This window comes from Methylobacterium sp. E-012 (assembly GCF_057836545.1).
In genome coordinates this window covers 3660436-3772076 of the sequence record NZ_JBYQEY010000001.1, presented here as the reverse complement: position 1 = coordinate 3772076, position 111641 = coordinate 3660436, and the positions used below count along the sequence as shown (strand labels likewise).

Genomic DNA, 111641 nt, shown 5'->3' with positions numbered 1-111641 from the left:
CCTGCCGCGCGACAACCACTGATCGGATTCGAAAGGTCCGGGACCTTTCGCGGGTGCAGGGCGGAGCCCGCTGGGTTCGGGCGAAGCCCGATATCGGGGCCAAAGGACTCGGGTTTCTGCCCGATGCCCCGCCCAAGGGCTCGCCCTTTAGGATCCCGGACTTTCAGGGCCGCAGCGCCGTCTCGGTGTCGGCGAGGGCGAGGCGGACCAGTTCGGTCATCGTCCCGCGGGCGGCCTCCGGGTCGCCCGCCACGATCGCCTCGTAGAGGACCCGGTGGTCGGGCATCGGGTCCCGGGGCAGGCCCTGGCGGCGATGCTTGAAGATCGTCGTCCACGTCACGGCCGCCGCGATGGAACTCGACAGGGCGATCAGCGGGCCGTTGCGGGCGGCCTCCAGGATCGCGGTGTGGAAGGCCTGGTCGGCGGCCCGGCCGGCCTCCGTCGTGAGGCCGTGGCGGCCCATCTCCTCGAGGGCATGGCCCATCCGGGCGATGTCGAGGCCCGAACGCCGGGCCGCGGCGAGCGCCGCCGCGGCCGGCTCGACGATCATCCGCAGCTCGAACAGGTCGCGGATGAAGGTCTCGCTCGGCTCCGACTCGAAGGCCCAGGCCAGGATATCGGGATCGAGCAGGTTCCAGCGGCTGCGCTGGCTCACCCGCGTCCCGGTGCGCGGGCGGCTCTCCACCAGCCCCTTGGCGCTCAGGATCCGGATCGCCTCGCGATAGGCGGTGCGCGAAACCTTGAGCTGCTCCGAGAACTCGATCTCCCCGGGCAGCACGTCGCCCGGCGCGTAGCGCCCCGCCAGGATCGCCGCACCGAGGTCGCGCGCCACCGAGCCGTGGATGCGCCGCGAATCCGACGCGAGCGGGAGCCTGACATCCTCGTATCCGCGATCCTGTCTCACCCATGGCCTCCGGTCCGAGCCACCGGGACGGGCCAGGAACGCCGGGATCGTATCTGGAAGTTGTACGAGTGCAAGCGTCGACACCTATAAGCAAAGGGACCGGAACTCTTGCGGCCCAGAGGAATCTGATCTAGCTTATTTGTATGAGTAAAGAACCCGCCAGCGACGCGACGATCCGGGGCAGCGTCCTGGTCGGCGCAACGGATGTGACGACGGCCGAGACGTTCCGGGCCGCCGATCCCGCGACCGGCGCGGCCCTGGAACCGGCCTTCGCGTCGGCGGGCGCCGAGGAGGTCGCGGCGGCCTGCGCCCTGGCGGAGGCCGCGTTCCCGAGTTTCTCGGAGACCGATCCCGCGGCGCGGGCCGGCTTCCTCGAGGCGGTGGCCGCTCGCATCGCCGACCTCGGCGAAACCCTGATCGCGCGGGCGACGGCGGAGACCGGGCTGCCCCGCGCACGGCTGGAGGGCGAGCGGGCCCGTACGGTCGGGCAGCTCCGGATGTTCGCCGCGCTGGTCCGGTCGGGCAGCTGGGTCCAGGCCACGATCGATCCGGCGCAGCACAAGCGCCAGCCGCTGCCCCGGCCGGACCTGCGCCGCCGCCACGTCGCCCTGGGTCCGGTGGCGGTGTTCGGGGCGAGCAACTTCCCGCTGGCCTTCTCGGTGGCTGGCGGCGACACCGCCTCGGCCCTGGCGGCGGGCTGCCCGGTGGTGGTCAAGGGCCACCCGGCCCATCCCGGGACCGGGGAGCTGGTCGCCCGGGCCGTACGCGGCGCGGCGGCGGACTGCGCCCTGCACCCGGGCGTGTTCTCCTATCTGCCGGGGCCGTCGAACGCCCTCGGCGCGGCCCTGGTGGCGGATCCCCGGATCAAGGCCGTGGGCTTCACCGGGTCCCGCGGGGGCGGGCTGGCGCTGATGCGGGTGGCGGCCGGCCGAGCGGAGCCGATCCCGGTCTATGCCGAGATGAGCGCGGTCAATCCCGTCCTGCTCCTCCCCGCCGCCCTGCGGGACCGGGGCGCGGCCCTGGCGGCGGGCTTCGTCCAGTCCCTGACCCTGGGGGCGGGGCAGTTCTGCACCAATCCGGGCCTGCTGATCGGGATCGCGGGGCCGGAGCTCGACGCCTTCGCGGCGGCCGCCGGGGCGGCGATCCGGGCGAGCGCGCCGCACACCATGCTCACGGCCGACATCCGGGCGCGGTTCGAGGACGCCGTCGCCGCGATGGCGGAGCGCCCGGGGGTGACGGTGGCGGCCCGCGGGGCGGCGGCCGGACCGGGGGGCGCCCCCGCCGCCCTGCTGCGCACGCAGGCCAGCCGGGTCCTGGCGGATCCGACCCTGGCCGAGGAGATGTTCGGACCCGCGGCGATCCTGGTGGCGGCCGCCGACATCGCGGAGGTCGCCCGGGTGGTCGAATCCCTCGGGGGGCAGCTCACCGCGACCCTGCAGCTCGACCCCGCGGACGAGCCCCTCGCGGCCGGGCTCGTGCCGCTGCTGGCCCGCAAGGCCGGCCGGATCCTCGCCAACGGCTGGCCGACCGGCGTGGAGGTGGCCCCCGCGATGGTGCATGGCGGTCCCTTCCCGGCCACGTCGGACGGGCGCAGCACCTCGGTCGGCACCCTGGCGATCGAGCGGTTCCTGCGCCCGGTCTGCTACCAGGACCTGCCCGCGGCGCTCCTGCCGCCGCCCCTGCGCCCGGACAATCCCTGGCATCTCGTGCGCCGGATCGACGGCGCCCTCGAACCACAGCCCGGCGGCTGAAGGACAGGCGCAGGTCACGCACAGGCGCGCGGCCGGCCTCGGCCGCGCATCGGGGCGGCCCGCAGAGGCCGCCCTCGGAGGACATCGGGATGGGTCGATCACGCCTTCAGGTTCGGAAGCCGGACGGGCCGCAAAGCGGCGCTCCGGGCGCCGAAGGCTTGGCGCGGCGGGTGCGCGGCGTCCCGGCGACCGCACCCTGCGTGCGGGAGCTCTGAGATGGCGCAGCCGATCCGCATCGGGCTGGTGGGCGTCGGCAAGATCGCCCGCGACCAGCATCTTCCGGTCATCGCCGCCTCCCCGGACTACGCCCTGGCGGCGGTGGCGAGCCGCCAGGGCGGCCTCGACGGGGTGCCGAGCTACCGGACGCTGGACACGATGCTGGCCGCCCGGCACGACCTCGACGCCCTCGTCCTGTGCCAGCCGACCCAGGCGCGGTTCGAGGCCGCCCGGGCGGGGATCGCGGCGGGGCTTCACGTCTTCCTGGAGAAGCCCCCCGGGGCGACCCTGGCGGAGGTCGGGATCCTGGTCGAGGCCGCGCGGGCGCAGGGCGTCAGCCTGTTCGCGAGCTGGCACTCCCGCTACGCCCCCGGGGTCGAGCCCGCCCGCCAGTGGCTGTCGGGCCGCCGGATCCGGTCGGTGTCGATCGCCTGGCTGGAGGATGTCCGGCACTGGCATCCGAACCAGGACTGGATCTGGGAGGCGGGCGGCATGGGCGTGTTCGATCCGGGGATCAACGCCCTGTCGATCGCCACCCACATCCTGCCGCCCTTCGTCCTCACCGGCGCGACCCTGTCGGTCCCGGAGAACCGGCAGGCGCCGATCGCCGCCGACCTGCGCTTCACGGATTCCGACGGCACCCCGATCCAGGCCGCGTTCGACTGGCGCCAGACCGGCCCCCAGACCTGGGACATCCGGGTCGAGACCGAGGACGGGGAACTCGTGCTGTCGAAGGGCGGCGCGGTCCTGGCCGTAAACGGCCGCGACCAGCCCCTGCCGCCCGAGGCCGAGTATCGCGGCCTCTACGACCGTTTCGCCGCCCTGGTCCGCTCCGGCGCCAGCGACGTCGACCTCAATCCGCTGATCCACGCCGCCGACGCCTTCCTGCGTGGCGAGCGCCGCAACGTGGAGGCCTTCACGGACTGACCGGGAGGCCCCCCTGCGGGACACGAACGCGACAGAGCCCAGAAGGCCGCGCGATTAAGGGGGAGTTACGATGATAGGACAGCATGCACGGTGGGCAGCGCTCGCGCTCTGCACCACGATGGCGGCCGGCATCCGCTCGGCCGAGGCTCAAGGCGCGGCCACCGCGCCGGACGGGGGGCCATCCCTGATGAATCCGGGTCCGAAGGCCAGCCCGGCCCAGAAGGCCCAGTACCGGGCGAACCGCGCCCGGCGGCGGGTCATCCGTGAGGCACGGAGCGCGGCCGGTCCAAGCAGCGCGGCGGCCGAGGGCATCACGCAGGGCGCCACCGCGGCCCCGCCGTCGCTGCCGCCCGGCACCGTCGACCTCGGGCACGGGATCACCGCGATCCTGAACTACACGGGCGAGTTCGCCGCCAACCCGAAGGGCGGCCTCCGCCAGGGCTCGGACTATGCCGGCCAGGTCTTCTTCGGCCTCGACGCCGACCTCGGCCGCCTCGCCGGGATCGACGGCGGCTCGATGCACGCCATCGTGACCGACCGCCACGGCCGCAGCCTGTCGCGGGACCTGATCGGCAACAACACCAGCGTGCAGGAGATCTGGGGCGGCGGCCAGACCGTGCATCTCTCGTCGCTGTCCTACGAGCAGAAATTCTTCGATAACCGCCTCGACATCGAGGTCGGCCGCCTTTTGGCCAACCCGAATTTCCTTGCCTCGCCGTTCTACTGCAATTTCCAGAACAATGGAACCTGTGGTGCGCCGAAATCGGCATTCAAAATGACGAACATCACCTGGTGGCCGATCGCCACCTGGGGCGCCCATGCCAAGGCCTGGGTGACCGACAAGGTGTTCGTGCATGCCGGCATCTACGAGGTGAATCCCCGCGATCAGCAGGACAACCAGAACGGCATCGACTGGTCGACCAACGGCGCCACCGGCGTCGTGGTGCCGGTGGAGGTCGGCTACTCGACCAATTTCGGCAACGACGCTCTGCCGCGCAACTACAGCGTCGGCGCGATCATCGACCAGTCGGACTATAGCGATCCGGTGCTCGACATGCGTCGGGGGGCCCAGCTGTTCAGCGGCCTCGACCCGCTGACCCGGTTCGGCCGCTCGGCCGTCTATGCCCGCTTCGACCAGATGGTCTGGCGTCCGGATCCGAACGGCGTCCAGGGCCTGTCCCTGTTCGGCGCCGCGGTGTTCGGGACCGGCGGTCGACAGACCCAGGACTACTTCCTGGAGGGGGGCGCCGTGCTGACCGGCACCTTCCCGGGCCGGCCCTACGACACCCTCGGCTTCGTGTTCGCCATGGAGCACCTCTCGCCCCTGGGCACAGCCAATATCCGGGCGGCCCGGGCTTCCTATGGGCTCGGCAGCCGCAACGTCGAATCCCTGCAGACCATCCTGGAGCTGAGCTACGGCATCCAGCTGACCCCGGCGGTGCGGCTGATGCCGAACCTGCAATACGTGATCGATCCGGATCAGACCCGCTTCCCATTCCGGCCGAAGCCGATCCCGGACGCCTTCGTGGTCGGCGCGAAGCTCTCGGTGGACCTGTTCACCCTGGCGGGCTTCTCCAAGGGCCCCGGGAGCCTCTGAGACGGCCGCCGACCCGCGCGAGCCGGCATCGCCCGGCTCGCGGACCGACGAAACGACAGGGCCGCGCGGACGATCCACGCGGCCCTGTCGTTTCCAAGGGATCATCCGTTCGCCGCAGACGGGCCGGGGCCAGCCGCGATGGCCGGCCCCGGCCGTTCCCTGCGCCGAGACGCGGAGCGCCCCGGAGGCTCACTCGGCCGCGGTCATCTCGGCCGTGAAGTGGCCGCACCAGTCGCTCGAGGTGACCACCGGCCACAGGCCCTTGGATTCCGGCTCCGGCTGGCTGACCGGCGGGTTGAACCGGCACAGGCCGGCATCGGCCTGGGGCGCGGCGCCGTTGCCGGTGTGCTCGTCGAAGAACTTGCAGCTCTCGCAATGGGCGTTGGCCATGTCGCGTATCTCCCGGTGAAGATCGGCTCCGTGCCGTTCTGTTGCGAATTAGAACAGCTATAATCTAGAAGTCAATGCGGGATTTCGGGCGCGGCTCCCCGCACGCGACCGCACAGCCCCCTGAACCCGGCGCGCGCCGCGGGCCGGGGCGCCCCGTCGGCCCGCCCCGCGGGCGGTCTCCGGATCCCGGGGAAGCGTTTTCCCGCCGTCGCCCCGCCGGGGGATGATCGTCCTCCCGGCCCCGGGATCGGGAGATCTGTCGGGCTTTCCGGGTGGCCTGCGGGCTCAGGCCCTGTCTCCGGCGAGAAAAATCCGCGTCCGGAGCGAGACGAAACTTCACCCATGACGCCGGATTACGGGGAGAACATTTTTCTCGCTCCGACGAATAGGGAAAACCGTTTCATTGACCTGCGGATAGGGGGCGATCCATTCTCGTCACCCGTTCCGAGATCCGGCCGCGCCGCCTTCCGTCCGTCCCGGCCGGAGCGCTTCGCCGTCCCGCCCATCGCAAGGCACAAGGCAGCCAGAATGACACGACCGAGACTCGTCGGGCTGAGCGCGAACGTGCAGCGGCCGTCCAAGACCCGCACGCTGGTCGACGCGGTGCTGCGCGAGGCCAGCGCCCAGGCCGCCCTCGACGCCCGCATCCTGGACTTCGTCGATGCCGGCTCCGGCCTCGGCGCCGCCTGGACCCGCGACCGGCTGCCGCCGCCCGCCCGCGCGGTGCTCGACGCCATCGAGGAGGCGGACGGGCTCGTCGTCGGCTCGCCGGTCTACAAGGGCGCCTATACCGGCCTGTTCAAGCACCTGTTCGACCTGGTCGATCCGGGGGCGCTGGCCGGCAAGCCCGTGGCCATCGTGGCCACCGGCGGGGGGCTGCGCCACGCGCTGGTGGTGGAGCACGCCTTCCGGCCGCTCTTCGGCTTCTTCGGCGCGCTCCAGATCCCCACCGCGGTCTACGCCTCGGACGCGGATTTCGACGACGGCGTCCTGACCCAGGCCGGCGTGCGGGCCCGCGCCGCGGAGGCGGGCGGGCAGCTCGCCGCGCTCCTCGTCCACCGCGCGGCCGCTTCGGCCCCGGTCGCGCTCGCCGCCGCCGAGTGAGCCCCGCGATGCTCGACCGCCGCACCCTGCTCGCCGGCCTGCTGGCGCTTCCGACGGGCCTCGCCGCCGCCCGGAGCGCCGGGGCGGCCGAACCGGGACTCCTCCGGATCGGCTACCAGAAGAACGGCATCCTGGTGGTCGCCAAGCAGCAGGGGATCCTCGAGCGCCGCCTGGCGCCCCTCGGGCAGACGGTGCGCTGGATCGAGTTCTCCTTCGGGCCGCCGCTGCTCGAGGCCCTGTCGCTGGACGGGATCGATTTCGGGCAGACCGGCGATGCGCCGCCGGTCTTCGCGCAGGCGGCGCGGTCCAACCTCGTCTACGCCGCCGCCCAGGAGGCGGGCGGCTCCGGATCCGGGATCCTGCTGCCGAAGGGCTCGACCCTCACCGGCCTCGCGGATCTCAAGGGCAAGCGGGTCGCCTTCGCCAAGGCGTCGAGCGCCCACAACCTGACCATCGCGGCCCTGGAGAAGGCGGGGCTCGGCTACGCCGACATCGAGCCGGTGACCCTGGCGCCCGCGGATGCCGCCGCCGCCTTCGCCCGGGGCAGCATCGACGCCTGGACGATCTGGGACCCGTACTTCGCCATCGCCGAGGCGGGGGAGGGGGTGCGCGTGCTCGCCTCCGCCACGGAGATCGCCCCGCAGAACAATTTCTTCCTGGCGAGCCGGCCCTTCGCGGAGAGCCGCGCCCCGGTGCTCGCCGCGGTGATCGGGGGCCTCGCCGAGGTGGCGGCGTGGTGCACGCAGAATCGCGGTGCGGTCGCCGAGCTCCTGTCGCAGGGCACCGGCGTGCCGCTGGCCGCGACCCGCCGGGCGGTGGACCGGACCGACTACGTGATCGGCCCGATGAACGACCGCGTCGCCGCCGCGCAGCAGCGCGTGGCCGACCGCTTCCACGCCCTGAAGCTGATCCCGAAACCGGTCCGGATCGCCGACGCGGTCTGGACGCCCCCCGCCCGCAACGGCTGAGTCATGACCGACCGAACGCCCCGCGCCCTGTCCCTGGCGCCGTCCGCCGGGCTCGCCCCGAGCCGCCGCCTGCTCCTGTCGGCGGGCCTCGGCCTCGCGGCCGCCTGCGCCCTGCGCCCCGCCCGGGCCGCGGGCGGCACGATAAGGATCGGCTACCAGAAATACGGGTCCCTCGTGCTGCTGAAGGGCCGCGGCACCCTGGAACAGGCGCTCCAGCCCCTCGGCACCGCGGTGGTCTGGTCGGAATTCCCGTCCGGGCCGCCGCTGATGGAGGCGCTGAACGCCGGGGCGGTGGATTTCGGCTCGGCCGGGGAGGCCCCGCCGATCTTCGCGCAGGCCGCGAGCCCGGACCTGCGCTACGTCGCCGCCGAGCCGCCGGCCCCGAGGGGCGAGGCGATCCTGGTGCCGAAGGACAGCCCGATCCGCAGCCTCGCCGACCTGCGCGGCCGGACGCTGGCGCTCAACAAGGGCTCGAACGTCCATGTCCTGGTGGTGCGCGCCCTGGAGAAGGCCGGCCTGCCCTACGACGCGGTGAGGCTCGCCTTCCTGGCCCCGGCCGACGCCAACGCCGCCTTCGTGCGCGGCGCGGTCGACGCCTGGGCGATCTGGGACCCGTATCTCGCCGCCGCGGAGCGGGCCACCGGCGCCCGGGTCCTGGCGGACGGGCAGGGGCTCGCGCCCAACCGCCAGTTCTACCTGTCCCGGCGCGGCTTCACCGACGCGAGCCCCGAGATCGTCTCGGCCGTGCTCACGGCGATCGGCGCGGTCGATGCCTGGGCCGAGGGCCACGCGGACGCGGTGGCGGCGGAGCTGGCGCAAGCGGTGGGCATCCCGGCCCCGATCCTCGGCGTCGCGCTGGGCCGCCTGTCCTACGGCGTGGCGCCCCTCGACGCGGCGACCGTGGCCGACCAGCAGAAGGTCGCCGACGCCTTCCACGGCCTCGGCCTGCTGCCCAGACCCGTCCGGGTCGCCGACGCGGTCTGGACCCGGCCCGAACGCCGGGCCGAGAACCGGGGGGAGACCCGCTGATGCCTGTTCTGACCCGCGCGCGCCTGCGCGACACGGCCCTGCCCTGGCTGCTGCCGGCCGCGATCCTCCTGGGCTGGCAGGCCGCGGTCTCGGCGGGCCTCGTCTCCAACCGGTTCATGCCGGCGCCCCTCGACGTGGTCCGGGCCGGCTGGGAGGCCGGGCGGACCGGGGAGCTCTGGACCAATCTCGGGGTCAGCACCCTGCGGGCCCTGGCGGGCTTCGTGGTCGGCGGCGGCATCGGCTTCGGGCTGGGCCTGGCCAACGGCCTGTCGCGGCTGTCGGAGACGCTCACCGACACCTCGGTGCAGATGGTCCGCAACGTGCCCCACCTGTCCCTGATCCCGCTGGTGATCCTGTGGTTCGGCATCGGCGAGGAGGCCAAGCTGTTCCTGGTGGCGCTGGGCGTGTTCTTCCCGATCTACGCCAACACCCTGCACGGCATCCGCGCGGTGGATCCGGGCCTCGTGGAGATGGGCCGCGTCTACGGCATGTCCCGCACCGAGCTGTTCACCAGGGTGGTGCTGCCCGGCGCCCTGCCGTCGATCTTCGTCGGCCTGCGCTACGCGCTGGGCATCATGTGGCTGACGCTCATCGTCGCCGAGACGATCTCGGCCTCCTCGGGGCTCGGCTACATGGCCATGCAGGCGCGCGAGTTCATGCTGGTCGACGTCGTCGTGCTGGCGATCCTGATCTACGCGGTCCTCGGCAAGCTCGCCGACGCGCTGACGCGCAAGCTGGAGCGCGTCTGCCTCGCCTGGAACCCCGCCTACAGGAGCGCCTGATGCTGCTCGACACCGTCCGCCGCGAGGCGCTTCCCGACGCAGCGACCGCCCCCCGGCAGGCCGGAGACCCGGAACCGGCGCGGTCCGCGGCGGAGTCCGCCCGCGGGATCGCCGTGACCGCCCGCGACCTGCACAAGAGCTTCGACGGCCATCCGGTCATCGCGGGCCTCAACCTGTTCCTGCCGGCCGGCGGGTTCACCGCGGTGGTCGGCCGGTCCGGCTGCGGCAAGAGCACCCTGCTGCGCCTGATCCTCGGGCTGGAGACGCCGACCGGCGGCCGGATCGAGCTGCAGGGGCCGGAGGGCAACCCCCGCCGGTCCGAGCCGCCCCGGCGGATCATGTTCCAGGAGCCGCGCCTGCTGCCCTGGGCCCGGGTGGTGGACAACGTCGCGGTCGGCCTGTCCGGCCAGGGCACCCGGGCCGGGCGCCGGGAGCGGGCGCTGGCGGCGCTCGCCGAGGTCGGCCTCACCGAGAAGGCCGGGCAATGGCCCGCGACCCTGTCGGGCGGCCAGCGCCAGCGCGTGGCTTTGGCCCGGGCGCTGGTGAGCCGGCCGGGCCTGCTCGCCCTCGACGAGCCGCTCGGCGCCCTCGACGCCCTGACCCGCATCGACATGCAGGATCTGATCGAGCGGATCTGGCGGGTGCAGGGGTTCACCGCGCTGCTGGTCACCCACGACGTCGCCGAGGCGGTGGCTCTGGCCGACCGCATCCTCGTCGTCGAGTCCGGACGCATCGCCCTCGACCTGCGGGTCGAGGTGCCGCGCCCGCGCCGGCGCGGGGATCCGGATCTGGCGCGGCTCGAAGGCCGTATCCTCGATCATCTGCTCGGCGCGCCGCAAGCCGCCTGAATCGTGACGGAGACTCCGATGACCGCACCGAATGACGGGCGCGCCGACGTCCTCTGGTTCCTGCCGACCCACGGCGACGGCCGCTATCTCGGCGCCCAGGAGGGGGCCCGGGAGGTCTCGCTCAGCTACCTGCGCCAGATCGCCCAGGGCGCCGACGCGCTCGGCTATTACGGCGTGCTGCTGCCGACCGGGCGCTCCTGCGAGGATTCCTGGATCGTCGCCTCGGCGCTGGCGCCCCTGACCGAGCGCCTGCGCTTCCTGGTGGCGGTGCGGCCGGGCCTGATGGAGCCCTCCGCGGCGGCCCGCATGACCGCGACCCTCGACCGGATCTCGGAGGGGCGCCTGCTGATCAACGTCGTCACCGGCGGCGACCCGGTGGAGCTCGCCGGCGACGGCGTGTTCCTGTCCCACGACGCGCGCTACGCCGTCACCGACGAGTTCCTGACGATCTGGCGGGGCCTGCTCTCGGGCGAGACCGTGACGTTCCAGGGCGAGCACCTGCGCACCGAGAACGGCCGGCTGATCTACCCGCCGGTGCAGAAGCCCTACCCGCCGCTCTATTTCGGCGGCTCCTCGGCGCCCGGCATGGCGGTGGCGGCCGAGCATTGCGACGTCTACCTCACCTGGGGCGAGCCGCCGGCCCAGGTCGCCGAGAAGATCTCCTCCGCGCGCCGCGCCGCGGAGGAACGTGGAAAAACCTTCTCCTACGGCATCCGTCTGCACGTGATCGCCCGGGAGACGGAAGGAGAGGCCTGGGACGCCGCGGAGACGCTGATCTCGAAGCTCGACGACGCCACCATCGCTAAGGCGCAGGAGACCCTGAAGCGGCAGGATTCCGTCGGCCAGAGCCGGATGATGGCGCTCCACGGCGGCCGGCGCGAAAACCTCGTGGTGTCGCCCAACCTCTGGGCGGGCGTCGGCCTCGTGCGCGGTGGGGCCGGGACGGCTCTGGTCGGCTCGGCCGACCAGGTCGCCGACCGGATGAAGGAGTATATCGACCTCGGGATCGACCGCTTCATCCTGTCGGGCTACCCGCACCTGGAGGAGGCCTACCGCTTCGCCGAGCTGGTCTTCCCGAAGCTGCCGCTCCGCGCCACCACGGGCCGCCCGGCGAGCAACGCCCGCAACGACGGCCCGTTCGGCGAGATCATCGCCAACGACCTCGTGCCGGCCCAGCGGGTCGGGGCGCATTGACCGGTGCGCAGACATGGCTGATCTGCACGCGCGCCATCCGGGCGTCATGGTCACGCCATTCTTGGCTCGCATCCGTCCGGCCCATCGCCGCGCGACACGCTCGCGCGGCCCGGATGCGTGAAGGATATCCATGACTTCGACCAAGACGGCCCTGACCGGCCTCCTGGCCATCGGCCTGTCCCTCGGTTCCGCCGCGGCCTTCGCGGAGCCGTCGCCGGCCCGGGAGGCCCTCAAGCAGCACTGCACCGGCGACTACATGGATTACTGCAGCGCCTACGCGCCCGGCGGCCCCGAGGTCGAGGCCTGCTTCAAGGCCAATCTCAAGAACCTCACGCCGGGCTGCTCCGCGGCGATCACCGCCTACAAGAAGGAGCAGAAGTCGACCAAGCGCTACAGCGAGGCGCACTGACGAACCGGGCGCCCGCGGGACGGTCGCCGCGCTTCCCCGGACGCGGCCTGCTTCCGCGCAAGATTTCGACAGTCCTGCGCGCCGCACCGGGACCGATCCGGGGGTGCCGGCCGGGCTAGGCGGCCGCAACCCCAGATGTCGGCCGGACGGCGTGCGTGAAATCTCTGGACGCATCCGGAGATCATCATGAAATTTTAAGCGTGCGGCCGCGATGACGAGGCGCTAGTTCGGACAAGCCTGATTCCGACGGCCCCGGGCGGATCGCGCGGCGGCGCGGAACTGAGTCCCGGCTCCGTCGGAGCTTCGTAGACCCGGATCCCGTGCCGATGACGACCACCGACAGGACCTCCGCCGGAGGCGCGGCGCGTGCGGTGTCGGCGCGCGTGTCGCGGACGATCCTGGCCGCCGGCGTGGCGACCATGATGATCGTGCTCGATCTCATCGTGTACTCGCAGCTGATCTTCTCGGGTCCCCTCGCCGAGAGCCGCACCGCCGGGGTGGCGGCGATGTTCGCGGCCTACGTCCTGGGGGGCCTCGTCTTCGCGGCGCTCAAGCGGGACATCGTGATCTCCCTGTCGTTCTTCGGGGCGGCGGCCATCGTGCAGGCGGCGATCGCCGCCGCGATCGCCGGGCAGCTGCACGGGGCGGGCGTGACCGATCCGGACGCGGTCGGCCAGATCGTCCTCCTCGCCTGCGGCGTGACGACCCTGCTGACGGGCCTCGCCTTCGTGTCCCTCGGGAGCCTGCGCGCCTCTCTGGTGGCCCAGCTGCTGCCCTACCCGATCCTGATCGGCTTCCTGTCCGGCGTCGGGCTGCTGCTCCTGCGCAGCGGCGTGCAGATCGGCGCCCATATCGACGACGCGCTCGCGGCCGTGCTGGGCAGCCTCGATCCGGTGACGCCGACCCCGGGCCCGATCGATCCCGGCACCCTCGGGCGCATCGCCCTGACCCTCGGCATCGGCGTCTGCGCCTTCTACCTGCCCCGGCGCCTCCCGCATTGGGGGACCTTCCCCGCCATCGTCATCGCCAGCTTCGCCCTGGTGCATCTCGGCCTGTCGGCCCAGGGTCTCGACACGGCCGCCGCCCAGGCGGCCGGGTGGCTGGTCGATCCGCTGCCGCCGGGATCCCTGCTGCGGGCACCGGCCATCGGCGGCCTCCCGGCCTTCGATCCCGCCCTGCTCCTGCCGATCCTGCCGAAGATCGCCACCGAGATGCTGGTCGCGGTCATCATCCAGATCCTCTACGTCGTCAGCGTCGAGCTGGACCTGCGGCGCGAGTTCGGCATCGACCGGGTCTTCGTCGCCGCGGGCTGGACGAACGTCCTCGGCAGCCTGTTCGGCAGCCCGGTGATGGGATTCGACCGGACCTCGACGCTGTACCTGCACACTATCGGCGGCGGCCAGTGGCTGGGCCGGTGGCTGACGCTCACCGTCATGGCGGCCGTGCTGGTGTTCGGGGCGAGCGCCCTCGGCCTGCTGCCCCGCCCCCTGGCCGGCGGCGCCCTCATCGCCATCGCGCTGGGGCACCTCTTCAACCTCTCCCGCGCCCACCGGACCCTGCTGCCCTGGGAAGTCGCGGTGGCGCTGGCCGTGTGCGCGACGACCGCCCTGTTCGGGGCGACAGTGGGCTTCCTGACCGGCATGCTGCTGGCGATGCTGATCTTCGCGGTCCAGTACGCCCGGATCCCGACCATCCGCCGGGTGCTCTCCGGGGCGGAGCGGCGCAGCAGCATCATCCGCGCGCCCGACACCGCCGCCCTGCTGCGCGAGGCCGGGACGCGCACGCGGATCTACACCCTGCAGGGCTTCCTGTTCTTCCTCAACGGCCAGGCGATCTACCAGCGGGTCGCCGCGGAGGCCGGAACCCTGCGCGTGCTCGTCCTGGACTTCCGGGACTGCGTCGGCCTCGACAGCTCGGCGCTCGTGGCGTTCCGGAAGATCGGGCAGCGCGCCGAGGCGCAGGGCTTCGACGTGCTGCTGGTGCATCTCGGGGCGAAGGCGCTCCGGCTGATCGAGCGCAACGGCCTCACCGCCGGACCGCGGATCCGTGTCCTGCCGACCCTCGACGAGGCCCTGCGCGCCGCCGAGGCGACGCTGCTGTCGGAGACCGGGATCTCCGGGGCCGGCGCGACCGCGCGCTTCGCCCAGCATCTGTCGGATCAGCTCGGCTGCGCGATCGAGCCCGGCGACCTCGCCCCCTACGTGACCGTGCGCACCCTGGACACCGGCGCGGCGCTGATGCGCCAGGGCGAGGCGGCCGACGCCCTGTATTTCCTCGAGCAGGGCCTCGTCTCGATCGAGATCGCGGTGCCGGGGCGTCCCCATATGCGCCTGCGCACCACCACGGCGGGCACGGTGATCGGCGAGGTCGCGCTGGTGCAGGGCGGGCGGCGGACCGCCACGGCCGTCGCCGAGAGCCCCTGCCGCGTCACCGGCCTCGACCGGGCGGGCCTCGCCCGCATGGAGCGCGAGCGCCCCGACCTCGCGCTGTACGTCCAGCGCTTCCTGATCCTGGAACTGGCCGGCAAGCTCACCGACACGAACCGGCTGCTCGAGGTCGAGCTGCACTGAGACCCGGTCTCCCGGATCCGGGGTCGGGCTCATCGCGGTCCGGTATGAGGCCCCCGGATCCGCGCGATCAGGCCGCCGCCAGGATCGCCGCCAGACTGATATGGGTCGCTTGGTGGAGGAACTGGTCGATGCCGATCAGCCACCAGAACCGGGCGTCGGTGGCGGGGAAGCGCGTGCGCCGGCCGATCAGGCTCTTTCCGCGGTCGATCGCCGTGTGCACGGCGAAATCCACCAGCGCCAGCCACCACAGGGCCGGCTTGACCGGCAGCGCGATCAGCAGCGTGCCCAACCCGTGCAGGCCGGTATGGGCGCAGAGCGGCACGGCCCAGGCCGAGGCGCGGTCCTTGCCCCGCGCCATCCAGGTGGTCTGGAGCAGGAAATCCGCCGCGAGCTGCTTCACCGCGAAGGCGAGGAACAGCAGGGCCAGGGCGCCGACCGGAACGGGCGTGTCGAAGGACGGCATCGCAGCGCTGGGTCTCCTGCCGCGCTCGAGCGGGCCGACGGCGCGGGCGCCGAATCGATGGGTCTCCAGCATACACCCCCGGCCGGCCCCTGGCTCGGTTCGGGCCGCGGCCACGCCGCGGGGGCGGGGGGGGAAAGGGGAGGAAGGGGAGGGAGCGGGCGCGACCGGACGACCGCGCCCAGACGCGCGGCGATCCTCACGGGCGGCCGATCCAGGCCGCGCGCAGCACCCGGAGGTTGGCCGCCGGGACCGGCGCGGCCGGTCGGGACGCGGGCGGTCCGGACCGCGCCGGATCGATCACCGCCAGCCGGGCGACCTCCGCGGCCAGACGGGTGTAGTCGGCCAGATGCACGCCGTCCTGGTGCAGCCCCGGCCCGGCGAGGCCGCCGGCGCCGGCGCGCAGGGCGGCGAACGGGTCGAAGAAGGCGTGGCCCCGCGCGGCGCAGAGCGCCGCGAGGCGGTCCGAGAAGATCGCGACGGCGGCCGGGTCCCGGCCGGTCGTCCAGGCGCCGACCGGCGGCACGGCGGCGACGAAGACCTGCGCCGACCAGGTGTCGAGGAGGTCCAGGATGCGCCGGACCTCGGCCTCGAACCGGCGCACGCTCCGGTCCCGCTCCGGGTGGCGCCAGCGCAGGATGTCGTTGGTGCCGATGATCAGAACGGCGGCCGCGCAGCGGACCGGGACGGGCAGATCCGCGAGGTGGCGGGCGCAATCGGCCGCGGTGCTGCCGCCGACGGCGACGTTGAGGCTGGGCCGGCCGCCGAAATCCGGCGTGCCGATGAACTCCGCGTGGGAATTGCCCGCCAGCAGCACGCTGTCCGGCGTGGCGGCGCGGAGCGCGGCGCGGAGGTCGGGCCGCCGTTCGGCGAGCCGCCGCCCGACGATCCGCCGGTGCCGCCAGTGTCGGATGGCGGTCTCGATCCAGGGAGCGCGCATGGCTGTCCTGAGCAGGCGTGAGGGATCGGCCGCGCCGGGGGGCCGGAGCGGGGTAGGGAGCGGGCACGGGCCGGATCGACTATCGGTGACCGCAGGCAGGCGACGGAGAAGTCAGGCTTTCATCATTCAGGCGCCGGAAACACACGGAAATACTTTCCAATACTGCGTGCCGACGGTGCCGATCTATAAGTGGGAAAATTTCACACGTCAATGGCCACGCTGGCCGTCGCCCGGTCCGGGTCCGGCGGCTTCCGGCTCCGGCGCAGCCGCGCTAGAATGCCGTCCGCCGGAGTGGATACCGGTTCGGCGCGAGAAAGCACGTCACCACAAGACCCTCGGTCGGGGGTCTCAGGGGCGGCCGCGCCGCGGCGGCGGCCCGGGACGGTCGGGGAAAGCCGGGATGGTCAGGGATCGCGTCTTCATCGTCACGGGCGCCGGCTCGGGGCTGGGGGAAGCGGCGGCGCGCGGCCTGGTGGCGGCGGGGGCGCGGGTCGTGGTGGCCGACATCGCCCGGGAGGCGGGGGCCCGGGTGGCGGCGGAGCTGGGCGCGCAGGCGCGCTTCGCGGCGACCGACGTCACGCGCGAGGCGGACGGGCAGGGGGCGGTCCGGGCGGCCCTCGACGCCTTCGGGCACCTGCACGGGCTGGTGAACTGCGCCGGGATCGCGCCCGGGGAGAAGGTCCTGGGCCGCGAGGGACCGCACCGGCTCGACAGCTTCGCCCGGGCGGTCTCGGTGAACCTCGTCGGCACCTTCAACATGATCCGGCTGGCAGCCGAGGCGATCGCCCGGGAGGCGCCCGATGCGGACGGCGCCCGGGGCGTGATCGTCAACACCGCCTCAATCGCGGCCTTCGACGGCCAGATCGGGCAGGCGGCCTACGCGGCCTCGAAGGGCGGGGTCGCCGCGATGACCCTGCCGATCGCCCGGGAACTCGCCCGGCACGGCATCCGGGTCGTCACCATCGCGCCGGGCATCTTCGCGACGCCCATGATGGCGGCCATGTCCCAGGACGTGCAGGACGCGCTGGGCCGCTCCGTGCCGTACCCGCCCCGGCTCGGGCGCCCGTCGGAATACGCCGCCCTCGTCCGGCACATCTGCGAGAACCCGATGCTGAACGGCGAGACGATCCGCCTGGACGGGGCGCTGCGGATGCCGCCCCGCTGAGCGTCTCTCAGCCGATCGACACGCTGGTCAGGATTTCGGCGGCCCGGCGCACCTCCGCGGCGATCATCTCCTCGCTTGGCCCATCGATCGGCAGGTCGGACAGGATCGCCGCGACGTCGCGCTTCACGTCCTCGCGGATCTCCGGATTCTCCTCCGACAGGCGCCCGATCAGGACGCCCAGCACGATCTCCAGCGCCGACAGCTTCGCGTGTAGGCGCGTGACGTCGTCCAGGGGCTCGGGCTCGTGTCCGGTCATGGGCGGCTCCGTCTCGGATGGGGGGCCGACGCGCGCGCCGGCGGGCTCGGCGTCTCATACAGCCGCGGCGGCCGGCCGTCTCGCCGGACGGTGCAGCGTCCGGGCCGGCGTCGCATGGGGGCGGGGGCGGCGCTCCGAGGGCCGGCGCGCCACGGCCGCCCCGCCGCTGCATGGTGTCGCCCCGCCGCGGGAATGCGGAGCCGGACGGCCGCCCCGGCGATTGCTCCCGGACGCGGCGTCCGCCAGGGCGTGGATCGCAGGGCGCTGATCGGGAGGGCGGCATGGCTGCAGGTGCGCGGGATTCCGGAGCCGAACTCGGCAAGGCCCACACCCGGGTCGAGGGGCCCGACAAGGTCACGGGCCGGGCCCTCTACAGCTCCGACCGCACCGGCCCGGAGGCGGGCACCGCCCACGCCGCCCTGGTGACCAGCCCCATCGCCCGGGGCCGGATCACCGGGTTCGACCTCGCCGCCGCGGCCCGCATGCCCGGCGTGCTCGGCCTCTTCACGCATCGGGACTTTTCCGGGGCGGTGGCGCCGGTGAAGCACCTGATGGCCGGGGGCTACGCCAACAGCACGCACCGGCCGCTCGAATCCGACGCGGTCGCCTATGCCGGGCAGATCGTGGCCCTCGTCGTGGCCGAGACCCTGGAGGTGGCCGAGGCCGCGGCGGGCGCCGTTCGGGTCACCTACGCGGAGGAGCCCGCCGCCGGCGGCTTCGACGCGCCCGGGGCCGAGACCGTGCGGCTCGCCGACCTCAAGCCCCACCACGCGGACATCGCCCGGGGCGACGCCGAGGCCGGCCTGGCGGAGGCGGCCGTCCGCGTCGAGGCGCGCTACGAGACCCCAGTCCAGCACCACAACCCGATCGAGCTGTTCACCACCCGGGCCGCCTGGGACGGCGACCGGCTCACCGTGCACGAGCCGACCCGCTACGTCGGCGCCGTGCAGCACGGGCTCGCGGCGCAGCTCGGGCTGAATCCCACGCAGGTGCGGGTGGTGGCCGGCCTGATCGGCGGCCATTTCGGCTCGAAATTCGCGCTGTCGCAGCACACGGCGCTGGTCGCCCTGGCGGCCAAGCGGCTCGACCGGCCGGTCTCCCTGGTGCCGACCCGGCGGCAAGGCTTCACCATCGCCAATTACCGGCCGGAATCGCGCCACCGGATCCGGCTCGGGGCCGACCGGACGGGCCGGTTCACCGCCCTGGTGCACGAGGCCGAGACCGTGACGTCGCGCTTCGATCCCTTCGTCATGGAGGGCGCGGAGGTGACGGCGAGCCTCTACGCCTGCCCGAACATCCGCACCGAGGAACGGGCCGTGCGGGTCGACCGCAACACCCCGGGACCGATGCGGGCGCCCCCGGAGGTGCCGTTCCTGTTCGCCCTGGAGAGCGCCGTCGACGAGATGGCGGTGGCGCTCGCCATGGACCCGATCGAACTGCGCCGGATCAACGACACGGCGGTCGATCCGGTCTCGGGCAAACCGTTCTCGACGCGGCCGCTGATGGCCTGCTTCGACGCGGGCGCCCAGGCCTTCGGCTGGGCGCGCCGGGCGCCGCGCCCGGGTTCGATGCGCGACGGTCCCTGGCGGGTGGGGCTCGGCTGCGCCACCTCGGTGCGACCCGTAAAGATCGCCGCCGCGACGCTGCGGGTCCGGCTCGGCCCGGACGGTGCCGCGGAGGTGGCCTGCGCGCACCACGAGATCGGCAACGGCATCATCACACTGCTGGCGATGGGCGCGGCGGACGGGCTCGGGGTGGCGGTGGAGCGGGTCACGGTCCGGCTCGGCGACACGGACCTGCCGGCGGCGGGCATCTCCGGCGGGTCGAGCACGACCACCAGCCTGATGAACGCCCTGACGCTCGGCTGCGGGCAGATTCGCGCGGTCCTGGCGCAGGCCGCGACCGGGCAGGGCGGGCGCCTCGCCGGCCGGGATCCGGACACCCTGCACCTCGGGGGCGGGCGGCTCGCGGCCCCGGACGGGACGGGAATCGCGCTCGCCGAGGCGGTGGGTCCCGGGGGCGTCGAGACGCTCGCCGCGTTCGTGCCCGCGGGGGGCGACCGGGACACGGCCCTGGCGGCCCTGCGGCAGGGCCATATCGGGCTCTCCCTCGGCGGCGGCGGGCAGGCCGTGTCCTGGGGCTTCGGGGCGCAGTTCGCCGAGGTCCATGTCCATGCCGAGACCGGGGAGATCCGGGTGGCCCGGCTGACCGGCGCCTTCGCGGCGGGGCGGATCCTCAATCCGCTCACCGCCCGGAGCCAGCTCACGGGCGGGATGATCTGGGGCCTCGGCTCGGCGCTCCTGGAGGAGACGGTGGTCGACGGCGCCGCCTACCGCAACCCGGACCTGGCCGAGTACCTCGTCCCCACGGCGGCCGACGCGCCGGAGGTCGAGGCGCTGCTGGTGCCCGATCCCGACGCCCAGGTGGATGCGCTGGGCCTGAAGGGTTTGGGCGAGCTCGGGATCATCGGGGTGAACGCGGCCATCGCCAACGCCGTCCACCACGCCACCGGGCGGCGCATCCGCAAGCTGCCGATCCGGCTGGAGGACGTGGCGTGAGAGGGGCCACCCTCCCCCCTTTGCGGGGGAGGGTGGCCCGCGAAGCGGGTCGGGAGAGGGGAGCGACGGTGCAGGAGGACGCTATTGTCCGTCTTGAAGGCCTCGCCTCTTTCTGAAGCCGCGCTCCCCTCTCCCGACCCTCGCTGACGCGAGGGCCACCCTCCCCCGCAGAGGGGGGAGGGAGCGCGCCGTTCTGAGACCGACCTACTCCATCGTCGGCGCGAGCGTCTTGACCCCCTGCACGTCCTCGCCGAGCCACGCCGCGTTCTTGGCGGTGCCGTCGAAGGTCGCGCTCGTCTTGAACAGCTCGTACTTGCCCTCCAGCGCGTAGGGCCTGGACCGCGACAGCAGCTCGGCCACCGCCGCCTTGTCCATCGGCTCGAAGGTCTTCACCGCCTCGAACGCCTGGTCGAGGTCGCGCTGGTTCTGGATGCCGGTGATCACCACCGAGACCGGCAGGTTCAACGAGAAGTGCAGGTACTCGATCGGCTTGATCGGGGCGTCCGCCTTCAGGATCACCCCGTCGCCAAACGTCTTCATGGCGAGCGGCGCGATGCCCTCGGCCACGAGGTGCGGCAGCACCAGATGGCCGAACGAGCGGAAATGCGCGTCCATCACGTTGAGCGGCATCTGGCAGGAATCGAAGGCGAAGCCCCGCTCCTGCGCCACCGCCAGCATCTGCAGGTGGATGCGCGGGTCCTTGTGGCCGGTGAAGCCGATGTAGCGCAGCTTGCCCTGCTTCTTGGCCTCTAAAAAACCCTCCATGGCGCCGCCCTCGGCGAAGACCCGGTCGGGATCGTCGAAGCGCAGGATCTCGTGGTGCTGGACGAGGTCGATCCGGTCCGTGCGCAGGCGCAGGAGCGACTGGTCGATCTGCTTGAGCGCCTCCGCCTTGGTCCGCCCGTCCATCTTGGACATCAGGAAGACCTTGTCGCGGTAGCCGCCCTGCGCCAGCGCCGCGCCCATGCGCAGCTCGGAGCGGCCGTCGTTGTAGTCCCAGCAATTGTCCATGAAGGTGATGCCGCGGTCGATCCCGGCATGGATCAGCCGGGTCGCCTCGTCGTCGGTCACGGCGCTCTTGCCGAGGTGGAACCCGCCCATGCCGATGGCGGAGATCTTTTCGGAGGTCTTCCCGAAGGTCCGGTAGAGCATCTCGCCCCGGCGCTCGCCGGGATCGGTGACGAAGGGCAGGTCGGCGGGGTCCTGCGGGCGGGTGTTCGGGAGTGCGGGGGCGTTCACGGCCGCACCTGCGCTGCCGGCGCCCGCCAGAGTAGTCCCTGTAAGCCCTGCGCCGAGCACGGCGCCCTGTAGGAAGCTGCGGCGTTCCATCGGCTGTCTCCGTTCGAGGATGTCCGGGTGAGGGGAGGTAACAGGTCGTACCGGGTCATCGTTCGCGCTCCTCGGCGAGGCGTCCTGCCGCGTTGAGCAGGCGCAGGGCGGCGCAGGCGGCGCCGTAGCCGTTGTCGATGTTGACCACCGTGATGCCCGGCGCGCAGCTCGCCAGCACGGCGTCGAGGGCCACGCGCCCGCCCGCGGCGACGCCGTAGCCCACGGAGGTCGGCACCGCGATCACCGCGCCGGCGACGAGGCCGCCGACCACGCTCGGCAGCGCCGCGTCCATGCCGGCGGCGACGATCACCACCGGATGCGCCCGGATCTCCTCCAGCCGCGTGGTCAGCCGCCACAGGCCGGCGACGCCGACATCGGCGAAGAGTGTCGCGGCCCGGCCGGCATAGGCCAGCGTCCGGAGCGCCTCGCGGGCGACGGGGACGTCCGAGGTGCCGGCCGCCACCACGGCGACCCGGGCCGGTCCCCTGACCTCCGGCGGCGCGCCGAACACGGCCGTGTGCGAGACCGGGCAATAGTCGAGCCGCGCCATCTCCCGGAGGCGGGCGCATTTCTCCGGGTCGAGGCGGGTGAGGAGGAGCGAGGCGCCCCGGGCGCCGGCGGCCGCCAGGATCGCGTCGATCTGTTCCGGATTCTTGCCGGCGCAGTAGATTGCCTCCTCCAGCCCGATCCGCTCGGGCCGGGCGAAATCGAGGGTGAATTCTTCCGTGACGCTCATGATGGGGACGCCCCCGTCAGGAACGCGCTGCCGACCCGGTAGGGGGCGAAGCGGACGAGCCCGGCCAGACGCGGCGGCGCGATCGCCCGGATGCCGGCCCCGAGTCGTTCGCGATCCTCCGCGGCGAGGGCGGCGAGGCTCTCGGCATCGAGCTCCACCACCACGCCCTCGGCGCGGACCCGGCATCGGACGGCCCGCTTGGCGCCGGCCCCGGCGTCGAGGGCCCCGCCCACCAGGCGCTCGACCGCGTGGATGAAGCCCAGGGTCTCCGGCTCGATGGCGATGCCGGTCTCGACCCGGCTCGACAGGCAGGGCGCGGCCGGCAGCTCCGCCACCGCGCCGAGGCCGAGGTCGCGGGCGAGCGCCCGGACCGCCGCCTTGTCGAACCCGGCCTCCACGTAGGGGTGGCGGACGCCGTGCGCCCGGGCGGCGTCGAGGCCGGGGCGGTACTCGCCGAGGTCGTCGCGATTGGCCCCCGACAGGATCTGGCGGTCGGTGACCTGCCGGACCGCCCCGTACAGGTTGGTCTTGCAGAAGAAGCAGCGGTTGACCGGGTTGGCCCGGTAGGCCGGGTCGGCGAATTCCCCGGCCTCGATCACGCGCAGGTCCCAGCCCTCGCGGGCGGCCTCGGCCCGGACCCGGGCGGTCGCCTCCCCGGGAACGGCCGGCGAGACCGCGTGGACCACCAGGGTCGCCCCCGGCGCCAGCCGGTGGGCGAGGGTGGCGAGCGTCAGGCTGTCGACCCCGCCGCTCACCGCCACCGCGACGGGGCCGAGCCCCGACAGGACCGATTCGAGATGCCGGCGCGTCACCGCCCCTCCTCCTGCTCGAGCGCGCGGCGCTCGGCCTCCCGGCGCAGGGTCGCCCGGGCCGCGTGGCCCGCCTGGTCCCGGGCGTCGTCGGCCTCGGCCTTGGCGGTGCGCCCGCCCGGCCGGTCGACGACCTTCACCCGGACCGGCCGGCCGCCCTGCTCCACCGTGCGGGCGTCGCGGTCGAGCACCGCGCCCTCCACCCGGTGGTAGCGCAGGCCGATCGTGGTGGTCTCCCGGAAGCAGGCCTCGATGGCGGCCTCCAGGCTGTCCGGCCGCACCAGGGCCTGGATATGGGCCATCATCCGGCCCTTCTTGCCGATGACCGGGGCCTGCACGACGTCCAGCATCCCGGGCTCGGCGCGCAGCCGGTCGAGGCCCAGGGCGAGATCCTCGCCCGACTGGTCGTCGACCTCGAAGGCGATCACCGCGAGATCCCGCCGGCTCCCCGCGGCGGCGTCATCCTCCAGCACCAGGGCGCGCAGGCAGTTGCTCAGGCCCGGCAGCACCTTCGTGCCGAAGCCGATGCCGGTGCGCCCGAGGATGCCCCGGGGGCGGCCCCGCCCGGGAGCGCCGCCGCAGAGATGGCGCAGGATCGCCGCCCCTGTGGGGGTGACGCGCTCGCCGGGAATCCCGTCGTCGAGGGTGGAAAACCCTTCGAGCAGCAGGGTCGTGGCCGGCGCCGGGACGGGGAGGGGGCCGTGCTGGGTCTTCACCCGGCCGGACCCGAGCGGCAGGGCCGAGACGCTCCAGCTCCGCGCCTCCAGGGCGGCGATCAGGTGGGCGGCGGCCACGATGTCGGCGATCGAGTCGACGGCGCCGACCTCGTGGAACGCCACCGCCTCGACCGCGAGGCCGTGGACCCGGGCCTCGGCCTCGGCGAGGTGGCCGAAGATGGCGAGGGCATGCGCCCGGACGGCGGGGGCGAGGTCGGCCGCCGTCAGCGCGGCGCGGATCTCCGACCAGGGCCGGTGGCCGTGAGGCCCGTCATCGCCGTGATCGTGCCCGTGATCATGGGGCGTGTGGGCGTGTCCGGCGTGGGCGTGCCCGGCGTGGGCGTGCCCGGCGTGGGCGTGCCCACCGTGATCGTGCCGATGCGGCGCGGGGGCCCGGTCCGCCCCGGGGGCCGAGACGGCGAAGCGCAGCCCGCGCAGGATGCCGTCGTTGTGGGCCTGAACCGCGCAGGCGATGCCCGCGTCGGCCGCGCGCACGCTGGCGCGCACGCCCTCCAGGTGTTCGGGAAAGGCGTCCAGCAGCGCGGCGGCGAACATGTCGCCGGCGACGCCGCCGAGCGCGTCGAGGTGGATGTGCATCGTCTGCCGGTCGATCTGCCGTGAATCACGACGTTTCGCACAGATCGGCCGCGGACGCGGCAAGGCAAGGTTCGGCGGATGACCGCGACCGCGGCGTTTCGCCCGAAACCCGCGGCTCGAACGGAGCCATCCTGGTCCATCGATGGTGCAGGGCAGTGCCCTGCGCCATCCGCGGGGCTCTGCCCCGAGACGCCGCCAAAGGGACGATCCCCTCGGAATCCACGCGATCGGGTCGACAGGCGATCCCGCGCGGCAACGGTCTACGTGGCGGCCCCGACCGTATCGGCCATGTGCGCCCGGCGCGTGCCCAGGGGTTCCGGCTCGCCCACGGTCGTGTCCTCGGCGGTCTGATGCTCCATCTCGGCGTTCACCTGGGCGCCGGCCAGCACGATCATGGTCGAGAGCCAGATCCAGGTCATGAATCCGATGGCCGCGCCGAGCGAGCCGTAGGTCTTGTTGTAGCTGCCGAAATGGGCGACGTACCAGGAGAACAGCAGCGACGCGACCAGCCAGAGCAGGGCCGCCAGGCCCCCCCCCGGCGTGACCCAGCGCCAGCGCGGGGCGTCCCGGCTGGGACCGTAGCGGTAGAGCATGGCGAGGCCGAACAGGACCGCCACGAGCAGCGTCGGCCAGCGCAGGAGCGTCAGCCACCACGCATCCGTGCCGAGCCCGACATAGGACAGCACCACCGGCAGGACCACCACCGCCGCCAGGGCCAGGACGAGGAACAGCAGCGCCCCCGCGGTGAAGGCGAGGGAGGCGAGGTTGAGCATGACGACGTTGCGCTTCTCGCGCTCGTTGTAGACGAGGTTGAGCGCGTCGAAGACGTGCTTCATGCCGCCGTTGGCGCTCCAGATCGACAGGACGATGCCGAGGAGCAGGCTGAACCCGAGGGTGGTGTCGCCCTGCGCGTTCAGGCGCTTGACCTGGTCGCCCACGATCTCCAGCGCCCCCTGGGGCAGGATGCCCTGGAGGCTGGCGAGCTGGTCGTTGATGGTCGAGGCGTCGGCCACGAGGCCGTAGCAGGAGACCAGGGCCGCCACCGCGGGGAAGATCGCCAGGAGCGTGAAGAAGGTGACGCCGGCCGCGATCAGCGAGAGCCGGTTCTCGCCGATGGCGCGATAGGTGCGGAGCGCAATATCCTTCCAGCCCTTGGCGGGGATCTCGGTGGGTCCCGCGGCGGCGCGCCCGCGATCGGTCTGGCTGCGGGCGACGGCGTGCGCCGCGTCCCCCGCATGCGCGGGGGACGGCCGGCGCGCCCCGTCCTGGGCGGGGGCCGGTCCGGCGGGCCGCCCCCCGTGCGGGCGGGTTCGCGGGAGGGCGACCACGCCGATCAGCGCGGTGGCGAGGGCCAGCGTCCAGACCATGGAGGCGGGTCCCTGAGGACCGGCATCCTCGGGGCGGGCGGGTTCGGGGGCTGGCATGGCGGATCTCGGACGGGGTCGGGCCGGCGACGGGGCGGAGATTCCGAGGCGTGTGACGACGCGTCCGAAGAGCCGCAGCTGCGAGGGGAACGCCGCATCGCGTGCAACGGTTCGCCCTGCAGTTGAAACATGCACGGTGAACCACCCAGGCCGGCGGCCGCGGCCGAATGGCCTTCGGGGAAAGCGCTAACCCATGTTGCGGCATCGGCCGCCCGGGCACGCCACAACGATCCCGCGGGTTCGACCGGCCCGCGCCGACGCCCGGACCTGAATGCCCGACACCGCAGGCTCATCCCTCTTCGATCCCGTCGAGGAAGCCCGGCACGGCCTGCCGGAGGCCGTGCGCGCCCATCTCGGCAGCCTGCTCGGCCATACCTACGACCGGATCGGCCCGGCGCCGGGGTCCGCCTCGGACCGGTTCGCCGAGCTCCTGGCCCGCCTCGAGACCGCGCTCGCGCAGGAATCGGGCGCGCGTGAGGCGTCCTTCCGCGCCGGCCTCCTGGAGGTGGTGCCGGCGCTGCACCGCTTCGCCGTCTCCCTGACCCGCGACCCGGCGGCGGCCGACGACCTCGTGCAGGACACGCTGCTGCGCGGCTGGCGCGGCCGGGGCGGCTTCACCACCGGCACCAATCTGGAAGCGTGGCTGTTCACGATCCTGCGCAACGTCTTCTACAGCCAGCACCGCAAGCACGGCCGGGAGGTCGCCGACACCGACGGCAATTACGCCGAGCGGCTGACCAGCATCCCGGAGCAGGGCGGCCACCTCGACCTCCAGGATGTGCGCGCCGCCCTCGACCGGCTCGCGCCGATGATGCGGGAGGCACTGGTCCTCGTGGCGATCGAGAACCTCAGCTACGAGGAAGCCGCCGCCGTGATGAACTGCCGGATCGGCACCGTGAAGAGCCGCGTCTGGCGCGCCCGCGAGCAGCTCGCGCGGATGCTCGGCTACGGAGGGGACGAGATCGGCAGCGACGGCGTGATGCTGTCGGTGACCGGCACCACGGCCTGATCGGCGGCGAGCGCCGTTTTCAACGTCGAACGATCAAATTCGGCATTTATCCAGATGTATTCATCAGGAATTTGACTTAGGTAAAAGCGCCCGGGCACAGACCTGGGCGATATGAGGAGGGTTGGGCCGATCCGTCGGCTCGGCTCGGTTCCCGTCGGTGTGACATCCCCCCGATCCACCGACGGGAGCCCCCTCGGATCCTCAGCGCGCAGCGCCGTCCGCTCGGTCCGCGTCGAGTTGCAGCAGCAGCTCCGCCAGGCGCGGATCCAGGACCTCGTCGATCACCGGATCGTACATCGCCCGCAGCTGGCGGCCGAGCCGCACGCGCGTCTGCGCGTCGAGGACCGGGCCGCCCGCGACCGGGATGACCCGCAGGGCGACGGGTGCTCCGCCGGGCCCCGTCCGCGCGGCCTGTCTGGAAGCGGCGGGTCTCGGGGCGGCGTTCTGGGGTTCGAAGTGAGGCATGCCTCCTACATCGGCCCGCGGCGGGGCGACGGCAACCGCCCGGCCGCACGGAGTTTCGGGGACCGGAGCGATGGCGCATCGTCCCGCCCCGGTCCGGGGGGTCAGCGCAGCCCGTGGGCCGCGAGTTCCTCCGGTGCGTGCCCGGCCGCCGCCTGCCGCGCCAGGATCGCCTCCAGCGCGGCCGGACGGTCGTCCCAGGCATCGACGCCGACATCGCAGGACCGGGTCGTGTCGGCCAGCCAGCCGTGGCTGTGGCCGTAGAGGTGGCGCGTCTCCCGCCACAGGCCCGGCCAGGCCCGGTGCGCGTAGTGCGACAGGAACAGGCGGTGCTCCCGGCCCTCGGCGTCCGGGATCGACAGGCGGGCGCTGTCCACGGGCGGCTCCGCCCAGGGCAGATCCAGCACCCGGTTCGAATCGTGGTTGCCCCGAATCAGGCGCTTCGTCCCGTTCAGCCGGGCGAAGATGGCCGCGCAATGGGCGCGGCTCGCATGGGCGGCGAAGTCGCCCAGGTGCCAGACGCTGTCTCCGGGGCCGACGACGGCGTTCCAGCCGGCGACCAGGGCCTCGTCATGGGCCTCGACGGTGTCGAACCGGGCCCGGCGCTGCCGGAGGATGTGCGGATCGCCGAAATGCGTGTCCGCGGTGAAGAAGATCGCCATGCCGCCGAGACCCGCCCCCGCACTCGCATCCCTCGAGACCGTCACGCCGGACCGCGCGTTCGCGCATCCCGGTGGACCGGAGCGCACGCCCCGGAATCGGCATCCGGTCGACGGGCGCGGCGCCGGTCGCGCCGGTGGGTGCCGGCCTCAGCGGCCGACCGTCCGGCGCAGGGCCTCGACCATCGCCTCGACCGTTTTCTGGGCGGTCTCGCCGAGGTCGATCTGGGCCTCTCCGGCGGTGACGAGGCCGCGCCCCGCCAGTTCGGTGACGCCCTCGGGATCGGCCTCGTGGCCGGCGCCGTCCCGGCGGATCACCGAGGTGACGCGCTCGCCGCTGACGAGCCGATGGTAGGCCGCGAAGGCGAAGATCGAGAGCGCCTTGTCGGAGAGTCCGTTCACGTCGTCGGCCATGCCTGCTGTCCTCGCCTGCGATCCCTGCGTGCAGCCCCGGGGTCGGGCCCGACGGACGAACGCCGCACGCGGCCGGCGGCTCCGGATGCCGGCGGGGGTGCGACGACGGGTGCGGCATCGCCGACACGCGCGCATCGCACCGGGACTGTCTTCCTGCTAATCTGCCGCCCTCCATGACCGCACAGACCGACCTGACCGAAGTGGAACCCAGCCCCAGCGCGCCGCGGGGGCTTGCGCGTCCCGATCTCGACTATCGCCTGCGCCAGCAGGCGATCCTGTCGGAATTCGGCGTCGAGGCCCTGCGCGGCACCGACGTCGACCACCTGCTACAGCGGGCCGCGGCGCTGTGCGCGGAAGGCATGGGCGCCGAGTTCTGCAAGGCCCTGGAATACCGGCGCGGCGCCGACTCGCTGCTGGTACGGGCGGGCGTCGGCTGGGGGCCCGAGGTGATCGGTCGGGCCCGGGTCGGGGCCGACCTCGCCTCCCCGGCGGGCTTCGCCCTCAAGACCGGCCGGCCGGTGATCTCGAACCACCTCGCCGCGGAGACCCGGTTCCGCACGCCCCAGCTCATGGCCGACCACGGCATCCGCCGGGCGATCAACGTGCTGATCGAGAACCGGGACGGCGCCTTCGGGGTGCTGGAGGTGGACGACACCCGCGAGGGCATGTTCGAGGAGGCCGACATCGCCTTCATGCAGGGCTTCGCCAACCTGCTCGGCGGCGCCATCGAGCGCCAGCGCACCGAGAGCCTGCTGCGCGCCGCGCTCGCCCGCCAGGATCTCCTGGCCCGCGAGATGAGCCACCGGGTCAAGAACAGCCTCGCCATCGTGGCGAGCCTGCTCGCCCTCCAGGCCCGCGCCGCCGAGGCCGAGCCGGCCGTGCGGGCGGCCCTGTCGGACGCGCGCAGCCGCGTCGAGGCGATCGCGGGGGTCCACGACCAGCTCTGGCGGCAAGGCGACGAGGCCGAAGGGCAAGGCGAAGGGCAAGGCGGAGGGGAGGGGGTTCCGGGCGAGCTGGATCTGGCACCGTTCCTGGAGAAGCTCGTGGCCAATCTCGCCAGCGGCAAGCCGGGCCAGCGGCTCGTCTGCACGGCCGCCCCGCACCGGATCTCGGCCGACCGGGCGATCCCGATCGGGCTCCTGGTCAACGAACTCGTCACCAACGCGCTCAAATACGCCTACCCGCCCGGGACGCATCCGGAGGGCGGCGAGATCCGGGTCCGGGCCGAGGCCAGGCCCGAGGGCCTCGTGGTCGAGGTCGCCGACGACGGGGTCGGGCTGCCCCCGGGCTTCGCGATCGGGCGCGCCTCGAAGAGCCTCGGCATGCGGGTCGTCGGAAGCCTGACCGGCCAGCTCGGCGGCAGCCTCACGACGCCGCCGCGGGCGCGGGGGGCCTGCTTCCGGCTGGAGGTGCCGCTGACGGCGTGAGGGCAGGGGCCTTCTCGGGCTCCCCTGCGCCGGGCCCGCTCAGGCCGCCCGCAGGCGGCGGCGCGCGCCGGAATCCTGGGCCACGGGCATGTCGGATCCGGCGATCGGCCGGAAGCGCCCGCCCGCGCCGTCATAGGCCAGGAGCGCGCCGGTCTCGATCTCGAAGAACCAGCCGTGCAGGCGCAGGCTCCCCTTGGCCAGCGCGGCCGCGACGCTCGGATGGGTGCGCAGGTTGGCGAGCTGCACCACCACGTTCTCGAGGGCCAGGGCGTGGTGGCGGGCCTTCGCGTCCATGTCCTCGGGATAGGCCTCGCAGACGATCCGCTCGGCGGCCTCGGCGTGGCGCAGCCAGGCCGCGACGCTGGGCATCCGCGCCAGGAGATTCCGGTTCATCAGCCCGTGCATCGCGCCGCAATCGGAATGGCCGCAGACCACGATGTCGCGCACCTGGAGCGCCACCACGGCGTACTCGATCGCCGAGGAGACGCCGCCGATCACGTCGGAGGCCGGGGGCACGATGTTGCCGGCGTTGCGGCAGACGAACAGATCACCCGGCCCCGCCTGGGTGATGTGCTCGGGGGAGACGCGGGAATCCGCGCAGGCGATGACCAGCGCGCTCGGGTGCTGCCCGTCGCGCACGAGCTGCTCGTACATCGCGCGCTGGCCGGGGAAGACGGTGCCCTGGAAGCTGGCGATGCCCTGGATGAGGCTGTTCATGACGGGATCCCTGACGGTGGGGGGTCGGGGGGAGCGGGGGATGCGGCCGCCCGGGACGGAGCCCGGCCCGATCGCGTCGTCCCGCACGGTCATCCGCCGACGTCGGGCACGTGCCCGGGCCGTCGGAGCGACCATGGGCATAGGCACCGCCGGGACGGTCGGATGTGCGTCCCGACACGGGACCAGGCGGAGCTTCCCGATCCTCCGCCTCGGATCGACCCGGTGCGCGCACGCCTCTCGGCACGCCCGCGCGGGTTTGACGGGTTCAGCCAGCGGACGCGCGCCGCGGATCGATCGTCCCGCGCCGCCGAGCGCCTCCCGGGTCCGGGGCCATGAGAGCGCGGGTCGCGTTCCGCTGTCGGGCCAGGAACGAGATCAAGAGCGGGATCAGGAGCGGGATTGCCTGGCCCGCAGGCCCGGCGGCGGTGCCACGGCCTCCGCGCGGGCCACCGGCAGGGGGACCGCCGCCACGTAGACGAAGCCGTCGGCCTCGTAGGCGAGACGGGCCGAGTTTCGACCCGCCAGGCCCCGCTCCAGGAGGCGCGTGCCGAATCCCGTCCGGGCCGGGGGCACGACCGGGGGACCGCCGCGCTCGCGCCAGCTCAGCCGCAGGGTCCGGGCGCCCGGACCGGTCTCCAGCGTCCAGGCCAGCGCTACCCGGCCCCCCGGGACCGACAGGGCGCCGTGCTTGACCGCGTTGGTGCACAATTCGTGCAGGATCATCGTGAGCGCGAGCGCCCCTTCGGGCGGCAGCCGCAGGTCGGGGCCCTCCAGGGACAGGCGGGGCGACGCCCCGCCGGAGGCGGCCTCCGCGGGAAAAATCTCCCCCAGGAAGGGACGGACGGCCTGGTCGGCCACGCTGCGCAGATCCGCGCTCGCCCAGCTCTCCCGGGTCAGGATGTCGTGGGCGCGCGACAGGGCGAGGAGCCGCGCCTCGAAGGCGTCGCGCCCGGCCGCGGCCCCGCCGCCGAGATTGCGCAGGCTCTGGGCCGCCATCGACTGCACGGTCGCCAGGGTGTTCTTCACCCGGTGATTGAGCTCGTCGATCAGCAGCCGGTGGGCCTCCGCGCGCCGGGCGAGCTCGTCGGCCGCCGCGCCCAGGGCGTCGGCGATCATCTCGCCCTCGCACACGAGGGAGCGGGGGAGCGGCGGCAGGGGTCGGTCGCGGCCCAGCGCCCCGGCCGCGGCCGCCAAGTCCCGCAGGGGGCGGGCGATCAGGCCGGCGAGCAGCCACGCGAGCAGCGCCGCCGCGAGCGCCACCGCGCTGCCCGCCGCCAGGATGTCCCCGCGCAGGGCCGCCGCCGCCGCCAGGGCCCGGTCGGCGGTCTGGCGCACCACCACCTGCCAGCCGAGGCCGGGATAGTCGCGGTAGCCCGCCGTCGCGGCGCGCGCGCTGAGATAGGCGGTGCCATCGGGCCAGGGACCGACCCGGCTCGTGCCCTGCGGGTCGAGGACCCGCCCGCCCGCCAGCGCGTCCCGGGGCAGGGGGCCGCCCAGCAGGGCGGGGGGCCCGAGGAGCACGGTGCCGTCGCGGGCCAGGATCAGGATCTCGGCCCCCTCGCGGCGACCCCGGAGCGAGCCTTCGAGGGTGCGGGCCATGTCGCGCGCCCAGGTCCAGTCGAGATGGGCGGCGAGCACGCCGACGACGCGCCCGTCCGCGGCCCGGACCGGGGCCGCGACGTCGAGGAGGCGCAGGGGTTCATGGACGGGGCGGGGTTCATGGGCAGGGCCGGGCTCATGGACGGGACCGGGTTCACGGGCCGCATGGCCCGGGGCCAAGACCGCCTGCAGGAGCTTGGCCGGGTGCACGTCCTCCACGAACGGGGTCTCGCGGCCGCGGCGGAAATAGGACCGGCCGGAGACGTCCGTCCCCTCCAGGGCCCCGGTGCTGGTCACCGCGACGCGCCCGTCCGCATCGATCAGCCCGATGATCGCGTAGGCCGGATAGGTCGCCTGCATGCGTTCCATCAGGGCGCGCTTGGCGGCCGGCCCGATGCCGGGATCGCGCAGGCTGTCCGAGGCCGCGGCGATCTGGATGTCGCGCCAGCGCTCGAACATCCCGAGATCGAGGCTGCGGGCCATCTGGCCGGCGATCTCGGCGAGCTGGCCGCCGACCTCCGCCTCGAGGCGGCGGCTCGCCTCGCGGCTCACCAGGGCGGCGAGTGCCAGGGTGGCCAGGAAGCCGAGGGTGCCGAAGCCCAGCGCCAGGACCACGCGCAGCCGCGGCACCGGAAACCCGCGGCGCGGATCGGTCCGGCCCGGGGGATCGGCCGGCCCGGCCGTAGACGCGGTCGCAGAAGGGGCTGCAGAAGGGGATTTCGATCGCGCGACCGCTTGCATCCGATCTCCCGCGGATCCGGCCCGTCTCCGTCGACCAAGCCTTCTCGACTTCAAGCCGTCGTCCCACCGTCTGAGCACGCACCGGTGGGCGCAACAAGGGTGCGGCGCCTCAGGGGGATGCGGAATCTCCATCCTGAGTTGCAAATATGACCCGGCCGCCCCGGATCCTTCAGCCCACCAGCAGGGCGTGGGCCGCCCGGACCAGGATCCCGTCCGGCCGGCGCAGGGCGTCGAGGACCGAGAAGTGCTCGGCTCCGGGCACCGGCAGCAGCGGCCCGGGGGCGTGGGCGGCCGCCCGCAGGGCATGCAGGTTGCGGGCATCGTGGATCAGAGCCGGCAGTTCGCCGGTGCCGTAGGCGATGCACAGGGGCTTGCCCACCGCCGGCAGGCGCAGGGGCGAGAGGGTCTCGACCTCCGCGTCGCTGAGGCCGAGCTTGGCGTCGAGACCGGTCTGGCGGATCGGCGCGAGATCGTAGACGCCCGAGATGGCGAGCCCCGCCGCCACGGCCGGGTGGCCGAGCTGCACCGCGGTGAGCAGCGCCCCCGCCGACCAGCCCGACAGCACCAGGGGGCCGCGGATCCCGTGGGCGGGCCCCTGCGCGGCGAGCCAGTCGAGGGCCGTGCCGATCTCGGCCGCGATCTGAGTGAGGCGCGCCTCCGGGGCGAGGGTGTAGCCGACCATCGCCACGGACCAGCCGGCGGCGTTCGGTCCTTCCGCGAAGCAGGCGAACAGCTCCCGGGCGCCCCGCTGCCAGTAGCCGCCGTGGAGGAAGACCAGGCAGGGCGCGGTGCCGTCCCGGGCCGGATAGAGGTCGAGGGCGTTGCGGGCGCCCGGGCCGTAGGGCCGGTCGAGATGCCCCGGATGCGCGGCCCGGTAGGCGGCCGAGGCGGCGTCCCGGGCCGCGATCTGCCGGGCGCTGTCGGCCACCGCGCGGGTGTTGTCGTAGCAGGCGTCCCGCGCCTCCGGATCGAGGGCGGTCCAGTGGCGGCGCGGATCGGCGGGGGTCGGATCGTCCAGGCGGAAGTCCAGAACCATCGTGGGTTGTCTCCGGCATCCCCATCACCCGCACCATGGCAGGATGCCGGGATCGGGTCGAGGCGGGTCAGTAACCCGGCCAGGCTCCCGGAATCGTCCCGCCGTAGCCCCAGCCCGTGAAGGGCGGCGCCGCGACCCGCTCGCGCGTGGCCGGGGCGAAGATCCGGGCGAACGGCCGCGGCTCCTGCCAGGCCCGCCAGTCCCGCAGCCGGTCGCGGTCGGCCATCCGGGCGAGCGTCCGGTCCATCTCGGAGGCCGGCCGTGGATGCCGCCCCGGCTGTGGCCGGGCCTCGGCGCGGGCCAGGGTCAGCAGGAGGAGGGGGAGGATCAGGGCCGGGAAGATCGCCTTGGGCGGGGGGCGCATGGGTCTCGGGCTCGACGGGAGGGGCCTGCACCGGCAGCTACGCGGCGGGCGGTCCTCCGGTTCCGGGATCCCCCGACGGCCGAAAACCCCGTACAGTCCCGGCCGGTCCCTCCTGATGATTCGCGCGGTCCATGACAGAGCCCGGACAGAACGCCGCCCCGCGCGCCGCCGAGGCCCCCGACCCGGTGGCGCTGCTGGCAACCCTCGTCGGCTTCGATACGGTGAGCGACCGCTCGAACCGGCCGCTGATCGACTGGGCGGAGGCCTATTGCCGCCGCCACGGCGCCGCGGTGGAACGGGTGCCGGACGAGACCGGCCGGAAGGCCGCGCTGCTCGTCAGCCTCGGCCCGTTCGCGAGCCGCCCCGGCTACGTGCTCTCCGGCCACAGCGACGTGGTGCCGGTGGCGGGCCAGCCCTGGTCGTCGGACCCGTTCACCCTGCGGGAGGCGGGGGGCCGGCTCTACGGGCGGGGCACCTCCGACATGAAGGGGTTCCTGGCGGTCTGCCTCGCGCTCCTGCCCGAGATGGCGGCGGCGGACCTCGCCACCCCGCTCCACCTCGCGATCTCGTACGACGAGGAGGTCGGCTGCCTCGGGGTGCGGCCGCTGATCGCCCGGATGCTGGAGCGCGTACCCCGGCCGCTCGGCTGCTTCGTGGGCGAGCCCACCGGGATGGAGGTGGTGGTCGGCCACAAGGGCAAGGCCGCCGCCCGCCTCACCTTCCGGGGCAAGGCCAGCCACTCGGCCCTGGCGCCCCAGGGCGTCAACGCGGTGGAATACGCCGCCCGGTTCATCGAGCATGTCCGGCTGTCCGCGGAGGCGCTCGCCCGGGACGGCGCCCGCGACGGCCTCTACGACGTCCCCCACACCACCGGCCTGTCGAGCGTGGTCCAGGGCGGCGCGGCGCTCAACATCGTGCCCGACACCTGCAGCGTCAGCTTCGAGTACCGGGCGATCGGCGCGGACGATGCCGGGGCCCTGGCGGCTTCGGCGATCGCCTACGCCACCGACACGCTGGCGCCGCTGATGCGGGCCGTGGACCCGGCCTGCGGCGTCGAAGTCGAGCCGCTGATCGACTATCCGGGCCTCGACACCGACCCGGAGGCGCCGATCGTGACCCTGGCCAAGGGGCTCGCCGGCCGCAACGGCCATTCCAAGGTCTCGTACGGGACGGAGGGCGGCCTGTTCGAGCGGCTCGGCGGCGTGCCCGCCGTGGTGATCGGCCCCGGCTCCATCGCCCGCGCCCACCGGGCCGACGAGTACGTGACCCGGGCCGAGCTCGACGCCTGCGCGGGCTTCGTGCGCCGCCTGATCGCGACCTGCCGGACCTGAAATCAGGGGATCCCAAAGGGCGTGCCCTTTGGTGGGGTGTCGGGGTGAAACCCCGACGAACGGCTCTTCCACGCCCTCGCGAGGGGGTGGAAGAGCCGTACCGCAGGGCTCTGCCCTGCACCCGCGAAAGGTCTCGACCTTTCGAAACCATGATTTTCGCCGATACGCCGCCCTATCTCGCGGGGATCTGATCCGAACCCCGGACCCCGCGATGGATGATCCCCGGCACGGCCGCTACGCCTACAGCGCCCTTCCCGACCGGCCGGTCTACGACTGGCCCGGCGGGCGGCGGCTCGCGGTCTATGTCGGGCTCAATCTCGAGACCTTCGATTTCGGGGCGGGGCTCGGGGCCGAACTCGCCCCGGGCGGCCCGCAGCCCGACGTGCTGAATTACGGCTGGCGCGACTGGGGCAACCGGATCGGGGCGTGGCGGCTGCGCGACACCCTCGAGGCCCTGGCCCTGCCGGCGAGCGTCCTGGTGAACAGTCGGCTCTACCGGGACTGCCCCGGCCTGATCGAGGCCTTCCGGGCGCGGGGCGACGAGATCGTCGGCCACGGCCGCACCAATGCCGAGCGCCAGGGGACGCTGCCGGAGGCGGAGGAGCGCGCCCTGATCGCGGAGGCCACCGCGATCCTGACCCGGCAGGAGGGGCGGGCGCCCGCGGGCTGGCTCGGCCCGTGGATCTCCCAGTCGCGGGTCACGCCAGACCTGCTCGCCGAGGCCGGCTACCGCTACCTGCTCGACTGGTGTCACGACGACCAGCCGACCTGGATGGCGACCCGCGGCGGCGGCCGGATCCTCGCCGTGCCCTACCCGCAGGAACTCAACGACATCCCGGCGATCGTCGCCCGCAAGGAGACGGGCCGCCAGTTCGCCGATGCGCTCGTCGACGCCTTCGACGAGATGCTGGAGCAATCCGCCACGGCCCCCCTGGTGATGGGGATCGCGCTCCACCCCTACATCGTCGGGCAGCCCCACCGGCTGCGGCCGCTCCGGGCGGCGCTGGCCCACATCGCGGCCCACCGGGACCGGATCTGGCTCACCACCGCGGGGGCGATCGCCGCGCAGGTCCCCGGCCCCGGCCCCGGCCCCGAGATCGGAACCGGGCCGAGGCCGTCGGCCTTTGACACCGCATCGTCTTTCTCCGAAACCCGGTGACCATCCGTCAGGACGATGCTCCAGACCGCCGCCATGCTGCGCCTGCGGGACTATCAGCGCGCCAGCCTCGACGCGCTCTCGGCCGCCTGGGGGCGGGGAGGGGGCGACGCGGCGGCGCCCGGCCACCTGGTCGTGCTGCCCACCGGGGCCGGCAAGGCCCTGGTCATCGCCGCCCTCGCCCGGGAGACGCTCGCCGAAAACCCCCGCGCCCGGGTGGCGATCGTCACCCATAGCCGCGAGCTCGTCGCCCAGAACTTTTCCGAACTGACCCGCTACTGGCCGGAGGCGCCGGCCGGGATCTTCTCCGCCGGGCTCCGGCGGCGGGAGGCCGGGGCGCAGGTGCTGGTCTGCGGCATCCAGTCGGTGGCCGACCGGCTCGACGCGGTGGGTCCGCGCGACCTCGTGATCGTCGACGAGGCCCACCTGATCCCCCGCGCCGCCGACACCCGCTACGGCCGGTTCCTGGCGGGCCTGCGGGCGGCGACCCCCGGCTTGCGGGTGGCGGGCTTCACCGCGACCCCCTACCGCCTCGATTCCGGTCGCCTCGACGAAGGCGCGGGCCGCCTGTTCTCCGGGATCGCCTACGAGGCCGACACGTTCGACCTGATCCGGCGGGGGTTTCTGGCGCCCCTCGTGTCCAAGGCGACGCTGACCCAGCTCGATGTCTCCGGGGTCGGACGGCGCGGGGGCGACTACATCCCGGGGGAGCTGGAGGCGGCGGTCAACCGCGACGGGATCACCCGGGCCGCGGTCGCGGAACTGGTGGATTATGGCCGGGGGCGGCGGGCGTGGCTCGCCTTCTGCGCCGGCCTCGCCCATGCCGATTCCGTGCGCGACGCCGTGCGGGCGGAGGGCTATGCCTGCGAGACCGTCTCGGGCGAGACGCCCCGCCGGGAGCGCGACCGGATCGTGGCGGGGTTCCGGGCCGGACGGACCCGCTGCCTGACCTCGGTGGGGGTGCTCGGCACCGGTTTCAACGTTCCCGAGGTCGATCTTGTGGCGCTCCTGCGCCCGACCCGCAGCACCGGGCTCTACGTGCAGCAGGTCGGCCGGGCGCTGCGCTGCGCGCCGGACAAGGCCGACGCGCTGATCCTCGACTATGCCGGGCTGGTGCGGATGCACGGCCCGGTGGACGCCGTCACCGTCCGGAGCGCCGCCGAGGTGCAGGGCCAACTGCGCGGCGGGGCAGGGGGCCTGCGCGCCAAGCCTTGCCCCGGCTGCGGTGCCCTGATCGCCCTCAACGCCTCGACCTGCGAGGCCTGCTGGACCGAGCCGGAGGCGGAGGCCCTGCCCCCGCACGACGCGGCGGCCGACGACGCGCTGCTGATCCTCTCGACCGATCTCGGCGGGCACGGCATCGGACCGGGCGGCCCTGCCCCCGCGCCGGAGCCCGCCTGGCATCCGGTCACGGGGCTGAGCCTGCAGGCCGCGCCGGACGGACTCGACCTCGTGATCGGCTGGCGGGACGGCGCCGCGGAGGCCGATTGGCACGTGCGCCTGCGACCCGAGCGGAGCGGCTACGAGCGCGAGAAGGCGGTGCACTGGTGGCGCGGCCTCGGCGGCGGCCGGGACGCGCCGATGACCGCAGCCGGGTTCCTAGACCGCGCCGCCTGCCTGACCCGGCCGGCGGCGATCCGGATCCGGCCCGGCCGGCTGTCGGAGCAGATCGAGTGCCGGGCGCCGGACGGGCGGATTCTCGGCGCAGTGCGGCGGCGGCCCGGGTACGACGCGTGACATCCGCGCGGGGAGGGGACTGGGACCGCCCTCGCCCGGCCGGCCCGGTGCAGATTCAGCGCAGCCTCGGCGAGTCCGGCGGAGCACGCCGCCCCGTCCGCCGCAGCGTTCCCGAAGGCTGGATTTCCAAAGGCTGGATTACCGCCGCCGCACGGCGATCCAGGCCCCCTCACCCCGCCGCATCGATGCGTCTAGTTCCATAATATATCTTATGCGAATTCCGGATGGGCATGGGCCGAGAGCAGCCGGGGTGTCGTCTTGCGGTCTGTCGGCGGTTCCGGCGTCGCCGGACCGAAGCCGGGCCGCCGCTCCGCCGGGACGGCGGTGTCGGAGATCGTCCGCCTCGGAGTCGGAGGCAGCCCCGTGGCTGGACGGATCGGACCGCGCCGTCGATCGGGGGCAGGGCCGGTTGGGTCCCCTCCCCGCCGGTCGGACGCCGCTCCGGTCGCCTGCCGGCCTTGGCGGTGGTCGCCCGGGATGGGGCCACGGTGAGATCGTGGCTTGAGGGCATCGTCCTGAAAGTCGGGATCAGGATGATGGACTGTGATCGCGCCCGTTGCCGCGCAGGATCGCCTGTCGACCCGATCCCGTGGATTTCAACGGGATCATCCCTTTGGCGGGGTCTCGGGGCAGAGCCCCGAGTCGGTGCGGTGGCCGGTCACCACCGCTCAGCCGGATCGGGGGTCACTTCGGGGACCGCGCGGCACGCGCGCCCGGTCGGTCCGGCAGCGGCTTCCGCATCGCCCCGGACGGTGCCGCCCCCGGCGGTCGGGATAGGCCGTCGCGCCCGGGGAATCGAACGTATCGATCGGCCGCACATCCGGCAGGGTCCGATCGTTTTCATAGACCAGACCGATATACGAACTTGGGACTTGGTTAATCCTAAATCTTGGCACGCTCTTAACGCGCCGCCGCCTAGGGTCGCCCCGCCGGTCGGTCCTGCTGCGCAGGCCTGGCCGACAGGGTCATTCTCGGCAGGAGCTTCGTCGATGCTCAGGTTCCTCGCGGCGCCCGCCGCCTGTCTGATCCTGTGCGGCGCCGCCGCCGCGCAGGACATGCCGGGGCTCGCAACCCTGGCGCCCCCCGATCTGATGCAGCCGAGCCTCGTTGCGCCTGAACGGGGAGCCGATACCGACCGCCCCGACGCCGGCCCGGCCGTGCCGGTCGGCGCCAGGGCCGGCCAGTCCCCCCTCGGGGCCCGCGCGGCACGCGGCGATCCGGGTGGGAAACAGGCGCTCGCCGACCTGAAGTCCGCGCCCGCCCGGCCCTGGTGCGCCCAGGATCGCCGGGTCGGGACCGGCGCCGGCTTCTGCCTGATCAACTGAGCCGGCCGGTCCGGCGCGGGGCTCACGAGGCCGCGTAGACCGAAACCTCGTCGAAGGTCTCGTCGGCCCCCGGCGCGTAGGCGAGGGAGGCGACGAGCAGCACCAGCACGGCCGCGCCGATCGCCGCGGCGACGAGCAGGCGCGTGAGGAGTTCCGCGTGCGCCCGGGCGGCATGGATCACCGCGCAACCGAGCACGAAGGCGCAGGCCTGCGCCGCCGGGCTCACGAGGGCCGGCGTCACCACCCGCCTCCGGGGCTCCGATCCCGGTCGATCCCGCCCATGGTCCCCTCCCCGGCCCGAACGGCCCATCTCCGGCGCGGTCCATCTCCGGCACGGTCCATGCCGCCGCCTTCGAGACGGCGGCTCGCCCTGCCGCGGCGACGGTACGATCCGGCTCGCCCGCCGCGCGACCCCAATATGGGGGACCCGGCCCCGCGGCCGGCGATCCGTCACGCGTTCGTGACCCGTCCGCGCAGGGTCACGCGGGCGTCGAATCCGGGGTCGCCAGCGCATAGGTGGCCTCGCCGACGCGGCGCAGGGGTCCGCCCGGGCCGGACCGCTTCCACAGGCGGGTGTTGAGGGCCGCCACGGGATCCCGGCCCGGCAGGGTGAAGCCCTGGGCCAGGAGGCGTTCCAGGATCTCGGCTGCGTGCAGCGGCCGGCCCGCCTGCGCGATCGCCGTGCAGGCGGCCTGGACCAGGGCCCGCCCGTAGCGCCGGGCACCGGCCGCATCCTCCGTGAAGGCCACGGCCGGCGGGACCGCCCCGCGCGTCTCCGCGGTCCCGGAGGATCCGCCGCCGGACGCGCGCCCCGCGATTGGCGGTGCGGGGAGCGGGACCGCGTCCGGCTCGGGCGCCGGACCATCGGCGGGGCCGGCACCCGGTTCGGGCGTCCGGTCGCGGGTCGCGGCCCCTGCCCCCAGGCGGCGGCCGAGGTCGCGGTACAGGATGAGGTCCGCGATGTCCCGATCGAGCGCCTCGCGCTGCCGGCGCAAGGCTTCGAGCCGCATCGCGATCTCGGCGTCGGACAATCCCATCGGCCATTCCCTCTCGTCGGAGGGAACATACACGCTTTCCATTCCTAGGGAACAGAGGTCGCTACCTTCCGTGCGGGCCTTCCAGAATATTCCTACCAGGCCGACCGGTCAGATAAAATATTCCATCGTGCTTGTCCGGTGCCCGGCCGGCCCACGGATCGAGCGCGGTCTGCCGCGCGTATCAGGGATCGCCGCCCGCCCGCCGGGCCGGTCCCTCAGCGCCGCGCCCGTATTCCCTTGGCCGCCGGCCGGGGCGGAACCAGCAGCGCGCTCGGATCGGCCGGGTGCAGGGTCAGGCCGCCGTCGTCCAGCATCATCGGCAGGCGGGGGAAGACCTCGCGCAGATGGGCGAGATCCGCCTTGAACGCCTGCCGGAAGCTGCGGATCGAGGCGTTCTCGGCGCCGAACTGCGCGTGGAGGTTGGACCATGTCAGCCGCAGCGGCCGCTGCAGGGACCGCAGCCGGTAGCCGGTCCAGAACAGGAGGTCGAGCTTGCGCGCCGAGCCCGAGAAGGCGCGGGCGGCCCGGACGTCGACCGGCAGGGCGTGCCGGATCAGGGTCTCGTAGAATTCCGGATCGAAGCGCACGGTGCGCCCCGCGGTGTCGTCGCCCTCGCCGGCGCGGGGGCGCCACAGTTCCAGGCTGCGGAACGGCGGGACGTTGAGGGTGGTGGCGCTGTCGCGCCCGTCCCAGAGGCCGATCTGCATGGAGCAGGCGGCCAGGCGGTTCAGCTGCTCCTTGAACTGGCGGATGGTGCCGCGCTCGCCGCCCGTGACCGCGAAGCCCATCTCGCGCATGAAGCCCGACAGGGTCTCGGCGACCTTCACGGTGGGGCTGCGCTGGCGCACCGCCTCGGTGCAGAGGTGGAGCAGCACCAGCCGGGCCTTCGGCCCGTAGGGCAGCCCCTGGGGCGTGAAGGCGCCGGTTTCGGGGTCCTTGATCCGTCCGGCGATCAGGCTGAGCGAGTTGCGCCCGTAGGTCCGCGAGAACTCGCGGACCGGCCCGGGGTCGCGGTAGGGCAGGCCGCACAGGGCCAGCACCGAGTGGATGTGCTGGAGGCTCGACGGCAGCGCCGGCTCGCTCTCGATCACGAGCCGCACGGCGTCGCGGCGGCGCTGGTCGCGCGAGAGGGCGGCGCGGCGGAGTTCCGCCTCCCCCAGGAGGGCGGCCTGTGCGTCCCGCTCGCGCTGGCGATGCAGGACGTGCTCGACGATCTGCGCGAACAGGAAGCCGCCGCGCGCCGCCTCGACCTCGGCCCGCAGGTCCGGATCGTGGATGTCGGCGATCTTCTCCTCGATGCCCATCGCCCCTCGGCCCGAATCGCACGGACGCGCGCCTTCCCGGCAGACGGGAGGGCGGCCCGATCCTGCCATGCCACGATTCGGCCGCCGAAGTCCGGGGGCGGTCCGGCTTGTCCCGGTAATCCCCGCTTCCCGCCCCGTTTCCCGGGGCCGCGGACAGCCGAGCGCGCAGACTTGCATACGGCCCGGATCGGTCGCCGCATCCGGCGCAGAGTTCGATACGGCCGGGGGTGCGCATTCCGTCCCCGCTATCCACCGCGCCCGGCTCGAATCCGCGCCGAATCGGATACGCCGCCGCGCAGACTCCGATACGCCGCCGTGCCGCGCCGGCGCAGACTCCGATACGTCCGGGCGCAGAGTTCGATGCGCGACCGCGCAGAGTTGGATACGAGAAACGGGCTCAATGCCCTGGCGCAGCTCACGAATTTCGCACCCATATAGCTTGCTGAACTGACTCTCTGAGAGATTCTTACAGATAATCTTCCTAGTTCGTCGGAGCTCGTTCGTTCTGACGAACGCACCTCTGGACGGGCACGTCTGCACATGGTTTCAAGGGAATATGCCGGTCTTGTCCACATTCCGGATCCGCCCGGGACCACGGCACGGCCGCATCCCCGCTCCCGACCCGGTCGCCCACGGGCGCCTTGACGCGGACCGCGCCGCCCGGTTTCTCGGGAGCGCCCGAGAGGGCGTTCAGAAAGGCCGAGCCGATGCCCCGCTTCCCGATCGCGTTCCGATGACGGACCGCCGCACCGACGGCCGTTCCCCCGAAGGCCGGCCGCCCCGCCCCCGTCCGTCCGGACCCCGGGGGCCGGGCACCCGGCCCGGGAACCGGTCCTTCACGAAGGGACCGCGGCGGGACCTCGACGACGACGGACCTGCGGTGCTCTACGGCTGGCATCCCGTGGTCCAGGCACTCGGCAACACGGCCCGCGGCCTGCATCGGCTGCTCGCCACCGAGAACGCGGCCGCGCGGCTGGAGGCGGAGTTCGGCGGCGCCCTGCGGATCACCCCGGAACTGGTCCGCCCGAGCGAGATCGGCCGGCTGCTCGGCCCGGACGCGGTCCACCAGGGCCTCTATCTCGAGGCGGAGCCCCTGCCCGCCCCCGGGCTCGACGACCTGCCGGCCGACGCCCTGTTGCTGGCCCTCGACCAGATCACCGACCCGCACAATGTCGGGGCCATCGTGCGCACCGCCGCGGCCTTCGGGGTGTCCGGCATCCTCACCACCGCGCGCCACGCGCCGGGCGCCACCGGGGTCCTGGCGAAATCCGCCTCCGGCGGGCTGGAGCACGTGCCGTTCGTGACCGTCCGGAACCTCGCCGAGGCGCTGATCGCCCTGGGCGAGCGGGGGTTCACGCGGGTCGGGCTCGATTCCGACGCGCCGGAGAGCCTCGACGCGCTGACGGTGGCCCGGCCGCTGGTGATCGTGCTGGGCGCCGAGGGCAAGGGCCTGCGCGAGCGCACCCGGGGCTGCTGCGACGTCCTGGCCCGGATCCCGTTCTCGGGGGCGATCCGCAGCCTCAACGTCTCGAACGCCGCCGCCATCACCCTCTACGCCCTGGGCCGGGCCTGAAACGTCGCGGAGCGGCGCGACGGGGTTCCGGGGCGTTGCGCCGGACACGTTCGGAAACACCAAACCGGCCGCGGACGCCGCTGTCCCGCCTAGGCAAACTCCTCAACCTTCCGTAGAACGGGTGGCGAGGGGGGCGTAGGCTCAGAGGCACGCGCCGGATGCTGGACGATGCGTTTACCTACGGGGGCTGGGCCTTCAGCCTCGTCGCCGTCGGCGTGTGGATCTGGCTCGCGCGCCGGGCCTTCCCGAACTTCGAATCCTTCGTGAGGGGGTTCGACGACGAATTGCAACTGGGCGCCAGTTCCGAGGAACGTGCGCGCAACGCGCGCTGGCATCAGGTCCGGCAGGCCGCAATGGCCCTGACGGCGGTGGCGGCCCTGTGCCTGTCGATCGGCTTCGCGATCCCCGACTGACCGGGGGCGCCGCGTCGAGCGTCGTCCCGGTTCCGATCAGTAGGCCGCGTCCTTGCTGTCCGCGGCGGCGCGGTCACGGCGCAGCAGGTAGATATCCATGATCCAGCCGTGCCGGCTGCGGGCCTCCGCCCGGATCCGGCGGATCTCGTCGCCCACGCTGCCCAGCCGGCCGGCGATCAGGATCTCGTCCGGGCCGCCGAGATAGGCGCCCCAGTGGATCGCCAGGTCCGGATCGAGATGGGCGAAACTCGGATCGCCGTCGAGCATCACCACGACGCTGTCGGCGCCGTCGGGCCAGCCGGCCGCGAGGCGCCGGCCGGTGGTGATCAGCACCGCGCCGCCGATGCCGTTCAGCGGCACCCCGTGGCGGGCGGCGAGCACCTGCACGCTGGACAGGCCGGGGATCACCGTGCGGGCGAAGGCCACGCGTCCGTGGGCGGCGATCCGGTCGAGGATCCGCAGGATGCTGTCGTAGAGGGCCGGGTCCCCCCAGACCAGGATCGCCCCGATCTGCCCGGCCCCGAGCTCCGCCGCGAAGGCCGCCTCCAGCCGCGCGGCCCGGGCCGCGTGCCAGGCCTCGACGGTGCTCCCGTAATCGGCCGGCCGGCGCTCCCGGGGCGGGTCCTCCACGGTGACGACCCGATGGGCTTTCCGGATATGGGCCGCGCAGATCCGTTTGCGGATCGCCACGAGGTCGGCGGTCTCGGCGCGCTTGTCGAGCACGAACACGACGTCGATGTCGGAGAGCGCCCGCACCGCCTGGAGGGTCAGGTGCTCGGGATCGCCGGTGCCGATCCCGATGACCCGGATCTGCCTGTCCTGCATGCGCAATCCCGGTTTCAAAGGGGCCCCGACCGTTTGCGGGTGCGGGGCTTGCGCCCCGATCACCCGCCGGAGGGGTCATGCCCTCTGGACGCCCATTTGGCCAGGATCGCCCGGGCGATGGTCAGGTCCTGCAGGGCGATGCCGGAGGAGTCGAACACCGTGATCGCCTCCGGATCGGTCCGGCCCCCCTCCCCGGCCCGGAGCACGTCGCCGATCGCCCGCAGGGCCGCCAGGGCGCGCGCGGAGGCGTGCTGGAACTCGCCGAGGGTGCGCGCCTGCTCCGGCAGGTCGCAGAACAGCTGCGCCCGCTCCAGCAGGGCGGGGGGCAGCTCCTGCTTGCCCGTCGCGTCCGCCCCCATGGCGGCGACATGCGTGCCGGGGCGGACCCACGCGTCCTCGAACAGCGGGGCGCGCGCCGGCGTCGCCGTGACGATCACGTCGGCGGCCGCGCAGGCCTCCCGGGCGGCGGCGGCCCGCACCGCGATCCCGGATCCCCCCTGCCCCGCCAAGCGCTCGGCGAAGCCCGCGACCTTGGCCGTGTCCCGGGCCACGACCAGGACCTGGCGGATCGGCAGCACCCGGGCGAGCGCCGCGCACTCGAACGCCGCCTGGTTTCCGGCCCCGAACACGGCGAGCACCGTGGAATCCGGACGGGCGAGGACGCTGGCCGCCACCGCGTCGGCGGCGGCGGTGCGGTAGGCGTTGACGCGGCCCGCCTCGATCACCGTGTCGATGCGGCCGACCGCCTGGTCGAACAGCAGGATCACCGAATTGTGCCGGGGCAGGCCCCGGTCCGGGTTGCCGGGCCAGAACGAGCCGACCTTCAGGCCCGCGTAACCGGCGGTCGAGCTCGACTTGATCGAGAACCGGTTGGCCGGCTCCGAGCCGTGCCCGAGCACCGCCGGGAACAGGGTGGTGCCCGGCGCCACCGCGGCGACCAGCGCCTCCCGGGCCGCCTCGAACGCCATGGCGTGATCGACCAGCGCCGCCGATTCGTCCTCCGAGATGAAGCGCATGACGTGAAGACCTCCAAAGTTAAGGTTTCAAAAGGTCGAGACCTTTTGCGGGTGCAGGGCAGAGCCCTGCCGCCGGGCTTCGCCCGGTATCGGGGCGCCGCCCCGATACCCCGCCAAAGGGCCGAAGGCCCTTTGGAAACCCATCTACAACGTCATGCCGCGGGCGGTGACCGGCCAGATCGCCTCGACCCGGCCGTTCCGCACGCCCACGTACCAGTCGTAGACGTTGACCGTCGGGTCGCAATGGCCGGGGATCAGCTTCAGGCGCTCGTTGAGCTTGAGGACGTTGCCGGGATCGCTGAGCACCCCGTGCTCGTCCGAGCACTTGATGTATTCGACGTCGTCCCGGCCGAAGACCTTCGGCAGGCCGCTGTCGATGCTCTGCGCCTTCAGGCCGGCATCGCAGATCGCGACATCCGCCTTCGCCTTGCTCATGATCGCCGTGTAGATGAACAGGCTGTTCTCGAAATCCGCGATCGGCCGGCCCTCGGCGTCCTTCACCCGCTGGTAATCCGCGTCCATGAAGACGTAGGAGCCGCATTGCAGCTCGTTGTAGACGCCGCTGCCGCCCTCCAGGGCGAAGCTGCCGGTCCCGGCCCCCGCCACGATGGCGCAGGCGAGACCCTCCGCCTTCAGCAGGTCGACGGTGCGCTTCGTGTCGTCGATCGCCGCCTGGATCAGGGCCCTGCGCTCGGCGTAGTCGCGCACGTGCTGGGCCTTGCCCTGATAGGCCTGCAGGCCCGCGAAGGTCAGCCCCGGCGCCGCCGCGATCTTTTTGGCGATCGCCACCGCGGGCGCGCCCGGGGCGACCCCGCAGCGGCCGGCGCCGACATCGATCTCCACGAGGCATTCGAGGGTGACGCCGTACGTCACGGCCGCCGCCGAGAGGGCGTCGACATTGCCGGAATCGTCGACGCAGACCAGGACCCGCGCCCGGGTCGCCAGCGCCGCCAGGCGCGCGATCTTCTTCGGCGCGGTCACTTGGTTGGAGACCAGCACGTCGCGGATGCCGGCGCTCACCAGGGCCTCGGCCTCGCTGACCTTCTGGCAGCAGATGCCGCAGGCGCCGCCCCGCTCGATCTGCATCACCGCGATGTCGGAGGATTTGTGGGTCTTGGCGTGGGCCCGGTGGCGCAGGCCGTGCTCCGTCATGAAGCGGCCGAGCGTGTCGATGTTGCGCTCGAGGGCGTCGAGATCGACCAGCAGGCAGGGGGTGTCGACCTCCTCGACCGGCATTCCGACGCTGGCGGGGATGTTGTTGCGCATGGGTGTTTCCTCCGGATCTGTATTGGCGGGTCCCGTCAGGGGGCGAGGCCCAGAAGCTCGGCGATGCGCGGCGTCGCCTTGATGCCGGTGCCGGTCAGCACCACCACGGTGGTCTCCCCGGGCCGGATCGCACCGCCGGCGGTGAGGTCGGTGAGCGCCGCCGCGGCCATCGCGCAGGTCGGCTCGACGTAGAGGCCCGAGCGGGCGAGCGCCATCAGGGCCGCCTCGATCGCGGCTTCGGAGACCGCCACGGTGCCGCCGCCGGACCGGCGCAGGGCCGCCAGCACCGCCCGGCCCCGGACGGGCTGGGCGATCGATGCGCCCTCGGCCAGCGTCGGGCGCGGGGTGACGGGCACGTAATCCGCGGCGCCGGCCGTGAACCCCGCGTGCAGGGGCGCGCAATGGGCGGGCTGAACCGCGTAGAGGCGGGGCAGGCGGGTGATCGCGCCCCGGCGCAGCAGCTCCGAGAAGCCGATGTCGCAGCCGAGCACGTTGCTGCCCGCGCCGCAGGGGATGATGACATTGTCGGGCGCGGAGAAACCCAGATCCTCCCAGAGCTCGTAGGCGAGGGTCTTGGTGCCCTGGAGGAAATGGGCCTGCCAATTGTGGCTGGCGTAGAAGATCGTGTCGGACTGCCGGATCGCGGCGTCGGCGGTGTCCTGGCGGGTGCCGGGGACCAGCTCGACCTCGGCGCCGACGGCGCGCATCTGCACGGTCTTGGCCGGGGAGGTCGAGGCCGGGACCAGGATCCTGGCCCGCATCCCGGCGGCGGCCGCGTAGGTCGCCACCGCGGCGCCGCCATTGCCCGAGGAATCCTCCAGCACCGCGTCGATCCCCTGCTGGCGCAGGATCGACAGCATCACGGACGCGCCGCGATCCTTGAAGCTGCCCGAGGGGGCGAACCATTCGAGCTTGAAATGGGCGTGGCCGCCCCGCCAGGGCCGGCGCACCAGCGGCGTGCAGCCCTCCCCGAGCGTGACCGGGTCGGCCACCGCCACCGGCAGCGCGGCGGCGTAGCGCCAGAGGGACCGCACCCCCGTGTCGATCGCGTCCCGGCCGATCCCCGGTAGGTCGGTGATCATCAGCGGGCCGCCCGAATCCGCCCGCCAGCGGGGCGTCTCGATCGGGTAGGTCTCCCGGGTGACGGGATCGAGATAGGCGGGGGGCGCGGGCATCGCGGCTCGGGTTCCGGGGCGTCTCGATGATAGAATACAAAATAATCTGGGGAAACGCGCCGTCCGTCCCCCCGAAAGGACGGCGCGTTTCATCCCGGTCCGGCCCCGTATGGCCGGCCCCGGACCGGGATCGTTTTCGCCGGTCGCCGCGCCGGCGCGGTGGTCAGGCCGCGAGCGGCAGGCTGGTCCCCTCCGGGGCGTGCGCGGCGGCGAGCGCCCCGGCGACGATCTCGGCGGTGGCGCCGGACAGCGTCCAGCCGAGATGGCCGTGCCCGGTGTTGTAGAAGACCCCCGGCAGGCGGCCCCGGCCGACCTTGGGCAGCATGTTCGGCAGCATCGGGCGCAGGCCGCTCCAGGCCACCACCCGGTCGGTGTCGACCAGCGGGAACTGCTCCCGGGTCCAATCGACCAGCGGCTGGATCCGGTCGTGGCGGATGTCGCGGTTGAAGCCGTTGAACTCGGCCGTGCCGGCGACCCGCAGGCGCGCGTCGCCGAGGCGGCTGGTGACGATCTTGGCCGCCTCGTCGAGGATGCTCACCTCGGGGGCCGCCCGCTGCGCCTCCGGCGTCATCAGGTTCACGGTGATCGAGTAGCCCTTCACCGGATAGACGTTGACCCGGTCCCCGAGCATCGCGGCGAAGTGCCGGCTGGCGCAGCCCGCGCAGATCACCACGGCGTCGACGTGCAGGACCTGCTGGGCGCCGGCCGGATGGTCGGCCTGCTGGCCCGCCTGCCGCCAGCCGACGGCGTAGCCCCCCTCCCCCGGCGCGATCGTCTCGACGGTGGCGTCCTGGATGAAGCGGACACCCTTGCGGGCGCAGGCGGCGGCGAGGCCGCGGGTGAACTTGTGGATGTCGCCGGTGGCGTCCGAGGGCGTGAAGAAGCCGCCGTGATAGGTCCCGGCGAGGGTCGGCTCGAGGGTGCGGATCTCCTCGGGGGTCACGGCGTGGCGCTCGAGCCCGCCCTCCCGCAGCAGGGCGTTGACGGCATGCGCCTTCTCGAAGCTCGCCCGGTCCCGGTAGAAATGCAGGATGCCGCGGGTCTTCAGGTCGAAATCGATGCCCTCCGCCTCCGCCATGGCGAACAGGGCCGCCCGCGCCTTCAGCGCCAGCCGCACGGTCTCGACGGTGTTCTCCCGGTAATGGGCGATCTCCCGCATGAACTCCGCCATCCAGGACAGCTTGTGCCAGGAGGGGGTGGGGTTCATCAGCAGCGGCGCGTCGCGGCGCAGCATCCACTGGACGCCGTGGAGCACGGTGGAGAGCTTGTTCCAGACCTCGGCGTTGCAGGCCGAGAGCTGGCCGCCATTGGCGAAGGAGGTCTCCATGGCGGCGTAGCGCTGCCGGTCGAGGACGGTGACGCGGTAGCCGCGCTGGGTGAGCGCGTAGGCGGTCGTCACGCCGGTGATGCCGGCGCCGATCACGGCGATATGGGTCATGGGTCGGGAACTCCGGAACGTCTGGACGCGGGAAGGCCGCCCTCACGCGGTCGGCCGGTTTTCGCGCCCCATCTGTCCCGATGCCTGAGAGCTTGATCCGCGCGGCCCTGGCAAGGCTCCACGCGAACGTCCCCTTCGGCGGGTGCCCACGGGTATCCCCGCTGCACCGCTCTCCAGATCGCCCTGACGACACGGTTCCGGTGCCTGAGAGTTTCCGGGGCGGTTGCTCCGTCGGCGCCGGGTCCCCCTCTGTGGGGCGATCCCGGTCTCTCCCGCATCGTCGCGATGGGCTGATCCCTCGATACGCCGATTCGGCCGCGCGGGAGAAGCCCGGATTCCCCGCATCCTGCCCGTTCGGCGGACAGCGGGTGCGTGCTGTCACCGGCCGGGAGCGATCCCGGCCGCCGGCCGTTGACGGAGGATCCCTCAGGAGACGCCCGATGCTCACCAGGACCGCGATCTACGAGGGCACGGTGCGCGACGGCCAGGACGAGGCGTTCTTCCGCCGGGTGCGGGCGGAGCTGGAGCCGTTCTGGCGGCGCTTCCCGGGGGTGACCGCGGTGCGGGTCCAGCGTCTCGTCTCCAAGGATCCCGACGCGCGGCCGATCGCCATGATCCTGGAGATGGATTTTTTGGACCAAGCGGCCCTCGACGCCTGCCTGGCCTCTTCGATCCGCCCGGAATCCCACGCCGCCACCGAGGCGGTGATGCAGATGTTCGACGGCCGGTTCTACCACCTCGTCAGCGAAGGCCGGACCCTGCCGCCGGCCGATTAGCGCATCGTTCCGGACATCCGGACATCCAGGCCCGGATCGGCCGCTATCCGTGGCGATGTGTTACCGATCATAAACCTATCAATACGAAAATACCGGTCGAAGTGACAAATCTCTGCGAGATCCAAACGACTGGCAATCGATTTTAAGTCCCTCGGCACAGGATCCCTCAAGACGAAATCCCACCGGTCTCAGGCGGCGGCGCGATGGCGAAGTGGATACCGGGCGCGGCCATCTTCGGCCTGCTGTGCCTGATGGTCATCCCGGCTCCCGGGATCTGGGGCGTTCTGATCGGCGCCGCCTGCGTGCTGGCGATCGTCGGCAGCCTGTGCATGCTGCTCCTGGACCGGACCGCGACCGCCATCCTCGCGTGGCGCGCCCGGGCCCGGCAGACGCGCGGGAACCGGGCCCGGGCGGTGCGGGCCGGTTTCGGGATGACCCGGAAGGTCTGACGGTCCGGCGGGGACTGGATTCGCCGTCCCATCGGTGCGAGGTCCCGGCGGCGGCGCGCCCAGGGTGCCGCGACGGCGCCACGACCAACCGGGACGGTCCGATGAAGCTCTTCTACTCCCCCGCCTCCCCCTATGCCCGCAAGGTGCTGGTCCTCGCCCACGAGACCGGGCTGATCGACCGGATCGAAGTCACGGCCGCCACGGCCTCCCCGACCGGCTCCGCCGCGGAGGTCGCCGCCCACAACCCGCTCGGCAAGATCCCCGCGCTGGTGCTGGAGGACGGCACCGCCCTCTACGACAGCCGGGTGATCTGCGAGTACCTCGACGGCCTCTCGGCCGGCCCGCGCCTGTTCCCCGAAGGCGCGGCCCGCTGGGACGCGCTGACCCGGCAGGCGCTCGCCGACGGCCTGCTCGATGCGGCGCTGCTGACCCGCTACGAGCGGGTGCTGCGCCCGGAGGCGCAGCGCTGGGAGTCCTGGGAGGCCGGCCAGACCGGCAAGATCGCGGCGGCGCTCGACCGGTTCGAGGCCCTGGTCGCCGGCATGCCGACCCTCGACATCGGCACGGTCGCGATGGCCTGCGCGCTCGGCTACCTCGACCTGCGCTTCCCCGACCTCGCCTGGCGCGCGGGGCGCCCGGCCACCGCCGCCTGGTACGCGGTCATCGAGGGCCGGCCCTCGATGACCGCCACGATCCCGAAGGGGTGAGGCGCCGGCAGAGGACTCCGCAGGGCCTGCGCCCTGCATCCGCAGGAGGTCCCCCGGATCGCTCGAAGCCAGGATCGGCCCCTACGGCCGGTCCTGGACCGCGTAGGGGTGGGACGAGGCGAGCGGGTCGGCGAAGAAGTCCTGGACCGTCCCGGCGCCGGTGCCGAAGGTGATGAGCAGGAAGCCGCCCGCCAGCGCCACGTTCTTCAGGAAATCCCAGAACAGCCCCCGGCCCGTGCCGCCGGACCAGAAGTCGCCCGGCACCCAGAACTGCTTCCAGAGCAGCGCCGTGACCCCGCAATAGCCGGCCAGCACGAAGGCGGCGGCCCGGTCGGCGGTGCCGGTCAGGATGCCCAGCGACATCCCGATCTCGACGCAGAGCCCGGCCAGGATCAGCGCCGTGGCGGGCGCGGTGGCGTGCACCGCCTCGCGCGCCTGCCCGACCGCCCCCCTGAAGTTCAGGATCTTGTCGAGGGCGCTGAACGGCAGGAACAGCAGCACGAGGAGCAGGCGAACGCCGAATGCGATCGCGACGCTGAGGCTGGCCATGGGCGTGACACGCTTCCCGATCCGGCCCTGCGGCCCGTTGCTCATCTAGCGTGCGTTCCGCCGAAGGGGATGCCGGTTCGGCGCAAGAAAGCACGTTCCGACACGGAGCCGGAGCCGTTCCCCGTCGCAACGCGGCCGGGGGCGGCTCTGCGCAGCGTCCCGAAAGGTGGCCCCCCGCGATGATCCGCGCGCGCCACCGAAGCGGGCACCGGCCCGGTCAGGCCGCCCGCACCCGGGTCAGGAAGCCGCCCACGGCCTCGCGCAGGGCGCCCGCCTGCCGGGAGAGGTCGCCCGCTGCCTGCAGCACCTGGGCCGAGCCCTGGCTCGCGGTGTTCGCCGCCGTGCCGACCCCCGCCATGTGGCCCGAGACTTCGCGGGTGTCCTGCGAGGTCTGCGCGGTGGTCCGGGCGATCTCGGCGGTGGCCGCGCCCTGCTGCTCCACCATGGCGGCGATCTCGGCGCCGATCCGGGCGAGGGTGCGGATCACCTCGGTGATGCCGCCGATGGACCGGACCGAGGCCTCCGTGGAGTCGGTGATCTCCGCGACCTTGGCGGTGATCTCCCCGGTGGCCCTGCCGGTCTGCTCGGCGAGGTGCTTCACCTCGGCGGCGACCACCGCGAAGCCGCGGCCGGCCTCCCCGGCGCGGGCCGCCTCGATGGTGGCGTTGAGCGCCAGCAGGTTGGTCTGCCCGGCGATCTGCGAGATCATCGCGACGATCTCCCCGATGCTGCCGGCCGCCGCGGCGAGGCGCCGGACCTCCCCGGCCATGCCGTCGGCGTCCCGGGTCGCGGAGGCCGCGAGATCGGCCGAGGCCCCGACCTGCACGCCGATCTCCCGCACCGAGGCGGTGAGTTCCTCGGTGGCCGCCGCGACCGTATCGGCGGAGTGCGCGGCCGAATCCGCCGTCCCGGCCACCGCCCGGCTGAGGTCGGTGGTGTCCTGGGCGGCCCGGGCCATGCCGTGCGCGGAGGCCTCCAGCTGGGCGGCGGCGGCCGAGACCCCCTCGACGATGCCGCCGACCTGGCGCTCGAAGCTGTCGGCGAGGCCGAGCGCGGCCTGGCGCCGGGCGGCGTCGGTCTCGGAGGCGCGCCGCTCCTGCGCGGCCCGGGCCGCGCGGCGCTCGGCGACGCTGTCGCGGAACGTCAGAGCGGCCGCGGCGATCGCCCGGACCTCCTGGGGGCCGCCCGTGGGGATGTCCAGATCGGCGTCCATCCCCTCCTCCCGGCCGATCGCCGCCAGCACCCGGGCCATCCGGGCGAGCGGCCGGGCGATGGCCGTGCCGAGCCAGACCGCGAGGCCGGCCGAGAGGGCGAACAGGGCGAGGCCCCCGGCGGCCCAGAGGGTCAGCATCCGGTCGGCCCCGGCGCGCACGGCGCCGGCGGCGGCCACCAGATCGGCGGTCAGCCGGTCCTCCATGCCCTTCAGGGCATCGATGCGCTGCGTGGCGAGGCGGAACCAGGCGGGGGCGTCGCGGAAGGCGAGGGCCGCGCCCGGCATCGTCTCCTGGGCGGCCTGGCGCAAGCGCGCGACCTCCCGGGCCGGCTCCGTCGCCTCGGCGGCGTCGAGCAGGGCCGCCTGCCCGGCCCCGGCCCCGGCCCGGAACAGGCCCGCATAGGTCGCCTGCTCGGCCGAGAGGGTGACGAGCCGGCGGGCGGCCGCGAGGTCGAGGCTCCCGGACGCGAAGGCCGCCGAGGCGGCCGCCCGCTCCTGGCCGGCGGCCTCCTTCAAGGCCAGGAAGGCCGCGTAGGCGTTCGCCCGGGCGGCGAGGCCGGCCTCGTCGATCACCCCGCCCATCTCGCGCACGAGCCCCAGCCCCTCGCCGATCAGGCCGGTATAGAACGCCGCCGCCTGGGGCACGCCCGGCGTCAGGGCGTCCACCGCCCGGCGCTGCGCCGGGAGCCCGGCGAGCACCCGCGTGAAACCCGACCCGCGCGCCGCGAAGGCCGGGCCGAAGCCCGTCGCCGCCGCCATGGCCTCGGGCAGGCCGGCGAGCGCCGCATCGGTGCGCCCGCGCTGGGCCGCGAGTTCGGGCCCGAACTGCGCCCCCTTCGCGCCCAGGAACAGGCTGGAGGCACCGCGCTCGCGCTGGGCCTCGTGCACGAAGGCGCTGATCCGGGAGGCGAGGCCGACGAGGGTCTCCACCCGGTCCATCTCGACGCGCCGCGCCCACTGGTCCGACACCGCTAGGCCCGCCGCCGCTGCGAAGGCCAGGGTCGGAGCGAGCGCCACCACCAGGATGCGGGCGCGGAGGGAGGAGAGGACGGGCATTGCGGCGGTCTCGGGTCTTGGCAGCTTCAGAACGCCCGATGTCGCCGCATTTGGTAAAGGTCCGGTTTACCAAGGCGATCGGCGATCTCTGTAGGTCTACATTCGGTCGGCGTTCTGATCAGCATCGGTGACTTCGACAGACGGATAGATAAAGATGTTTGCATTGAATATAGCTGTGCTGAAGGTGAGAAAAGCTTGTCGGCGGTGTATTAAACCACTGGTTGTGATGTGGCGTAGATTTTCCGCGTGGCCAGACCGTCCGCCGCCATCTCGCGCAGCGGCGTCGTGATCCTGTTCGACCGGGCGCGCATGCCGGGTTGACCCGGGCCGCCTGCGCGCCATCCTGGGTGAGCATCACGGGCGGATCGACGCCGCGACCCTCCGGCACCCCCGGGCGCGCCGAGGGCGCGATCGTGTACCGGGCTTTGTGGCGTGAGGGGAACGCGATGGCCGAGGCGGATCCGGGAACCGGCATCTTCGACCTGGCGGCGCTGGCGGCGGCTTTGCCGGACAGCGCGGCGACGCTCCTGGTCGACACCTACCTGACCGACCGGGCGGCGGCGAGCGCCCGGGTGTTCCGGGTCTATCGGCCGACCCCGCCGCATTACCATGCCACCTGCGACGAGTACCTCTACTGTCTCTCGGGCCGGGGCCGGGTCTGGCTGGGCGACCCGGCCGCCGTGACGGCGTTCGGCCCCGGCCAGCTGCTGTTCTTCGAAAAGGGCACGGTCCACGCGATGCCGGAGCTCGACCCCGGGGAACCGGTGGTGTTCCTGTCGATCGACACGCCCCGGCGGGCGCCCACCGACATCGTGTTCGTGAACCCGGAGGACGGCAGCCCCGCGACCTTCATGGCGCGCAACGCCGGGGCTTGAGCCTCAGACCCGCAGGGACCGCCCGGCCGCCGCCACGCCCAGGAGCAGGGCCGCCACGATCAGGAACGCCGCGGGCAGGCCGAGCGCCTGCGCCACGAAGCCGATCAGGGCCGGGCCCGCCAGCACCCCGGCATAGCCGAGCGTCGTCACCGCCGGCACCGCCACGCGCGCGGGCATCGCGGTCTGGCGGCCGGCCGCCGTGAACAGGACCGGGACGATGTTGGCGCAGCCCGCCCCGACCAGGGCGTAGCCGGCGAGCGCCGCCTCCCAGGCCGGGACCAGGACCGAGAGCGCGAGGCCGGCCGCCGCCAGGAGCCCGCCGAGCACGACCACCCGCCGCCGGCCGAGCCGGGCCACGATCCGGTCGCCCGCGAGCCGCCCGGCCGTCATGGTCACCGAGAAGGCCGCGTAGCCGAGCGCCGCCCAGGCGGGGTCGAGCCCGCGCTGCTGGATCAGGAACACGGCGCTCCAGTCGAGGGCCGAGCCCTCGGTGAGGAACACCACGAAGCAGAGCAGGCCGAGCACCAGCACCGGGCCGCGGGGCAGCGCGAAGGCGGGTCCGCCGCCGCCTGCTCCGTCCGCCGGCAGGATGCCGGGCCAGGAGGCCGCGAACAGGGAAGCGAGGCCGGCGACCAGGAGCAGCACGCTCCGATCCGCGCCGATCCCGGCAGCCAGCAGGCCGCTGGCGATGAGCGCCCCCAGGATGCAGCCGAGGCTGTAGAGGCCGTGGAAGCCCGACATCATCGGCCGGCCTCCGGCGCGCTCCACCGCCACCGCCTGCAGGTTCATGACGCAATCCACCGTCCCCATCCCGGCCCCGAACAGCAGCAGCGCCCCGGTGAGCGGCACGAGCCCCGAGGCCGTGGCCAGCACCGGCAGGGCGAGGCCGAGGGCCAGCGTCCCGGCGAGCAGGACCGGCCGGAAGCCGAGCCGCGAAGCCGCCGCCCCGGCGCTCGGCATCGCCAGGATCGAGCCGATGCCGAAGGTGAGGAGCAGCAGGCCGAGCCCCGCCGCGTCGAGGCCGGCGCGGGCCTTCACCAGCGGCACCAGGGGCGCCCAGGTGGCATTGGCGATGCCGACGATCAGGAACAGCAGCCGGGTGGACAGGCGCTGCCGGCCGGCGGCCCGGTCCTCGGCTCCGCCGCGGGCGGCCGGGGCGGTCAGGTCGAGCGTCGGCATCGGCACCAGCGGTCAGGAGGGTCTGGGGGCGGAACGGAAAAGCGCGCGCCGAAATCAGTCCGACGCGACGTGGGGCCTTGGCTGCTGCTGCGCAACATGGCGGATGGGTTGGGCCATACCGCTTTGGTTGCGCTCTCCGTCATCACGCGCGCAGCGAAGTGACCCCGGGCAGCGCGACACCGGGAAGCGTAGCGCCGACTGGATTGCTTCGCTTCGCTCGCAACGACGGTTGCCTTTCACCGCGTGGTTGCCGACGTACGCGTTTCGTTCTAGCAAGGGCGGCATATGACGGGCCTGCGTCCCGCCGGCCCCCACCTTGCCGTCGGCCCCCTCGGGCTCGACATGTGTCGGAGCGGCGGCTGGCCCGCGCGCGAATCCGATCCGGAATCCGATCCGACTGCGTCGACGCCTCGAAAGACCGCTGCCCTCATGGCCAAAGCCCAAGCTGGAAGTCGTGCCGCAAGCCGCGCCGGTGCTGCTCCGAAAGCCGCCGCCCCGGCACCTTCCAAGACGGCTCCAAAGGCGCCCTCCAAGACCCCCGTCGCTGCCAAGACCCCCGTCGCTGCCAAGACCCCCGAGCGCAAGGCACCCCAGCCCAAGCCCGACCGCGCCGGGTCCGAAAAAAGGCGCCCGGCCCGGCCCGGCGCGGCCGCGGAGGCCGCCACCGACGCCAAGCTGGAGGCCCTGTTCGACGCCGCGCCGACGCCCGACCTGGACCGGCGGGTCATCGCGGTCCGGGGCGCCCGGGAGCACAACCTCAAGAACGTCGACCTGACGATCCCCCGGGACAAGCTCGTGGTCTTCACCGGGCTCTCGGGCTCGGGCAAGTCGTCGCTCGCCTTCGACACGATCTACGCCGAGGGGCAGCGCCGCTACGTCGAGTCGCTCTCGGCCTATGCCCGCCAGTTCCTGGAGATGATGTCCAAGCCCGATGTCGACCAGATCGACGGGCTCTCGCCGGCGATCTCCATCGAGCAGAAGACGACCTCCAAGAACCCCCGCTCCACCGTGGGCACGGTCACCGAGATCTACGACTACATGCGCCTGCTCTGGGCGCGAGTCGGCATCCCCTATTCGCCCGCCACCGGCCTGCCGATCGAGAGCCAGACCGTCCAGCAGATGGTCGACCGGGTGCTGGAGCTGCCGGAGAAGACCCGGCTCTACCTGCTCGCCCCGGTGGTCCGCGGGCGGAAGGGCGAATACCGCAAGGAAATCGCCGAGTACCAAAAGAAAGGCTTTCAGCGGCTGCGCATCAACGGCGAATATTACGCGATCGACGACGTGCCGAAGCTCGACAAGAAGTTCAAGCACGACATCGACGTGGTGGTCGACCGGATCGTGGTCCGGGCCGACATCGCCGCGCGGCTGGCCGATTCCTTCGAGACGGCGCTGGAACTCGCCGACGGGATCGCCGAGATCGTGTTCGCCGACGTCCCCGAGGGCGAGACGCCCCGGACCATCACCTTCTCGTCGCGCTTCGCCTGCCCGGTCTCGGGCTTCACCATCGCGGAGATCGAGCCGCGGCTGTTCTCGTTCAACAACCCGTTCGGCGCCTGCCCGACCTGCAGCGGCATCGGCCACGAGATGCGGATCGACCCCGAACTGGTGATCTCCGATCCGGCCCTGAGCCTGAAGCGCGGCGCGGTCGGCCCCTGGGCGAAGTCGACCTCGCCCTATTACGGCCAGACCCTCGACGCGCTGGCCGAGCATTACGGCTTCAAGACGAGCGTGCCCTGGCAGGGCCTGCCGGAGGCGGCCCGCGCCATCGTGCTGTACGGATCGGGCAGCCAGGCGGTCCGCTTCGCCTACGACGACGGGTTGCGCAAATACACGGTCAACAAGCCGTTCGAGGGCGTGATCCCGAACCTGGAGCGCCGCTACAAGGAGAGCGATTCCGACGCGGTGCGCGAGGAGATCGGGCGCTTCATGAGCGAGACGCCCTGCGCGGCCTGCGGCGGCAAGCGCCTCAAGCCCGAGGCCCTCGCCGTGAAGATCGCCATGGCCGACATCGCCGACGCGACCGCGCTCTCGGTCTCCGAGGCGCACCGCTGGTTCTCGGACTTGCCGGACAAACTCACGCCGAAGCAGAACGAGATCGCGGTCCGGATCCTGAAGGAAATCCGCGACCGCCTGAGTTTTCTGGTGGATGTCGGCCTCGAATACCTGACGCTCGCCCGGGGCTCCGGCTCGCTCTCCGGCGGCGAGAGCCAGCGGATCCGCCTCGCCTCGCAGATCGGCTCCGGGCTCACCGGGGTGCTCTACGTGTTGGACGAGCCCTCGATCGGCCTGCACCAGCGCGACAACGAGCGCCTGCTAGGCACGCTCAAGCGCCTGCGCGACCTCGGCAATTCGGTGATCGTCGTCGAGCACGACGAGGACGCGATCCTGCAGGCCGATTACGTGGTCGATGTCGGCCCGGGCGCCGGCATCCACGGCGGCGAGATCATCGCGCAGGGGACGCCCGCCGAGGTGCTGGCCAACCCGGCCTCGCTCACCGCCCAATACCTCACGGGCAAGATGTCCGTGCGCACGCCGACCGCGCGTCGCAAGGGCCGGAAGGGCAAGCTCGGCCTGTTCGGCGCACGGGGCAACAACCTCAAGGACGTGGATGTCGAGATCCCGCTCGGCACCTTCACCTGCATCACCGGCGTCTCGGGGGGCGGGAAGTCGACCCTGGTGATCGACACCCTGTACAAGGCCGTCGCAAAAAAACTGAACGGCGCGCTGGAGCACCCGGCCCCCTACGGCCGGCTGGAGGGGCTGGAGCACCTCGACAAGGTCATCGACATCGACCAGTCGCCGATCGGGCGCACGCCGCGCTCGAACCCCGCCACCTATATCGGCGCGTTCACGCCGATCCGCGACTGGTTCGCGGGCCTGCCGGAGGCCAAGGCGCGGGGCTACCAGCCCGGCCGCTTCTCGTTCAACGTCAAGGGCGGGCGCTGCGAGGCCTGCTCGGGCGACGGCGTGATCAAGATCGAGATGCACTTCCTGCCCGACGTCTACGTCACCTGCGACGTCTGCAAGGGCAAGCGCTACGACCGCGAGACCCTGGAGGTGAAGTACCGCGGCAAGTCCATCGCCGACGTGCTCGATTCCACCGTCGAGGAGGCGGCCGAACTGTTCAAGGCGGTGCCGGCGATCCGCGAGAAGCTCGAGACCCTCAAGCGCGTCGGCCTGCACTACGTCCATGTCGGCCAGCAGGCCACCACCCTGTCGGGGGGCGAGGCCCAGCGGGTGAAGCTGTCCAAGGAGCTGTCGAAGCGCGCCACCGGCCGCACCCTCTACATCCTCGACGAGCCGACCACCGGCCTGCACTTCCACGACGTCGCCAAGCTGATGGAGGTGCTCCACGAGCTCGTGGACCAGGGCAACACGGTGGTGGTGATCGAGCACAACCTCGAAGTGATCAAGACCGCCGATTGGGTGATCGACATGGGTCCCGAGGGCGGCAACGGCGGCGGCCGGGTGGTGGCCCAGGGCACCCCGGAGGAGATCGCCCGGTCGACGGCGAGCCATACCGGCCGGTTCCTGCGCGCGGTGCTGGAGCGGCGTCCCGCCCGCCGCAGCGCCGCCGAGTAGCCCACCGGGTAGCCCGCCGCGTCACCCGCCCGGTCGCCTGCGACGCGCGGATCCGGTGGCGCAGGGTGCTCCGACCCGGCAGGTTTTGCCGGGTGGCAGCCGGATCCGGTCCGCATCCGGGGTGATTCGAGCCGTCCTGCCGCCGTCCGGACCCGGCGCCGGCGCGTCCGGACGCGGATTTCGGCCGCCTCCGGGCCCGCAGGGTCGGCGCGCCCCATGCCCGATCGCCCCCCTCGGGCTTGCCGGTTTCTCCCGCGAACCGCGGCGCCAACAGCTTGACCATTCAACGATATTCTTCCGGATGGGACGCTCCGCGCCGGTCCTGTGGACAGTGTTGCATCGCCGCAAAAATGCGGCTTTTGCGCAACGGTTCGGCCGGTTGTGCCGTTTCAGCGAGCATTCCACTGTCTTTCCGCAGGTCTCTGTAGAATAGTTGCAGACGTTGAGACGGGCAGGCTCCGTGGGGGCGCTCGGCAGGTCCGAAGCCGGCAGCCGCGATGGGCGAGCAGACCGGCATGGAAATGCCGAATGCGGGACGGATGCCTTGGGACCTTGGGAAGGAATGAGAAAATGATGAAACACTGGCTCGCGGCCGGCGCGGTCGCGCTCACGGTCGGCATGACGTCGACGATCGCGCAGGCGCAGACCACGACCGTGCCGGGCGAGCAGGTCGGCCTCGCCGTCGGCGCGCCCCTGCCGGAAGGCATCTACGCGATCAACACGTTCACCTACCGCCGCACCGACGGCCGGAACGACGCCGACACGGCCGTCAACATCCCGGTCCTGGTCTGGTCGACCCCGCTGGTGCCGCTCGGCGGCCGGGTCGAGCTGCTCGTCGCCCCCCCGACCGTGTTCGCCTTCACCCGCAACCCGGCGGGCCAGGCCAACAAGGACATCTCGATCAACGTCGGCACCTTCGTCGGCGGCATCTGGGCGTTCGACCTCGGCAGCAACTTCGGCGTCAGCTTGCTCGGCGGCGTGTACCTGAACGACCTCGACGGCGACCGCGGGTCGATCAATGGCCGCGTCGTCAACGGCGTTGTCACCGGCACGCCTGTGCTGCCGCAGCTCTCCTCGAACACCTACCGCTTCGGCGTGGCCGGCAGCTACACCGGCGACGGCTGGAACATCACCGGCAACCTGACCGCCAATATCTACGACTCCCCCGGCCGCTTCCCGGGCCAGGTCGGCGCCGCGATCGGCCCGCTGCGCCTGTCGGACGCCCTGAACTTCGACATCACCGCGACGAAGAAGTTCGGCAACTTCGAGATCGGTCCGGTCGCCTACGGCACCTACAACTTCGACATCAGCCAGTACAGCGCGGCGGCCGGCAACCGCGGCCGCTTCGCCATCGGCGGGCTGGTCGGCTACGACTTCAAGATCTTCACCGTCCAGGCCTACGTCGCCCGCGACGTGGTGACCGGCGCGAGCTACACCAACGCGTTCGGCCGCACCCGCAGCGACTACTCCACCGACGGCTGGATCCGGTTCATCGTCCCGCTGTACTCGCCGGTCGCCGCCGCGTCGCCGATCCCGGCGCCGCTGGTCCGCAAGTACTGAGACGCGCCCCCCGGTCCCCCGCCCCGCGGCGGGTGACCGGGGGCTTCGACAGACCGTCCCTCCGGACGGTGGACCGCCCGGCCCCGGCCGGGCGGTCTTGTCATTTGGCCGGTGCGGCGAATGGCGTGCGGGTGGCCTCGCATGGGTGTCGCCGGCGGCGCGGGCATCCTATCTTGTGCGCTTTCGTGCGCCCGGTTCCCGCCAGGGCGCGGACGAGCCGAAGGACTCTCATGGCGACGCAGGGTGAGTGGAAGATCCCCGCGCAGGCCCAGCCCAGGCCGGCGGATTACGGCTACGACCTCGACCGGGCGCTCTCGGCGGTGCTGGCCCTGTCGGCGCGGGTGCCGGACGGCGCCTTCACGGCTGAGACGCTGGGCACCGAGCGCGCCGGCAACGGCGTGGTGATCCGCGAGGACGGCCTCGTGCTCACCATCGGCTACCTCGTCACGGAGGCCGAGACCGTCTGGCTGACCACCCGGGACGGCCGCTCGGTGCCCGGCCACGTCCTGGGCTTCGACGCCGCCACCGGCTTCGGCCTCGTCCAGGCGCTGGGGGACCTCGGCGTGCCGGCCCTGCAGCTTGGCCGTTCGGCCGGGCTCAAGACCGGCGACCGGGCGGTGCTGGCGGGGGCGGGCGGGCGCCAGCGCTGCGTCGCCGTCGAGGTGGTCGCCCGCCAGGAATTCGCCGGCTACTGGGAATACGTCCTGGACGAGGCCCTGTTCACCGCCCCCGCGCACCCGCATTGGGGCGGCACGGCGCTGATCGGGCCCCAGGGTGAATTGCTTGGCATCGGCTCGCTGCAATTGCAGCAGGGCGGCTCCGGCAGCGCGCGCCCGATCAACATGGTGGTGCCCATCGACCTGCTGCCGCCGATCCTCGACGACCTCGCCACGCGCGGGCGGGTGAACCGGCCGCCGCGCCCGTGGCTCGGCCTCTACGCCACCGAGAGCGAGGAGGGCATCGTGGTGATGGGGCTGGCCGATGGCGGCCCGGCCGAGACCGGCGGCCTCCAGCCCGGCGACGTGATCGAGGCGGTGGCCGGCGAGCCCGTGGCGGATCTCGCCGCCCTGTTCCGCAGCGTCTGGGCGCTCGGCGCGGCGGGGGTGCGGGTGCCGCTCAACGTCCGCCGCGAGGGGCGCGGGGTGAAGCTCGCCCTGGTCTCCGCCGATCGGGAGCGGTTCCTGCGCACGCCCTCGCTGCACTGACGGTCCGGACACCCCTGCGGCGTGCGTGGCCTTGCCTGCACGGACTTGCCCGCGCGGACTTGCCCGTGCCGCCGCGAGCCTGTCCCCGGCACAACCTGTGGCTCAGCGTTGGTTCAGGCGGCCGCGCCGAATCTCCCGCGGCCGGCCGTCGATCCGCCGGATGTGAACGAGGAGATCCCATCATGACGATTCCGGGCGCATCGCGCGTGAAGGCGCTCATCTTGGTGGCCGCGGTCACCGGCGGCCTCGGGCTCGCCGGCTCCGCCCAGGCGGCCGGCGGCTGTGGCCCCGGCTTCCACCCCAATCCCTGGGGTCTCTGCCGCCCGAACTGGGGCCCCCGGCCCTACGGCTCCTGGCGCCGTCCGGTCTATTACGGCGGCTACGGCTACGGCCGGCCGCGGCCCGTCTACCGGCCCTACGGCTTCTACGGGCCGCGCCCGTTCTATTGATACCGGACCTCACGGATCCCGACCCGCGGTCGGGATCCGTGAGACCTGGGGGAGCGGGCACGCCCCTCGCTCCCGGTCATCGGGGCGCTCCGCGGCCGGTGCCACGCGCGCCAGAGGCCGGTGTCCCGGACCGACATGCGCCTAAAGAATGACCATTCGTAAACCTTGCCGATTTCTTAATCCGGTCATGCAATCATCGCAGGTCTGATGCTTGAGCTTGGGACTCCTGCTGCGCTGCAGCGGGTTTATATGTGCGTTGCACCAACAAGAGGCAGCGATGCGCAAGGAAGCGTCATCGTCTGCCCGAGCAGAGGTCACAGCACATATGTCCGCCGCCCGTAGCGTCCTGAGCCGCGTACGCGCCTATCTCCGGTACCGCGACACCGTTTCCCAGCTGTCGCGCCTGTCGGATCGCGATCTTGCCGATCTCGGCATCAACCGCAGCGAGATCCACGGCATCGCCCGCGCCTGATCGCAGCGTCCGCACGCCGATCGAAGGACCGCCGCCCGCTGATCCGGACGACGGTCCTTCGCGTATCGGGACCGCAGCCGGCCGGGCGCCCCGCACCGAAAGCGGCCGAAGCCGTCGGGATACGGCCGGGCCCCGCGCCCTTTTCACCGCCGGACCGGTGACCCTGCCGGCGAATGGTGCTTAATCGCGGGCATGACACAGACCATCCACATCGTCGGCGGCGGCCTCGCCGGGTCCGAGGCCGCCTGGCAGGTGGCCGAGGCCGGCCACCGCGCCGTCATCCACGAGATGCGCCCGGTGCGCGGCACCGAGGCCCACCGGACGGACGGGCTCGCCGAGCTCGTCTGCTCGAACTCCTTCCGGTCGGACGATCCCGAGGCCAACGCCGTCGGGCTGCTGCACCAGGAGATGCGCAGTCTCGGCTCGCTGATCATGCGGGCCGCCGACGCCAACCAGGTGCCGGCGGGCGGGGCGCTCGCGGTCGACCGTGAGGGCTTCTCCGCCGCGGTGACCCGGGCCCTGGAGCAGCACCCCAACGTCACCCTCGTGCGCGGCGAGGTCGAGGGCCTGCCGCCGGAGGATTGGGGGCCCTGCATCGTCGCCACCGGCCCGCTCACCGCCTCGGGCCTGGCCGAGGGCATCCGCGGGCTCACCGGCGCCGAGTCCCTCGCCTTCTTCGACGCCATCGCGCCGATCGTCCACCGCGACTCCATCGACATGGAGGTGGCGTGGTTCCAGTCCCGCTACGACAAGCCCGGCCCCGGCGGCACGGGGGCCGACTATCTCAACTGCCCGATGACCCGCGCACAGTATGACGGGTTCGTGGCCGCTCTCGTGGAGGGCGAAAAAATCGGGTTCCAGCAGTGGGAGGGCACGCCCTATTTCGACGGCTGCCTGCCGATCGAGGTGATGGCCGAGCGCGGCGCCGAGACCCTGCGGCACGGCCCGATGAAGCCCGTGGGGCTGACCAACCCGCGCGACCCCCTGGTCAAGGCCTGCGCGATCGTCCAGCTGCGCCAGGACAACGCGCTGGGCACCCTTTACAACATGGTCGGCTTCCAGACGAAGCTGACCTATGCCGAGCAGGTGCGGATCTTCCGCACCATCCCCGGCCTGGAGCGGGCCGAGTTCGCCCGGCTGGGCGGCCTGCACCGCAACACCTACCTCGACAGCCCGCGCCTGCTCGACGCCACCCTCCGGCTGAAGGCCCGGCCGTCCTTACGCTTCGCCGGCCAGATCACCGGCTGCGAGGGCTATGTCGAGAGCGCTGCGGTCGGGCTGATGGCCGGCCGCTTCGCGGTTGCGGAGGCCGCCGGCCACCCCCTCGCGCCGCTGCCCCAGACGACGGCGCTGGGCGCGCTCATCGCCCACATCACCGGCGGCCATGTCGCGGCGGATGGCGAGGCCAATGCCCCGCGCTCGTTCCAGCCGATGAACGTCAATTTCGGCCTGTTCCCGCCCCTGGCGCAGGCGCCCCGCAACGAGACCGGCCGGCGCCTGCGCGGGCCCGAGAAGGCGGTGCTGAAGAAGCGCGCCCTGACCGACCGGGCCCGGGCCGACCTCGGGGCCTGGATGGCGGGGGCGCACCCGGCGGACTGGAGACAGGCGGCGGCGGAATAGCGCCGCGTCCCGGTTTCAAAAGGTCCGGGACCTTTTGCGGGTGCAGGGCAGCGCCCTGCTGTCGGGCTCCGCCGATTGCGGGGCTCGGCCCATTGCGGGGCTCCGCCCCACGACACCGCCAAAGGGCTTGAGCCCTTTGGAAACCCCGTACGCGCATGGGCCTTGCACGGTCCGGGTGTTCAGCACCCGGGCCGCCCATGACTGCGATCGACACCCAAGCCTTCCTGGCCGACCTCTACGAACTGCGCGCGATCGGCCGGTTCCGCACCGGCGTCCACCGCCCGACCTTCTCGGCCGCCGACATGGAATCCCGCCGCTGGCTGATGGCCAGGCTGGAGGCCTGCGGGCTGGAGGCATCCATCGACGGGATCGGCAACGTGCTGGGGCGCCATCGCGGCCCCGGCCCGCATCTCCTCGTCGGCAGCCACATCGAGACCCAGAACGAGGCCGGCTGGCTCGACGGGGCGCTCGGCGTCGTGGCCGGGGTGGCGTTGGCCCGGGCCGGGCTGCCGGTGGACGTCGTCGCCTTCGCCGACGAGGAGGGCCACTTCTCCGGCGGCTTCCTGGGCAGCCGCTCGGCGATCGGCGACCTGACCGAGGCCGAGATCGATGAAGCCCGCAACCGCACCGACGGCACCGCCTTGCGCGCGGCGCTCGCGACCGCCGGCCTCGCCGGCCTGCCCCGGATGCGGCTCGACCCGGACCGCTACCGCGGCTTCCTGGAGATGCATATCGAGCAGGGCACGCAGCTCGAATCCGCCGGCCTGCATCTCGGCGTGGTGAGCGGCATCGTGGCGATCTGGCAGTTCCGGATCGTGTTCGAAGGCAACCAGGACCACGCCGGCGGCACCACCATGGCCGAGCGCCGGGACGCGGGTCTCTCGGCGGTGCGGCTCCTGGCGGCGATCGACCGGGCATTCCCGACGGTGTGCGGCCCGCGCAGCACCTGGACCACGGGGCGGATCACCCTGGATCCCGGCGGCTACAGCATCATCCCCGGCCGGGCCGAGGTGGCCTTTCAGTTCCGCGACGTGGCGATGCCGGTGCTGGAGCGGATGGAGGCCTGTCTGGAGGCGCTGGTGCGCGAATCGAACCGGCGCGAGCGCTGCCCCGCCACGCTAACGGCCCTGTCCAAGGCGATCCCCGCCCCCTGCGATCCGGCGCTGATGCGCGCGCTCTCGGAGGCCGCCGACGCGGTCTGCCCCGGGGGCTGGCAGGTGATGCCCTCGGGCGCCGGCCACGACGCCCAGAACGTCGCCCGGATCCTCCCGGCCGCGATGCTGTTCGTGCCCTCGATCGGCGGCATCAGCCACCATTGGGCGGAGGATACCAGCGACGCCGACCTGGCGCTGGGGGTGCGGGCGCTCGGGGATGCGGCGGCGCGGGTGCTGGCGGGGTGAGGGTGTCATGGAGCGTAAGGCCGCAGGGCACCGTCAAAGGCCTTCGACGGCAAAGCCGTAAGTATTTATTTCGATCATATGGGAAATTTCGTAAATAATTCAAAATATCGAACTCTAAGGGATCGGTATTTACTGCGTCTATTGAGTCAGTGAAACCTGATCCGACGCAACGGCTATGGCCAGGCGGATCCCGCGAGGCCTTGCCTGAACGCCGGTGGGCATCCTGGGAGCAAGGACCCGCAACGCAAAGCCGGTTTCGGGCCGCGTCGTCGGGCGAGCATTTCCCAACGTCCAAGGTCTCGGCAAACGCAGATATGCTGCTCTGCGAACTATTTAATCAAGTCCTTCAAAATGATATAAAATCATCTCAGCGCCACGCACCGTTTGGAAAGCCCTTTTTGGCGCAAGGCGACTGACGCGCGAACCGGCCCAAGCCGTGGGAAATTTTTTGAACAACTATACGGTTATATAAATTCCCTATCTCAAATAAAAATCCGAATTTTTACTTCAAAGCATCTCGCAAAAATCGCGAGACAGTCGATTTTTTGACCCTAAACGGCGCTTGACGCGTCTCTGTGTGGCATATAACTCACAAACTATGCTTGATAGGCATGTCATTGTTTGGAGATGAGCGAATCAAATCGATATGAATGTCTACAATAACTAATGTTATGCAAATAAAAACCTCGGAACGGCAATAATATTAGAAGATATATTACTATATGTAATATATAATCAGCGGTCTTGCTGGGAATAAGTGTCTCAATATTGAAAGCTGATCGAGCGTCGGGGTCGGAGGGACAGGTGGCAGCCACTGCCTTATCGGTCGGGGTCATCATACCGTCGCGCCTGCAGCGGATTGAGCCCGAGTCGCGGACGAGTAAGTATTTCGTGGAGCGCGCGATCGCCAGCGCATTGGCGCAGTCCATCGTCGTAGAGAACAATGTCAGGCTCAGTTTCATTGTGGGCATCGACACGGATGCGGATATCCCGCCGCATCTTGCGGAGCGCAGCGATATCGTCTGGGCGCGCAGCGACGGTCGTTCTCAGGCTGGAGCCCTGAATGCCGGTATCGATGCGGTCGGAAGTCAATTCGACTGCATCGCATTTCTGGAAGACGACGATCGCTGGAACCAGAACTATCTGAATCTGTGTTCGGCGGCGCTGAGAAGCTACGGCTTCGTCTCGACGACCCAGCTCGAAGTCGACGAGAGCGGCGAGATCGTCCGCATCAACGACTTCCCGACGCCGTCCGGCTGGATCATGCGGCGCGACACCCTCCGGCGCGTCGGCCGCTTCGATCCCGCGATGCGCTGGCATCTCGATAACGAATGGCTCGGCCGGCTCGGTGACAGCGGGATCCGGCGTTGCCACCTCATCGACGCCCTGGCGCCCGCGACCGTCGCACTCGCGGAGCAGGTGCGGCCTTGGATCGCCAACGTCGCGCGACTCGGCGGGGCCAATTCGGAGTTGCAGCGCCATACCCTGCTGGCGCCCCTGGTCACGCGCCTGGTGCATTCCCGCTCGGGCATGGCTCGGATCGCCGCCGATCCGGCCCTCATTCAGGAGAGCCGGACGGAATACGCGACGCTCAACCGCCGGTACGGCCGCATCCCCTGGTGAGACAGCCCTGGGCAAGGATCCGGCGTGATGAGACGGAGGCCAGAGATGGTGGACGGGATTGTGGAAGGGGCTGCGTTCAGTGTCCGAACAGCTGCATGTTGCGATCGACGCGCGGGCAAACCTCGGGGCGGCCGGCGGCGTGGCCGAGGTCACGCGCGGACTGGTGACGCATCTTTATCATCTCCCGCCGGACGCGTTCAGATTTTCTCTGATCGTGGATTCCGCGGCGCGCGACGATCTGCGCGCCATCATGCCCGATCATTGCAAATTGCTGCCGCTGCAGGGGGAGGCCCTACCCGTGCGCGAGCGCGAATTGAGGCTGGCCGGCACGCAAGTGGCCAAGCGGATGTTCAATTTCCAAGATGCGAGTGCGACCCTTCAGGTTAATCTCTTAGACGCCACCGGACCCTTGCGGGCCGCAGGTGTGGCGGCGGTGCACGCCCCGACGCAATTTACGCTCGATTCCGATCTGCCGCTCCTTTACCATCCGCACGATCTCCAGCATCTCCATCTGCCGCAGTTCTTCTCCGACGATGATCTCCGGCATCGCGAGGTCATCTATCAGTACTTTTGCAGAGCAGCGACGATCGTTCCGGTGGCCTCGCGCTGGATCGCCGATGATGTCCATCGGCAGTACCGCGTACCGCTCGAGAAGATGCCCATCATTCCGTTCGCGCCGCCCGCCTCCGACCGCACGCCGCCGACACCCGCCGAGGTTCGGGCGATCTGTGAGCGTCTCCAGCTTCAGCCCGGCGGTTTCCTGCTCTATCCGGCGGCCGGCTGGGAGCACAAGAATCACATCCGCCTGGTGGAGGCCGCCGCCCTGTTGCGGGCCCAGGGTCTGACGGCGCCACTCATGGTGTTCACGGGTGCGTTCACGCCGTTCTCGCTGCGCATCCTGGAGCGGGCGGCCGAACTGAACGTGACCGATTGCATCCGGTGGGGCGGTTACATCGCCCATCGCGATCTGGTCCTGCTCTATCACTTGGCTCGGGGTGTCGTCGTGCCGACGAAGTTCGAGGCCACCAGCTGCCCGATCTACGAGGCGTTCGCGATCGGTTGCCCTGTCGCCTGCTCCACCGCGACGTCGCTTCCGGCACAGACGGCCGGGGGGGGCGCTCCTGTTCGATCCCGACAACAGCGGCGAAATCGCCAGCGCTCTCTTCAAGCTGTGGTCGGATGCGCCGATGCGGGACCAACTCGTCGCCCGCGGGCGGGAGGTCGTCGCCCAGCACACCTGGGAATCGGTCGTGCGTCGGTTCGGCGTGCTCTACCGCAAGGCCGCCGGTCGGCCGTTGAGCGAGGCGGACGAGAGACTGCTCGCAACCGGTCCGTCCGTCTGATCGGGACCGTGCGTCCCGCCCTCCGAGGGCGCGTCGCCCCGGCCTGGCCGGGCGGCAGTCGCCGCTTGACGCGGCTTGCGGGGCCCCTCCCCTCGGAGGGCGCCCGCGATCCCGGCAGCGCCGCGAAGGCCGCTCCGATGCGGGCCCGCCGAGGCAACGCTCTGCCGTCTCGCCCGTTGCTCCGAAGCGACACCGGAGGGCGGCCATGCAGATCCGCAAGGAAGCGACCTACGACGGGGTGTGGACCGTGTTCGTCGGCGAGGGGCTCTGCTTCAGCGATCTGAGCGAGCCGGCCGCCGACGCGCTGGTGGCGGCATTCGTGCGGTTCGCCCTCTCCCGGCACTGAGCCTCACCCCCCCGGCACCAGCGACCGGAGCGGGATCACGTCCGGCCGGTATTCCTGCATGCCGCCGGCGATCCGCTCCTCCACGGCGTCGAGGAATTTTTCCGGGTCGGTGATCGAACACTGGCGCAGGTCCCAGAAGGCGTAGCGCCACCATTGCACCTTCAGGTAGCGCTCGATCAGTGTGTCGGGGAAGCGCATCTTCACCACCCGGGCCGGGCTCCCGGCCACGATCGCGTAGGGCGGCACGTCCTTGGTCACCACCGCCATGGCGCCGACGATCGCCCCGTCGCCGATGGTGATGTCGGGCATCAGGAAGGCGCCGTGGCCGATATAGACGTCGTTGCCGATGCGGACGCGCTTGGGCCAGAGATACGGGCCGCAGATCTCGTAATCCTCGGCCCGCGGATCGACGCGGTCGAACACCGCCGCGTGGTGCGTGTAGAACAGCGGCGAGGTCGAGCCGCAATGCACCGGGTGGCTGCCGCGGCCGACCTGCACGCTCTCGCCGATCGAGCAGTAGCGGGCGATGTCGGCGCCGAAATAATAGCCGCTCACCGCGTAGGAGAACGCCCCCATGGTGAGGCAGTAATCGACCCCCATCCACTTGAGGCTGCACGGCGGCTCGAAGGTGCAATCCTCCGGCAGGCCGAACGGGGCCGGATGCAGCACCGAGATGCCGCGCCGCAGCATCTCCTGTTTCATGTCCTCGTTGACGGAGATCATGCGGCGTCCTCGGCGATGGGGCGTTCGGTCCGGACCCGCGCCCTGTCGGCGCCGACCCCGAGGCGGCGCCGGATCTGCTGCGGGGCGGAGGTCCCGCGGCGCGTCTCGGGGCTCGGCGGAGGCGCCCTCACCGCCTGCCGCCACGGGGCGCGGTCACGGCAGCGGTCTCGGATCGGGTCATGGGCGGCTGTCGGGGGGGCGTCGGGATGTGCGGGATGGCGGCGTCGGTGACCGGTCGCACTAACGGAACCGGCGAGGCCCGTAAACCGGGGTGCCCCCGGACGATCCTGGTCCCGACGCGGCGGCCCCGCAGATCCGAGCGCCGGGTCGCCCGCCCGAGCCGTTGCATGCGGCGGAATTTCGATATATCTAAAACGACGTCATATCGAGAGTGAGTCGACATAGGGGCATCCCGATCCCATGGACACCTTCCGCAGCGATCCGTTCCACACCCATCCCTTCGACGCCTATCGCGTCCGGGCCCATCGCGGCCCGATGGGGGGCGATCCCCATGGGCGACACGGTCCCCACGGGCCTCACGGCCGCGGCGAGCGCCGGATGTTCGGCCGCGGCGGCCGCGGCGACCTCGCGCGCTTCTTCGCCCATGGCGACCTGAGGCTCGTGATCCTGCACCTGATCGCCGAGAAGCCGCGGCACGGCTACGAGATCATCAAGGCCATCGAGGAGCGGGTCGGCGGCGCCTACAGCCCGAGCCCCGGCACGGTCTATCCGACGCTCACGCTCCTGGAGGAACTCGGCCACGTCACGGTGACCCAAGGGGAGGGCACCAAGCGGCTGCACACGATCACCCCGGAGGGCCAGGCCGTCCTCGACGGCAACCGCCCGACCCTGGAGGCGATCCTCGCCCGGATGGCGCAGGCGGAGGCCGCCCGGGGCGACGGCCCGCCGCCCGCGCTGGTGCGCGCCAGGGAGGGGCTGACGCTCGCCCTGCAGATGCGCCTCGCCCGCGGGCCGCTCGACGCCGGGCAGGTTGCCGCCATCACGGCCGCCCTGGAGGCGGCGACCGCCGCGGTGGAGCGGGCGTGACCGGCCGCCATCGGGATACGGCCGGTGCCTGATCCGCGGCTGGGGCGCGTCGCCGTCGGGATCACCCTGTTCCGGCCGGACCCGCGCCAGGTGGACCGCGTCCTGGCGCAGGTCCCGGCCGGCTACGCCGCGGTGATCGCCTTCGACAATGGCGGTCTCGCCGCCGGGGATGCGGCGCGCCTCGCCCGCGCCGGGGTGACCCTGCTGTCGGAGGGGCGCAACCTCGGCATCGCCGCGGCGCTCGACCGGATCGCCGGGGCCGCCCGGGCCGCGGGGGCCGACGCGCTCCTGCTCCTCGACCAGGATGCCGAGCCGCCGGCCGGCCTCGCCGCCGCGCTGCTGGCGGCCCGCGGCCGGCTGCGGGCGGCCGGGATCCCGGCGGCGGTGGTGGGCCCCGCCCCGGCGCCGGCCCCCGGCCACAAGGCGCCGGCCTACCCGCGCCGCCCCGGCGCGCGGGCCTGCGGCGACCTCGCCCCGGTGCAGTTCCTGGCGACTTCGGGCTCGCTGATCGACCTCGCCGCCCTGGCCCGGATCGGCCCGTTCCGCGCCGACTTCTTCATCGACGGGGTCGAGCTCGAATGGTGTTTTCGCGCCTGGAGCCTCGGCTTCGGCTGCTATCTCGCGCGCGCCGTCGCGATCCCCCACCGGGTCGGCGGCGGGGTGATCCGCGCCTTCGGGATCACGATGCCGCGCCAGCCCCTGTTCCGCATGGCGACCTACCTGCGCAACGCGGTCTATGCTTGGCGGCTGCCGCACGTGCCGCTGCGCTGGAAGCTCGCCCAGGCCGCCTACCTGCCCGTCCAGGCCGGGCTCTACTGGGCGGATTCGGGCTTTCGGCCCGCCGTGCTGCTGCGGCTCCTCGCGGCCGCCCGCGACGGTGCCCTCGGGCGCCTCGGCCCGCCGAAGGACCTGTTTTGACCGACCGCCCTGCCCCCCGGGCCGATCTGGACGTGGTGATCGTCAACTGGAACGGCGGCACCCTGCTCCACGCCTGCCTGGCGAGCCTCGCATCCGTCCAGGATGCCGGCTCCGTGCAGGTCATATTGGTCGACAACGCCTCCCGGGACGACTCGACGAGCGACCTGCCCCCCCTGCCCCGCCCCCTCCGGCTGATCCGGAACGCGGAGAATCGCGGCTTCGGCCGGGCCTGCGACCAGGGGGCCGCCGCCGGGGACGCCCCGGCGATCCTGTTCCTCAACCCCGACACGCAGGTGGCGCCCGACGCGCTCCGCCTGGCCCGGGCCGCCCTGACGGCCGATCCGCGGACCGGGATCGTCGGCGCCCGGCTCGTCGACCCCGAGGGGCGGACTGCGCGCTCCTGCGCCCGGGCCCCCTCGGCGCTCGGCCTCCTCGGCCGCGCCCTGGCGCTGGACCGGATCGGGCTCGTGCCCCCGCATTTCCTCCTCGACTGGGACCACGCGGAGGACCGCGCCGTCGATCAGGTGATGGGCGCCTTCCTGATGATTCGCCGCGACCTGTTCCGGGCCCTCGGCGGGTTCGACCCGCGCTTCTTCGTCTACTGGGAGGATGCCGACCTCTGCACCCGCGCCCGGGCGGCGGGCTTTTGCGTGCGGCACGTGGCCGGGGCGGTCGCCCGCCATCTCGGCCAGGGCACGACCCGGCAAGTGCGGGCGCGGCGGCTGTTCTACTTCCTGCGCAGCCAGATCCTCTACGCCGGCAAGCACCACGGCGCCGCGACCGCCCTGGCCGTCACGGCGGCGAGCTTCGGCGCGCAGGTGCCGCTGCGGCTCGCCCTGGCGCTCGCCCGCCGCGCGCCGGACGAGGCCGCGGCGGTGCTGCGCGCGGCCGGCCTCCTGGCGGCGGCGCTGCCGGGCCTCGTGCGAAGCCTTCTGGCGCGGCCGACCGGCTGATCCCACGGGTTCGGGCCAAGCCGGCAGGAGCCGGCAGGAGCCGACAGGAGCCGGCAGGAGCCGACAGGAGCCGACCGGGCCCGATCTCCGAGTCGCGTCCCGGACATGCGCGCGTCGCGAATAATAGAGGCCGGGTTGGTCCGCGTGCGCACACCGTCGCGGCGACCTCCCGGACCTGTGCGCGACCGCATCCGCGCGCCACGCGGTCGATCCGGACCGATTCAAATTTTCATCTGTTAAAATTCGACCAGTTTGGTCAATAAATCATAAAATTCCATCTTTAATATAACAATTCAAATATACATGATCGAATATTAGAATATATATTTGCATTACTTCGGGATCGAATGTTGCATAAATCCGTCAGTTACAATTTTTTGATGGCCGGGTGATGCCCTGTCACTTGCGCTTCGAAATTTGAATTGCAAACACGCGTCACGGTGAAAAAATTCCATGGGCTCTGGAGCTTTTTTATCAGGCTGCGAGATCAATCATGAAAACACCCACTTATAGTGTGCTTGACTTGCGCCAGGCCCTTACATTTTCGGCCGCGGTCGCGAGCGTTGGAATCTTCGCGATGGCGGTGGCGCCCGGACATGTCCTGGCGCAGGGTGTGAATGTCGGGACGCTCAACAACGGGTCAGGTGGCACCATAACCGGTGGAGCTGGCAACGTCGGTCCCGCAGGTGCGGCCGGTACACAGGGGGCCACCGGGACGGCAGGTGCGACAGGCGGAGCGGGCACGGCGGGGACTTCAGGGGCGGACGTTTCCGGCAGCAATGCGAGCAACAGCAACGCGGGAACCGTGACCGGCGGGGCCGGCGGGGCCGGCGGCACCGGCGGGACCGGTGGCGCTGGCAGAGACAGCAGCGCTCCCTTCTCCCCGGCGACCGCGGGGCACGGCGGGGATGGCGGCCCGAGCGGCGCTGGCGGTGCCGGCGTGTCGGCCACGGGTTCGAGCGTGACGTTTTCCAACACCGGCACCCTCGGAGGCGGTGCAGGCGGCGTTGGGGGCGACGGCGGCCCCGGGGGACGAGTGTATTTCAGCGGCACGGACGGTGCCGGGGGCTCCGGCAGCACCGGCGGTGCCGGCGGCATCGGGGCTGTCTTTTCCGGGGCCGGCGCCGCGTTCACCAACGGGGGCCGGGTCCAGGGTGGCCTCGGCGGTGCCGGCGGCCGTGGCGCCACCGGCGGGGGTGACAGCCTGCTCAATTACACCACCGACGGCGGCGCCGGCGGTCATGGCGGCGACGGCGGTGCCGGCGGCTTCGGCGTCTCGTTCTCGGGACCGAACGCCGTCTTCACCAGCAGCGGCACCATCATCGGCGGCTCCGGTGGCGCGGGGGCCGCCGGCGGGACCGGCGGCGTGAGCGGCGGACCGAACAGGACCGGCAGCGGCGGTGACGGCGGCGATGCCGGAAACGGCGGCGCCGGCGCCGCGGGCGTCTCGTTCACCGGGACGAACGCAACGTTCACGAATACCGGCACGGTGACCGGCGGCAGCGGCGGGACCGGCGGCGACGGCGGTGCCGGTCAGCCCAGGGGCGTCAACAACACGTCAGGTTCACGCGACGGAATCGGAGGTCGGGGCGGAAACGGCGGTCCGGGCGGTCCCGGCATCGTCGGCGCGGGCGCGGCCATCACCAATTCCGGCACGATCAGCGGTGGCAATGGCGGCGCGGCCGGAAACGGCGCGGGGGGGAGCCCCAACGGCACCCCTGGCCTCGGAGGCACCGGGATCACCGGTTCCGACCTGAGCGTCGTCAACGCCGGCACCGTCTCGGGGGGCCTCGGCGGCGACGGTACGACGCGCGCCAATGCCATCACCTTCACCGGCGGGACCAACCGCCTGGAACTGCAGGCGGGCTACACCGTCACCGGCCTCGCGGTGGTGCAGGGTGGCACCGCCACGTTCGCACTCGGCGGCGCGACCAATGCCAGCTTCGACGCATCCCTGCTCGGCCCCGTCGGCTCGCCCACGGCCCAGTATCAGGGCTTTTCCACCTACGAGAAGACCGGAGCCTCCACCTGGGCGCTGACAGGGACCAACAACACCCTGTCCGACCCCTGGACCGTCAGAGGCGGGATTCTCAACGTCACCGGTTCGCTCTCGGCGGCACCGTTCACGGTCGGCTCCGGTGGGACGCTGGCGGGGTCCGGCACCATCGGGAGTCTCGCCGTCGCCAATGGCGGCCTCGTCAGTCCCGGTGCGGTCTCGGGTGCGCCCACGACGCTGACGGTCAATGGATCCGTCACCTTCGCCGCGGGCGCGACCTACGCTGTCCGCGCCACGCCCACGGCCTCCGATCGCATCGCCGCGACCGGTGTCGCGACGCTGGGCGGCGCCCAGGTCTCCGTGCTGGCCGGCTCGGGCACCTACGCGGCCTCCAACACCTACAATATCCTCGCCGCTCAGACCGTGTCCGGTACGTTCGGGTCCGTAACTTCGAACATGGCGTTCCTGACGCCGAGCCTCAGCTATCCCAACAACACGGTGGTGCTGACGCTCACGCAGACCGCGCCGGTCCAGAGCGTGTCGACCACGCCCAACCAGACCAGCACCGCCACAGCCGTCCAGGCCGCAGTCTCGACGACACCCCCGGCCGCGACGCCGGCCGCGACGCCGGCCGCGACGCGATCAACGCCGCCAGCCGCAGCGCAATCCACGACACCGGCTGCGACGCAGCCGACGACACCGGCCGCGGTGCAGTCCACGACACCGGCCGCGACGCAGTCCACGACATCGACCGCGGCGCAGTCCACGACACCGGCCGCGGTGCAGTCCACGACATCGGCCACGGCGCAATCCACGACGCCGGCCGCGGTGGTTGCTTCGGCGGTCCTGACACAGTCAGCACCGGGTGCGATCCAGGCGCTCAACGCCCTCTCGGGCGAGGTCCAGGCCAGTGCCGCGAGCGCCCAAGCCCAGATCGCCTTCCTGGTCCAGGAAACGATCTTCGACCACCTGCGCTTCGGCGAGAGCAACGGTTTCGCTCAGGGCCTCGGCCTCGGCGGCCCCGGCCTGACGGGCTCGATCGGCCAGCGCTTCGCCCCCGGCACCACCCTGCCGGCAACCTACACCACCGGCGGGTCCGGCGCCCCGACCGTCAGCCTCATACCGGTGCGGCCCTTGCCGCCGACCTACGCGGTCTGGGGCCAGGTCTTCGGCGCGTTCGGCGAGACCGCCAGAACCGCCAACACCGACCGCCTCACCGCGCAGGCCGGCGGGTTCATGCTCGGCATCGAGACCGCGCCGGGCGTGCTCGGGGGACCCCTGGACGGGTGGCAGGCGGGTATCGCGGCCGGCTACAGCCTCACGGCCTTCGACGTCAGCGCCCGGCAGTCGACCGGACAGATCGAGAGCGGTCTGGTTGCGATCTATGCCCGCGGGCCGGTGGGGCCGCTGCAGGTGCGGCTCGGGGCGGTCTACTCGGGCGATGCGCTGGACACGCGCCGTACCGTGATCTTCCCCGGCTTCAGTCAAGCGCTGACCGGCAAGGCGGGGGGTGACAGCGCCTACGGCTTCGGCGAGGTCGGCTACCGGTTCGCCTGCGCGCAGGGCTATGTCGAGCCGTTCGTGGGCGGGTCTGCGCTGCACGTCCACCGCGAGGGTTTCACGGAGGTGGGCGGCGCCTCGGCGCTGACGGTGTTCGGGCGCTCCTACGACATCCAGACGGCCACGACCGGCCTTCAGGGGCAGGTGCTGCTGGATCTGTTCGGGACGGAGCGCCCGGTGGTCGCACGCGGTCTGATCGGCTACCGGCGGGCGTTCGGAGATGTCGTCCCGTCCGCGCTGCTGGCCTTCGGGGGTGGGACGCAGACATTCCAGACGGCGGGCGCACCGGTCGCGCGGGATGCGCTGGTGACCATGGTCGGTCTGGACTGGCAGGTGGCGACCAGCACGACAGTGGGCGTAGCCTATGTCGGACAGGTGGGCGAGCGGGCAGAGAGCCACGCCATCAAGGGAAGCTTCAACGTCCGTTGGTGACGCGGCTCCGTCCCGCCCGGGGTGTCCCGCAGGTTCCCGATCGCGCGACGCCGGGTCCATGACCGGGCGCGGCGCCCGGCACCTGCGGGACACTCGAGACCGGCCAGACCTGCGACCGAGGGGTCGAAGCCGGACCGTCCGTCACCGGCCGATATGCGCGACGGAGGCGATCTCCACGCGGGCGTCGGGCTTCACCAGCCCGCACTGGATGCAGTACCGCGCCGGCTTCTCCCCCGGGAAGTATTCCGCGTAGACGGCGTTGATCGCCGCGTAATCGGCCCAGTCCGTCAGGAAGACGTGGTTGAAGGTGACGTCGTCCATCGTGCCGCCCGCGGCCTCGACCACGCCCTTGATCGTTTCCAGCACGTGGCGGGTCTGGGCGCCGGCGTCGCCGACATGGACGACGTTGGCTTGCCGATCGAGCGGCAGCGTGCCCGAGACATACAGCACCCCGTCGGCCAGCGTGCCCGGCACATAGGGCGCCAGGGGCTTGGCCGAACCCGGCGGAACGACGACCTGCTTCGGCATCTTTTTGGGACTTTCGCGTTGCGGGTGCCGGGACGGCGGGCGGTCTATCCGGCTGCGGTGCGCGTCTGCGCGGCCAGGGCCTGTTCGAACGACGCCACGTCCGAGACCCAGCCGAAGAAGGTCTCGATATTGGCGAGCGCCCCCTCGTGCAGGCTCCGCGGCCCGGCCTGATGGGTGGCATCCGCCAGCACGATCCCGAAATACTCCCGGTGGTAGCCGTCCCGCAGGGTCGATTCCACGCAGACATTGGTGGCGATGCCGGTGAAGACCAGCGTGTTCACGCCCCTTGCCCGCAGCATGCTGTCGAGCGGCGTGTTGTAGAAGCCGCTGTAGCGTGGCTTGCCGAGCACGATATCCTCGGGCTCCGGCTTCAGGGCGTCCACCAGGGCGTAGTCCCACGAGCCCTTGGCGAGCAGGCGCTCGTTCATGTCGGGTCGCCGCCGCATCGTCTTGAGGGCGTTCGACTTGTGCCAGTTCGGCGAGCCCGGGCCGCCGGCCTCGACGTAGTCCGGGTCCCAGCCGTTCTGGAACCACAGAACCCGGATCCCGGAAGCCCGCGCCGCCGCCACCGCGCGGACGATCTGGGCGATGACCGGGCCGGTGCCCGACACGTCGAACCCCGCGAGGTCGAGGTAGCCCCCCGGGCTCGCATAGGCGTTCTGCACGTCCACCACGATCAGCACCGTGGCGGCGGGATCGAAGGCGATCGGTTCCGGCCGGGCCGGCAGCGTCACGCCGCCGTGCCGGCCCCTTGCATCGCGGAACCCCGCGGGGGCGGCGTCCATCACGCGACCTCCGCCAGCGGTGCCGCGGCGATGTGCCGGCGCGTGCGCATCAGCGGCTGGATCCGCGTCCCGAAGGCGTCGAGCCCTTTGAGGAAATCGTCGAACACCAGCAGCACGCCCTCCACCCCGGCGATCGCCCCGATCGCGTCGAGCATGGCGGCCACGGTGGCGTAGCTGCCCACCAGGGTGCCCATGTTGAGGTTCACCGCCCCGGCGGCATCGGCGAGCTGGCGCACATTGGTGTCGGCCCCGGAGGTCGTGTCGGCCGCGCCCTGGCGGCCGAGCCACGCGATCGCCTCGGCATCCGCCCCGGCCCGGTAGTGCTCCCAGGTGGTCATGGCCGCGGCGTCGGTCTCGTCGGCGACGATCATGAACAGGGCGTAGCAGGTCACCCGCCGCCCGGTCTTCGCGCTGGCCTCCGCCAGCCGCTCCACCACGGGGGCGAAGGCGGTCGGCGTGTTGAGCCCTTTCCCTAAGCAGAAATTGTAGTCGGCGTACTGCGCCGTGAAGGCCAGCCCCGCCCCGCTCTGGCCGGCGCAGATGATCTTCACCGGCGCCTGCGGCCGGGGGCTCAGGCGGCAATCGTTCATCTGGAAATACGTGCCCTTGAGGTCGCTGACGCCGGTCTCCCACAGCGCGCGCAGGACCTGAGCATACTCGGCCAGGTATGCGTAACGATTGGCGAAATACGCGTCGCCCGGCCACAGGCCCATCTGGTCGTATTCCGGCTTCTGCCAGCCGGTGACGAGGTTCAGGCCGAAGCGCCCGTCCGAGATCGAGTCGATGGTCGCGGCCATGCGGGCGACGATCGCCGGCGGCAGGCACAGGGTCGCCGCGGTGGCGAACAGCCGGATCCGGGTGGTGACGGCCGCGAGCCCGGCCATCAGGGTGAAGGATTCGAGGTTGTGGTCCCAGAACTCGGTCTTGCCGCCGAAGCCGCGCAGCTTGATCATCGACAGGGCGAAGTCGAACCCGTAGCCCTCCGCCTTCAGGGTGATCGCCTTGTTGAGCGCGAAGCTCGGGCGGTATTGCGGGGCGTTCTCCGACAGGAGCCAGCCGTTGTTGCCGATCGGGATGAACACCCCGAGGCTCATGGCCGCCTGTCCGCCCGGCGTCCCGCCGGCGGGGTCCCCGGGCGACGGCGCCCCCGTCGCGGCCTCGCTCTGCGTCATCCACCTGCACTCCACCGGGCCGGCTCCCGACCCCCGGGACCTGAGTCGGCCGATCGGAGGCTCGCAAAACCGGGCTGGAGGGTCAAACCCGCGGCGGCGATTCGGCGCGAAAATGCCTCTCTTTCCAGCGGCTTGCACAACCGCAGCGCGATGCCTGCCCAACCCATGCGCGCTCGATGCGTGCGGGCCGCAGGGCCAGAACAGGTTTCCATGCGGGAAGTCTGAATGCGATGTCGCGCGCCGATTGTCGTCGCCGAACCGGAGACCATTTCCTGACGTCGATGATAAGTCTCGGTTCGGTCTTGCCGGAGTGACAGCGATGCGCGCGTGGCCCGCCCTCCTCCTCGTCCTCGGCCTCGCGGGACCGGCGGCCGCCGACGAGGGGGGCCGGGCGGCGGCCCGGGCGGTGATCGCCGCGCAGGAACAGGCCTTCGGCCGCGACGACGCGCAGGCCGCCTACGATCAGGCCGCGCCGGCGATCCGGGAGCTGTTCCCGAATGCCGACCTGTTCCTCGGCATGGTGCGCAACCAGTACCGCCCGGTCTACCGCCACCGCAGCTTCGTCTTCGGCGAAGCGCAGGACACGGACGCGGCGGGGGTGACGCAGTCGGTGGCGATCCAGGACGAGTACGGCGTCGACTGGACCGCCGAATACAGCCTCGCCCGGGACGCGGACGGGCGCTGGCGCATCACCGGCTGCCGCCTGATCAAGGCGCCGGGCACCAACGCCTGAGCGGCGGCGCCCGGCGCCGGCGGGGTCAGCGCGCGTCGGACCGGAGGGTCGCGAGCTTGTCGAGGAGCTGCAGGGTGATGTCGGCGCAGGCCTTCGTCGTCTCGTCGTCGGCGCATTTCACGTCGAGGCGGGCGTCGCCGCGCGCGATCACGAAATGGGCGCCCTTCGGCGGCGGGGGCGGCGGGCCGTCGGGGCCGGGGCCGCGCCGGGGCCCGCCCGGGGGCGGCGGCGGAGGCGGCGCACCGGCCTCGGGGCCGGGTCTCGGGCCACCGGGCGGCGGCGGCGGGGTCTGGGCGAAGGCCACGGTGCCGGACAGCAGGGCCGCGACGCCGGCCAGGGCGATGATTCGGGTCATGTCGGCTCTCTTCGAGGATCGGTCCGCCCGCATCTTTGCGCAGAGATCCGCGCGCCGCCGGGCCATCCGGCTGATAGGCGTCGGTGTCCGAACCGGCCCTGAACCGTGCCGTTCAGCCCCGGTTAAACCACCGGCCCTGCCCCGCGGGCAGACCGGCCGCGCGGCGGAGGCCGCCCTCTTCTTTCGACACGCCCGCCGGCATCGTGTAGACGGGGCGCCTTCCTCGGAGGCCCCTGTGCTCCACGTCTCGACCCGCGGCGAGGCCGCGCCGCTCTCGTTCTCGGACGCGCTCCTGGCGGGCCTCGCCCGCGACGGCGGGCTCTACGTGCCCCAGACCTGGCCGCAGCTCGGCCGCGCGGAGATCGCCGCGCTGGCGGGCCGGCCCTACGCGGAGGCCGCCAAGCGCGTGCTCCGCCCGCTGATCGACGGCGAGATCGCCGGCCCGGACCTCGACCGGATGATCGACGAGTCCTACGCCACGTTCCGCCATCCGGCGGTCTGCCCGCTGACCCAGCTCGACGACAACCTGTTCCTGCTGGAGCTCTTCCACGGGCCGACGCTCGCCTTCAAGGACGTGGCGATGCAGCTGCTCGGGCGGCTGATGGACCACGTCCTCGTCCAGCGCGACACCCGCGCCACCATCGTGGGCGCGACCTCGGGCGATACCGGCTCGGCCGCCGTCGAGGCCTTCGGCGGCCTCGACCGGGTCGACATCTTCATCCTCTACCCGCACGGGCGCGTGTCCGAGGTCCAGCGGCGGCAGATGACCTCGGTGCCGGCCCAGAACGTCCACGCGCTGGCCGTCGACGGCACCTTCGACGATTGCCAGAACCTGGTCAAAGCCCTGTTCCAGCACGCCGATTTCGCCGATGCGGTGCGCCTGTCCGGGGTCAACTCGATCAACTGGGCCCGGGTCGCCGCGCAGGCCGTCTACTACTTCACCAGCGCGGTCGCTCTGGGCGCCCCCCACCGCCCGGTCTCCTTCGCGGTGCCCACGGGCAATTTCGGCGACGTGCTCGCCGGCTGGGTCGCCAAGCGGATGGGCTTGCCGATCGAGCGGCTGATGATCGGCACCAACGCCAACGACATCCTGGTGCGCACCCTGGAGCACGGCGCCTACGCGCTGCGCGGGGTCGTGCCCACGACCTCGCCCTCCATGGACATCCAGATCTCGTCGAACTTCGAGCGGCTGCTGTTCGAGGCGCTCGGCCGCGACGCCTCGTCCCTCGCGCGGCTGATGGCCGGGCTGAAGCAGTCCGGCGGCTTCTCCCTGAGCCCGGAGGTGCTGGCCACAATCCGCTCCGAGTTCGACGCCGTCGCGGTGCCGGAGAACGACGTGATGGAAGAGATCGCCCTGACCCAGGCCGCCACCGGGGTGGTCCTCGATCCCCACAGCGCCATCGGCGTGCGCGCCGCCCGCCGGCTCCTGGAGCAGGACCCCGCAACCCCTGTCGTCGCCCTCGCCACGGCGCACCCCGCAAAGTTCCCGGACGCGGTCGCCAAGGCCACCGGCGGCCTGCGCCCGCCGCTGCCGCCGCACCTCGCCGACCTCATGGACCGGCCCGAGCGCATGACCCCAGTGGCCAACGACCAGGCCGCCGTGGAGCGGCTGATCCGCGCGCGCGCCCGCATCACGAGGGGCGCGTGAGCTTGGCGCGACGGTCCCCCTTCCCCCTCTGCGGGGGAGGGTGGCCCAATGGGCGCCCTCTGCGTCAGCAGGGGTCGGGCCGGGACGAAGTCCCGCAAGAGGGGAGCGACGGTGCAGGACATCGCTCGGCCTTCATGAAGGCTTTTGCCCCTTCCGGAAGCCGGGTTCCCCACTCCCGACTCCCTTCGGGGGCCACCCTCCCCCGCAGACGGGGGAGGGATCCCGCGCCGGATTCGGCCCCCCACGCGACGAGCCGTCGATGAACCAGCACTTCTCCACGCACGCCGCCTCCCCGTCCCTGCGCACGACGCAGCTGCCCAACGGCGTCACGGTGGTCACCGAGCCGATGCCGGGCGTGGCCACCGCCAGCCTCGGCGTCTGGGTCGGGGCCGGCTCGCGCAACGAGCGGGCGGACGAGGCCGGGCTGTCCCACCTGATCGAGCACATGGCGTTCAAGGGCACGCGGACGCGCTCGGCCCAGAGAATCGCCGAGGAGATCGAGAATGTCGGCGGCGAGATCAACGCCGCCACCTCCACGGAGGGGACGAGCTATACCGCCCGGGTGCTCGGCGAGGATGCCGGCCTCGCCCTCGACGTGATCGGCGACATCCTCACGGATTCGGTGTTCGACGCCGGCGAACTCGCCCGGGAGAAGGGCGTGATCCTGCAGGAATACGCCGCCGTCGAGGACACCCCCGACGACGTGGTCTACGACGCCTTCACCGAAGCCGCCTTCCCGGACCAGCCGGTCGGCCGGCCGATCCTGGGGCGGCCCGAGACGATCCGGAGTTTCGACGAAGCCGGGATCCGCGCCTATCTCGCCCGGGAATACACGCCGGACCGCATCGTCGTGGCCGGGGCCGGGGCCGTGACCCACGAGGCGATCGTGGCGGCGGCCGAGCGGCATTTCGGCGCCCTGCCGGCCGCGGGGGCGCCCGCCGCTGTCCCGGGGGTCTATGGCGGCGGCGAGCGGCGGATGCCGCGCAAGCTCGAACAGGCCAACGTGGTGATCGGCCTGCCGGGCCTGTCGTTCCGGGACGCGGGCTACTACGCACTGCACATGTTCGTGCAGGTGCTCGGCGGCGGCCTGACCTCCCGGCTCTGGCAGGAGGTGCGCGAGACCCGCGGCCTCGCCTACGAGATCCAGGCCTTCCACTGGCCGTTCTCCGATTGCGGCCTGTTCGGCATCGGCGCCGGGACCGCGGGGGCGGATCTGCCCGAGCTCGTGGACGTGACACTCGCGGCCACCGCCCGGGCGGCCCGCGACCTCGACGCCACCGAGATCGCCCGGGCCAAGGCGCAGCTCAAGGTCTCGCTGCTCTCGGCGCTGGAGACCCCGGGCGGGCGGATCGAGCGCAACGCCCGCCAGATCCTGGCTTGGGGCCGGGTGATCCCCGCCGGGGAGGTGATCGCCAAGGTCGACGCCGTCACGGTGGCGGATGTCCGCGCCGCGGCCGCCGCGATGCTCAAGGGCGCACCGACGCTGGCGGCGATCGGCCCGATCCGCAAGCTGCCCAGCCTGGACCGGATCGGAGCCGCGCTCCGGGGGGCGTGATTCTTTGGTGGGCCGCGCGGGCGCGACAATGCCGTGCGCCCTCCCTCCCCGTTGCGGGGCAGGGTGGCCCCCGGAGGGGGGCGGGGCGAAGTCCCGCTAGGGGGAAGCGACGGTGCAGGATGAAGCTGCGCCCGCCATGAAGGCTGTGCCTTATCCTGAAGCCGGGCACCCCTCTCCCGCCCCGGCCTGACGGCCGGCCCACCCTCCCCCGCAGAGGGGGGGAGGGAGCGAGGCGGAGCCGCTTGCGCCCACGCGCCGACGAAGATCTGTGAAGCCGACAGGGATCGGCGCGCAGGGGAGAATCCGAGGCGGACAGGCCCTGAGACGCCCCGGAACGGCCAGCCCCTGCCCCGCCCAACTTGATTTGGCCGCAAAGGAGCGCGATCCGCGGCATGTGGACCGGCCCCGGGGCGACCTTGCCCCGGGTCGGGCCCGCACCTATCGATCGAGGCCGCCCGGGCGGTCGATGCCGCTTCTCGCACGGCCGGAAGTCAAGACACCCTTGCGCATCCTCGCCCTCCTCCTGACCCTGGTCGGCGGCCTCGTCGGTGCCCTCGCGCTCAGCGGTCCCGCCCGGGCCGTGGAGGCGGTGCGCGTCACCCTCGACGCGCCGGTGATCGACCTGACCTCCGCCATCGAGCGCTATCGCTCGGACGGCGACCTGATCCAGATCTCCACGGCCCCGGGCAAGGACGGCATCGTCCGCCGGATCGTCGTGAAGGCCCGCGATGCCGGCGCCCGGCCCGACTGGATCGTGTTCGCGCTCACCAACGACACCGACGAGCAGATCGACCGCATCCTGGTCGCCCCGCATTTCCGGCTGGTGGATTCCGGGGTGATCTGGCCGGATCTCGGCGGCTCGCGGATCGCCGCCATCACGGCGAGCCAGGGCATCCGCCCGGAGCGGGACGAGAATCCGGAAGCCGACCAGTTCACCATCACCCTGGATCCCGGCACGACCATCACCTACGTGGCCGAGTTGCGCGGCGCCAACATCCCCCAGCTCCACCTCTGGGACCAGGACGCCTATCGCCGGAAGGCCGCCGGCCTGACCCTCTACAAGGGCATCATCATCGGCATCAGCGGGCTGCTGGCGCTGTTCCTGACCATCGTGTTCGTGGTCAAGGGCGCGATCATCTTCCCTGCCGCCGCCGCGCTCGCCTGGTCGGTCCTCGCCTATGCGTGCATCGATTTCGGCTTCCTGCAACGGGTCTTCCCGGTCACGGAACTCGCCGAGCGGGTCTACCGGGCCTCCGCGGAGGCGGTGCTCGGGGCGACGCTCCTGGTCTTCCTGTTCGCCTATCTCAACCTCGCCCGCTGGCACGTGCGCTACAGCCACGTGGCGTTCTTCTGGCTGGCCTTCCTGGCCGGCCTCGTCGGGCTCGCGGTGTTCGACCCGCCGGTGGCCGCGGGGGTGGCGCGCATCTCCATCGCGGCGGTCGCCGGCATTGGGCTGCTGCTGATCCTCTACCTCGCGGTCCATAACGGCTACGACCGGGCGATCCTGCTGGTGCCGACCTGGCTGCTGCTGGTGATCTGGGTGACGGCGGCGGGCTTCGCGGTCACCGGCCAGATCGGCAGCGACCTCGTGCAGCCGGCGCTGATCGGCGGCCTCGTGCTGATCGTGATGCTGATCGGCTTCACGGTGCTCCAGCACGCCTTCGCGGGGGGCGGCCTCAGCCACGCCCTCGTGTCCGACACGGAGCGCCGGGCGCTGGCGCTGACCGGCGCGGGCGACGTGGTGTTCGACTGGGACGTGCCCGCCGACCGGGTTTTTGCGGGTCCCGAGATCGAGGCCCAGCTGGGCCTGCCCCGCGGCACCCTGGAGGGGCCGGCGACCAACTGGCTCGGCACGCTCCACCCGTTCGACGTGGAGCGCTATTCGGCGGCCCTCGACACGGTGATCGAGGAGCGGCGCGGCCGCATCGTCCACGATTTCCGCCTGCGCTCGGCCGCCGGCACGTTCTTCTGGTACCGGCTGAAGGCGCGGCCGGTGATCGGCGCCGACGGCGAGGTGATCCGGGTGGTCGGCACCATCGCGGACGTCACCGAGATCAAGACCGCCGAGGAGCGCCTGCTCCACGACGCCGTGCACGACAGCCTCACCGGCCTGCCCAACCGCGAATTGTTCGGCGACCGCCTCGACGCGGCTCTGGCCTTCGCCAGCCAGGACCCGCGCCTCAAGCCGACCGTGCTCGTGCTCGACGTCGACCGGTTCAAGGGCATCAACGACGCGATCGGCCTGTCGGCGGGCGATTCGATCCTGCTGACCCTGTCCCGAAGGCTCGGCCGCCTGCTGCGGCCGCAGGACACGCTGGCCCGGGTGGCGGGCGACGAGTTCGCGGTGATCCTGCTGTCGGAGCGCGAGCCCGACCGGATCCTGGCCTTCGCCGAGATGATCCGCCGGGCGATCGCCACGCCGATCACCTACGCCGACCGGGAGATCTTCCTCACCGTCTCGATCGGGCTCGCCCTTCACGAGGCCGGCGCCAACCTCAAGCGCGAGGAGGTGTTCAAGAGCGCCGAGGTCGCCATGATCCAGGCCAAGCGCAACGGCGGCGACCGGATCGAGGTGTTCCGCGCCCATATGCGCACCGACCGGACCGACCGGCTGATGCTGGAGAGCGACCTGCGCAAGGCGATCGAGCGCAACGAGCTGAAGGTGCTGTTCCTGCCGGTGGTCCGCCTCGAGGACCGCACCGTGGCGGGGTTCGAGACCGTCCTGCGCTGGGACCATCCGAAGCTCGGGCGCATCCCGGCCACGACCTTCCTGCCGCTCGCCGAGGAGAGCGGCTTCGTGGTCAATCTCGGCATCTTCGCCCTGGAGCGGACCGCCCTGGAACTCGCCGCCTGGCAGCGCTCCCTGGAGGTCGAGCCGCCGATCTTCGCGGCCTGCAACCTGTCCTCGCGCCAGCTCCTGCGCCACGACCTGCTGCACGACGTGAAGACCGTGCTGGCCCGCTCCGGGGCGCTGCCGGGCTCGCTCAAGCTGGAATTCAGCGAGAGCCTGGTGATGGAGAACCCGGAATACGCCGCCCAGATGCTGGCGCGGATCCACGACCTCGGGGCCGGCCTGTGCCTGTCGGATTTCGGCACCGGCTACTCGGCGCTCTCCTACCTGCAGCGCTTCCCCTTCGACACGATCAAGGTCGATTCGACCTTCGTGCGCCAGATCGGCACCGGGCAGACCGCGATCCTGCGCTCCATCGTCCGCATGGCGAGCGAATTGAACCTCGCCATCGTGGCGGAGGGCTGCGAGTCCGAGGCCGACGCCCAGGCGCTCGCCGGGCTCGGCTGCGAATACGCGCTCGGCCCGGCCTTCGGCGAGCCGATGACCATGCTCCAGGCCCGCCAGATCGTCGGGGCAGCGCCGGAGGCGGCGTGAGGTCGGGGCCGGCCCGGCCGATCCGGTCCGTTGCCGACCGGCGATCGCCGCGGTGGCAGGGGCGGTGACGACCTGGCACCCTGTTGGGCTCCCGGGCCGGAGTTTCGGGGACATGCCTTGGGGGCCCGGTGCGCCCCGCCGACGGGCACAAAGCGATCGATCAGTTTAAGCCGCCCTTAACCATGCCCGCGCAAGATCCTGTTGATGGACGGGTCCTTCAGCGCCCGGGATGGGGATGGTCGGATGGCCGAGGCGGCGCGGCGTTACCAGCAGGCAGGCAGCTCCGATCTCGTGCGCCGCCTGATGGCGCGTCCGGTGCGGCTCGAGCAGCAGGCCCGGACCCGTCTGCCCCTCCCCGGCCGCGATCCGCGCCCCGCCGAGGCGGCTGCCGACGACCTGCTGGACGACCTGTCGAACGATCTGGACGAGGCCGACGAGATCGTCCGCCTCGAGACCGAGCTTCAGGTGGTCAAGGCGGTGCTCCGCGCCCAGCGGCAGGAGGTCGAATCGCTGCGGGCGCAGCGCCAGCTCCTCACCGAATCGGCCCCGACCGACGACGTCCGCGCGACTCGGGAACGCTGGGCGGCCCTGGTCGACTCGCTCCTGATCCGTGCCCGCTGATCGCGCGGCGGACATGCGGGGTCAGGCCATGGGGGCGCGCTGCTCGCTCGTCGTCAACGGTCGGTCGGTGCGGGTCTCGACCGGCGACACGCCGCTCGAGGCGGCGCTCGCCGAGGGCATGATCGCGCCGCTGCAGGCCCAGCCCGGCACCCTCCTCGCCGGCCAGGGGGCCGTCGCGCCGTCCGGGCGCCGTCCGCCGGCCCGCCGGGCCCGGGCCGAGGCCCTGCGGCCGGCCCTCCCGGGGCCCCCGATCCCGGGCCAGGAGGCGGCGGCGGCCCAAGCCGTCACCGTCCGCAAGGGCCATGTCACGGAGATCCGCCGGCTCAGCCCCGGCATCGTCGAGATCGTCGCGACCCTGACCCGGCGCCCCACCCTCGAACCCGGCCACCAGGCGCTGGTCACTTTCGCGGGGATGCAAGCGCTGACGCTGTCCCCGACCCTGCGGGTCGACGGCGCGGCCGAGATCAACGAGGCGGTGTTCCACGTCGCCCGCGACCCCGAGGGCGGCCCGGTCGACGCGATCCGGCTCGACCAGCCGGTGCGCCTCAAGGGCCCTCTGGGCCGGGGGCAGTACCGCCCCGGGGGCGGGCGCCTCGTCCTGGTGGCGGCCGGCGCCGGCTTCGGCGCGATCTGGGCGATCGCCCGGGCGGCCCGCTACGTCGAGCCCGCCCGCGAGATGGCGCTGGCGGTCGGGGCCCGGGACGCCCTCGACCTGTACATGCGCGAGAGCCTGGACTGGCTGCGCCGCACCGGCGTCGCCCGGATCGTGCTCTGCGCCGACCGCGGCCGCCAGCGGCCGCCGGACGTGCGCTCGGGTCCCCTCACCGCCCACCTGCCGAGCCTGCGCGCCACCGACGTGGTCCACGTGGCCGGCGACGTCTCGACGGTGGGCGCCGTGCAGGTGCTCGCCGCCTCGGTGGGCGCCCGCTGCTACCCGATCGTGCTCGACTGAGGACCGCCGCCTCGACGCGGGCGGGATCGGCTGGTACCTGGCCCGATCCCCCTCCCCGACCGTGAGCCGAGCGGTTCCCCCTTCCGATGGTCCGCGTCCTCTGTCTCGGCTACAGCGTCACGGAGCTGCCGGGCTATGTCGAGCGGGCCAACGCCCTGGCCGAGGCCGAGGGCCGCCCGGTCACCTTCGTCCGGAGCGGCTGGGGCGGCCACTCCCTGCCCTCCATCGCCGGCCTCATCGACGAGATTCTGGACGCGATCCCCTGCGACCACGTCCTCCTGGAGCTGTTCACCGGCAACGTCCGCTATTTCGACGGCGCGACCCTGCGGGCCTATCTCGACGACATCCTCGCCGGGACCGCCCGGCGGAACCTGCCGGTCGCCTTCCTCAACCTCCACCAGGGCGGGGTCGACTACGCGGCCGAGCCCGTCGCCGGCCTGCTCGCGGAGTACCGCGCCCTCTACGGCATCCGGACCCTCGATATCGCCGCCCCCGTGGCGGCGGCCGGCGCCGGCGACATCACCTATCTCCTGAGGGACGGGACCCATGCGAGCCCGGCGGGGGCCGACCTCTACGGCACCCTGGTCTACAGCTTCCTGCGCGCGCCGCCGCCGGGCCGCGACTACCTCCCGTGGTTCCGGGGACTGCCGGGCCGGTTCGAATCGCTGCCCCTGCGCACCCTCCCCGGCCAGGTCTGCGGGTTCGATCTGCGCCGGAACGGCATCCCGCTGCACTTCCGGGAGATCCCTGAGGGCGCCCGCGCCGAGATCCCCCTGGGGCGCCCCCGCGACGTGATCGGCATCCTCGTCACCTACGGGCCGCGGTCGGGCACGCTGATGGTGCAGGATCCGGAGACCGGGCGGGGGCGCGGCCTCGTCGCCTACGATGAATTCTCCTACTACACGCGCGCGATGTTCCGCAGCGTCACCCTCCGGGCCGCCCGCGTCCTGACGATCGCGCAATCGGCGGAGCGCCCGGACATCCCCCTGCGCAAGGGCGAGCCGGATCCGGGCCCGCGGCTCGGGCGGGTGTCCCACGTCTTCTGTCTCCGCCGGCTGAGCCTCGCCGAGCGCGCCGCGCTCCTGCGCCATCGGGTCCGGCGCAGCCTGCGCCGCGTCGGGCTGCGGCTCGGCGGCGTCCGGAGGGCGTGACGCCAGCCCGCACGGGGCACGGACGGGGCACGGAGCGCGGATCGGGGCCGGGCACCACGGTCTGCATCCCCGCGCGCGGGACCTGCGGTTGGGGGAACTCGACGGGGATCCGGCCCTTCGAAGCGCGCGACCGCCCCTGGCGGCACGGTCGTGACACCGGACCGTTCCGGCATCGCCCCGGGGCGTCCCCTCCCCCGCGAGCGACCAGGATGGGATCCCGATCCATCCGGTGAATCCCGGCCCCGGGATGAGGCACGAAGCGTCCGCTTCGCGTCATCCTGAGCGTCGGCGACCGCCTTTCGGGATGCGGGGCCCGAACGCGAAGGCCATTTCGGTCCTGGCAAAGCACAATCGGATTTCTTGAGATCAGAAAACAGGCGTCAAAATTGAGTGCTGTCTTATTCAACTATTAATTTATAAAACGATCGATAAATCCACGACGATTTCAAAACATGCAGTGCAAACGTCGGGAGATTTCGAGGCCCTGTCATGGTACCGTCGCGACGAGAGCACGTGGGAGAGAGAGAAGCATGCGCATCCTGCAGAACGCCGGATTGCTCGTCAAAATATCCGCACCCATCTTGATCATGGTCTGCACCAGCACGTTTATCGTAATTTATTCGATGAATGCGCTCCATCTTATGGAGCAGAGAAGCAATTATATGGTCGATTATTATTTTTCGCGTCTGGAAATGTTCGCGCAAGTCCGCGAGAAATTCGTCGACGCGACCCTCATGAACCGCAACATCGTCATCGGCCAGCCGGAGATCGACCGTCCGGCCTTCAGGAAACAATACGATGCGGCCGTCAAGGCCGTGGCCGACAATCTCGAGACGCTCGCCGCGGGTTCGCGGCGCAAGGAGATCCGGGACATGCAGCGCAACCTGGGCACCATCGCGCGCGACTATTTCGATCTGCTCGACCGCTCCAACGCTCTCGCCCTCAGGAACGACAGGGCCGCGGCGATCCAGGTCGGCGTCGTCGCGGGCCGTGAGATCCGGGCGCGGTTCAACGCGGCGGCGGAGGCTTACGAGGCGCAGGCGGCAGCCCGTCTCGGCGAGGCGAAGATCGCGTCGCAGCGGGAGACCGCGCAGGCCCGGATGGTCCTGATCGGGTCCGCCCTGGGGGGGCTGCTCGTCGCCCTGGGCCTCTCGGCGGCGATCGTCATCCTCGGCGTGGCGCGGCCCCTCTACCGCCTCGTCGCCGCACTGCAGCGCATGGCGCGGGGGGATATCGGGGCCGCGATCCCGGAGGCGCGGCGCGGCGACGAGATCGGGATCGTCGGTCGCGCGGTCGAGGAGATCAAGGCCATGGTCGCCCGCAACGCCGCTGCGGAGGCCGAGCGCAGGCAGCAGGCGGAGGCCGCCGCCGCCGCCGAGCGCCGGCGCGGCCGGTTGGATCTGGCCCGGACCTTCGAGGAGGCGGTGGCCAAGATCGCGGACCGTGTCTCGTCCTCCGCGGGGGCGCTCCAGAACACGGCCCACCAGATGAGCCTGACCGCCCAGGAGACGGCCAGCCAGTCCGGGGCGGTGGCGAGCGCCGCCGAGGAGGCGGCGGCCAACATCACCACCGTCGCGGTCTCGACCGAGGAACTCGGCCAGTCCATCCAGGAGATCGGCCGCCAGGCGGGCGACGCGTCGAGCCTCGCGCACCAGGCGGTCGGCGAGGCCGACCAGACCGCCGGCCTCGTGTCCGAGCTGCAGACGGCGGCCCGGGAAGTCGGCGACGTGGTGCGGCTGATCGCGTCCATCGCCGCGCAGACCAACCTGCTGGCGCTCAACGCCACCATCGAGGCGGCGCGGGCCGGGGAGGCCGGCCGGGGCTTCGCGGTGGTGGCGGGCGAGGTGAAGGCGCTCGCCGAGAAATCTGCCCGGGCGACCGACGGGATCACCGCGCAGATCGGCCGGATCCAGGGCGTGACCGGCGTGGCGGTCGGCGCGATCGGTACGATCATCGACCGGATCCGCGAGATCAACGGCGTGGTGACCGCGATCGCGGCGGCCGTGGACGAGCAGGGCACGGCGACCCGGGAGATCGTGCGCGCCGTCGCCCAGGCGACGCAGGGTGCCGCGGAGGTGACCGGCACCATCGCCGGGGTGGCCCAGGCCTCGGAGCGGACGGGGGGCGCGGCCGATCAGGTGCTCACGGCCGCCACGGCCCTGCTGCGTCAGTCCGAGGGGCTCTCGGCCGAGATGGACCGCTTCCTGGTCGGCATCCGCGCCTGAGGGCGGCGGCCGGCCGGCGAAGCCGCCGATCCCCCGACACGGCTCGACGCGGCCCCCGCGGCCTGCCACCATCGGCCTCCCGGGCGGCCGCGGCCGCCCGCAGCCAAGGGTGCGCCATGATCGGATCGGTATCGCGGGCCGTGATCGTCCAGCCGGGGGGCGGCTTCGACCGGGTGGGGTTCGGCGAGCGGCCGGTCCCGGAACCCGGCCCCGGCGAGATCACCGTCCGCCTGCGGGCCAGCTCGCTCAACTATCACGACTACGCCGTGGTCAGCGGCCTGTGGGGCCCGAGCGAGCCCCGCGTCCCGATGTCCGACGGGGCCGGCAAGGTCGAGGCCCTCGGCCCCGGCACCGACGCCTTCGCCGTGGGCGACCGGGTCGTCAGCACGTTCTTCCCGACCTGGACCGAGGGCACGCCGCGGGTCGAGGGCTTTGCCACCGTGCCGGGCGACGGGGTCGACGGCTACGCCCGCGCGCGGGTGACGGCGCCGGCGACGGCCTTCACGCACGCCCCGCGGGGCTGGGACCACGCCGAGGCGGCGACGCTGACCACCGCCGCCCTGACCGCGTGGCGGGCGCTCCACGCCGATGCCGGCCTCAAGGGCGGCGACGTGGTCCTCGTGCAGGGCACCGGCGGCGTGTCGCTGTTCGCCCTGCAATTCGCCAAGGCGGCGGGCGCCACGGTGATCGCCACCTCCTCCAGCGACGCGAAGCTGGAACGCCTGCGCGAACTCGGCGCCGACCACGGGATCAACTACCGCGCCGACCCGGCCTGGGGCGAGACCGCCCGGCGGCTGACCGGCGGGCGCGGCGTCGACCACGTGCTCGATGTCGGCGGCCCGGCGACGCTGGAGCAGTCCATGGCCGCCGTGCGGGTCGCCGGCCACGTCTCGGTGATCGGCATCCTCTCGGGCCTGGCGGGGGAGCTGCCGCTGGTGCCGGCCCTCCTGAAACAGATCTGCCTGCAGGGCGTGCTGGTCGGCAGCCGGCGCCATCAGATCGAGATGATCCGCGGGATCGAGGCCTGCGGGCTGCGGCCGGTGATCGACCGCCGCTACCCGCTGGACGATCTCGTGGCGGCCTTCCGCCACCAGGAGAGCAACCGCCATTTCGGCAAGATCTGCATCGAGATCTGAGGTCCGGGGCGGTCCATCCGGGCCGGGGCTCAGCGGAAGGCGATCCCGAGCCCGCGGGGCATCGCACCCGCGCGGCGCGGCTCCGGCCGGCTCGACGGCGCGGGGGCATGCGCGCAGCCGTTCTCGCAGAAGGCGCGGAGCGTCCGCCGGTCGAGGCCGATATCGTGGAGCGCCGCGTCGTCGAGCGCCGACAGGACGCGCAGATTGCGCGCCGCGGCACGCCGGCTCCGGATAGACTTCAGGAACGCGACGATCATGATTTAGCCTCCGTCGGGTCGATCGATCACGGGTCATCCGTGATCCGCCCACGCAGCGTCGCCGTCTCGCCCCGTCTTCGCATCCTCCATTCTGACGGTCGCCCGCGGGTTGAAACCACCCGCGGGCAATTGTCGACCGCGCGACGCCGCGTCGACCGCGTCCGCGATGACCCGGGGATCCGGCTGTGTCCCGGGATCACAGGACGACAGGACAGGCGGCCGTTCCCTGGGCGCGGTCGCCTGTCCTTCGGATCGACACGCGGGGGCCGCCAGGGTTCGGCGGAACCGGGCGCGCCGCGCGATCGCCTCAGTAGCGGCAGACGCGCCGCGGCCCGAAGGGCGTCGGGCGGAAGAAGCAGCGCGGGCCGTAGAAGCGCGGCCGGCGGTAGATCGGCCGGCAGCGGCCATAGGGGCCGGGCGCCCAGCCGGGGCCGCAGCCGAAGGCGACGGTGCCGACCGCCGGGGGACCGGCGATCGTATCGGTCCCGACGGGCGTCAGGGGCGCCGCGCCGGCGGAGGCGAGGCCGAGGCCGCCGATGACGGCCGCGGCGGCCGCGAGCATCTTCACGTGCATCATGATCAGACCTTCTGTTTGGGCTCGCGCCGGGCCAGCCCGGCACGAGGGCGAGGCAGATCGGTCATCGCGCCTGAATAGCGGCTGACCTTGGCCGTAATCGTCCGGAAACAAGCGATTGGACGTCCCGGGCGGCTCTACAGGGCGGAATCGGCTCCCGGTGCCGGTCGGGCGCGACGCCCGTCGATAGCCCCCGACCCGTCGGGCCGGCCGACATAGCCGGGGATAAAGCGGGGCGCGTCAGGTCCGCGCGCCGCGCCGCCGGAACGGAGCCGCGGGCCTGGTGTTGTCTGCCAAATCTTTATTCGGAGACACGACGATGTCGGGAACCGCCCAGAAGACCGATCCCAAGCTGTGGGAGAAGGTCAAGAAGGATGTCACCAAGTCGGAGAAGGGCGGCAAGCCCGGTCAGTGGTCGGCGCGCAAGGCGCAGATGGCGACGGCCGAATACAAGAAGGAAGGCGGCGGCTACGCGGGCAAGAAGGCGGATGACAACCACCTCAAGCAATGGACCGACGAGGAGTGGGATACGAAGTCGGGCAAGGCGAGCGGCAAGACCGGCGAGCGCTACCTGCCCAAGAAGGCCCGCGAGACCCTGAGCGACGCGGAGTACGACGCCAGCACGGACAAGAAGCGGGCCGATACCGCCAAGGGCAAGCAGTTCTCGAAGCAGCCCAAGGCCGCGGCCGAGAAGGCCGCCGCGGCGCGCAAGACCGGCAAGGCGGCCGGCAAGGCAAGCGGCAAGGCAAGCGGCAAGACGGCGGGGACCACGAAGGCCGAGCTGATGCGCAAGGCCCGGGCGCAGAACGTTCCCGGCCGGTCTCGGATGTCGAAGGCGGAGCTGGAGCACGCCGTCCAGGCCTGACACCGGACCGCGATGAGCCCGATTCATCGCAATCCGCCCGCGCGGCGGCGGCCGTCCGCCGAACCTCACGGATCCCGACCATGGATCGGGATCCGTGGGCTGGTTGAGGCGGTCATCGGGACGCCTGGGGGCGCCCCCCACGATGCGAGACATCCCGGGAGAGATTCCAGGGCCGCTCCGCGGCGCGAACGGCCGGTCTGATCGGGCCCGGGATGCTCAGGTCGAGGGACGGTGCGGCGGGGCCGGGGTGGCCCGCAGGTCCGCCATGACCGGACGGGTCCCCGCCGTGCCGGAGGGCGCGGCGGGGTGGCTGGCGGCCGGGTCTCAGTAAGAGCCGAACTTGTAGTTCAGACCGACGCGCCCGAGCACGCCCTCGTTCCGGAACCGCGTGGCGAAGGAGCCGAAATTCCCGATGATCGGCAGGAGCGGGACCGTGCGGCTGCCGAGGTCGTAATAGAGCGCCTCGGCCTTCACCGTCACCGCGTTGGAGTGGAAGACGTTCAGGAACGAGTCGGTGGGGAGGGCGTACTCGACGCCGCCGCCGACCGCGTAGCCGGTCTCGGTGCGCGAACGGGTGCCGAAGAAGACCGGCGGCAGCCCCGCGAACTGGAAGAGGCTGCCGCGGTAGGTCTGGTTGGCATAGGCGAAGCCGCCGGTCGCGTAGAACAGGGTCCGGTCGACGGCATAGCCGAGGCGGCCGCGCACGGTCCCGAGGTAGTCGCCGGACTGGTTGTAGGTGTTGTTGCCGATGACCTTGCTCTGGAAGCTCCGGGTGCGCTTCAGATCGGTGTAGGCCGCATCGGCTTCGACGCCGACGACGAAACCGGAGCCTGGCGTGACCTGATAATTGTAGCCGACCTGCCCGCCGCCCGTGAAGCCGTCCCGCGGGAGCGGGATCGTGCTCGTGTAGGAGCTCGGGAAAATCACCCTGCGGCTGACCAGGGTACCCGCGGTGTACGCGGTGTCCTGGGTCGAGGTGATGTAACCGGCGTTGATGCCGAAATAGGCGCCCGTCCAGGTGAAGACCGGCAGCGGAGCCGGCACCGGCTGAAGGGCGCGGCGGGGCAGATCGGCGGCCGAGGCGGTCGCGGTCAACGCTGCGAGGGCAGCCATGGAGGTGAGGATCTTGCGCATGCTGGATTGTTCCAAGGACAGGATGTGTCGTCCGAGGTAAACGATCCGGTCGGGACGTTCTGTAGCAGGTCGGCAACAGTCAAAAGTGAAGTCTATTGGCCAATAATTAGCGGATTTCTCCAAAATTTTGCGGAAAAATTGCCCGCCAGAAAGTGGAATTTCCGCATGGATCGTCGGTAGATTTATGGTGAGCCGGTATTTTAGTTTGAAAGCCGAGACTTATACGGCGCGGGCGACGGTCCTTCGGCGTGAGGGGCCTGAAAAGACAACGGCACCCGATCGGATCGATCGGGGCCGTTTCCGGCCGCCGGCTTCTCGGCATCGCCTCGCGCCGAAGTGTCATCCGCTCCGGTCGCGCCTCTCGGTAGGGGACTCGATCGGCTTGAGCGTGCGGCGGCTGCCTTCGACCCAACCTAGCCGCGCGGGTCTCCACGGGCGCTTGCCATGAGCGGCCATGCGTGGGCCGTCCGGCAACCTCGCCTCAGAGGTGGACATCGGACGTTGCGGGCAGGGATAGTTCGCGCAGAACCGCCCGGTGGGACCGATCATGCTGCAACTGCAACCTGTGCCGAAGGTGATCACCTTCGATTGCTACGGGACTCTGGTCCGGTGGCATGACGCTGTCCGGTCTGCGGCCCGCGCGATCCTGGCCAAACGCCTCACGGAGCCTGATGCGCAAGATCAATCGGTCGCTCTGGCTGACCGGCTGCGCAGCGCCGCCGTGGAGCGGCAGCAGCGCCCGCCCTACTGCGACTACAAGTCCGTCCTGCGGTCTGCCCTCGCCGTGACCCTCGCCGAGGCCGGTCATACGGCGAAGCCCGAGGACGAGGAGATGCTGCTATCGACCCTGGGCCGGATCGAGCCGCACCCCGACGTCCCGGCCGCGCTCGATCGCTTGCGCACACGCTACCGGCTCGCGGTCATCAGCAACACGGACGACGACCTGATCGCCGGCACCATCGCGGCGATCGGGGTGCCGATCGACTTCGTCGTCACCGCCGAGCAGGCTCGCGCCTACAAGCCCGACCACCGGCTCTTCCTGCACGCCTACGCCACCTTGGGCGTGACCAAGGTGGAGACCGTGCACGTCGGCATGGGACAGTTCACCGACCTCAAGGTCTGCCACGAACTCGGCATCCGGTCCGTGTGGATCGACCGGGTCGGCGAGCCGCTGAACCCGGACTGGCCGCCGCACGCCAAGCTGGACGATCTTGCGGGTTTGCCCGACATGCTGTCGGTCTCTTGAACGGCTTCCGAGCCGGTCTGTGGGTCCGCAGAGGGTCGCGACCGGGTGCGACGGCGATGCCTGATCTCTTCGATTGTCGCCCGGAAGCGGACCGGCGAAAACCCACCCTTCTCAGACGTTATCACGGCCACGCTGATTGAGTTCAGGCCCTGGAGCGCGCGCCGCCGACGTCAGAGACCGGTTCGGCGGCGCGCGCACGTCACATCCAGGCCTTCAGCCGTTCCCTGTCGCAACGCGATCGGGCGCGGCTCTAATGGTCGTGGCCGCAGCCCGGGCCGTGCACATGGCCCTGCTCGGGATGCGCATGCCCGTGGTCATGCGCATGGCCCTGCTCGGAATGCGCATGCCCGTGGTCATGCGCATGGCCTCCGGCGTGGTCAGGGCCGTGATCGTGGCCGTGCGTGTGGGCATGCCCATGGCCGTGCTCGGGACCGTGATGGTCGTGCCCGTGATCGTGCCCCTGCCCGTGATCGTGGCCGCAGGTGCTGTGGTCGTGGGCCGCGTTCTCGGGCCGGAAGGCCCGCGAGACCGGGCTCGCGAGGCAGCCCTGGCCGCGCACCAACTCGGCCGTGGCGGCACTGGCCGGGATGTAGAGCGCCTCCGCGGCGATCTCGGCGGGGACGTGGCTGCTGCCGAGCTGCCAGGCTAGGCGCATCAGCCGGGCCGGGTTCTCGGCGCGCACGGCGAACAGATCCTCCGCGGCGGCCCGCACCGCCACGAGCCGGCCGTCGTCGAGGCGCAGCGCGTCGCCGTCATCGAGGGTCGCGGCCTTGGTCAGCGCCACCGCGAAGCCGAGCCCCCCCTCGGCGACCAGGGTTCCCGGGAGCGCGGCCCGGCCCGCGTGGTCGAGGCTCACCGTGTCGGCGACGCGGTCGGGGCGCACCGCGGCCCGGCGGACGATCGTGGTGGCTGTCGGCATGGGACCCTCGGACAAGACCTGCTGCACCCCGGCCGGGGTGCCCCTCGGGGCCGAGGCATAGGGCGAGACCGGAACCGGGCGCAACTCCGGTCCCGGGCCGATGGAACCTTAGCCGTAGGCTCGCCATTAGCATTCCTGCTAAGCTCGGCGCGATCCGCCACGATCACGGCCAACGGCCGGACCGGATGCCAAGGGAGTTCTGGGGACCATGAAGAAGCTGACTGCCGCCGCCCTCGCCACCATCGCCGCCCTCTCGCTCGGCGCCTGCAACACCCCCGAGGACCGGGCGCTGGGCGGTGCCGGCCTCGGTGCGCTCACCGGCGCGGCGATCGGCGCGGCCGCCACGGGCCGCGCGGGCGGTGCCCTCGCCGGTGCGGCGATCGGCGGCGCCGGCGGTGCCATCGTGGGCGCCTCGACCGCGCCGGCCTGCCCCTACGGCACCTACCGGGACGCCTACGGCAACGTCTACTGCCGCTGAGACGGGGGCGGGCCGGGCGCGTCCCGGCCCTTCCGCGGGGCTTGAGGAGCGGCTATCCCGGCCCTCGGCCGGGGCGTCCCGGTGCCGGACGCAAAGCCCCTCGCGATGATCGCACCGAGTCCACGAATCGCCCCGGAACCGGTCTGGCCATGAATGCGGCGGCCGAGTCCCAGGGCGTCTGGGGCAAGATCGGAGGCGCCGGCCTCGGCCTCGCGATCGGCGGTCCCCTCGGGGCGCTGGTCGGCGGCGTCGCCGGCCATTTCCTGCTCGACCGGGTCGGCGCGCCCTTCGGCCGGACGCCCCGGGACGTGGTGTTCACCACCGGCCTGGTGGCGCTGGCCGCCAAGATGGCCAAGTCCGACGGCGTGGTACTGCCCTCCGAGGTCGAGGCCTTCGGCCGGGTCGTGCGGGTGGACGCGGCGGCGCGGCCGGGGGTCGAGCGCCTGTTCGACCTCGCCAAGAAGACGACGAACGGTTTCGAGGCCTATGCGCGCCAGCTCGCCGCGACCTTCGGCGACGAGCCGGCCCTGCTCGAGGACGTGCTCGACGGCCTGTTCCAGATCGCCGGCGCCGACGGGGCGCTCCACGAGGCGGAGGAGCGCTACCTGCGCGCCGTCTCGGGCATCTTCGGCTTCGACGAGGCCGCGTTCCAGCGGATCGCCGCCCGGCACGTGCGGCTGCCGGACGACCCCTACGCGGTCCTCGGGCTCGACCGGGACGCCGACGAGGCGGCCCTGAAGGCCCGCCACCGGGCGCTGGTCGCCGAGCACCATCCCGACCGGGCGCTGGCCCGGGGCCTGCCCGCCGAGGCGGTGGCGATCGCCACCCGGCGGCTGGCCGCCATCAACGCCGCCTACGACCGGATCGCGCAGGAGCGCGGGGTGCGGTGAGCCTCACCCCGGACAGCCCCCTCGCCCGCCGGGTCGCCCCCTCGCCGAACCACGGCGCGCGCCGGGGCGGGCGCCTCGACACGCTGGTCCTGCACTATACCGGCATGGACAGCGCCGCCGCCGCCCTGGCGCGGCTGCGCGACCCGCTGAGCGAGGTCTCGGCGCATTACCTCGTCTTCGAGGATGGCGGCCTCGTCCAGATGGTGCCGGAGGCGCGCCGGGCCTGGCACGCGGGCGCGGGGGCCTGGAAGGGCGAGACCGACCTCAATTCGTGCTCGATCGGGATCGAGATCGTCCATCCGGGCCATGCCGGCGGGCTGCCGCCCTACCCGGAGGCGCAGGTCGCCGCGGTGATCGCGCTGGCCCGGGACATCCTCGGCCGCTGGCCGATCCCGCCGGAGCGGGTGCTCGCCCATTCCGACATCGCCCCCGAGCGCAAGGAGGATCCCGGCGAGACGTTTCCGTGGGACAGCCTCGCGGCGGCGGGGATCGGCCATTTCGTGCCGCCGGCACGCCTCCGGGACGGACGGTTCTTCGCCCAGGGCGATGCCGGCCAGCCCGTGGAGGCGCTGCAGGCGATGTTCGCCCTCTACGGCTACGACCTGCCGGTTTCCGGGGTGTTCGACGCGCGCACGCATGCGGTGGTCACCGCGTTCCAGCGCCACTTCCGGCAGGCGCGGGTCGACGGCGTGGCCGATGCCTCGACCATCACCACCCTGCGCGACCTGATCGCGGCCCTCGGCTGACGCATGTCCAGAGCGTTCTTCCCGTCTAGGCGGGGCGTCGGGGTAAAACGCCGACCCGCGCGGAGGGAGATGTTTCGCGCCGCCGCAGCACCGATGGCCGCGATACCCGAGCCTACTTCAGATAGACACGTGTGTCTGTGAATTGAACTGAAAGTTAAAATCTATTTTTTCAAGCATTCATGTCTTGCAGACAGGTGCTGTTCAGATTGTTTTCCATACTGGCATCCGTGAGCGGATCCACGACGGCCGCTATCCTGTCTATGAGCTGGCGGACATGAATAAGTCAATATCATCCACGGCTTTCGCGCTTCTCTTCTGTCTTGGCGGATGTGGAAAGTCGGGCTTGACCAGCGAAGAGATCGAGAAGGCATTTCGATCCATGGCTCCTTTCAACGAGCGAACGTCGCCGGCCTTTCATGATTTCAAGGTCCGCCGGTGCGATGCCGTGACGGATGACAAGGTCTTCAACTGCGAATTTCAGTTTATGCAGATGGGCAGAACGGAGGTCGCGAAGGCGCAGTTCAGCCGCAGCCGTGACGGCTGGGCGATGGTCGATTTCGCCTCGATCGCCTCCTACAACGATTCGAAATAGAACCCGGACGGCCGGGACATCGACCCGCGCAGGACCGCGCCTGGGCCGGGGGATGCGCAGGCATCGCCGGCGAATCGTCCGGGGTCGGCGCCGGGCCCCGCGCCCGTTTCCCGGATCGCAGCGCGCACGGCGAAGCCGGGGAGCCCTACGCCCCGTGGGCCCGTGCCTCACGCTCGGGCTGGCCCGTGTCCCGCTGCGCCTTGTCCTCGCCGCGGGTCCGCCACAGGCTGTAGCCGACGCCCGCCGCCAGCAGCGCCAGCGTCACCACGAGGGAGACCCAAGGCGGGACCGCCACGAGGCCGAACGTGTCGGCGACCACGATCTTGGCGCCGATGAAGATCAGGATGAAGGCGAGCGCGGTCTTGAGATAGGCGAAGCGGTCGACCATCGCGGCCAGCGCGAAGTAGAGGGCGCGCAGCCCCAAGATCGCGAAGATGTTGGAGGTGTAGACCACGAAGGTGTCGGTGGTGATCGCGAAGATCGCCGGCACGCTGTCGACGGCGAAGATCACGTCGGCGCCGTTGACCAGCACCAGGGCGAGCGCCAGCGGCGTGAACCACAGGGCCCTGCGACCGGTCTTCGGATCGGTCCTGCGCACCGCGAAGCGCTGGCCGTGCAGGTCGGGCGTGACCCGGAAGGTCGTCTTGAACCAGCGCACGACGGCGCTGTTCTGGAAGTCACCCGCCTGTTCCTCGCCCGAGAGCAAGATCTTCAGCCCGGCGTAGATCAGGAAGGCGGCGAAGAACGAGAGCACCCAGTGCACCTGATGCACCAGGGCGGCGCCGAGCCCGATCATCAGGCCGCGCAGCAGCACGGCGGCCAGGATGCCCCAGAGCAGGACCCGGTGCTGGGCGGCGCGCGGCACGCCGAGAGCCGTGAGGATCATGGCGATGACGAAGACGTTGTCCATCGACAGCGACTTCTCGACCACGAGGCCGGTGACGTATTCCTCGCCCGCCTGGGAGCCGAGATACCACCAGACCCAGCCGCCGAAGGCGAGACCCAGGGCGAGGTAGAAGCCGGTGAGCAGGAGGCTCTCCCGGACGCCGATCTCGTGCTCCTTGTCCCGGTGCAGGAGGCCGAGGTCGAAGGCGAGCAGGCAGGCGATCAGGACGTGGAAGCCGAGCCACATCCACAACGGCTTGCCGAGCCATACGACGGTGAGGACGTCCATCATGCGCGGGACCTGATGCTGATTCCGAATGGAAAGCATCGGCTCCGACATCACGGGCGCTGAGAAGCGCCCGCCAGAGGGGCCCGCAGCCGATGGGGCCGAGGTAAGCGGTGATCCGGGCGAATCAAGGGCAGGCGCGGCGGCTGACGGCCGGGTGGAGCGCGCCCCGCCGAGGTGGAGACCGGTTCGGCGCCAGCGAGCCCGTCGCATCGCGGATCTGGCGCCGCCCGCGATCGGGGGGCGGATCTAGATCCGGAACGGGAGCGAGTGGCCGAAATTGGCCACCACGGCTTCGGCCGAGACGATCTGCTGGCCGTCGAAGAAGGCCTCCAGCGCCGCCCGGTCGTTGGGCATCGCGTGAAACTCCGCGACGATGTCGAGATAGCGATCCTCCAGGACGGTCGAGGACGGATCGAGGTTGGTGAGGCAGACCAATCCGGTCGGGGCGCAATCGACGAGGATCACCTTGAGATCCGGACGGTATTTCTGGATGATGGGGATGATCTTCCAGACATCACCCGTCCAGGCCGCCGCCCACGGACCGGGCGTCCGCCCCGGTGTATTGTTCTGCCGTTCGATCATCTCGCCGTCGAACGGCAGGCAGTCGTGGATGGTGATCAAGCCGGAGCGGCCGGACAACCGCTCGGTGTTGTACACGTCCCGAAGCAGGTATTCGAACAGATGCATGCCGTCCAGGAATGCGAAATCCAACGGTCCGGCGGACCGGACTTCGTCGGCGTGATCGCGGAAAAACCGATCGCTCGTCATCCGATAGAGGCGCAACGACTCCTTCCGCGCCGTCGGATCGACCGTCAAGGCGAACCCAGGATCGACGCCGAAAGCGGAGGGGACGGAGATCTTGGACAGATTGATCCCGTTTTGGACACCGATTTCCAGGTAGGTCCGTGCTTCCCGCTCGAGGACGAGCCGTGCGATGAAATCCTGGTAGAGCAGGCCAGTATAAGGGGAGTCCGTTATCTGTGCCATGGTCTATCGTTCCCCGTCGCGCCATCGATTCGGCTGGCGTCGAATGCTGTGCAGGATGTCCGCAAGCCTGGACTTGTCGAGAGCCTATCGAACTCTGTCGGCATACGCCTTCAGCAGGGCGCCGGTGTAGTTGAGAGCCGCCCCCTTGCAAAGCACGTTCTCGGCGAAGTGCGACCCGGCCGCCGCGATGGGCGCGTATAGGCCCGGGGACCGCCGCTCCTCCCGGACGATCGCGATGACCTGTTCCTCGCTGGTGATGTCCAACATGTTGCGGCCGTCGATCAGGCCGCTGGAGTAATGCAACAGGCAATCGCTTCTGTATTTCATCAGCACGCAGTTGCTCTTCAATATGATCGCCGGCCTGGAACAGGCCGCTCCATTGCCGTCGAGGGACAGCGCAAACTTGCCGCGGTAGGTAAAGTCCCAGTCGAGGGGGCCGGTGCCGAAACCTTCGGCGCGCATCAGGGCATCGGCCTCCGGATCGCATTGCACGACCGAGGTCAGCCTGAAGTCGGCCTCGGGGCGATCGGCGAAGAACCGCGCTGCGCGCAATCGGGGGAAGCGGGCCCCGCGCACCGCGTCCGCCGTGATGTGACCGCCGCCCGTGGTCGATCCGCAGAAGGTGGCCACCGGCGTCTTGTCCGCGTAGGCGCGGTGGTCTTGCGGAGCCGCCCCGAGATAGTCGAGGGCGATGAGGTCGACATCGGGTAGGAGCAGGTTGCGCTGGCCGGCCAACTTCTGAAACGAGAAGACGGGAAGCCCTTCATGGTCCGGCGCCTCATCCTGGATGTCGACCGCGATCAGCATGTCTCGCCGCGTGGGAAAGGCGCGGAACGTTTCGATCAATAGCCTCAGGTAGCAGTGAAATCTCGATACGTAACTGGGATGTACGAATACGTCCGCGGGCTTGTCGAGAAGGCTGACGGTATCGTCCGTTGCTTGGAACAGGCCGATGGACGGAGAAGTGTTCAATCGTTTCAGGCGATCATTCAGGTCGACGACGCCGAAGGAGGCATCCTGCCACGGCCGCATCTGATCCGCGACGAAGCTGCTCAGCAACGTGCCTGTATCAGGGGGAGATCGGCCGGTCATAACGCGCTCTTGAACCTAGACAATACGGGGCCTGCCATCGGCGGCCGCGAGATCGCAGACCATGCCGTCCCGATCGATCACCGGCGCCGATACGGCAACGGGCCGATGTCGATGATGGAAGCGGCGATGCAGGAGCGATCATCGCAGGCGAGGGCGCACCATAATGCATCCGCGATAGGCGGTACAGTCAAGCTCGTGGTCTCTGCCTCGCTGCCGTCGCGCGGCGTGCGATGCAAGCGCGTCGTCTCTGTCCCGGGGGCCGGCACCGCCGTTCGGGACGATGCGCCGGCTACGGCCCCACGCCATCCTGGCGGTGGGGAGGCCCGATCGGCTCGGCCGCGTCGCCCTCCGGATGCCCGCCCGCGGCCGGCCCGCCGCCCATCGTCGGCGAAGAGCGCTCGCCGAGCGGCCGCTCCTCCATCAGCGCCAGGAACGCGAAGGCCGCCAGGAGCCCGAGGCAGGCGGCCACGAACACGAAGCGGAACGTCAGGGCGAGGCGGGCCGGGTCGGCCCCGCGGATCAGGCTCTCCACGTCGTGGCCCCCGGACGTACCCGCGACGCCGCCCAGCACGATCGTGCCGAAGGCCGCCACGATCAGGGCTCCGCCGAGGGACCGAAAAAAATTCATCGACGCCGTGGCGATGCCGAGCTGGTGGCGCGTCACCGCGTTCTGGATCGCGATGGTGGAGAGCGGCAGGATCGTCCCGATCCCCATGGAGAGCAGCGCGAACAGCAGCTCCATCAGCCAGAAGGGCAGCGCCCGCCCCTGCCACGCGATGACGGCGCAGCAGGCGATGCTGAGGCTCATCATGGCGAGCGGCACGCGCTTGTAGTGCCGGAAGTAGATCATCGACCGGCCCGACAGCGTCGCGCCCGTGACGGTGCCGACCATCAGCGGCACCAGGGCCAGGCCGGATTCGCTCGCCGAGAGGCCGATCACCCCTTCGAGGAAGATCGGCACGTAGATGGTGAGCCCGATGAAGGTGCCCATGGCGAAGCAGGCGGCCAGCGTCGCACTGTAGACCACCTGGTTCCGCAGCACCTCGGTGGGGATCAGCGGCTCGGCCGCCGTGGCGAGCCGCGCCGCGAAGCCGCCGCCGAGCAGGAGGGCCAGGGCGAGGAGGCCGAGGACCGGCGCGGAACTCCACGGGTAGCGCACGCCGCCCCAGCTCAAGGCCAGCAGCAGGGCGATGGAGCCGGAGACCATCAGGGCGGCCCCGGGCCAGTCCAGCCGGTGCCGACGGTCGTGGCGCGGCAGGCGCTTCAGGTTGGCGTTGGTCAGCGCGAAGGCGAGGCAGCCGATCGGCAGGTTGATCCAGAAGATCAGCGACCAGTGCAGGTGCTCGGCGAAGAAGCCCCCGAGCAGCGGCCCGGCCACCGAGGCCGCCACGAACACGCCGGCGATCACCACCTGATAGCGCGCCCGCTCCTTGGGCGACATGATGTCGGCCAGGATGGTCTGCGCCAGCGCGATCAGCCCGCCGCCGCCGATGCCCTGGAGGCCCCTTGCCAGCGCCAGCGTCACCATCGTCGGCGCGAGCGCGCAGGCCAGCGACCCGAGCACGAAGGTCGCGATGGCGATCAGCAGCATGATCCGCCGGCCGTGGATGTCGGACAGCTTGCCGTAGAGCGGGGTCACCGCCGTGGAGGCCAGAAGGTAGGCGGTGACGATCCAGGGGAGGTTGGCGGCGTCGCCCAGCGCCAGCCCGATGGTCGGCATCGCGGTGGCCACGATGGTCTGGTCGAGGGCCGCGAGCAGCATCGCGGTCATCAGGCCGTAGACGATCGCCCGGATCTCGAGGGGACTGGGGCGGGCCTGCGCGGCGGAGGCGGCCGGCGTGGACGGGGCGGCGTCCGCTTCGGTCGCGGGGACGGTGGTGGAGAGCGCCACGGGTCGGAAGCCTCTTTCTGGTCCGCGCCGGACCGGCCGGCTGGACGGGAACGAGGTCGCAGCGTCACGGTTGCGCGGGCGATACGGCATTCGCTGCCAAACTGGACACCGGTTCGGCGCCAGCGAGCGCGTAACCACAGGGGCTTTAACGACGCGCAGCCCCGGATCCTACGCGGCCCGCGGCCCCCTGCCTTGTGCCTGAGACGGGGTGAAAGCTGTGCCGGTACGCTCCAGGTGTCCGGGCATGGCAGGCGCCGGAGCGAAGGGCTGCATTCGGCATCGGATCCGGATCGGCCCTGATTTGCCTCACGCGACGGCCGGCGCATAATTCGACGATGGCCGACATCATCTACCGTGCCGCGCGGGCGACCGACGCGCTGACCATCGCTGCGATCCACGTGGCCAGCTGGCGGGACGCCTATCGTTCACTCCTCGATCCGGTCTTTCTCGCCGGCCCTATCGAAGACGATCGCCGCTCCCATTGGCTCGGGAAATTCGACACGCCGTCCGCGAATTTCCTGGTGGATGTCGCCGCGACCGCCGATGGAAACCTTGTCGGCTTCGCCGCGACACACCGTGATCGCGATCCGCGCTGGGGCAGCTTGCTGGACAACCTGCACGTCCTTCCGGAGATGCGGGGCAGGAAGATCGGTGAGGCCCTGCTGCGCTCGGCGGCGCGCGCCCTTGCCTCTCGGCGGGCGGACGATGGCCTGCACCTCTGGGTTTTCGAGGCCAACGCGGCTGCCCTCCGGTTCTATACGCGTTTGGGCGGCCATGTCGTTGAACGGAAACTTTCGCAGGCCCCCATCGAAAACGACAGGATGATTCTGCGTGTTCATTGGCCGGCACTGTCGGACTTGCTTTAGAGCATCATCCCGAAAGGCGGTTTCCGGCTTTCGGGAAAAGTTGATGCAAAACTAAAGACCTAGCGCATCGTCCCGGTTCTGATATCCGGGACGACGCGCTGGAGATCGGGGCAGGCTCGCACGGCCACCCCAGCCAGACGGTCCGGCCTCGGAAGGCCGGCCGGCCGCGGCCCCATCTTGACAGACCCGCGCCGCCTGCCGCTCTCCAGGCGGATGCCCGACGACATCCATGACATCGCCCGAGAGGTGGCCATCGTGGGCGGCGGACCGGCCGGGCTGGCCGCGGCCGAGGTGCTGGCGCAGGCCGGCCACGCGGTCACGGTGTACGACCGGATGCCGTCGGTGGGCCGCAAGCTGCTGATCGCCGGGCGCGGCGGCCTCAACCTCACCCACAGCGAGCCCCGGGGGGCGTTCCTGTCCCGCTACCATCCGGCCGGCCACCTGGACGCCGCCATCGCGGCCTTCCCCCCGGAGGCCCTGCGGGACTGGTGCGCGGAACTCGGCGAGCCGACCTTCGTCGGCTCGAGCGGGCGGGTCTTTCCGCAGAGTTTCAAGGCCTCGCCCCTGCTGCGGGCCTGGCTGGCGCGGCTCGACCGGCTCGGGGTCCGGATCCGCACCCGCCACCGGCTCGCGGCGATCGCCGAGGCGCTGTCTTCCGCGGACCCGGGAGATCCCGATTCCGGGTCGGGATCGCCGCACCTGCAGCTCTATTTCGAGACGCCGGACGGCCCCCTCGTGGTCCGCCCCCGGGCCGCCCTCCTGGCCCTCGGCGGGGCGAGCTGGCCGCGGCTCGGCTCGGACGGGCGCTGGGTGCCGCTGCTGGAAGGGCTCGGCGTGGCGGTGGAGCCCCTGCGCCCGGCCAATGCCGGTTTCACCGTGGCGTGGTCCGCCCTGTTCCGGGCGCGCTTCGCCGGGGCGCCGCTCAAGCGGGTGGCGCTCGCCTGCGACGGCAAAGCCGTCCGGGGCGAGGCGGTGATCACCGCCGCCGGGATCGAGGGCGGGGCGGTCTACACCCTGTCGCGTCCCCTGCGCGAGGCGGTGGCGGCGCGGGGCCACGCCCGGCTGCTCGTGGACCTGCGCCCCGACCTGACCCGGGAAGCCCTCGCCCGCCGCCTCGCCGGCGCCCGACCCGGCGACTCGGCCGCGACCCGGCTGCGCAAGGCCGCGGGGCTCCCGCCCGTGGCGGCGGGCCTGCTGCGCGAGGCCGCCGGGGCCGCGCTCCCCGCGGAGCCCGAGGCGCTCGCCGGGCTGATCAAGGCCGCCCCGCTCACCCTCACCGGCTCCGCGCCGATCGACCGGGCGATCTCGACGGCGGGCGGGGTCCGGCTCGACGCCCTCGACGGGCGGTCGATGCTGCGCGCCCATCCCGGCCTGTTCCTGGCCGGGGAGATGCTCGACTGGGAGGCCCCGACCGGCGGCTACCTGCTCCAGGGCGCCTTCGCGGGCGGCCGGGCCGCCGCCGCCGGGCTGTGCGACTGGCTGCGCGCCGCCGGTGGCTGAGGCGCCGGCCTCACGGCCGCGCGCAGAACCCGACGATGCCCGCGGCCTCCGCCGGGCAGCCGGCGCCCTCCCCGTCATAGACCGGGGCGCCGGCCTTGAGGCAATGGGCCGTGACCAGCGTTTCTTCCGACGGACAGGTGATGGCGCAGCCGCCCGCGCAGTCGGACTTGCGCACGGCCCGGAGGGCGGACGCGCCGGCCTCGCCCCGGGGCCCTGCCCCGCCCGGTGATCCCGCCTGACCGCCGGGACCCGGCGGACCCTGAAGGCCCGGGGCGCCCGGATCGCCCTTCGGACCCGGCGCGCCCTGTGGGCCGACCGGACCGTTGGGGCCGGCCTCGCCCCGGGGTCCGACAGCCCCCTGCGGGCCGGTCTCGCCCTTGTCGCCCGCCTCGCCCTTGGCACCGGTCATCCCGGGCGGGCCCGCGGCGCCCTGGGGGCCGGGCGGTCCCTCGGGGGCGCAGTTGGCCACCACCGCCTCGCGCTCGTCCGGATCGGACTTGAGCGTCACCACGCAGGTCGCGGGCCGATAGGGGAGCCGGACGGTGAACCGCCCGCGCCGGTCGGCCTGGACCGAGATGTCGTCGTCCAGGACCACGATCGCCCCCGGCTTGCGCACCGAGCCCGAGATGCGCAGGTCGCCAGCCTCGATCCGGGCGTCATAGACCATGATCGGCTGGCTCGGGGCCTGCGCGTGCCGGGGCCGCGGCCTGGCCTGGCGCGGGGGCGCCTCGGAGGATGGGGCGGGGCCGGGATCCGGCGGCTGCTGCGCGAAGGCCGCCCCCGAGAGGGCGAGCAGGATCGTCAAGGCGAGGGCTGGGCGCATGCTCGGACCGTGTCGGCCGCGTCTGGTGCGGCACACGACTTGTGGTCCCGGGCCGCGGACCCGGTCAACCGTGGCTTTGGTCGCGGGCGGCCCGGCCGATTCCACAGGCGTCCACATCCATCCACAGGCCAAGCCGCTGAACCAGCGTCCGATTCCGCGACCCTGCGGAAACGGTTTGAAGATGTTCCTGTTATGTTCCTATCGTCCGGCATGATCGGAGCACGCGCAGATGGGGCTGGACCCTGCGAACCAGACCGGGCGGGATCCCGCTCCCGGCAGCCCCCGGGAGCAGCTGGCGGCCCTGCGGGTGCGCCTGGCGGGTCCCGGCGCCCCGGCGGCCCCGCGACCGGTCCTGCCGCTGGGCCTGACGGCGGTCGACGCGCATCTGCCCGGCGGCGGGCTGGCCCTCGGGCCGCCGCACGAGGTCGCCCCGGCCGAGCCTGCGGATGCGAGCGCGGCCCTGGGCTTCGCCCTGGCGCTCTGCGCCCTCCACCTCGCCCGCGCGCAGGGCGCGGCGCTGATCGCCGCTGCGCCGAACCAGCCCCTGCCCCACGGTCACGGCCTGGCCGGCCTCGGCCTCGATCCGGCCCGGCTGCTGCTCTTGGAGGCCGGCAGCGACGCGGAGGTGCTCCGCGCCCTGGAGGCGGCGCTCCACGCCCGGGCCCTGCCGGCGCTCGTCGGTCTGCTCGCGGACGGCCTGCCGCTGAAGCCGGGCCGGCGCCTGCAGCTCGCCGCCGAAGGGGGGGAAGGCGACGCGCCGCCGCTCCTGGTGATCCTGCGGCCCGCCGAGGCCGGGCTGCCCAACGGTGCCGCCACCCGCTGGCGGATCGCCTCGGCCCCGGCCGCCCGGGACCGGTTCGGCACCCTGGACAACCCGCGCTGGCGGGCGCGGCTCGAACGCTGCCGCAACGGGCGGGGCGGCGCCTGGCTTCTGGAGTGGGACCATGCCGCGCATCGTCTGCGTCTGCCTGAGCCACTGGCCCGTGACGCGGCTGCGGCGGGCCGGTCTCGCGCCTGATCAAGGCCCGCTCGCGGTGGCGGCCGAGGGGCCCGGCGGCCTGCGGCTCCTCGCCCTCGACCCGGAGGCCCGCGCCCTGGGCCTGCGGCCCGGCGAGCCCCTGGGCCGGGTCCGGGCGCGGATCGGCGTGCCGCTCCAGGTCCATCCCGCCGATCCCGACTCCGACCGGGCGGCCCTTCTGCGGCTCTGCCGCTGGGCGGAGGGCTACGCCCCCGGGGTGGCGCCGTTCGGGCCGGCCGAGGCGGCGGACGGGTTCTATGTCGACGTCGCCGGGGCGAGCCATTTGCGCGGCGGCGAGGGGCCCCTCGTGGACGACCTCGCCGGGCGCCTGGCGCGGTCAAAAATCCCCGCCCGGATCGCGCTCGCCGACACGCCCGGCGGCGCCTTCGCGCTGGCCCGCTACGGGGCCTCCGACCGGGTGATCGTACCCCCCGGCGGGGCCGCGGAGCCTCTGCGGGCGCTGCCCGTGGAGGCCCTGCGCCTCGATCCCGGCACGGTCTCGGGCCTGCGGCGGCTCGGCCTGCGCCGGGTCGGCGAGATCGACGCGCTCGCCCGGGGGCCGCTCGCCCGCCGCTTCGGCGAGGCGCTGCTGCTGCGCCTCGACCAG

102 protein-coding genes, 1 pseudogene and 2 riboswitches (2 of these 105 only partly in view) are annotated in these 111641 nt (G+C 72.1%); of the genes and pseudogenes, 60 read left to right on the top strand and 43 right to left on the bottom strand.

What is annotated here, in order from left to right:
* Positions 1 to 22, top strand: partial view of an IlvD/Edd family dehydratase gene (locus tag AC3IF1_RS18260; RefSeq protein WP_489218750.1) — the 3' portion only. 1778 nt of this gene lie to the left of the window's left edge; the window shows 22 of its 1800 coding nt (coding positions 1779–1800); its start codon lies beyond the left edge, outside the window; the stop codon is at positions 20 to 22.
* Between the two features lie 141 nt (positions 23 to 163).
* Here AC3IF1_RS18260 and AC3IF1_RS18255 read toward each other — a convergent pair whose 3' ends face one another.
* Positions 164 to 904: a FadR/GntR family transcriptional regulator gene (locus AC3IF1_RS18255; RefSeq protein ID WP_489218749.1), complete on the bottom strand. Its 741-nt coding sequence runs from the start codon at positions 902 to 904 to the stop codon at positions 164 to 166.
* A 143-nt stretch (positions 905 to 1047) separates the two neighbouring features.
* Between AC3IF1_RS18255 and AC3IF1_RS18250 the strand changes: the two genes are divergently transcribed.
* The 3 genes from AC3IF1_RS18250 to AC3IF1_RS18240 all read left to right on the top strand — a co-directional run bounded on the left by AC3IF1_RS18250 (position 1048) and on the right by AC3IF1_RS18240 (position 5395).
* Positions 1048 to 2655, top strand: a complete 1608-nt coding sequence (locus tag AC3IF1_RS18250) for an aldehyde dehydrogenase (NADP(+)) (protein ID WP_489218748.1) — start codon at positions 1048 to 1050, stop codon at positions 2653 to 2655.
* 216 nt (positions 2656 to 2871) lie between these two features.
* On the top strand, positions 2872 to 3798 hold the full coding sequence (locus AC3IF1_RS18245; RefSeq protein WP_489218747.1) for a Gfo/Idh/MocA family protein: 927 nt from the start codon (positions 2872 to 2874) through the stop codon (positions 3796 to 3798).
* Between the two features lie 70 nt (positions 3799 to 3868).
* Entirely contained in the window at positions 3869 to 5395 is a 1527-nt protein-coding gene (locus tag AC3IF1_RS18240) for a carbohydrate porin (RefSeq protein ID WP_489218745.1), read from the top strand.
* A gap of 189 nt (positions 5396 to 5584) precedes the next feature.
* Here AC3IF1_RS18240 and AC3IF1_RS18235 read toward each other — a convergent pair whose 3' ends face one another.
* A complete protein-coding gene (locus AC3IF1_RS18235) occupies positions 5585 to 5785 on the bottom strand; it encodes a hypothetical protein (protein WP_243969498.1) in 201 nt (66 codons plus the stop codon).
* Between the two features lie 528 nt (positions 5786 to 6313).
* On the opposite strand from AC3IF1_RS18235, the gene msuE reads away from it, so the two are divergent.
* The 8 genes from msuE (at position 6314) to AC3IF1_RS18195 (ending at position 14689) form a co-directional block, all read left to right on the top strand.
* Positions 6314 to 6889: an FMN reductase gene (msuE, locus tag AC3IF1_RS18230; protein WP_243969500.1), complete on the top strand. Its 576-nt coding sequence runs from the start codon at positions 6314 to 6316 to the stop codon at positions 6887 to 6889.
* A gap of 8 nt (positions 6890 to 6897) precedes the next feature.
* On the top strand, positions 6898 to 7857 hold the full coding sequence (locus AC3IF1_RS18225; RefSeq protein ID WP_489218744.1) for an aliphatic sulfonate ABC transporter substrate-binding protein: 960 nt from the start codon (positions 6898 to 6900) through the stop codon (positions 7855 to 7857).
* A gap of 3 nt (positions 7858 to 7860) precedes the next feature.
* Positions 7861 to 8886: a sulfonate ABC transporter substrate-binding protein gene (locus AC3IF1_RS18220; protein WP_489218743.1), complete on the top strand. Its 1026-nt coding sequence runs from the start codon at positions 7861 to 7863 to the stop codon at positions 8884 to 8886.
* Positions 8886 to 9668: an aliphatic sulfonate ABC transporter permease SsuC gene (gene ssuC / locus AC3IF1_RS18215; protein WP_489218742.1), complete on the top strand. Its 783-nt coding sequence runs from the start codon at positions 8886 to 8888 to the stop codon at positions 9666 to 9668. Before AC3IF1_RS18220 ends, ssuC begins: the two co-directional genes overlap by 1 nt.
* A complete protein-coding gene (locus AC3IF1_RS18210; RefSeq protein ID WP_489218741.1) occupies positions 9668 to 10516 on the top strand; it encodes an ABC transporter ATP-binding protein in 849 nt (282 codons plus the stop codon). Before ssuC ends, AC3IF1_RS18210 begins: the two co-directional genes overlap by 1 nt.
* Before the next feature lie 18 nt (positions 10517 to 10534).
* Complete coding sequence (gene ssuD / locus AC3IF1_RS18205) at positions 10535 to 11710, top strand: FMNH2-dependent alkanesulfonate monooxygenase (protein WP_489218740.1); 1176 nt, start codon at positions 10535 to 10537, stop codon at positions 11708 to 11710.
* Between the two features lie 130 nt (positions 11711 to 11840).
* Entirely contained in the window at positions 11841 to 12119 is a 279-nt protein-coding gene (locus AC3IF1_RS18200; protein ID WP_243969510.1) for a cysteine rich repeat-containing protein, read from the top strand.
* Between the two features lie 326 nt (positions 12120 to 12445).
* Positions 12446 to 14689 carry a cyclic nucleotide-binding domain-containing protein gene (locus AC3IF1_RS18195; protein WP_489218739.1) on the top strand — a complete coding sequence of 748 codons (2244 nt, stop codon included), beginning with the start codon at positions 12446 to 12448 and terminating at the stop codon, positions 14687 to 14689.
* A gap of 67 nt (positions 14690 to 14756) precedes the next feature.
* Here AC3IF1_RS18195 and AC3IF1_RS18190 read toward each other — a convergent pair whose 3' ends face one another.
* Positions 14757 to 15152 carry a DUF3307 domain-containing protein gene (locus tag AC3IF1_RS18190; protein WP_489218738.1) on the bottom strand — a complete coding sequence of 132 codons (396 nt, stop codon included), beginning with the start codon at positions 15150 to 15152 and terminating at the stop codon, positions 14757 to 14759.
* A 196-nt stretch (positions 15153 to 15348) separates the two neighbouring features.
* Complete coding sequence (locus AC3IF1_RS18185; RefSeq protein WP_243969516.1) at positions 15349 to 16089, bottom strand: SGNH/GDSL hydrolase family protein; 741 nt, start codon at positions 16087 to 16089, stop codon at positions 15349 to 15351.
* Between the two features lie 400 nt (positions 16090 to 16489).
* Between AC3IF1_RS18185 and AC3IF1_RS18180 the strand changes: the two genes are divergently transcribed.
* Positions 16490 to 17254 carry a 3-hydroxyacyl-CoA dehydrogenase gene (locus AC3IF1_RS18180; RefSeq protein ID WP_243969518.1) on the top strand — a complete coding sequence of 255 codons (765 nt, stop codon included), beginning with the start codon at positions 16490 to 16492 and terminating at the stop codon, positions 17252 to 17254.
* Between the two features lie 7 nt (positions 17255 to 17261).
* Here AC3IF1_RS18180 and AC3IF1_RS18175 read toward each other — a convergent pair whose 3' ends face one another.
* Complete coding sequence (locus tag AC3IF1_RS18175; protein ID WP_243969520.1) at positions 17262 to 17510, bottom strand: hypothetical protein; 249 nt, start codon at positions 17508 to 17510, stop codon at positions 17262 to 17264.
* Between the two features lie 281 nt (positions 17511 to 17791).
* On the opposite strand from AC3IF1_RS18175, the gene AC3IF1_RS18170 reads away from it, so the two are divergent.
* Entirely contained in the window at positions 17792 to 20068 is a 2277-nt protein-coding gene (locus tag AC3IF1_RS18170) for a xanthine dehydrogenase family protein molybdopterin-binding subunit (protein ID WP_489218737.1), read from the top strand.
* Positions 20069 to 20272: 204 nt separating this feature from the next.
* Here the strand turns inward: AC3IF1_RS18170 and AC3IF1_RS18165 are convergent, their stop codons facing one another.
* The 5 genes from AC3IF1_RS18165 to AC3IF1_RS18145 form a co-directional block, all read right to left on the bottom strand.
* Positions 20273 to 21397: an aldo/keto reductase gene (locus AC3IF1_RS18165; RefSeq protein ID WP_489218736.1), complete on the bottom strand. Its 1125-nt coding sequence runs from the start codon at positions 21395 to 21397 to the stop codon at positions 20273 to 20275.
* 55 nt (positions 21398 to 21452) lie between these two features.
* A complete protein-coding gene (larB, locus tag AC3IF1_RS18160) occupies positions 21453 to 22133 on the bottom strand; it encodes a nickel pincer cofactor biosynthesis protein LarB (protein WP_489218735.1) in 681 nt (226 codons plus the stop codon).
* Positions 22130 to 22945: an ATP-dependent sacrificial sulfur transferase LarE gene (gene larE / locus AC3IF1_RS18155; RefSeq protein ID WP_489218734.1), complete on the bottom strand. Its 816-nt coding sequence runs from the start codon at positions 22943 to 22945 to the stop codon at positions 22130 to 22132. The genes larB and larE overlap by 4 nt, the downstream gene beginning before the upstream one ends.
* Positions 22942 to 24255 carry a nickel pincer cofactor biosynthesis protein LarC gene (gene larC, locus AC3IF1_RS18150; protein WP_489218733.1) on the bottom strand — a complete coding sequence of 438 codons (1314 nt, stop codon included), beginning with the start codon at positions 24253 to 24255 and terminating at the stop codon, positions 22942 to 22944. The genes larE and larC overlap by 4 nt, the downstream gene beginning before the upstream one ends.
* 260 nt (positions 24256 to 24515) lie before the next feature.
* A complete protein-coding gene (locus tag AC3IF1_RS18145; protein WP_243968845.1) occupies positions 24516 to 25679 on the bottom strand; it encodes a YihY/virulence factor BrkB family protein in 1164 nt (387 codons plus the stop codon).
* A 271-nt stretch (positions 25680 to 25950) separates the two neighbouring features.
* Here AC3IF1_RS18145 and AC3IF1_RS18140 point away from each other — a divergent pair, with 271 nt between their 5' ends.
* Positions 25951 to 26688 carry a sigma-70 family RNA polymerase sigma factor gene (locus AC3IF1_RS18140; protein WP_243968843.1) on the top strand — a complete coding sequence of 246 codons (738 nt, stop codon included), beginning with the start codon at positions 25951 to 25953 and terminating at the stop codon, positions 26686 to 26688.
* A 201-nt stretch (positions 26689 to 26889) separates the two neighbouring features.
* Here the strand turns inward: AC3IF1_RS18140 and AC3IF1_RS18135 are convergent, their stop codons facing one another.
* From AC3IF1_RS18135 to AC3IF1_RS18125, 3 genes are all read right to left on the bottom strand, one after another.
* Positions 26890 to 27153 carry a hypothetical protein gene (locus tag AC3IF1_RS18135; RefSeq protein ID WP_489218732.1) on the bottom strand — a complete coding sequence of 88 codons (264 nt, stop codon included), beginning with the start codon at positions 27151 to 27153 and terminating at the stop codon, positions 26890 to 26892.
* Positions 27154 to 27254: 101 nt separating this feature from the next.
* Complete coding sequence (locus AC3IF1_RS18130; RefSeq protein WP_243968870.1) at positions 27255 to 27812, bottom strand: metallophosphoesterase; 558 nt, start codon at positions 27810 to 27812, stop codon at positions 27255 to 27257.
* A 147-nt stretch (positions 27813 to 27959) separates the two neighbouring features.
* On the bottom strand, positions 27960 to 28223 hold the full coding sequence (locus AC3IF1_RS18125; protein WP_489218731.1) for a hypothetical protein: 264 nt from the start codon (positions 28221 to 28223) through the stop codon (positions 27960 to 27962).
* A gap of 173 nt (positions 28224 to 28396) precedes the next feature.
* Between AC3IF1_RS18125 and AC3IF1_RS18120 the strand changes: the two genes are divergently transcribed.
* A complete protein-coding gene (locus AC3IF1_RS18120; RefSeq protein WP_489218730.1) occupies positions 28397 to 29650 on the top strand; it encodes a sensor histidine kinase in 1254 nt (417 codons plus the stop codon).
* A 39-nt stretch (positions 29651 to 29689) separates the two neighbouring features.
* Here AC3IF1_RS18120 and AC3IF1_RS18115 read toward each other — a convergent pair whose 3' ends face one another.
* The 4 genes from AC3IF1_RS18115 to AC3IF1_RS18100 all read right to left on the bottom strand — a co-directional run bounded on the left by AC3IF1_RS18115 (position 29690) and on the right by AC3IF1_RS18100 (position 34107).
* Positions 29690 to 30367, bottom strand: a complete 678-nt coding sequence (locus tag AC3IF1_RS18115) for a carbonic anhydrase (RefSeq protein WP_243968836.1) — start codon at positions 30365 to 30367, stop codon at positions 29690 to 29692.
* Between the two features lie 387 nt (positions 30368 to 30754).
* Positions 30755 to 32707: a sensor histidine kinase gene (locus AC3IF1_RS18110; RefSeq protein WP_243968834.1), complete on the bottom strand. Its 1953-nt coding sequence runs from the start codon at positions 32705 to 32707 to the stop codon at positions 30755 to 30757.
* Positions 32708 to 32876: 169 nt separating this feature from the next.
* On the bottom strand, positions 32877 to 33743 hold the full coding sequence (locus AC3IF1_RS18105) for an alpha/beta hydrolase (protein ID WP_243968832.1): 867 nt from the start codon (positions 33741 to 33743) through the stop codon (positions 32877 to 32879).
* A 67-nt stretch (positions 33744 to 33810) separates the two neighbouring features.
* A complete protein-coding gene (locus AC3IF1_RS18100; protein WP_243968830.1) occupies positions 33811 to 34107 on the bottom strand; it encodes a hypothetical protein in 297 nt (98 codons plus the stop codon).
* Positions 34108 to 34238: 131 nt separating this feature from the next.
* Between AC3IF1_RS18100 and argE the strand changes: the two genes are divergently transcribed.
* From argE to AC3IF1_RS18080, 4 genes are all read left to right on the top strand, one after another.
* Entirely contained in the window at positions 34239 to 35438 is a 1200-nt protein-coding gene (gene argE / locus AC3IF1_RS18095) for an acetylornithine deacetylase (protein WP_243968828.1), read from the top strand.
* A 211-nt stretch (positions 35439 to 35649) separates the two neighbouring features.
* A complete protein-coding gene (locus AC3IF1_RS18090; RefSeq protein ID WP_489218729.1) occupies positions 35650 to 36597 on the top strand; it encodes a polysaccharide deacetylase family protein in 948 nt (315 codons plus the stop codon).
* A 33-nt stretch (positions 36598 to 36630) separates the two neighbouring features.
* Positions 36631 to 38331 (top strand): DEAD/DEAH box helicase, encoded by a 1701-nt coding sequence (locus AC3IF1_RS18085; protein ID WP_489220415.1) that lies wholly within the window; start codon positions 36631 to 36633, stop codon positions 38329 to 38331.
* A 989-nt stretch (positions 38332 to 39320) separates the two neighbouring features.
* The gene (locus tag AC3IF1_RS18080) at positions 39321 to 39656 is read left to right on the top strand and encodes a hypothetical protein (protein ID WP_489218728.1); all 336 of its coding nucleotides are present in this window, start codon (positions 39321 to 39323) and stop codon (positions 39654 to 39656) included.
* 22 nt (positions 39657 to 39678) lie between these two features.
* On the opposite strand, the gene AC3IF1_RS18075 is transcribed toward AC3IF1_RS18080, so the two are convergent.
* From AC3IF1_RS18075 to AC3IF1_RS18065, 3 genes are all read right to left on the bottom strand, one after another.
* Positions 39679 to 39897: a hypothetical protein gene (locus tag AC3IF1_RS18075; protein ID WP_243968822.1), complete on the bottom strand. Its 219-nt coding sequence runs from the start codon at positions 39895 to 39897 to the stop codon at positions 39679 to 39681.
* A 238-nt stretch (positions 39898 to 40135) separates the two neighbouring features.
* On the bottom strand, positions 40136 to 40693 hold the full coding sequence (locus tag AC3IF1_RS18070) for a hypothetical protein (protein WP_489218727.1): 558 nt from the start codon (positions 40691 to 40693) through the stop codon (positions 40136 to 40138).
* 215 nt (positions 40694 to 40908) lie between these two features.
* The gene (locus tag AC3IF1_RS18065) at positions 40909 to 41997 is read right to left on the bottom strand and encodes a replication protein RepA (protein WP_243968818.1); all 1089 of its coding nucleotides are present in this window, start codon (positions 41995 to 41997) and stop codon (positions 40909 to 40911) included.
* A 733-nt stretch (positions 41998 to 42730) separates the two neighbouring features.
* On the opposite strand from AC3IF1_RS18065, the gene AC3IF1_RS18060 reads away from it, so the two are divergent.
* On the top strand, positions 42731 to 43570 hold the full coding sequence (locus tag AC3IF1_RS18060; RefSeq protein ID WP_489218726.1) for a TrmH family RNA methyltransferase: 840 nt from the start codon (positions 42731 to 42733) through the stop codon (positions 43568 to 43570).
* 158 nt (positions 43571 to 43728) lie between these two features.
* Entirely contained in the window at positions 43729 to 43983 is a 255-nt protein-coding gene (locus tag AC3IF1_RS18055; protein WP_489218725.1) for a hypothetical protein, read from the top strand.
* Between the two features lie 36 nt (positions 43984 to 44019).
* Here the strand turns inward: AC3IF1_RS18055 and cobF are convergent, their stop codons facing one another.
* The 5 genes from cobF to AC3IF1_RS18030 form a co-directional block, all read right to left on the bottom strand.
* Entirely contained in the window at positions 44020 to 44808 is a 789-nt protein-coding gene (gene cobF, locus AC3IF1_RS18050) for a precorrin-6A synthase (deacetylating) (protein ID WP_489218724.1), read from the bottom strand.
* 59 nt (positions 44809 to 44867) lie between these two features.
* The gene (locus AC3IF1_RS18045) at positions 44868 to 45824 is read right to left on the bottom strand and encodes an ornithine cyclodeaminase family protein (protein WP_489218723.1); all 957 of its coding nucleotides are present in this window, start codon (positions 45822 to 45824) and stop codon (positions 44868 to 44870) included.
* 144 nt (positions 45825 to 45968) lie between these two features.
* Complete coding sequence (locus tag AC3IF1_RS18040) at positions 45969 to 47090, bottom strand: DSD1 family PLP-dependent enzyme (RefSeq protein WP_489218722.1); 1122 nt, start codon at positions 47088 to 47090, stop codon at positions 45969 to 45971.
* A gap of 35 nt (positions 47091 to 47125) precedes the next feature.
* Positions 47126 to 48265, bottom strand: a complete 1140-nt coding sequence (locus AC3IF1_RS18035) for a threonine synthase (protein WP_489218721.1) — start codon at positions 48263 to 48265, stop codon at positions 47126 to 47128.
* Between the two features lie 163 nt (positions 48266 to 48428).
* Complete coding sequence (locus tag AC3IF1_RS18030) at positions 48429 to 49703, bottom strand: D-amino acid dehydrogenase (RefSeq protein ID WP_489218720.1); 1275 nt, start codon at positions 49701 to 49703, stop codon at positions 48429 to 48431.
* A gap of 70 nt (positions 49704 to 49773) precedes the next feature.
* A riboswitch (glycine riboswitch) is annotated at positions 49774 to 49882 on the bottom strand.
* Between the two features lie 3 nt (positions 49883 to 49885).
* A riboswitch (glycine riboswitch) is annotated at positions 49886 to 49988 on the bottom strand.
* 155 nt (positions 49989 to 50143) lie between these two features.
* On the opposite strand from AC3IF1_RS18030, the gene AC3IF1_RS18025 reads away from it, so the two are divergent.
* The 3 genes from AC3IF1_RS18025 to AC3IF1_RS18015 all read left to right on the top strand — a co-directional run bounded on the left by AC3IF1_RS18025 (position 50144) and on the right by AC3IF1_RS18015 (position 51635).
* On the top strand, positions 50144 to 50479 hold the full coding sequence (locus AC3IF1_RS18025; protein ID WP_489218719.1) for a hypothetical protein: 336 nt from the start codon (positions 50144 to 50146) through the stop codon (positions 50477 to 50479).
* A 203-nt stretch (positions 50480 to 50682) separates the two neighbouring features.
* Entirely contained in the window at positions 50683 to 50928 is a 246-nt protein-coding gene (locus tag AC3IF1_RS18020) for a hypothetical protein (RefSeq protein ID WP_489218718.1), read from the top strand.
* Positions 50929 to 51029: 101 nt separating this feature from the next.
* Positions 51030 to 51635: a glutathione S-transferase gene (locus AC3IF1_RS18015; protein WP_489218717.1), complete on the top strand. Its 606-nt coding sequence runs from the start codon at positions 51030 to 51032 to the stop codon at positions 51633 to 51635.
* Positions 51636 to 51716: 81 nt separating this feature from the next.
* Here the strand turns inward: AC3IF1_RS18015 and AC3IF1_RS18010 are convergent, their stop codons facing one another.
* Both AC3IF1_RS18010 and AC3IF1_RS18005 read right to left on the bottom strand, forming a co-directional pair.
* Positions 51717 to 52184, bottom strand: a complete 468-nt coding sequence (locus AC3IF1_RS18010; RefSeq protein WP_313900856.1) for a DoxX family membrane protein — start codon at positions 52182 to 52184, stop codon at positions 51717 to 51719.
* 217 nt (positions 52185 to 52401) lie between these two features.
* A complete protein-coding gene (locus tag AC3IF1_RS18005; RefSeq protein WP_489218716.1) occupies positions 52402 to 54453 on the bottom strand; it encodes a methyl-accepting chemotaxis protein in 2052 nt (683 codons plus the stop codon).
* Positions 54454 to 54899: 446 nt separating this feature from the next.
* Here AC3IF1_RS18005 and AC3IF1_RS18000 point away from each other — a divergent pair, with 446 nt between their 5' ends.
* Positions 54900 to 55328, top strand: a complete 429-nt coding sequence (locus AC3IF1_RS18000) for a cupin domain-containing protein (protein WP_489220414.1) — start codon at positions 54900 to 54902, stop codon at positions 55326 to 55328.
* Between the two features lie 3 nt (positions 55329 to 55331).
* Here AC3IF1_RS18000 and AC3IF1_RS17995 read toward each other — a convergent pair whose 3' ends face one another.
* A complete protein-coding gene (locus AC3IF1_RS17995) occupies positions 55332 to 56507 on the bottom strand; it encodes an MFS transporter (RefSeq protein ID WP_243968866.1) in 1176 nt (391 codons plus the stop codon).
* A gap of 429 nt (positions 56508 to 56936) precedes the next feature.
* On the opposite strand from AC3IF1_RS17995, the gene uvrA reads away from it, so the two are divergent.
* The 8 genes from uvrA to AC3IF1_RS17955 all read left to right on the top strand — a co-directional run bounded on the left by uvrA (position 56937) and on the right by AC3IF1_RS17955 (position 68418).
* A complete protein-coding gene (gene uvrA, locus AC3IF1_RS17990; RefSeq protein WP_489218715.1) occupies positions 56937 to 60089 on the top strand; it encodes an excinuclease ABC subunit UvrA in 3153 nt (1050 codons plus the stop codon).
* Between the two features lie 570 nt (positions 60090 to 60659).
* A complete protein-coding gene (locus tag AC3IF1_RS17985) occupies positions 60660 to 61649 on the top strand; it encodes a transporter family protein (protein WP_243968789.1) in 990 nt (329 codons plus the stop codon).
* A 230-nt stretch (positions 61650 to 61879) separates the two neighbouring features.
* A complete protein-coding gene (locus tag AC3IF1_RS17980) occupies positions 61880 to 62854 on the top strand; it encodes a S1C family serine protease (protein WP_243968786.1) in 975 nt (324 codons plus the stop codon).
* 182 nt (positions 62855 to 63036) lie between these two features.
* Positions 63037 to 63303: a GCG_CRPN prefix-to-repeats domain-containing protein gene (locus AC3IF1_RS17975; RefSeq protein WP_243968785.1), complete on the top strand. Its 267-nt coding sequence runs from the start codon at positions 63037 to 63039 to the stop codon at positions 63301 to 63303.
* Positions 63304 to 63628: 325 nt separating this feature from the next.
* Entirely contained in the window at positions 63629 to 63775 is a 147-nt protein-coding gene (locus AC3IF1_RS17970) for a DUF1127 domain-containing protein (protein ID WP_243968864.1), read from the top strand.
* Between the two features lie 192 nt (positions 63776 to 63967).
* Positions 63968 to 65395, top strand: coding sequence for a methylenetetrahydrofolate--tRNA-(uracil(54)-C(5))-methyltransferase (FADH(2)-oxidizing) TrmFO (gene trmFO / locus AC3IF1_RS17965; protein WP_489218713.1), 1428 nt, complete (start codon positions 63968 to 63970; stop codon positions 65393 to 65395).
* Positions 65396 to 65592: 197 nt separating this feature from the next.
* Positions 65593 to 66795: a Zn-dependent hydrolase gene (locus tag AC3IF1_RS17960; RefSeq protein WP_489218712.1), complete on the top strand. Its 1203-nt coding sequence runs from the start codon at positions 65593 to 65595 to the stop codon at positions 66793 to 66795.
* Positions 66796 to 67599: 804 nt separating this feature from the next.
* Positions 67600 to 68418 (top strand): glycosyltransferase family A protein, encoded by an 819-nt coding sequence (locus AC3IF1_RS17955; RefSeq protein ID WP_489218711.1) that lies wholly within the window; start codon positions 67600 to 67602, stop codon positions 68416 to 68418.
* Between the two features lie 76 nt (positions 68419 to 68494).
* On the opposite strand, the gene AC3IF1_RS17950 is transcribed toward AC3IF1_RS17955, so the two are convergent.
* Complete coding sequence (locus AC3IF1_RS17950; RefSeq protein WP_489220501.1) at positions 68495 to 68680, bottom strand: hypothetical protein; 186 nt, start codon at positions 68678 to 68680, stop codon at positions 68495 to 68497.
* On the opposite strand from AC3IF1_RS17950, the pseudogene AC3IF1_RS17945 reads away from it, so the two are divergent.
* From AC3IF1_RS17945 to AC3IF1_RS17935, 3 genes and pseudogenes are all read left to right on the top strand, one after another.
* Positions 68669 to 69457, top strand: a pseudogene (locus AC3IF1_RS17945) (glycosyltransferase family protein); the annotation flags it as partial. The gene AC3IF1_RS17950 and the pseudogene AC3IF1_RS17945 sit on opposite strands and share 12 nt — an antisense overlap.
* A 148-nt stretch (positions 69458 to 69605) precedes the next feature.
* On the top strand, positions 69606 to 69761 hold the full coding sequence (locus tag AC3IF1_RS17940; RefSeq protein ID WP_489220500.1) for a hypothetical protein: 156 nt from the start codon (positions 69606 to 69608) through the stop codon (positions 69759 to 69761).
* Between the two features lie 205 nt (positions 69762 to 69966).
* Complete coding sequence (locus tag AC3IF1_RS17935; protein WP_243968777.1) at positions 69967 to 70107, top strand: hypothetical protein; 141 nt, start codon at positions 69967 to 69969, stop codon at positions 70105 to 70107.
* A gap of 3 nt (positions 70108 to 70110) precedes the next feature.
* Here AC3IF1_RS17935 and AC3IF1_RS17930 read toward each other — a convergent pair whose 3' ends face one another.
* Positions 70111 to 70830, bottom strand: coding sequence for a CatB-related O-acetyltransferase (locus AC3IF1_RS17930; RefSeq protein WP_489218710.1), 720 nt, complete (start codon positions 70828 to 70830; stop codon positions 70111 to 70113).
* 420 nt (positions 70831 to 71250) lie between these two features.
* On the opposite strand from AC3IF1_RS17930, the gene AC3IF1_RS17925 reads away from it, so the two are divergent.
* The 4 genes from AC3IF1_RS17925 to AC3IF1_RS17910 all read left to right on the top strand — a co-directional run bounded on the left by AC3IF1_RS17925 (position 71251) and on the right by AC3IF1_RS17910 (position 77736).
* Complete coding sequence (locus tag AC3IF1_RS17925) at positions 71251 to 71877, top strand: PadR family transcriptional regulator (RefSeq protein ID WP_489218709.1); 627 nt, start codon at positions 71251 to 71253, stop codon at positions 71875 to 71877.
* Between the two features lie 24 nt (positions 71878 to 71901).
* Positions 71902 to 72795 carry a glycosyltransferase family protein gene (locus AC3IF1_RS17920; protein WP_489218708.1) on the top strand — a complete coding sequence of 298 codons (894 nt, stop codon included), beginning with the start codon at positions 71902 to 71904 and terminating at the stop codon, positions 72793 to 72795.
* Complete coding sequence (locus tag AC3IF1_RS17915) at positions 72792 to 73748, top strand: glycosyltransferase family 2 protein (RefSeq protein WP_489218707.1); 957 nt, start codon at positions 72792 to 72794, stop codon at positions 73746 to 73748. Before AC3IF1_RS17920 ends, AC3IF1_RS17915 begins: the two co-directional genes overlap by 4 nt.
* A 940-nt stretch (positions 73749 to 74688) precedes the next feature.
* Positions 74689 to 77736 carry an autotransporter family protein gene (locus AC3IF1_RS17910; protein WP_489218706.1) on the top strand — a complete coding sequence of 1016 codons (3048 nt, stop codon included), beginning with the start codon at positions 74689 to 74691 and terminating at the stop codon, positions 77734 to 77736.
* 141 nt (positions 77737 to 77877) lie between these two features.
* Here the strand turns inward: AC3IF1_RS17910 and rutC are convergent, their stop codons facing one another.
* From rutC to rutA, 3 genes are read right to left on the bottom strand one after another with little or no spacing between them, the layout of a single operon-like run.
* A complete protein-coding gene (gene rutC / locus AC3IF1_RS17905) occupies positions 77878 to 78264 on the bottom strand; it encodes a pyrimidine utilization protein C (protein WP_243968769.1) in 387 nt (128 codons plus the stop codon).
* A gap of 44 nt (positions 78265 to 78308) precedes the next feature.
* Positions 78309 to 79049, bottom strand: a complete 741-nt coding sequence (rutB, locus tag AC3IF1_RS17900) for a pyrimidine utilization protein B (RefSeq protein ID WP_489218705.1) — start codon at positions 79047 to 79049, stop codon at positions 78309 to 78311.
* Positions 79049 to 80143, bottom strand: coding sequence for a pyrimidine utilization protein A (rutA, locus tag AC3IF1_RS17895; RefSeq protein WP_489220413.1), 1095 nt, complete (start codon positions 80141 to 80143; stop codon positions 79049 to 79051). The genes rutB and rutA overlap by 1 nt, the downstream gene beginning before the upstream one ends.
* A 397-nt stretch (positions 80144 to 80540) precedes the next feature.
* Here rutA and AC3IF1_RS17890 point away from each other — a divergent pair, with 397 nt between their 5' ends.
* The gene (locus AC3IF1_RS17890) at positions 80541 to 80954 is read left to right on the top strand and encodes a DUF4864 domain-containing protein (protein ID WP_243968765.1); all 414 of its coding nucleotides are present in this window, start codon (positions 80541 to 80543) and stop codon (positions 80952 to 80954) included.
* 25 nt (positions 80955 to 80979) lie between these two features.
* On the opposite strand, the gene AC3IF1_RS17885 is transcribed toward AC3IF1_RS17890, so the two are convergent.
* On the bottom strand, positions 80980 to 81309 hold the full coding sequence (locus AC3IF1_RS17885) for a hypothetical protein (protein WP_489218704.1): 330 nt from the start codon (positions 81307 to 81309) through the stop codon (positions 80980 to 80982).
* 235 nt (positions 81310 to 81544) lie between these two features.
* On the opposite strand from AC3IF1_RS17885, the gene thrC reads away from it, so the two are divergent.
* From thrC to AC3IF1_RS17845, 8 genes are all read left to right on the top strand, one after another.
* A complete protein-coding gene (gene thrC, locus AC3IF1_RS17880; RefSeq protein ID WP_489218703.1) occupies positions 81545 to 82957 on the top strand; it encodes a threonine synthase in 1413 nt (470 codons plus the stop codon).
* A 259-nt stretch (positions 82958 to 83216) separates the two neighbouring features.
* Positions 83217 to 84512: a M16 family metallopeptidase gene (locus AC3IF1_RS17875; RefSeq protein ID WP_489218702.1), complete on the top strand. Its 1296-nt coding sequence runs from the start codon at positions 83217 to 83219 to the stop codon at positions 84510 to 84512.
* Positions 84513 to 84978: 466 nt separating this feature from the next.
* A complete protein-coding gene (locus AC3IF1_RS17870) occupies positions 84979 to 87897 on the top strand; it encodes an EAL domain-containing protein (protein ID WP_243968758.1) in 2919 nt (972 codons plus the stop codon).
* Between the two features lie 243 nt (positions 87898 to 88140).
* Positions 88141 to 88518 carry a hypothetical protein gene (locus AC3IF1_RS17865; RefSeq protein WP_489218701.1) on the top strand — a complete coding sequence of 126 codons (378 nt, stop codon included), beginning with the start codon at positions 88141 to 88143 and terminating at the stop codon, positions 88516 to 88518.
* 13 nt (positions 88519 to 88531) lie between these two features.
* Positions 88532 to 89470, top strand: a complete 939-nt coding sequence (locus AC3IF1_RS17860; protein WP_489218700.1) for a ferredoxin reductase domain-containing protein — start codon at positions 88532 to 88534, stop codon at positions 89468 to 89470.
* 86 nt (positions 89471 to 89556) lie between these two features.
* Entirely contained in the window at positions 89557 to 90621 is a 1065-nt protein-coding gene (locus tag AC3IF1_RS17855) for an SGNH/GDSL hydrolase family protein (protein WP_489218699.1), read from the top strand.
* Between the two features lie 530 nt (positions 90622 to 91151).
* Positions 91152 to 92846: a methyl-accepting chemotaxis protein gene (locus tag AC3IF1_RS17850; RefSeq protein ID WP_489218698.1), complete on the top strand. Its 1695-nt coding sequence runs from the start codon at positions 91152 to 91154 to the stop codon at positions 92844 to 92846.
* A 116-nt stretch (positions 92847 to 92962) separates the two neighbouring features.
* Entirely contained in the window at positions 92963 to 93982 is a 1020-nt protein-coding gene (locus tag AC3IF1_RS17845; RefSeq protein WP_489218697.1) for a zinc-dependent alcohol dehydrogenase family protein, read from the top strand.
* A gap of 29 nt (positions 93983 to 94011) precedes the next feature.
* Here the strand turns inward: AC3IF1_RS17845 and AC3IF1_RS17840 are convergent, their stop codons facing one another.
* On the bottom strand, positions 94012 to 94239 hold the full coding sequence (locus tag AC3IF1_RS17840; RefSeq protein ID WP_489218696.1) for a YjiS-like domain-containing protein: 228 nt from the start codon (positions 94237 to 94239) through the stop codon (positions 94012 to 94014).
* Positions 94240 to 94546: 307 nt separating this feature from the next.
* Positions 94547 to 94816, bottom strand: coding sequence for a GCG_CRPN prefix-to-repeats domain-containing protein (locus AC3IF1_RS17835; RefSeq protein ID WP_489218695.1), 270 nt, complete (start codon positions 94814 to 94816; stop codon positions 94547 to 94549).
* 316 nt (positions 94817 to 95132) lie between these two features.
* Between AC3IF1_RS17835 and AC3IF1_RS17830 the strand changes: the two genes are divergently transcribed.
* On the top strand, positions 95133 to 95678 hold the full coding sequence (locus tag AC3IF1_RS17830; protein ID WP_489218694.1) for a hypothetical protein: 546 nt from the start codon (positions 95133 to 95135) through the stop codon (positions 95676 to 95678).
* Between the two features lie 324 nt (positions 95679 to 96002).
* On the opposite strand, the gene AC3IF1_RS17825 is transcribed toward AC3IF1_RS17830, so the two are convergent.
* Positions 96003 to 96812, bottom strand: a complete 810-nt coding sequence (locus AC3IF1_RS17825) for an outer membrane protein (protein WP_489218693.1) — start codon at positions 96810 to 96812, stop codon at positions 96003 to 96005.
* Between the two features lie 547 nt (positions 96813 to 97359).
* On the opposite strand from AC3IF1_RS17825, the gene AC3IF1_RS17820 reads away from it, so the two are divergent.
* Entirely contained in the window at positions 97360 to 98058 is a 699-nt protein-coding gene (locus AC3IF1_RS17820) for a haloacid dehalogenase type II (RefSeq protein ID WP_489218692.1), read from the top strand.
* A 250-nt stretch (positions 98059 to 98308) separates the two neighbouring features.
* On the opposite strand, the gene AC3IF1_RS17815 is transcribed toward AC3IF1_RS17820, so the two are convergent.
* Positions 98309 to 98977, bottom strand: coding sequence for an urease accessory protein UreE (locus tag AC3IF1_RS17815; RefSeq protein ID WP_489218691.1), 669 nt, complete (start codon positions 98975 to 98977; stop codon positions 98309 to 98311).
* A 208-nt stretch (positions 98978 to 99185) separates the two neighbouring features.
* Between AC3IF1_RS17815 and AC3IF1_RS17810 the strand changes: the two genes are divergently transcribed.
* From AC3IF1_RS17810 to AC3IF1_RS17795, 4 genes are all read left to right on the top strand, one after another.
* Entirely contained in the window at positions 99186 to 99455 is a 270-nt protein-coding gene (locus AC3IF1_RS17810; protein WP_243968736.1) for a YMGG-like glycine zipper-containing protein, read from the top strand.
* A 149-nt stretch (positions 99456 to 99604) separates the two neighbouring features.
* Positions 99605 to 100345 (top strand): TerB family tellurite resistance protein, encoded by a 741-nt coding sequence (locus tag AC3IF1_RS17805; protein ID WP_489218690.1) that lies wholly within the window; start codon positions 99605 to 99607, stop codon positions 100343 to 100345.
* Positions 100342 to 101091: an N-acetylmuramoyl-L-alanine amidase gene (locus AC3IF1_RS17800; protein WP_489218689.1), complete on the top strand. Its 750-nt coding sequence runs from the start codon at positions 100342 to 100344 to the stop codon at positions 101089 to 101091. The genes AC3IF1_RS17805 and AC3IF1_RS17800 overlap by 4 nt, the downstream gene beginning before the upstream one ends.
* A gap of 184 nt (positions 101092 to 101275) precedes the next feature.
* The gene (locus AC3IF1_RS17795) at positions 101276 to 101683 is read left to right on the top strand and encodes a hypothetical protein (RefSeq protein WP_489218688.1); all 408 of its coding nucleotides are present in this window, start codon (positions 101276 to 101278) and stop codon (positions 101681 to 101683) included.
* A gap of 145 nt (positions 101684 to 101828) precedes the next feature.
* Here AC3IF1_RS17795 and AC3IF1_RS17790 read toward each other — a convergent pair whose 3' ends face one another.
* The 4 genes from AC3IF1_RS17790 to AC3IF1_RS17775 all read right to left on the bottom strand — a co-directional run bounded on the left by AC3IF1_RS17790 (position 101829) and on the right by AC3IF1_RS17775 (position 106707).
* The gene (locus tag AC3IF1_RS17790) at positions 101829 to 102860 is read right to left on the bottom strand and encodes a TerC family protein (protein ID WP_489218687.1); all 1032 of its coding nucleotides are present in this window, start codon (positions 102858 to 102860) and stop codon (positions 101829 to 101831) included.
* A gap of 243 nt (positions 102861 to 103103) precedes the next feature.
* Complete coding sequence (locus tag AC3IF1_RS17785) at positions 103104 to 103844, bottom strand: class I SAM-dependent methyltransferase (protein WP_489218686.1); 741 nt, start codon at positions 103842 to 103844, stop codon at positions 103104 to 103106.
* An 84-nt stretch (positions 103845 to 103928) separates the two neighbouring features.
* The gene (locus AC3IF1_RS17780) at positions 103929 to 104903 is read right to left on the bottom strand and encodes a hypothetical protein (RefSeq protein ID WP_489218685.1); all 975 of its coding nucleotides are present in this window, start codon (positions 104901 to 104903) and stop codon (positions 103929 to 103931) included.
* 322 nt (positions 104904 to 105225) lie between these two features.
* On the bottom strand, positions 105226 to 106707 hold the full coding sequence (locus AC3IF1_RS17775; protein WP_489220412.1) for an MDR family MFS transporter: 1482 nt from the start codon (positions 106705 to 106707) through the stop codon (positions 105226 to 105228).
* 455 nt (positions 106708 to 107162) lie between these two features.
* Between AC3IF1_RS17775 and AC3IF1_RS17770 the strand changes: the two genes are divergently transcribed.
* Positions 107163 to 107693, top strand: coding sequence for a GNAT family N-acetyltransferase (locus AC3IF1_RS17770; protein ID WP_489218684.1), 531 nt, complete (start codon positions 107163 to 107165; stop codon positions 107691 to 107693).
* Positions 107694 to 107906: 213 nt separating this feature from the next.
* Positions 107907 to 109193 carry a BaiN/RdsA family NAD(P)/FAD-dependent oxidoreductase gene (locus tag AC3IF1_RS17765; RefSeq protein ID WP_489218683.1) on the top strand — a complete coding sequence of 429 codons (1287 nt, stop codon included), beginning with the start codon at positions 107907 to 107909 and terminating at the stop codon, positions 109191 to 109193.
* A gap of 10 nt (positions 109194 to 109203) precedes the next feature.
* On the opposite strand, the gene AC3IF1_RS17760 is transcribed toward AC3IF1_RS17765, so the two are convergent.
* A complete protein-coding gene (locus AC3IF1_RS17760; RefSeq protein WP_489218682.1) occupies positions 109204 to 110016 on the bottom strand; it encodes a collagen-like protein in 813 nt (270 codons plus the stop codon).
* Between the two features lie 229 nt (positions 110017 to 110245).
* Here AC3IF1_RS17760 and AC3IF1_RS17755 point away from each other — a divergent pair, with 229 nt between their 5' ends.
* Both AC3IF1_RS17755 and AC3IF1_RS17750 read left to right on the top strand, forming a co-directional pair.
* Positions 110246 to 111034, top strand: a complete 789-nt coding sequence (locus AC3IF1_RS17755; RefSeq protein WP_489218681.1) for an ImuA family protein — start codon at positions 110246 to 110248, stop codon at positions 111032 to 111034.
* A protein-coding gene (locus tag AC3IF1_RS17750; RefSeq protein ID WP_489218680.1) for a Y-family DNA polymerase crosses the window boundary here: on the top strand, positions 110961 to 111641 show its 5' end (the start). It continues 837 nt past the right edge of the window; only the first 681 of its 1518 coding nucleotides appear in the window; the start codon lies at positions 110961 to 110963; the stop codon falls past the right edge of the window. Before AC3IF1_RS17755 ends, AC3IF1_RS17750 begins: the two co-directional genes overlap by 74 nt.

Coding starts and splice junctions, on each gene's coding strand:
- AC3IF1_RS18250 (WP_489218748.1), top strand. CDS start 1,048: ATGAGTAAAGAACCCGCCAGCGACGCGACGATCCGGGGCAGCGTCCTG.
- AC3IF1_RS18245 (WP_489218747.1), top strand. CDS start 2,872: ATGGCGCAGCCGATCCGCATCGGGCTGGTGGGCGTCGGCAAGATCGCC.
- AC3IF1_RS18240 (WP_489218745.1), top strand. CDS start 3,869: ATGATAGGACAGCATGCACGGTGGGCAGCGCTCGCGCTCTGCACCACG.
- AC3IF1_RS18235 (WP_243969498.1), bottom strand. CDS start 5,785: ATGGCCAACGCCCATTGCGAGAGCTGCAAGTTCTTCGACGAGCACACC.
- msuE (WP_243969500.1), top strand. CDS start 6,314: ATGACACGACCGAGACTCGTCGGGCTGAGCGCGAACGTGCAGCGGCCG.
- AC3IF1_RS18225 (WP_489218744.1), top strand. CDS start 6,898: ATGCTCGACCGCCGCACCCTGCTCGCCGGCCTGCTGGCGCTTCCGACG.
- AC3IF1_RS18220 (WP_489218743.1), top strand. CDS start 7,861: ATGACCGACCGAACGCCCCGCGCCCTGTCCCTGGCGCCGTCCGCCGGG.
- ssuC (WP_489218742.1), top strand. CDS start 8,886: ATGCCTGTTCTGACCCGCGCGCGCCTGCGCGACACGGCCCTGCCCTGG.
- AC3IF1_RS18210 (WP_489218741.1), top strand. CDS start 9,668: ATGCTGCTCGACACCGTCCGCCGCGAGGCGCTTCCCGACGCAGCGACC.
- ssuD (WP_489218740.1), top strand. CDS start 10,535: ATGACCGCACCGAATGACGGGCGCGCCGACGTCCTCTGGTTCCTGCCG.
- AC3IF1_RS18200 (WP_243969510.1), top strand. CDS start 11,841: ATGACTTCGACCAAGACGGCCCTGACCGGCCTCCTGGCCATCGGCCTG.
- AC3IF1_RS18195 (WP_489218739.1), top strand. CDS start 12,446: ATGACGACCACCGACAGGACCTCCGCCGGAGGCGCGGCGCGTGCGGTG.
- AC3IF1_RS18190 (WP_489218738.1), bottom strand. CDS start 15,152: ATGCCGTCCTTCGACACGCCCGTTCCGGTCGGCGCCCTGGCCCTGCTG.
- AC3IF1_RS18185 (WP_243969516.1), bottom strand. CDS start 16,089: ATGCGCGCTCCCTGGATCGAGACCGCCATCCGACACTGGCGGCACCGG.
- AC3IF1_RS18180 (WP_243969518.1), top strand. CDS start 16,490: ATGGTCAGGGATCGCGTCTTCATCGTCACGGGCGCCGGCTCGGGGCTG.
- AC3IF1_RS18175 (WP_243969520.1), bottom strand. CDS start 17,510: ATGACCGGACACGAGCCCGAGCCCCTGGACGACGTCACGCGCCTACAC.
- AC3IF1_RS18170 (WP_489218737.1), top strand. CDS start 17,792: ATGGCTGCAGGTGCGCGGGATTCCGGAGCCGAACTCGGCAAGGCCCAC.
- AC3IF1_RS18165 (WP_489218736.1), bottom strand. CDS start 21,397: ATGGAACGCCGCAGCTTCCTACAGGGCGCCGTGCTCGGCGCAGGGCTT.
- larB (WP_489218735.1), bottom strand. CDS start 22,133: ATGAGCGTCACGGAAGAATTCACCCTCGATTTCGCCCGGCCCGAGCGG.
- larC (WP_489218733.1), bottom strand. CDS start 24,255: ATGCACATCCACCTCGACGCGCTCGGCGGCGTCGCCGGCGACATGTTC.
- AC3IF1_RS18145 (WP_243968845.1), bottom strand. CDS start 25,679: ATGCCAGCCCCCGAACCCGCCCGCCCCGAGGATGCCGGTCCTCAGGGA.
- AC3IF1_RS18140 (WP_243968843.1), top strand. CDS start 25,951: ATGCCCGACACCGCAGGCTCATCCCTCTTCGATCCCGTCGAGGAAGCC.
- AC3IF1_RS18135 (WP_489218732.1), bottom strand. CDS start 27,153: ATGCCTCACTTCGAACCCCAGAACGCCGCCCCGAGACCCGCCGCTTCC.
- AC3IF1_RS18130 (WP_243968870.1), bottom strand. CDS start 27,812: ATGGCGATCTTCTTCACCGCGGACACGCATTTCGGCGATCCGCACATC.
- AC3IF1_RS18125 (WP_489218731.1), bottom strand. CDS start 28,223: ATGGCCGACGACGTGAACGGACTCTCCGACAAGGCGCTCTCGATCTTC.
- AC3IF1_RS18120 (WP_489218730.1), top strand. CDS start 28,397: ATGACCGCACAGACCGACCTGACCGAAGTGGAACCCAGCCCCAGCGCG.
- AC3IF1_RS18115 (WP_243968836.1), bottom strand. CDS start 30,367: ATGAACAGCCTCATCCAGGGCATCGCCAGCTTCCAGGGCACCGTCTTC.
- AC3IF1_RS18110 (WP_243968834.1), bottom strand. CDS start 32,707: ATGCAAGCGGTCGCGCGATCGAAATCCCCTTCTGCAGCCCCTTCTGCG.
- AC3IF1_RS18105 (WP_243968832.1), bottom strand. CDS start 33,743: ATGGTTCTGGACTTCCGCCTGGACGATCCGACCCCCGCCGATCCGCGC.
- AC3IF1_RS18100 (WP_243968830.1), bottom strand. CDS start 34,107: ATGCGCCCCCCGCCCAAGGCGATCTTCCCGGCCCTGATCCTCCCCCTC.
- argE (WP_243968828.1), top strand. CDS start 34,239: ATGACAGAGCCCGGACAGAACGCCGCCCCGCGCGCCGCCGAGGCCCCC.
- AC3IF1_RS18090 (WP_489218729.1), top strand. CDS start 35,650: ATGGATGATCCCCGGCACGGCCGCTACGCCTACAGCGCCCTTCCCGAC.
- AC3IF1_RS18085 (WP_489220415.1), top strand. CDS start 36,631: ATGCTGCGCCTGCGGGACTATCAGCGCGCCAGCCTCGACGCGCTCTCG.
- AC3IF1_RS18080 (WP_489218728.1), top strand. CDS start 39,321: ATGCTCAGGTTCCTCGCGGCGCCCGCCGCCTGTCTGATCCTGTGCGGC.
- AC3IF1_RS18070 (WP_489218727.1), bottom strand. CDS start 40,693: ATGGGATTGTCCGACGCCGAGATCGCGATGCGGCTCGAAGCCTTGCGC.
- AC3IF1_RS18065 (WP_243968818.1), bottom strand. CDS start 41,997: ATGGGCATCGAGGAGAAGATCGCCGACATCCACGATCCGGACCTGCGG.
- AC3IF1_RS18060 (WP_489218726.1), top strand. CDS start 42,731: ATGACGGACCGCCGCACCGACGGCCGTTCCCCCGAAGGCCGGCCGCCC.
- AC3IF1_RS18055 (WP_489218725.1), top strand. CDS start 43,729: ATGCTGGACGATGCGTTTACCTACGGGGGCTGGGCCTTCAGCCTCGTC.
- cobF (WP_489218724.1), bottom strand. CDS start 44,808: ATGCAGGACAGGCAGATCCGGGTCATCGGGATCGGCACCGGCGATCCC.
- AC3IF1_RS18045 (WP_489218723.1), bottom strand. CDS start 45,824: ATGCGCTTCATCTCGGAGGACGAATCGGCGGCGCTGGTCGATCACGCC.
- AC3IF1_RS18040 (WP_489218722.1), bottom strand. CDS start 47,090: ATGCGCAACAACATCCCCGCCAGCGTCGGAATGCCGGTCGAGGAGGTC.
- AC3IF1_RS18035 (WP_489218721.1), bottom strand. CDS start 48,265: ATGCCCGCGCCCCCCGCCTATCTCGATCCCGTCACCCGGGAGACCTAC.
- AC3IF1_RS18030 (WP_489218720.1), bottom strand. CDS start 49,703: ATGACCCATATCGCCGTGATCGGCGCCGGCATCACCGGCGTGACGACC.
- AC3IF1_RS18025 (WP_489218719.1), top strand. CDS start 50,144: ATGCTCACCAGGACCGCGATCTACGAGGGCACGGTGCGCGACGGCCAG.
- AC3IF1_RS18020 (WP_489218718.1), top strand. CDS start 50,683: ATGGCGAAGTGGATACCGGGCGCGGCCATCTTCGGCCTGCTGTGCCTG.
- AC3IF1_RS18015 (WP_489218717.1), top strand. CDS start 51,030: ATGAAGCTCTTCTACTCCCCCGCCTCCCCCTATGCCCGCAAGGTGCTG.
- AC3IF1_RS18010 (WP_313900856.1), bottom strand. CDS start 52,184: ATGGCCAGCCTCAGCGTCGCGATCGCATTCGGCGTTCGCCTGCTCCTC.
- AC3IF1_RS18005 (WP_489218716.1), bottom strand. CDS start 54,453: ATGCCCGTCCTCTCCTCCCTCCGCGCCCGCATCCTGGTGGTGGCGCTC.
- AC3IF1_RS18000 (WP_489220414.1), top strand. CDS start 54,900: ATGGCCGAGGCGGATCCGGGAACCGGCATCTTCGACCTGGCGGCGCTG.
- AC3IF1_RS17995 (WP_243968866.1), bottom strand. CDS start 56,507: ATGCCGACGCTCGACCTGACCGCCCCGGCCGCCCGCGGCGGAGCCGAG.
- uvrA (WP_489218715.1), top strand. CDS start 56,937: ATGGCCAAAGCCCAAGCTGGAAGTCGTGCCGCAAGCCGCGCCGGTGCT.
- AC3IF1_RS17985 (WP_243968789.1), top strand. CDS start 60,660: ATGATGAAACACTGGCTCGCGGCCGGCGCGGTCGCGCTCACGGTCGGC.
- AC3IF1_RS17980 (WP_243968786.1), top strand. CDS start 61,880: ATGGCGACGCAGGGTGAGTGGAAGATCCCCGCGCAGGCCCAGCCCAGG.
- AC3IF1_RS17975 (WP_243968785.1), top strand. CDS start 63,037: ATGACGATTCCGGGCGCATCGCGCGTGAAGGCGCTCATCTTGGTGGCC.
- AC3IF1_RS17970 (WP_243968864.1), top strand. CDS start 63,629: ATGTCCGCCGCCCGTAGCGTCCTGAGCCGCGTACGCGCCTATCTCCGG.
- trmFO (WP_489218713.1), top strand. CDS start 63,968: ATGACACAGACCATCCACATCGTCGGCGGCGGCCTCGCCGGGTCCGAG.
- AC3IF1_RS17960 (WP_489218712.1), top strand. CDS start 65,593: ATGACTGCGATCGACACCCAAGCCTTCCTGGCCGACCTCTACGAACTG.
- AC3IF1_RS17950 (WP_489220501.1), bottom strand. CDS start 68,680: ATGATCGGGCATGATGGCGCGCAGATCGTCGCGCGCCGCGGAATCCAC.
- AC3IF1_RS17940 (WP_489220500.1), top strand. CDS start 69,606: ATGCGGGACCAACTCGTCGCCCGCGGGCGGGAGGTCGTCGCCCAGCAC.
- AC3IF1_RS17935 (WP_243968777.1), top strand. CDS start 69,967: ATGCAGATCCGCAAGGAAGCGACCTACGACGGGGTGTGGACCGTGTTC.
- AC3IF1_RS17930 (WP_489218710.1), bottom strand. CDS start 70,830: ATGATCTCCGTCAACGAGGACATGAAACAGGAGATGCTGCGGCGCGGC.
- AC3IF1_RS17925 (WP_489218709.1), top strand. CDS start 71,251: ATGGACACCTTCCGCAGCGATCCGTTCCACACCCATCCCTTCGACGCC.
- rutC (WP_243968769.1), bottom strand. CDS start 78,264: ATGCCGAAGCAGGTCGTCGTTCCGCCGGGTTCGGCCAAGCCCCTGGCG.
- rutB (WP_489218705.1), bottom strand. CDS start 79,049: ATGGACGCCGCCCCCGCGGGGTTCCGCGATGCAAGGGGCCGGCACGGC.
- rutA (WP_489220413.1), bottom strand. CDS start 80,143: ATGAGCCTCGGGGTGTTCATCCCGATCGGCAACAACGGCTGGCTCCTG.
- AC3IF1_RS17890 (WP_243968765.1), top strand. CDS start 80,541: ATGCGCGCGTGGCCCGCCCTCCTCCTCGTCCTCGGCCTCGCGGGACCG.
- AC3IF1_RS17885 (WP_489218704.1), bottom strand. CDS start 81,309: ATGACCCGAATCATCGCCCTGGCCGGCGTCGCGGCCCTGCTGTCCGGC.
- AC3IF1_RS17875 (WP_489218702.1), top strand. CDS start 83,217: ATGAACCAGCACTTCTCCACGCACGCCGCCTCCCCGTCCCTGCGCACG.
- AC3IF1_RS17870 (WP_243968758.1), top strand. CDS start 84,979: ATGCCGCTTCTCGCACGGCCGGAAGTCAAGACACCCTTGCGCATCCTC.
- AC3IF1_RS17865 (WP_489218701.1), top strand. CDS start 88,141: ATGGCCGAGGCGGCGCGGCGTTACCAGCAGGCAGGCAGCTCCGATCTC.
- AC3IF1_RS17860 (WP_489218700.1), top strand. CDS start 88,532: ATGCGGGGTCAGGCCATGGGGGCGCGCTGCTCGCTCGTCGTCAACGGT.
- AC3IF1_RS17855 (WP_489218699.1), top strand. CDS start 89,557: ATGGTCCGCGTCCTCTGTCTCGGCTACAGCGTCACGGAGCTGCCGGGC.
- AC3IF1_RS17850 (WP_489218698.1), top strand. CDS start 91,152: ATGCGCATCCTGCAGAACGCCGGATTGCTCGTCAAAATATCCGCACCC.
- AC3IF1_RS17845 (WP_489218697.1), top strand. CDS start 92,963: ATGATCGGATCGGTATCGCGGGCCGTGATCGTCCAGCCGGGGGGCGGC.
- AC3IF1_RS17840 (WP_489218696.1), bottom strand. CDS start 94,239: ATGATCGTCGCGTTCCTGAAGTCTATCCGGAGCCGGCGTGCCGCGGCG.
- AC3IF1_RS17835 (WP_489218695.1), bottom strand. CDS start 94,816: ATGATGCACGTGAAGATGCTCGCGGCCGCCGCGGCCGTCATCGGCGGC.
- AC3IF1_RS17830 (WP_489218694.1), top strand. CDS start 95,133: ATGTCGGGAACCGCCCAGAAGACCGATCCCAAGCTGTGGGAGAAGGTC.
- AC3IF1_RS17825 (WP_489218693.1), bottom strand. CDS start 96,812: ATGCGCAAGATCCTCACCTCCATGGCTGCCCTCGCAGCGTTGACCGCG.
- AC3IF1_RS17820 (WP_489218692.1), top strand. CDS start 97,360: ATGCTGCAACTGCAACCTGTGCCGAAGGTGATCACCTTCGATTGCTAC.
- AC3IF1_RS17815 (WP_489218691.1), bottom strand. CDS start 98,977: ATGCCGACAGCCACCACGATCGTCCGCCGGGCCGCGGTGCGCCCCGAC.
- AC3IF1_RS17810 (WP_243968736.1), top strand. CDS start 99,186: ATGAAGAAGCTGACTGCCGCCGCCCTCGCCACCATCGCCGCCCTCTCG.
- AC3IF1_RS17805 (WP_489218690.1), top strand. CDS start 99,605: ATGAATGCGGCGGCCGAGTCCCAGGGCGTCTGGGGCAAGATCGGAGGC.
- AC3IF1_RS17790 (WP_489218687.1), bottom strand. CDS start 102,860: ATGATGGACGTCCTCACCGTCGTATGGCTCGGCAAGCCGTTGTGGATG.
- AC3IF1_RS17785 (WP_489218686.1), bottom strand. CDS start 103,844: ATGGCACAGATAACGGACTCCCCTTATACTGGCCTGCTCTACCAGGAT.
- AC3IF1_RS17775 (WP_489220412.1), bottom strand. CDS start 106,707: ATGACCGCGATGCTGCTCGCGGCCCTCGACCAGACCATCGTGGCCACC.
- AC3IF1_RS17770 (WP_489218684.1), top strand. CDS start 107,163: ATGGCCGACATCATCTACCGTGCCGCGCGGGCGACCGACGCGCTGACC.
- AC3IF1_RS17765 (WP_489218683.1), top strand. CDS start 107,907: ATGCCCGACGACATCCATGACATCGCCCGAGAGGTGGCCATCGTGGGC.
- AC3IF1_RS17760 (WP_489218682.1), bottom strand. CDS start 110,016: ATGCGCCCAGCCCTCGCCTTGACGATCCTGCTCGCCCTCTCGGGGGCG.
- AC3IF1_RS17755 (WP_489218681.1), top strand. CDS start 110,246: ATGGGGCTGGACCCTGCGAACCAGACCGGGCGGGATCCCGCTCCCGGC.